At 29.5% G+C, this 115,343-nt stretch carries 118 protein-coding genes, 1 tRNA gene and 1 pseudogene (2 of these 120 only partly in view); 50 read left to right on the top strand and 70 right to left on the bottom strand.

Going from position 1 to position 115,343, the window contains the following annotated elements; translation table 11 throughout:
- Both C7N44_RS05905 and C7N44_RS05900 read right to left on the bottom strand, forming a co-directional pair.
- Positions 1-799 carry the 5' portion of an AEC family transporter gene (locus C7N44_RS05905; protein WP_105956986.1) on the bottom strand. The gene continues 173 nt to the left of window position 1, outside the view, so 799 of the gene's 972 nt are visible here — the first part of the coding sequence; the start codon lies at positions 797-799; its stop codon lies off the left edge, out of view.
- 599 nt (positions 800-1,398) lie between these two features.
- Positions 1,399-2,172, bottom strand: a complete 774-nt coding sequence (locus C7N44_RS05900; protein ID WP_105956985.1) for a (S)-acetoin forming diacetyl reductase — start codon at positions 2,170-2,172, stop codon at positions 1,399-1,401.
- A gap of 188 nt (positions 2,173-2,360) precedes the next feature.
- Here C7N44_RS05900 and C7N44_RS05895 point away from each other — a divergent pair, with 188 nt between their 5' ends.
- The 3 genes from C7N44_RS05895 to C7N44_RS05885 all read left to right on the top strand — a co-directional run bounded on the left by C7N44_RS05895 (position 2,361) and on the right by C7N44_RS05885 (position 5,936).
- Entirely contained in the window at positions 2,361-3,695 is a 1,335-nt protein-coding gene (locus C7N44_RS05895; protein WP_105956984.1) for a dihydrolipoyl dehydrogenase family protein, read from the top strand.
- Between the two features lie 147 nt (positions 3,696-3,842).
- Entirely contained in the window at positions 3,843-5,183 is a 1,341-nt protein-coding gene (locus C7N44_RS05890) for a dihydrolipoyl dehydrogenase family protein (protein WP_105956983.1), read from the top strand.
- Between the two features lie 84 nt (positions 5,184-5,267).
- The gene (locus C7N44_RS05885) at positions 5,268-5,936 is read left to right on the top strand and encodes a DUF975 family protein (RefSeq protein WP_105956982.1); all 669 of its coding nucleotides are present in this window, start codon (positions 5,268-5,270) and stop codon (positions 5,934-5,936) included.
- A 77-nt stretch (positions 5,937-6,013) separates the two neighbouring features.
- Here C7N44_RS05885 and C7N44_RS05880 read toward each other — a convergent pair whose 3' ends face one another.
- Both C7N44_RS05880 and C7N44_RS05875 read right to left on the bottom strand, forming a co-directional pair.
- Positions 6,014-6,445, bottom strand: a complete 432-nt coding sequence (locus C7N44_RS05880) for a universal stress protein (RefSeq protein WP_105957007.1) — start codon at positions 6,443-6,445, stop codon at positions 6,014-6,016.
- A 52-nt stretch (positions 6,446-6,497) separates the two neighbouring features.
- Positions 6,498-8,072: an Nramp family divalent metal transporter gene (locus C7N44_RS05875; protein ID WP_105956981.1), complete on the bottom strand. Its 1,575-nt coding sequence runs from the start codon at positions 8,070-8,072 to the stop codon at positions 6,498-6,500.
- A 257-nt stretch (positions 8,073-8,329) separates the two neighbouring features.
- Between C7N44_RS05875 and C7N44_RS05870 the strand changes: the two genes are divergently transcribed.
- The 4 genes from C7N44_RS05870 to ade all read left to right on the top strand — a co-directional run bounded on the left by C7N44_RS05870 (position 8,330) and on the right by ade (position 13,403).
- On the top strand, positions 8,330-9,382 hold the full coding sequence (locus C7N44_RS05870) for a DUF916 and DUF3324 domain-containing protein (RefSeq protein WP_167387293.1): 1,053 nt from the start codon (positions 8,330-8,332) through the stop codon (positions 9,380-9,382).
- A 24-nt stretch (positions 9,383-9,406) separates the two neighbouring features.
- On the top strand, positions 9,407-10,777 hold the full coding sequence (locus C7N44_RS05865; protein WP_105956979.1) for a hypothetical protein: 1,371 nt from the start codon (positions 9,407-9,409) through the stop codon (positions 10,775-10,777).
- Between the two features lie 40 nt (positions 10,778-10,817).
- Positions 10,818-11,576, top strand: a complete 759-nt coding sequence (locus C7N44_RS05860; protein WP_105956978.1) for a WxL domain-containing protein — start codon at positions 10,818-10,820, stop codon at positions 11,574-11,576.
- A gap of 150 nt (positions 11,577-11,726) precedes the next feature.
- Entirely contained in the window at positions 11,727-13,403 is a 1,677-nt protein-coding gene (ade, locus tag C7N44_RS05855) for an adenine deaminase (protein WP_105956977.1), read from the top strand.
- A 26-nt stretch (positions 13,404-13,429) separates the two neighbouring features.
- On the opposite strand, the gene C7N44_RS05850 is transcribed toward ade, so the two are convergent.
- From C7N44_RS05850 to yycF, 10 genes are all read right to left on the bottom strand, one after another.
- Positions 13,430-14,029 (bottom strand): cation transporter, encoded by a 600-nt coding sequence (locus C7N44_RS05850; RefSeq protein ID WP_105956976.1) that lies wholly within the window; start codon positions 14,027-14,029, stop codon positions 13,430-13,432.
- Positions 14,019-14,327, bottom strand: a complete 309-nt coding sequence (locus tag C7N44_RS05845; protein WP_318530503.1) for an ArsR/SmtB family transcription factor — start codon at positions 14,325-14,327, stop codon at positions 14,019-14,021. Before C7N44_RS05845 ends, C7N44_RS05850 begins: the two co-directional genes overlap by 11 nt.
- A 90-nt stretch (positions 14,328-14,417) precedes the next feature.
- Entirely contained in the window at positions 14,418-15,194 is a 777-nt protein-coding gene (locus C7N44_RS05840) for a sulfite exporter TauE/SafE family protein (RefSeq protein ID WP_263851164.1), read from the bottom strand.
- A gap of 180 nt (positions 15,195-15,374) precedes the next feature.
- Positions 15,375-16,292, bottom strand: a complete 918-nt coding sequence (locus tag C7N44_RS05835) for a sulfite exporter TauE/SafE family protein (RefSeq protein WP_225362955.1) — start codon at positions 16,290-16,292, stop codon at positions 15,375-15,377.
- A 52-nt stretch (positions 16,293-16,344) separates the two neighbouring features.
- The gene (locus C7N44_RS05830; RefSeq protein WP_105956973.1) at positions 16,345-17,580 is read right to left on the bottom strand and encodes a S1C family serine protease; all 1,236 of its coding nucleotides are present in this window, start codon (positions 17,578-17,580) and stop codon (positions 16,345-16,347) included.
- A gap of 69 nt (positions 17,581-17,649) precedes the next feature.
- Positions 17,650-18,462: an MBL fold metallo-hydrolase gene (locus tag C7N44_RS05825; RefSeq protein WP_105956972.1), complete on the bottom strand. Its 813-nt coding sequence runs from the start codon at positions 18,460-18,462 to the stop codon at positions 17,650-17,652.
- 21 nt (positions 18,463-18,483) lie between these two features.
- Positions 18,484-19,320, bottom strand: a complete 837-nt coding sequence (locus tag C7N44_RS05820) for a two-component system regulatory protein YycI (protein ID WP_105956971.1) — start codon at positions 19,318-19,320, stop codon at positions 18,484-18,486.
- Between the two features lie 17 nt (positions 19,321-19,337).
- The gene (locus C7N44_RS05815; RefSeq protein ID WP_157945057.1) at positions 19,338-20,642 is read right to left on the bottom strand and encodes a YycH family regulatory protein; all 1,305 of its coding nucleotides are present in this window, start codon (positions 20,640-20,642) and stop codon (positions 19,338-19,340) included.
- On the bottom strand, positions 20,632-22,485 hold the full coding sequence (walK, locus tag C7N44_RS05810) for a cell wall metabolism sensor histidine kinase WalK (protein ID WP_105956969.1): 1,854 nt from the start codon (positions 22,483-22,485) through the stop codon (positions 20,632-20,634). The genes C7N44_RS05815 and walK overlap by 11 nt, the downstream gene beginning before the upstream one ends.
- A 32-nt stretch (positions 22,486-22,517) precedes the next feature.
- Positions 22,518-23,225 carry a response regulator YycF gene (gene yycF, locus C7N44_RS05805; protein WP_105956968.1) on the bottom strand — a complete coding sequence of 236 codons (708 nt, stop codon included), beginning with the start codon at positions 23,223-23,225 and terminating at the stop codon, positions 22,518-22,520.
- 256 nt (positions 23,226-23,481) lie between these two features.
- Between yycF and C7N44_RS05800 the strand changes: the two genes are divergently transcribed.
- A tRNA-Lys gene (locus tag C7N44_RS05800) sits at positions 23,482-23,554 on the top strand.
- A 330-nt stretch (positions 23,555-23,884) separates the two neighbouring features.
- Entirely contained in the window at positions 23,885-24,691 is an 807-nt protein-coding gene (locus C7N44_RS05795; protein WP_105956967.1) for a manganese catalase family protein, read from the top strand.
- Positions 24,692-24,744: 53 nt separating this feature from the next.
- Here the strand turns inward: C7N44_RS05795 and C7N44_RS05790 are convergent, their stop codons facing one another.
- From C7N44_RS05790 to C7N44_RS05780, 3 genes are all read right to left on the bottom strand, one after another.
- Positions 24,745-25,731 (bottom strand): ADP-ribosyltransferase, encoded by a 987-nt coding sequence (locus C7N44_RS05790; protein WP_105956966.1) that lies wholly within the window; start codon positions 25,729-25,731, stop codon positions 24,745-24,747.
- A gap of 106 nt (positions 25,732-25,837) precedes the next feature.
- The gene (locus C7N44_RS05785; protein WP_105956965.1) at positions 25,838-26,317 is read right to left on the bottom strand and encodes a hypothetical protein; all 480 of its coding nucleotides are present in this window, start codon (positions 26,315-26,317) and stop codon (positions 25,838-25,840) included.
- A gap of 147 nt (positions 26,318-26,464) precedes the next feature.
- Complete coding sequence (locus C7N44_RS05780; RefSeq protein WP_105956964.1) at positions 26,465-27,745, bottom strand: MFS transporter; 1,281 nt, start codon at positions 27,743-27,745, stop codon at positions 26,465-26,467.
- A 73-nt stretch (positions 27,746-27,818) separates the two neighbouring features.
- Between C7N44_RS05780 and C7N44_RS05775 the strand changes: the two genes are divergently transcribed.
- Entirely contained in the window at positions 27,819-28,184 is a 366-nt protein-coding gene (locus C7N44_RS05775) for a DUF1304 domain-containing protein (protein WP_105956963.1), read from the top strand.
- Here the strand turns inward: C7N44_RS05775 and C7N44_RS05770 are convergent.
- Positions 28,168-28,674 carry a hypothetical protein gene (locus C7N44_RS05770; protein WP_105956962.1) on the bottom strand — a complete coding sequence of 169 codons (507 nt, stop codon included), beginning with the start codon at positions 28,672-28,674 and terminating at the stop codon, positions 28,168-28,170. The genes C7N44_RS05775 and C7N44_RS05770 overlap by 17 nt on opposite strands.
- Before the next feature lie 144 nt (positions 28,675-28,818).
- On the bottom strand, positions 28,819-29,502 hold the full coding sequence (locus tag C7N44_RS05765; protein WP_105956961.1) for a C39 family peptidase: 684 nt from the start codon (positions 29,500-29,502) through the stop codon (positions 28,819-28,821).
- A gap of 114 nt (positions 29,503-29,616) precedes the next feature.
- Here C7N44_RS05765 and C7N44_RS05760 point away from each other — a divergent pair, with 114 nt between their 5' ends.
- Positions 29,617-30,000, top strand: a complete 384-nt coding sequence (locus tag C7N44_RS05760; RefSeq protein WP_105956960.1) for a hypothetical protein — start codon at positions 29,617-29,619, stop codon at positions 29,998-30,000.
- A 13-nt stretch (positions 30,001-30,013) separates the two neighbouring features.
- Positions 30,014-30,565 (top strand): hypothetical protein, encoded by a 552-nt coding sequence (locus C7N44_RS05755; protein ID WP_105956959.1) that lies wholly within the window; start codon positions 30,014-30,016, stop codon positions 30,563-30,565.
- Here C7N44_RS05755 and C7N44_RS05750 read toward each other — a convergent pair.
- Positions 30,542-31,162 carry a helix-turn-helix domain-containing protein gene (locus tag C7N44_RS05750; RefSeq protein ID WP_105956958.1) on the bottom strand — a complete coding sequence of 207 codons (621 nt, stop codon included), beginning with the start codon at positions 31,160-31,162 and terminating at the stop codon, positions 30,542-30,544. The genes C7N44_RS05755 and C7N44_RS05750 overlap by 24 nt on opposite strands.
- A gap of 123 nt (positions 31,163-31,285) precedes the next feature.
- On the bottom strand, positions 31,286-31,597 hold the full coding sequence (locus C7N44_RS05745; RefSeq protein WP_105956957.1) for a hypothetical protein: 312 nt from the start codon (positions 31,595-31,597) through the stop codon (positions 31,286-31,288).
- A gap of 261 nt (positions 31,598-31,858) precedes the next feature.
- Here C7N44_RS05745 and nrdD point away from each other — a divergent pair, with 261 nt between their 5' ends.
- The 8 genes from nrdD (at position 31,859) to C7N44_RS05705 (ending at position 40,372) form a co-directional block, all read left to right on the top strand.
- Positions 31,859-34,033 carry an anaerobic ribonucleoside-triphosphate reductase gene (nrdD, locus tag C7N44_RS05740; RefSeq protein WP_105956956.1) on the top strand — a complete coding sequence of 725 codons (2,175 nt, stop codon included), beginning with the start codon at positions 31,859-31,861 and terminating at the stop codon, positions 34,031-34,033.
- Positions 33,993-34,574: an anaerobic ribonucleoside-triphosphate reductase activating protein gene (gene nrdG, locus C7N44_RS05735; protein ID WP_105956955.1), complete on the top strand. Its 582-nt coding sequence runs from the start codon at positions 33,993-33,995 to the stop codon at positions 34,572-34,574. The genes nrdD and nrdG overlap by 41 nt, the downstream gene beginning before the upstream one ends.
- A 12-nt stretch (positions 34,575-34,586) precedes the next feature.
- Positions 34,587-35,360, top strand: a complete 774-nt coding sequence (gene sufC, locus C7N44_RS05730; RefSeq protein ID WP_105956954.1) for a Fe-S cluster assembly ATPase SufC — start codon at positions 34,587-34,589, stop codon at positions 35,358-35,360.
- Positions 35,360-36,517 carry a SufD family Fe-S cluster assembly protein gene (locus tag C7N44_RS05725; RefSeq protein ID WP_105956953.1) on the top strand — a complete coding sequence of 386 codons (1,158 nt, stop codon included), beginning with the start codon at positions 35,360-35,362 and terminating at the stop codon, positions 36,515-36,517. The genes sufC and C7N44_RS05725 overlap by 1 nt, the downstream gene beginning before the upstream one ends.
- Positions 36,510-37,721, top strand: a complete 1,212-nt coding sequence (locus C7N44_RS05720; protein ID WP_105956952.1) for an aminotransferase class V-fold PLP-dependent enzyme — start codon at positions 36,510-36,512, stop codon at positions 37,719-37,721. The genes C7N44_RS05725 and C7N44_RS05720 overlap by 8 nt, the downstream gene beginning before the upstream one ends.
- Positions 37,711-38,136 (top strand): Fe-S cluster assembly sulfur transfer protein SufU, encoded by a 426-nt coding sequence (gene sufU / locus C7N44_RS05715; RefSeq protein WP_105956951.1) that lies wholly within the window; start codon positions 37,711-37,713, stop codon positions 38,134-38,136. Before C7N44_RS05720 ends, sufU begins: the two co-directional genes overlap by 11 nt.
- Positions 38,120-39,529, top strand: coding sequence for a Fe-S cluster assembly protein SufB (sufB, locus tag C7N44_RS05710; RefSeq protein ID WP_191983098.1), 1,410 nt, complete (start codon positions 38,120-38,122; stop codon positions 39,527-39,529). Before sufU ends, sufB begins: the two co-directional genes overlap by 17 nt.
- 135 nt (positions 39,530-39,664) lie before the next feature.
- Positions 39,665-40,372 carry a hypothetical protein gene (locus C7N44_RS05705; protein ID WP_105956950.1) on the top strand — a complete coding sequence of 236 codons (708 nt, stop codon included), beginning with the start codon at positions 39,665-39,667 and terminating at the stop codon, positions 40,370-40,372.
- A gap of 39 nt (positions 40,373-40,411) precedes the next feature.
- Here the strand turns inward: C7N44_RS05705 and C7N44_RS05700 are convergent, their stop codons facing one another.
- The 8 genes from C7N44_RS05700 to C7N44_RS05665 all read right to left on the bottom strand — a co-directional run bounded on the left by C7N44_RS05700 (position 40,412) and on the right by C7N44_RS05665 (position 46,771).
- Complete coding sequence (locus tag C7N44_RS05700; protein ID WP_105956949.1) at positions 40,412-40,969, bottom strand: sugar O-acetyltransferase; 558 nt, start codon at positions 40,967-40,969, stop codon at positions 40,412-40,414.
- Positions 40,970-40,995: 26 nt separating this feature from the next.
- Positions 40,996-42,240 (bottom strand): ABC transporter permease, encoded by a 1,245-nt coding sequence (locus C7N44_RS05695; RefSeq protein WP_105956948.1) that lies wholly within the window; start codon positions 42,238-42,240, stop codon positions 40,996-40,998.
- Positions 42,233-43,129: an ABC transporter ATP-binding protein gene (locus C7N44_RS05690; protein ID WP_105957004.1), complete on the bottom strand. Its 897-nt coding sequence runs from the start codon at positions 43,127-43,129 to the stop codon at positions 42,233-42,235. Before C7N44_RS05690 ends, C7N44_RS05695 begins: the two co-directional genes overlap by 8 nt.
- Before the next feature lie 17 nt (positions 43,130-43,146).
- The gene (locus tag C7N44_RS05685; RefSeq protein ID WP_105956947.1) at positions 43,147-43,671 is read right to left on the bottom strand and encodes a DUF3278 domain-containing protein; all 525 of its coding nucleotides are present in this window, start codon (positions 43,669-43,671) and stop codon (positions 43,147-43,149) included.
- 99 nt (positions 43,672-43,770) lie between these two features.
- Positions 43,771-44,304, bottom strand: coding sequence for a DUF6773 family protein (locus C7N44_RS05680; RefSeq protein WP_157945056.1), 534 nt, complete (start codon positions 44,302-44,304; stop codon positions 43,771-43,773).
- Positions 44,294-44,494: a helix-turn-helix transcriptional regulator gene (locus tag C7N44_RS05675; protein ID WP_105956945.1), complete on the bottom strand. Its 201-nt coding sequence runs from the start codon at positions 44,492-44,494 to the stop codon at positions 44,294-44,296. Before C7N44_RS05675 ends, C7N44_RS05680 begins: the two co-directional genes overlap by 11 nt.
- A 124-nt stretch (positions 44,495-44,618) precedes the next feature.
- Positions 44,619-45,608 (bottom strand): D-2-hydroxyacid dehydrogenase, encoded by a 990-nt coding sequence (locus tag C7N44_RS05670; RefSeq protein ID WP_105956944.1) that lies wholly within the window; start codon positions 45,606-45,608, stop codon positions 44,619-44,621.
- A gap of 2 nt (positions 45,609-45,610) precedes the next feature.
- Complete coding sequence (locus C7N44_RS05665; protein WP_105956943.1) at positions 45,611-46,771, bottom strand: aminotransferase class I/II-fold pyridoxal phosphate-dependent enzyme; 1,161 nt, start codon at positions 46,769-46,771, stop codon at positions 45,611-45,613.
- A 178-nt stretch (positions 46,772-46,949) separates the two neighbouring features.
- On the opposite strand from C7N44_RS05665, the gene C7N44_RS05660 reads away from it, so the two are divergent.
- Positions 46,950-48,311 (top strand): aspartate ammonia-lyase, encoded by a 1,362-nt coding sequence (locus tag C7N44_RS05660; protein ID WP_105956942.1) that lies wholly within the window; start codon positions 46,950-46,952, stop codon positions 48,309-48,311.
- A gap of 38 nt (positions 48,312-48,349) precedes the next feature.
- Here the strand turns inward: C7N44_RS05660 and C7N44_RS05655 are convergent, their stop codons facing one another.
- From C7N44_RS05655 to C7N44_RS05610, 10 genes are all read right to left on the bottom strand, one after another.
- A complete protein-coding gene (locus C7N44_RS05655; RefSeq protein ID WP_105956941.1) occupies positions 48,350-49,528 on the bottom strand; it encodes an MDR family MFS transporter in 1,179 nt (392 codons plus the stop codon).
- A 72-nt stretch (positions 49,529-49,600) separates the two neighbouring features.
- Positions 49,601-50,980, bottom strand: coding sequence for a replicative DNA helicase (gene dnaB / locus C7N44_RS05650; RefSeq protein WP_105956940.1), 1,380 nt, complete (start codon positions 50,978-50,980; stop codon positions 49,601-49,603).
- Positions 50,981-51,008: 28 nt separating this feature from the next.
- Positions 51,009-51,461, bottom strand: a complete 453-nt coding sequence (gene rplI / locus C7N44_RS05645) for a 50S ribosomal protein L9 (protein ID WP_105956939.1) — start codon at positions 51,459-51,461, stop codon at positions 51,009-51,011.
- Positions 51,462-51,532: 71 nt separating this feature from the next.
- Positions 51,533-53,569 carry a DHH family phosphoesterase gene (locus tag C7N44_RS05640; RefSeq protein ID WP_105956938.1) on the bottom strand — a complete coding sequence of 679 codons (2,037 nt, stop codon included), beginning with the start codon at positions 53,567-53,569 and terminating at the stop codon, positions 51,533-51,535.
- Positions 53,570-53,673: 104 nt separating this feature from the next.
- Complete coding sequence (gene rpsR, locus C7N44_RS05635) at positions 53,674-53,916, bottom strand: 30S ribosomal protein S18 (RefSeq protein WP_105956937.1); 243 nt, start codon at positions 53,914-53,916, stop codon at positions 53,674-53,676.
- A gap of 28 nt (positions 53,917-53,944) precedes the next feature.
- A complete protein-coding gene (gene ssb, locus C7N44_RS05630) occupies positions 53,945-54,463 on the bottom strand; it encodes a single-stranded DNA-binding protein (RefSeq protein WP_105956936.1) in 519 nt (172 codons plus the stop codon).
- A 44-nt stretch (positions 54,464-54,507) separates the two neighbouring features.
- Positions 54,508-54,798: a 30S ribosomal protein S6 gene (rpsF, locus tag C7N44_RS05625; RefSeq protein ID WP_105956935.1), complete on the bottom strand. Its 291-nt coding sequence runs from the start codon at positions 54,796-54,798 to the stop codon at positions 54,508-54,510.
- Between the two features lie 171 nt (positions 54,799-54,969).
- The gene (locus C7N44_RS05620; RefSeq protein WP_105956934.1) at positions 54,970-56,085 is read right to left on the bottom strand and encodes a hypothetical protein; all 1,116 of its coding nucleotides are present in this window, start codon (positions 56,083-56,085) and stop codon (positions 54,970-54,972) included.
- Positions 56,086-57,135 (bottom strand): hypothetical protein, encoded by a 1,050-nt coding sequence (locus C7N44_RS05615; protein WP_105956933.1) that lies wholly within the window; start codon positions 57,133-57,135, stop codon positions 56,086-56,088.
- A 91-nt stretch (positions 57,136-57,226) separates the two neighbouring features.
- On the bottom strand, positions 57,227-58,039 hold the full coding sequence (locus C7N44_RS05610) for an aldo/keto reductase (RefSeq protein WP_318530505.1): 813 nt from the start codon (positions 58,037-58,039) through the stop codon (positions 57,227-57,229).
- 117 nt (positions 58,040-58,156) lie between these two features.
- On the opposite strand from C7N44_RS05610, the gene C7N44_RS05605 reads away from it, so the two are divergent.
- Complete coding sequence (locus tag C7N44_RS05605) at positions 58,157-58,546, top strand: MerR family transcriptional regulator (RefSeq protein ID WP_105956931.1); 390 nt, start codon at positions 58,157-58,159, stop codon at positions 58,544-58,546.
- 36 nt (positions 58,547-58,582) lie between these two features.
- Here C7N44_RS05605 and C7N44_RS08125 read toward each other — a convergent pair whose 3' ends face one another.
- Positions 58,583-59,587, bottom strand: a complete 1,005-nt coding sequence (locus C7N44_RS08125; protein ID WP_105956930.1) for a C39 family peptidase — start codon at positions 59,585-59,587, stop codon at positions 58,583-58,585.
- A gap of 204 nt (positions 59,588-59,791) precedes the next feature.
- On the opposite strand from C7N44_RS08125, the pseudogene C7N44_RS05595 reads away from it, so the two are divergent.
- Both C7N44_RS05595 and C7N44_RS05590 read left to right on the top strand, forming a co-directional pair.
- A pseudogene (locus tag C7N44_RS05595) lies at positions 59,792-60,547 on the top strand (C40 family peptidase); the annotation flags it as partial.
- Between the two features lie 115 nt (positions 60,548-60,662).
- A complete protein-coding gene (locus C7N44_RS05590; protein ID WP_105956928.1) occupies positions 60,663-61,295 on the top strand; it encodes a hypothetical protein in 633 nt (210 codons plus the stop codon).
- A gap of 49 nt (positions 61,296-61,344) precedes the next feature.
- Here the strand turns inward: C7N44_RS05590 and gyrA are convergent, their stop codons facing one another.
- From gyrA to C7N44_RS05565, 5 genes are all read right to left on the bottom strand, one after another.
- Positions 61,345-63,879, bottom strand: a complete 2,535-nt coding sequence (gyrA, locus tag C7N44_RS05585; RefSeq protein ID WP_105956927.1) for a DNA gyrase subunit A — start codon at positions 63,877-63,879, stop codon at positions 61,345-61,347.
- 42 nt (positions 63,880-63,921) lie between these two features.
- A complete protein-coding gene (gene gyrB / locus C7N44_RS05580) occupies positions 63,922-65,868 on the bottom strand; it encodes a DNA topoisomerase (ATP-hydrolyzing) subunit B (RefSeq protein ID WP_105956926.1) in 1,947 nt (648 codons plus the stop codon).
- Positions 65,869-65,890: 22 nt separating this feature from the next.
- A complete protein-coding gene (gene recF, locus C7N44_RS05575) occupies positions 65,891-67,009 on the bottom strand; it encodes a DNA replication/repair protein RecF (protein ID WP_105956925.1) in 1,119 nt (372 codons plus the stop codon).
- 9 nt (positions 67,010-67,018) lie between these two features.
- Positions 67,019-67,237 carry a S4 domain-containing protein YaaA gene (yaaA, locus tag C7N44_RS05570; RefSeq protein WP_167387292.1) on the bottom strand — a complete coding sequence of 73 codons (219 nt, stop codon included), beginning with the start codon at positions 67,235-67,237 and terminating at the stop codon, positions 67,019-67,021.
- A gap of 204 nt (positions 67,238-67,441) precedes the next feature.
- Positions 67,442-68,533, bottom strand: a complete 1,092-nt coding sequence (locus tag C7N44_RS05565; protein WP_105956923.1) for a M24 family metallopeptidase — start codon at positions 68,531-68,533, stop codon at positions 67,442-67,444.
- A gap of 158 nt (positions 68,534-68,691) precedes the next feature.
- Here C7N44_RS05565 and C7N44_RS05560 point away from each other — a divergent pair, with 158 nt between their 5' ends.
- The gene (locus C7N44_RS05560) at positions 68,692-69,009 is read left to right on the top strand and encodes a MazG nucleotide pyrophosphohydrolase domain-containing protein (RefSeq protein ID WP_105956922.1); all 318 of its coding nucleotides are present in this window, start codon (positions 68,692-68,694) and stop codon (positions 69,007-69,009) included.
- A gap of 50 nt (positions 69,010-69,059) precedes the next feature.
- Here the strand turns inward: C7N44_RS05560 and C7N44_RS05555 are convergent, their stop codons facing one another.
- Both C7N44_RS05555 and C7N44_RS05550 read right to left on the bottom strand, forming a co-directional pair.
- Positions 69,060-69,470, bottom strand: a complete 411-nt coding sequence (locus C7N44_RS05555) for a hypothetical protein (RefSeq protein WP_105956921.1) — start codon at positions 69,468-69,470, stop codon at positions 69,060-69,062.
- A 41-nt stretch (positions 69,471-69,511) separates the two neighbouring features.
- The gene (locus C7N44_RS05550; protein ID WP_105956920.1) at positions 69,512-70,378 is read right to left on the bottom strand and encodes a LysR family transcriptional regulator; all 867 of its coding nucleotides are present in this window, start codon (positions 70,376-70,378) and stop codon (positions 69,512-69,514) included.
- 114 nt (positions 70,379-70,492) lie between these two features.
- Here C7N44_RS05550 and C7N44_RS05545 point away from each other — a divergent pair, with 114 nt between their 5' ends.
- The 3 genes from C7N44_RS05545 to C7N44_RS05535 are packed head-to-tail and all read left to right on the top strand — an operon-like array spanning position 70,493 to position 72,217.
- Entirely contained in the window at positions 70,493-71,053 is a 561-nt protein-coding gene (locus C7N44_RS05545) for an NAD(P)H-dependent oxidoreductase (RefSeq protein WP_105956919.1), read from the top strand.
- 1 nt (position 71,054) lies between these two features.
- Positions 71,055-71,345: a hypothetical protein gene (locus tag C7N44_RS05540; RefSeq protein ID WP_105956918.1), complete on the top strand. Its 291-nt coding sequence runs from the start codon at positions 71,055-71,057 to the stop codon at positions 71,343-71,345.
- 17 nt (positions 71,346-71,362) lie between these two features.
- On the top strand, positions 71,363-72,217 hold the full coding sequence (locus C7N44_RS05535; protein WP_225362953.1) for an aldo/keto reductase: 855 nt from the start codon (positions 71,363-71,365) through the stop codon (positions 72,215-72,217).
- A 191-nt stretch (positions 72,218-72,408) separates the two neighbouring features.
- On the opposite strand, the gene C7N44_RS05530 is transcribed toward C7N44_RS05535, so the two are convergent.
- Positions 72,409-72,666: a hypothetical protein gene (locus tag C7N44_RS05530; RefSeq protein ID WP_105956917.1), complete on the bottom strand. Its 258-nt coding sequence runs from the start codon at positions 72,664-72,666 to the stop codon at positions 72,409-72,411.
- Between the two features lie 212 nt (positions 72,667-72,878).
- Here C7N44_RS05530 and C7N44_RS05525 point away from each other — a divergent pair, with 212 nt between their 5' ends.
- Positions 72,879-74,195 carry a GH25 family lysozyme gene (locus C7N44_RS05525; RefSeq protein ID WP_105956916.1) on the top strand — a complete coding sequence of 439 codons (1,317 nt, stop codon included), beginning with the start codon at positions 72,879-72,881 and terminating at the stop codon, positions 74,193-74,195.
- A gap of 126 nt (positions 74,196-74,321) precedes the next feature.
- Positions 74,322-74,858 (top strand): hypothetical protein, encoded by a 537-nt coding sequence (locus C7N44_RS05520; RefSeq protein WP_105956915.1) that lies wholly within the window; start codon positions 74,322-74,324, stop codon positions 74,856-74,858.
- Positions 74,859-74,898: 40 nt separating this feature from the next.
- On the opposite strand, the gene C7N44_RS05515 is transcribed toward C7N44_RS05520, so the two are convergent.
- Together C7N44_RS05515 and C7N44_RS05510 are read right to left on the bottom strand one after the other, a co-directional pair.
- Positions 74,899-76,227, bottom strand: a complete 1,329-nt coding sequence (locus C7N44_RS05515; RefSeq protein ID WP_105956914.1) for a GH25 family lysozyme — start codon at positions 76,225-76,227, stop codon at positions 74,899-74,901.
- 109 nt (positions 76,228-76,336) lie between these two features.
- Positions 76,337-77,209: a LysR family transcriptional regulator gene (locus C7N44_RS05510; protein WP_105956913.1), complete on the bottom strand. Its 873-nt coding sequence runs from the start codon at positions 77,207-77,209 to the stop codon at positions 76,337-76,339.
- A gap of 106 nt (positions 77,210-77,315) precedes the next feature.
- On the opposite strand from C7N44_RS05510, the gene C7N44_RS05505 reads away from it, so the two are divergent.
- Positions 77,316-78,716 (top strand): APC family permease, encoded by a 1,401-nt coding sequence (locus tag C7N44_RS05505; RefSeq protein ID WP_105956912.1) that lies wholly within the window; start codon positions 77,316-77,318, stop codon positions 78,714-78,716.
- Positions 78,717-78,763: 47 nt separating this feature from the next.
- Here C7N44_RS05505 and C7N44_RS08020 read toward each other — a convergent pair whose 3' ends face one another.
- Entirely contained in the window at positions 78,764-78,925 is a 162-nt protein-coding gene (locus tag C7N44_RS08020; RefSeq protein WP_157945055.1) for a hypothetical protein, read from the bottom strand.
- 145 nt (positions 78,926-79,070) lie between these two features.
- Here C7N44_RS08020 and C7N44_RS05500 point away from each other — a divergent pair, with 145 nt between their 5' ends.
- Positions 79,071-80,180 carry a pectate lyase family protein gene (locus C7N44_RS05500; RefSeq protein WP_157945054.1) on the top strand — a complete coding sequence of 370 codons (1,110 nt, stop codon included), beginning with the start codon at positions 79,071-79,073 and terminating at the stop codon, positions 80,178-80,180.
- Positions 80,181-80,239: 59 nt separating this feature from the next.
- Here C7N44_RS05500 and C7N44_RS05495 read toward each other — a convergent pair whose 3' ends face one another.
- From C7N44_RS05495 to C7N44_RS05440, 10 genes are all read right to left on the bottom strand, one after another.
- On the bottom strand, positions 80,240-80,830 hold the full coding sequence (locus C7N44_RS05495; RefSeq protein ID WP_105956910.1) for a hypothetical protein: 591 nt from the start codon (positions 80,828-80,830) through the stop codon (positions 80,240-80,242).
- 735 nt (positions 80,831-81,565) lie between these two features.
- Positions 81,566-81,844, bottom strand: coding sequence for a hypothetical protein (locus C7N44_RS05480; RefSeq protein WP_105956907.1), 279 nt, complete (start codon positions 81,842-81,844; stop codon positions 81,566-81,568).
- A 367-nt stretch (positions 81,845-82,211) separates the two neighbouring features.
- Entirely contained in the window at positions 82,212-82,748 is a 537-nt protein-coding gene (locus tag C7N44_RS05475) for a DUF3278 domain-containing protein (RefSeq protein WP_105956906.1), read from the bottom strand.
- Between the two features lie 2 nt (positions 82,749-82,750).
- The gene (locus tag C7N44_RS05470) at positions 82,751-82,942 is read right to left on the bottom strand and encodes a helix-turn-helix transcriptional regulator (RefSeq protein WP_105956905.1); all 192 of its coding nucleotides are present in this window, start codon (positions 82,940-82,942) and stop codon (positions 82,751-82,753) included.
- A gap of 122 nt (positions 82,943-83,064) precedes the next feature.
- Positions 83,065-83,484 (bottom strand): hypothetical protein, encoded by a 420-nt coding sequence (locus C7N44_RS05465; RefSeq protein WP_105956904.1) that lies wholly within the window; start codon positions 83,482-83,484, stop codon positions 83,065-83,067.
- A gap of 129 nt (positions 83,485-83,613) precedes the next feature.
- Positions 83,614-85,884: a heavy metal translocating P-type ATPase gene (locus tag C7N44_RS05460; RefSeq protein ID WP_404799039.1), complete on the bottom strand. Its 2,271-nt coding sequence runs from the start codon at positions 85,882-85,884 to the stop codon at positions 83,614-83,616.
- A 28-nt stretch (positions 85,885-85,912) separates the two neighbouring features.
- Positions 85,913-86,353, bottom strand: coding sequence for a CopY/TcrY family copper transport repressor (locus C7N44_RS05455; protein WP_225362951.1), 441 nt, complete (start codon positions 86,351-86,353; stop codon positions 85,913-85,915).
- Positions 86,354-86,706: 353 nt separating this feature from the next.
- The gene (locus C7N44_RS05450) at positions 86,707-87,291 is read right to left on the bottom strand and encodes a VanZ family protein (RefSeq protein WP_105956901.1); all 585 of its coding nucleotides are present in this window, start codon (positions 87,289-87,291) and stop codon (positions 86,707-86,709) included.
- 97 nt (positions 87,292-87,388) lie between these two features.
- Complete coding sequence (locus C7N44_RS05445) at positions 87,389-88,219, bottom strand: hypothetical protein (RefSeq protein ID WP_105956900.1); 831 nt, start codon at positions 88,217-88,219, stop codon at positions 87,389-87,391.
- 126 nt (positions 88,220-88,345) lie between these two features.
- Positions 88,346-89,056, bottom strand: a complete 711-nt coding sequence (locus C7N44_RS05440) for a MucBP domain-containing protein (RefSeq protein ID WP_105956899.1) — start codon at positions 89,054-89,056, stop codon at positions 88,346-88,348.
- Between the two features lie 1,274 nt (positions 89,057-90,330).
- On the opposite strand from C7N44_RS05440, the gene C7N44_RS05430 reads away from it, so the two are divergent.
- Positions 90,331-90,984, top strand: coding sequence for a hypothetical protein (locus tag C7N44_RS05430; protein WP_105956897.1), 654 nt, complete (start codon positions 90,331-90,333; stop codon positions 90,982-90,984).
- 786 nt (positions 90,985-91,770) lie between these two features.
- A complete protein-coding gene (locus C7N44_RS05425) occupies positions 91,771-92,049 on the top strand; it encodes a DJ-1/PfpI family protein (RefSeq protein WP_318530504.1) in 279 nt (92 codons plus the stop codon).
- Positions 92,050-92,084: 35 nt separating this feature from the next.
- On the opposite strand, the gene C7N44_RS05420 is transcribed toward C7N44_RS05425, so the two are convergent.
- Positions 92,085-92,780, bottom strand: coding sequence for a hypothetical protein (locus tag C7N44_RS05420; RefSeq protein ID WP_105956895.1), 696 nt, complete (start codon positions 92,778-92,780; stop codon positions 92,085-92,087).
- Positions 92,770-93,477 carry an ATP-binding cassette domain-containing protein gene (locus C7N44_RS05415; RefSeq protein ID WP_105956894.1) on the bottom strand — a complete coding sequence of 236 codons (708 nt, stop codon included), beginning with the start codon at positions 93,475-93,477 and terminating at the stop codon, positions 92,770-92,772. Before C7N44_RS05415 ends, C7N44_RS05420 begins: the two co-directional genes overlap by 11 nt.
- 195 nt (positions 93,478-93,672) lie before the next feature.
- Here C7N44_RS05415 and C7N44_RS05410 point away from each other — a divergent pair, with 195 nt between their 5' ends.
- Entirely contained in the window at positions 93,673-94,524 is an 852-nt protein-coding gene (locus tag C7N44_RS05410) for a CPBP family intramembrane glutamic endopeptidase (RefSeq protein ID WP_105956893.1), read from the top strand.
- A gap of 42 nt (positions 94,525-94,566) precedes the next feature.
- Here the strand turns inward: C7N44_RS05410 and C7N44_RS05405 are convergent, their stop codons facing one another.
- On the bottom strand, positions 94,567-95,295 hold the full coding sequence (locus tag C7N44_RS05405) for an SDR family NAD(P)-dependent oxidoreductase (protein WP_105956892.1): 729 nt from the start codon (positions 95,293-95,295) through the stop codon (positions 94,567-94,569).
- Positions 95,296-95,388: 93 nt separating this feature from the next.
- A complete protein-coding gene (locus C7N44_RS05400; RefSeq protein WP_105956891.1) occupies positions 95,389-96,219 on the bottom strand; it encodes a helix-turn-helix domain-containing protein in 831 nt (276 codons plus the stop codon).
- A gap of 406 nt (positions 96,220-96,625) precedes the next feature.
- Between C7N44_RS05400 and C7N44_RS05395 the strand changes: the two genes are divergently transcribed.
- From C7N44_RS05395 to C7N44_RS05385, 3 genes are all read left to right on the top strand, one after another.
- A complete protein-coding gene (locus C7N44_RS05395) occupies positions 96,626-96,895 on the top strand; it encodes a GNAT family N-acetyltransferase (RefSeq protein WP_105956890.1) in 270 nt (89 codons plus the stop codon).
- 148 nt (positions 96,896-97,043) lie between these two features.
- Positions 97,044-98,408: an MFS transporter gene (locus C7N44_RS05390; RefSeq protein WP_105956889.1), complete on the top strand. Its 1,365-nt coding sequence runs from the start codon at positions 97,044-97,046 to the stop codon at positions 98,406-98,408.
- 110 nt (positions 98,409-98,518) lie between these two features.
- The gene (locus tag C7N44_RS05385) at positions 98,519-99,061 is read left to right on the top strand and encodes a GNAT family N-acetyltransferase (protein WP_105956888.1); all 543 of its coding nucleotides are present in this window, start codon (positions 98,519-98,521) and stop codon (positions 99,059-99,061) included.
- Between the two features lie 247 nt (positions 99,062-99,308).
- On the opposite strand, the gene C7N44_RS05380 is transcribed toward C7N44_RS05385, so the two are convergent.
- Positions 99,309-99,896 (bottom strand): helix-turn-helix transcriptional regulator, encoded by a 588-nt coding sequence (locus tag C7N44_RS05380; protein WP_157945053.1) that lies wholly within the window; start codon positions 99,894-99,896, stop codon positions 99,309-99,311.
- Positions 99,897-99,936: 40 nt separating this feature from the next.
- On the opposite strand from C7N44_RS05380, the gene C7N44_RS05375 reads away from it, so the two are divergent.
- Complete coding sequence (locus C7N44_RS05375) at positions 99,937-100,125, top strand: hypothetical protein (protein WP_157945052.1); 189 nt, start codon at positions 99,937-99,939, stop codon at positions 100,123-100,125.
- A gap of 58 nt (positions 100,126-100,183) precedes the next feature.
- On the opposite strand, the gene C7N44_RS05370 is transcribed toward C7N44_RS05375, so the two are convergent.
- On the bottom strand, positions 100,184-101,365 hold the full coding sequence (locus C7N44_RS05370) for a GH25 family lysozyme (protein WP_105956885.1): 1,182 nt from the start codon (positions 101,363-101,365) through the stop codon (positions 100,184-100,186).
- Positions 101,366-101,778: 413 nt separating this feature from the next.
- Here C7N44_RS05370 and gap point away from each other — a divergent pair, with 413 nt between their 5' ends.
- Complete coding sequence (gap, locus tag C7N44_RS05360; protein WP_105956883.1) at positions 101,779-102,786, top strand: type I glyceraldehyde-3-phosphate dehydrogenase; 1,008 nt, start codon at positions 101,779-101,781, stop codon at positions 102,784-102,786.
- 240 nt (positions 102,787-103,026) lie between these two features.
- Here the strand turns inward: gap and dnaN are convergent, their stop codons facing one another.
- Both dnaN and dnaA read right to left on the bottom strand, forming a co-directional pair.
- Positions 103,027-104,163 (bottom strand): DNA polymerase III subunit beta, encoded by a 1,137-nt coding sequence (dnaN, locus tag C7N44_RS05355; protein ID WP_105956882.1) that lies wholly within the window; start codon positions 104,161-104,163, stop codon positions 103,027-103,029.
- Between the two features lie 162 nt (positions 104,164-104,325).
- Positions 104,326-105,663 carry a chromosomal replication initiator protein DnaA gene (gene dnaA / locus C7N44_RS05350; protein ID WP_105956881.1) on the bottom strand — a complete coding sequence of 446 codons (1,338 nt, stop codon included), beginning with the start codon at positions 105,661-105,663 and terminating at the stop codon, positions 104,326-104,328.
- A 487-nt stretch (positions 105,664-106,150) separates the two neighbouring features.
- On the opposite strand from dnaA, the gene rpmH reads away from it, so the two are divergent.
- The 9 genes from rpmH to lepB (C7N44_RS05305) all read left to right on the top strand — a co-directional run bounded on the left by rpmH (position 106,151) and on the right by lepB (C7N44_RS05305) (position 113,989).
- Entirely contained in the window at positions 106,151-106,285 is a 135-nt protein-coding gene (gene rpmH, locus C7N44_RS05345) for a 50S ribosomal protein L34 (protein ID WP_105956880.1), read from the top strand.
- A 74-nt stretch (positions 106,286-106,359) separates the two neighbouring features.
- A complete protein-coding gene (rnpA, locus tag C7N44_RS05340; protein WP_105956879.1) occupies positions 106,360-106,707 on the top strand; it encodes a ribonuclease P protein component in 348 nt (115 codons plus the stop codon).
- Between the two features lie 3 nt (positions 106,708-106,710).
- Positions 106,711-107,544 carry a membrane protein insertase YidC gene (gene yidC / locus C7N44_RS05335; RefSeq protein WP_105956878.1) on the top strand — a complete coding sequence of 278 codons (834 nt, stop codon included), beginning with the start codon at positions 106,711-106,713 and terminating at the stop codon, positions 107,542-107,544.
- Between the two features lie 126 nt (positions 107,545-107,670).
- Complete coding sequence (gene jag, locus C7N44_RS05330; RefSeq protein ID WP_105956877.1) at positions 107,671-108,396, top strand: RNA-binding cell elongation regulator Jag/EloR; 726 nt, start codon at positions 107,671-107,673, stop codon at positions 108,394-108,396.
- 171 nt (positions 108,397-108,567) lie between these two features.
- On the top strand, positions 108,568-109,959 hold the full coding sequence (gene mnmE, locus C7N44_RS05325; protein ID WP_105956876.1) for a tRNA uridine-5-carboxymethylaminomethyl(34) synthesis GTPase MnmE: 1,392 nt from the start codon (positions 108,568-108,570) through the stop codon (positions 109,957-109,959).
- Between the two features lie 77 nt (positions 109,960-110,036).
- On the top strand, positions 110,037-111,974 hold the full coding sequence (mnmG, locus tag C7N44_RS05320) for a tRNA uridine-5-carboxymethylaminomethyl(34) synthesis enzyme MnmG (RefSeq protein ID WP_105956875.1): 1,938 nt from the start codon (positions 110,037-110,039) through the stop codon (positions 111,972-111,974).
- 106 nt (positions 111,975-112,080) lie between these two features.
- Positions 112,081-112,635 (top strand): sugar O-acetyltransferase, encoded by a 555-nt coding sequence (locus C7N44_RS05315; protein ID WP_105956874.1) that lies wholly within the window; start codon positions 112,081-112,083, stop codon positions 112,633-112,635.
- Between the two features lie 52 nt (positions 112,636-112,687).
- Positions 112,688-113,308 carry a signal peptidase I gene (lepB, locus tag C7N44_RS05310; protein ID WP_225362950.1) on the top strand — a complete coding sequence of 207 codons (621 nt, stop codon included), beginning with the start codon at positions 112,688-112,690 and terminating at the stop codon, positions 113,306-113,308.
- Positions 113,309-113,371: 63 nt separating this feature from the next.
- Complete coding sequence (gene lepB, locus C7N44_RS05305) at positions 113,372-113,989, top strand: signal peptidase I (protein ID WP_105956873.1); 618 nt, start codon at positions 113,372-113,374, stop codon at positions 113,987-113,989.
- 30 nt (positions 113,990-114,019) lie between these two features.
- Here lepB (C7N44_RS05305) and C7N44_RS05300 read toward each other — a convergent pair whose 3' ends face one another.
- Positions 114,020-114,364 carry a hypothetical protein gene (locus C7N44_RS05300; RefSeq protein ID WP_105956872.1) on the bottom strand — a complete coding sequence of 115 codons (345 nt, stop codon included), beginning with the start codon at positions 114,362-114,364 and terminating at the stop codon, positions 114,020-114,022.
- Between the two features lie 221 nt (positions 114,365-114,585).
- Between C7N44_RS05300 and C7N44_RS05295 the strand changes: the two genes are divergently transcribed.
- Positions 114,586-115,343: the 5' portion of an aspartate aminotransferase family protein gene (locus C7N44_RS05295; RefSeq protein WP_105956871.1), read on the top strand. 580 nt of this gene lie beyond the right edge of the window; 758 of the gene's 1,338 nt are visible here — the first part of the coding sequence; it begins with the start codon at positions 114,586-114,588; its stop codon lies off the right edge, out of view.

Below are 115,343 nucleotides of genomic sequence, written 5' to 3'. Positions count from 1 at the left end.
TTGATGGCAATGAAACTCCACCGTGCATAGCTAAGACTAAGATTCCAATCATTACAACTGGTGCTAAAACGAAACGACCAATTAAGGCTACTACTGTATCGCGATCAAATGAAATACTCTTTAATCCAGCATCAGCTAAAACAATTCCAATGTAGATAAGTGATAATGGTGTTACTAAACTTCCTACATATGATAATGTTTGTGAAATAAATGGTACTTTTAATACTGGAATGTTTAATAATAAGAAAATCAAAGCAATTAAGAATCCTACAAGTGGCATTGGTAATACTTGCTTCCAATTAATCTTGTGATGTTCTTTTGGTTGGTCTTTCTTAGTAGGATCATCATTACTAATTAAGAAGACCCCAAAGGCCCAAGTTGAAACGGTATTAATAATGTAGTAAACCAAGAAATATGTCATTGAGTTAGGAAATAGTGCTAAGTTCAATGGTAATCCAATAAAAATAGTATTGGCGTTTACAACGGCATTAATAAATACTCCACGACGACCCACTCTGATCTTCATGATTTTAACAAGTGCAAACGCAATAATGTAGCCAATGACTACTGAAATAATTCCCCAGATTAAATAACTACTAAAACCAACTAGCTGATCACGAGTTAATTTATTTAACACTGCAACAAAGATTGAAGCAGGTAGCGCAATATTTTTAATTAGTTTAGAAATATTCTTACTAAATGTGTCAGCAAACCATCCAGTTTTACGCAGTACATAACCTAGAATCATGATTAGTACAACTACTAGGACACTTTGAATTGATGTAAAAAATACATCCATTTTTAACCCCTCCTATTAATTATATAAAATTTTATTTTTAAATTTATTTAACGATATCAAACTATAAAACATCGCATAAGATATAGTCAAAAAATACGTTCATTATAAATAAAATTTATATGTCAATAGAAAGATCATTTATATTGTTGTTATAAAGCTATTTGTGTCTTTTATTTTGACGATGAAGAATCCAAACAGTAGTAAGTGTTGATACTAAAAATAAAATTATCACAAATAAAATTAAATAAATAATAAAACTCATTATAAAGCCTCCCAAATATGTATTCGTAGACAAAGTATATCTAAATTTAGAAAAAAATGCCAAATTTTTGTTGCATTAAAATTAATATTATGGTTTAATATTAATTGTTGATTAGTAATCGACAATTAATTCAATATTATGAGCTGTTAGCTTAAGGTAAAAAGCACTCAGTCCTTTGCTGAGAAGATGGTGTTCGAAGCATCACAGCTCACTAACCAAAGTACTTTGAAGATTTAATTTTTGGAGTACTTTTTTATTAATATTGTTTTTATTATATCTCACAAAAAAGGACATGCATTTTATGCATGTCCTTTTATTTTTGTCTAATATGGAATTATTAATGAAATTGCATTCCACCGTCTAACTCAAGTGTTTGTCCAGTAATATAATCTGAGTCTTTACCTGCTAAAAAGGCAACCCCATTAGCAATATCTGAAGATTCAGCCAAACGGCCTAATGCAATATCTTTGGAGAAAGTACTCATTCCCCATTCATCATCTTTACCTGCATTTTGAGCAACTTGATGTGCAATATCCATCATCATAGGAGTCTTAACAATTCCTGGGGCAAATGCATTAACTGTGATATCTAATGGAGCTAAATCACGAGCTGTTGATTGAGTAATTCCACGAATAGCAAATTTACTACCACTGTATAATGCTAAATTAGGATTACCAACTACCCCAGCTTGAGAAGTAGCATTGATAATTTTTCCACCATGACCTAATTTTTCAAATTTTTCTTTAGCTGCTTGAGTTCCCCAAATTACTGAAGCAACATTGGTTTTATATACAAAATCAAATTGATCTGGAGTAATTGTATCAATTGGAGTTGTTGGACCCACTCCAGCATTGTTAACAACCACGTTTAAATCGCCTAACTGTTTAACTGTTTCATCAACTGCTTTAAACATTTCATCACGTTTGGATACATCGACTTGAACAAAAATCGCCTTTCCACCATCAGCATTAATTTCTTTGGCTACTTTTTCACCTTTTTTTGCAGTACGATTTGCAATGGCAACTGCAAATTCGTCTTTTGCTAATCTTTTAGCAATTGCTTCTCCAATACCTTGACCACTACCAGTAACAAATGCAACTTTTTGTGACATAAAAAGATCCCCTTTTTCTATTAATACACTTCACTATTATAATACATAATAAATATTAAAAATACATAAGATTTTAGTCGCACTCTAAACAATCTAAAGCAAAATATTTGAATTATAATAATAAGGCATCTATTCTAGAAAATAGAAATATTAATTAATAATTTTAATAATGTTAGGAATGATTATAAATGGCTGATAAATACGATTATGATGTTTTATATATTGGTGCTGGTCATGGTACATTTGATGGTGCTATTCCATTAGCACAAAAGGGTTATAAAATTGCAGTCGTTGAAGCAGATAAAGTTGGTGGAACATGTCCTAATTGGGGATGTAACGCTAAAATCGCTTTAGACATTCCAGTCCAATTAAATGAAACCCAAAAACGATTACAAAATATCATTAATGGCGATACTTCAATCAACTGGAAAGAAAATATGATTAATAAACACAAGGTAATTGATGGATTACCTGATGCAATTAGTGGATTAATCAAATCCCTTGGTATCAATTTAATTCATGGTTTTGCTAAATTAAATGATAATCATACTGTAACTGTTGGTGATAAAAGCTATTCTGCAGATAAAATTGTCATTGCCACTGGACTACGTCCACATCGTTTAGATGTTAGCGGTAAAGAATTAGCTCATGACTCTAAAGATTTCTTAAACTTAGATGAAATGCCTAAACATGTGACAATCATCGGTGCTGGATATATTGCAATGGAATTTGCAACCATCGCTAATGCTGCTGATGCTCAAGTCACAGTTTTAATGCATGGTGACAAAGCACTTCGTCAATTTAATCAAGACTATGTTGATATGGTTATGAAAGACTTAGAAAATAAAGGTGTTCGTTTTGTAAAAAATGCTAAAATTAAAGATTTTATACAAAAAGATGACTGCGTAACCGCTGTTCAATTAGATAATGAAGATATTCGTACCGACTACATTTTAGATGCCACTGGTAGAATTCCAAATGTTGAAAACATGGGCTTAGAAGACTTAGGTATCAAATATGATAAAAGTGGTATCAAAGTTAATGATCATTTAGCAACAAATGTTGATAATATCTATGCTTCTGGCGATGTTGCTGATACTGGTAAACCTAAGTTGACCCCTACTGCTATGTTTGAATCTAAATATCTAACTAGTTTATTCTCTGGTGAAACTAAAGCTGCTATTGATTTTCCTGCTATTCCATCAGTTGTATTCACAACTCCACGCATTGCAGAAGTCGGTGTCTCAGTTGATGAAGCTAAGAATAGCGATGAATATACAGTTGAAGAAACTGATATGACTAAAGATTGGTATCGTGCCATTACCAAAGAACAAATTGCCAAACGTGCATATATCTTTGATAAAGAACATCACTTAGTAGGTGCTACTGAAGTATCTGATCAAGCTGATTCTGTTATCGATTCAATCTTACCTGCCGTTGCTCTAAAACTAGATCAAAAACAAATTGGTAGATTAGTTCACTTATTCCCATCCATTGGAAGCGATGCATGGCAAAATATCTAATCACTAAAATTTAAAACAAGCATATCTATAAATAAAAAATTCCAGGAAACTGGAACTTTTTATTTATATAAGTCTATTTATTTGTTTATTAATGAACACTATATTAAATTAAGTGTTGATAGATACATATATCAAGGAGGATTTGTTATGCAAAATAATAAATATAATTACGATGTAATTTATATTGGTTCTGGTCACGCTGCTTTTGATGGTGCTAAAAAATTATGTAAAAAAGGATTCAAAATTGCGTTTGTTGAAGCCGATGCTGTTGGTGGTACATGTCCTAATTGGGGATGTAATGCAAAAATTACATTAGATTTACCAATCACTTTAGCCAAAAAGCAACATCGCATGAGTAGTATTGTTGAAGGTGATACCAAGATCAATTGGCATGCTAATATGCAAAATAAACATGCTGGAATTGATAATATTAAAGTAAATCGTGAAGCTACTATGAAGTCATTAGGCATGGATGTTATTCATGGATTTGCCAAATTTACTGATGCTCATACATTAGAAATTAATGGTGAACATGTTACTTCCGATAAAATCGTCATCGCAACTGGTTTAACTCCTCATAGAGTGAATGTAGAAAATACAGAATTATCTCATGATTCTAAAGATTTTTTAAACTTAGACGAAATGCCTAAATCCATGGCCGTTGTAGGAACCGGTTATATCGCAATGGAATTCGCTACTATGGCTAATGAAGCTGGTGCTGATGTCACAATGCTAATGCATAGTGATAAAGCATTACGTAGTTTTTATCAACCATATGTAGAAAAAGTGATTAATGAAATGAAAGGCTCAGGCATTCATTTCATTCAAAATGCCGATATTCATGCTTTTAATCGTGATGGCGACAATTATGTTGTAAATTATGGTGATAAAAAAGAACTAAATGTAGAATGGATTTTAGATGCATCTGGTCGTGTTCCTATGGTTCATAATATGGGACTAGAAGAAATTGGTGTTAAATATGATGATAAAAAAGGTGTTATCGTAAATGATCATTTACAAACTTCAGTTGATAACATTTACGCTTCCGGTGATGTTGCAGCTACTGGACAACCTAATTTAACCCCTACTGCCACTTTCGAATCACAATATTTAAACCATCTTTTTGCTGGGGAAACTGATAAGGCTATTGATTTTCCTGCTATTCCTTCAGTTGTCTTTACATCTCCAAGAATTAGCCAAATGGGCGTTTCAGTTGCTGAAGCTGAAAAAAGTGATGCATATATAGTTGAAAAGCATGATATGGCAGGAACATGGTTTAGACAAGCCACTAAAGCTAAAATTGCTGAAAATGCATATGTATTTGATAAAGAACATCGTTTAGTTGGTTTTACAGAAATTTCTGATGATGCTGATAATACAATTGATACACTTGTCCCCGCAGTTAATATGCATATGAATGAAGAAGAAATTGAACGTAACGTTCATCTTTTCCCTTCAATTGGTCATGAAGCTTGGAAAAACTTATAAAAAAATAAAAACTCTTTAAGTAAATTGCTTAAAGAGTTTTTTACATATAGTATAATAAAAGAAAACATACAAGGAGGTCTTTCATTGGATCGTTCACAATTAAAAATGGAAGCTAATCAAATGTTAAGTAAACATTTTGGCTTCTTTTTTACCCTATTTATACCATATTTTGTTATGGAAATATTAACCAGTATGACTAATAACGGTAGTGAGTCTTTTTCTATGATTGATGGTGTATTACAAACAACATATAATGGTAATTTACTTTTATCAACTGGTCTTTTTGGACTTGTAGCAGTGATATTTTCTTATAGTGCTGAATTCAATATATTAGATGCATGGCGTAATAAAAGTGATTTTGAAAATGGCTTTTCTAAATCATTCAACATTATGTCTAGTCAAAAAGTTTTCTGGGGAACGATTGGTGTGTTTATAATGTCTTTTATTTTCATTACATTATGGGCATTTTTACTCTTCTTCCCTGCATTTATTAAAGCATGTTCATATTCACAAGCAGTATATATCTATCGTGATGCTGCAAAAAATGGTCATCCGATTGGCGTACTAGAAGCTATCACCAAAAGTCGTCAACTAATGGATGGACATAAAGCTGAATACTTTGTCCTAAGACTAAGTTTCATTGGATGGTGGTTTGTTGTAATAATAACATTTGGAATTGCTGCGATTTATGTAACTCCATATACTTCATTAACCATGATCAGATACTATCTTAATTTAAATAATGAAGCATAAAAATAACCGCTAAGATATAAAATCTTAGCGGTTATTTTTTGTAGTAGTTAATAATTTAATTAGCTTTAAATATAATTTTATCTGATAACCATAACTGAAACTGGTGAGTATTTAGCCATGTAAGCAGCTTGACTACCAAAGTGTCTAGATAATCCTTTTTTGGATTCTGATCCAACAATTAATAAATCAGGATTTACCTTAGGGATAACATCCTTAACGATAGTTTCTCCAGCTTCACCTTGTGACGCCATAACTGCAACATCTTTAACGCCAGCTTTTTTAGCTGTTTCTTCATATTTCTTAATATGTTTTTCAAGATCTTCATATTTACCATGAACATACTTTCCAGATAATGCTTGATAAATATTAATATCTTCATCTTCAAGAACTGAAACAATAGTTAACTTAGCATTTTCTTCTTTAGCACGTGCAATAGCATATTTAAAAGCTAAAATGGCGTCATCAGAATCATCAACAGCAACTAGAATATTCTTAAAGTTAATATCCATATTCATATTTTTCATATTTAAACCTTCTATTCTATTAATATTAGTTTAAAGATTAGTCATTATTTAATTCAGGATGAGCATTAATGAATCGCTTATTACCACGGTGTAATTCAGTTAATGTCCAAATTAATAGTAACACAATTAATATGTTGATAATCCAAGCAATAATACCTGCTTGTTTGTCTTGAGCAGCAGTTATCCCATCACCATAGAAACCAGCAACAGAATCATGCATGTTGTATAAGTTAAATCCAGTTAACACAAGAACTGATAACCAACCACAAATGCTTACCCATAATCTATTAGCAAATTTCTTACCCATTTCAACTTTACTATTAGTCATCATTAACAATGGTAGCATTGAGAATGGTAAAGCAAAAGCTAGAAATATTTGGGAGTTTTCAATTAAGTCATTAATAGCTGCATGTTGTTTTAATGTTGATTCACCAGCAGTCATTGATACACAAATCAAAACTGGGATAACTGATATTAAACGAGTAATTAAACGACGTGCCCATAATGGGACTTTCAAGTTAATGAAACCTTCCATAATAACTTGACCAGTCAAAGTACCAGTGATAGTAGAGTTTTGACCAGAGGCTAGTAAAGCAACGGCAAATAATGTTGATAAAATTCCTGATTTAGCAACACTGATCAAAATTGGATTAGATAACATCTTAGTATTATTTAAAGCATCAAATAAACCAAAGAATGAAGTATCTTGAACAGCTCCTGATTTAAATACAGCAACACCCATGATTAATAGTAAAGCATTAACGAAGAAAGCAAAAGTTAATTGAACATTTGAGTCCCATGTTGTAAAACGAATAGTTCTAGCAACATCGTCTTCATCACTATGATCAATCTTACGAGTTTGTGAAATAGCTGAATGTAAATATAAGTTATGTGGCATAACAGTAGCACCAATAATACCTAAAGCACCTGATAATGGAGTCATACCAGCAACTTCATGTCCAGTTGAAACAGTTTCAGGAACTGGAAGTAGACCTTTAAGAGCACCAGCCCAATCAGGATGTGATAGAACTACTTGGTATACGAAAACAAGTAAAATAACCACAATTAAACAAACAACAATTGCTTCAATTTTTCTAAAACCAATCTTAGTTAATAATAGCAATATCAAAACATCAAATACGGTTAAGAATACCGCAATGATTAGTGGAATATTAAATAATAGATATAAAGCAATTGCTCCACCAATAACTTCGGCGATATCAGTAGCCATAATAGCAAATTCTGTCATAATCCATAATACAATTCCTAATGTTTTACTAGTTCTTGCACGAATAGCTTGCGCTAAATCCATCTGACTCACGATTCCAAGTTTAGCTGCCATGTATTGTAGTAACATCGCAATCAAACTTGAGATTAAGATGACAGACATTAATAGGTAACCAAAATTTTGACCACCAGTAATTGAAGTTGCCCAATTACCGGGATCCATATAACCAACGGCAACTAATGCACCTGGACCAGAATATGCGAATAATGTTTTCCAAAATCCCATACCTTTAGGAACGGAAATCTTACCGTTTATTTCATCTAGAGAAGGTCCGTTCGCATATTGAACGAAACCTTTTTTTGCGTGTGAATTGTTTTCACTCAAAACTTTCCACCCTTTCCATAATTAAAAAAACATCTTTCAAGAAGACATATGTATTATACATTATATTTAAATAAAATTAAATGTTTTTTTAGGTAATACTAAAAAAAACATCAATTAAGGTCATATATTGTTATGAATAATATCCTAATAAGCAAAATATTTTGGCCCATTAAATATAAAATATAAAATAAATATAGACATTATGTAAATTCATGCTATTATTTTAGTTTATGTATAAATTTATGAAAGGAGAAAAAATGAAAAGAAAAAATATATACTTAATTTTCATTACTGCTTTATTATTCTTTATTGGAGGAATTAATTCTGTCCATGCGGAAAATAACAATACATCAATTCCATTTACAATAAATGCTATTCATCCCAAAAATCAGATAAATAGCAAAACTAGCTATATCGATGCATTATATAACCCAGGACAAAAACAAAATGTACAAGTAAATGTTAGAAATAGTTCTAACGCTACCCAGCATTTTATCGTTTCCGCGAACGATGCAACTACTAGTAATGGACTCGCAATTGACTATACCAAAAGTAAACAAAAGTTAATTGGCTCACCTAAGTTATCAGAATTAATTGATGGCAATTTAGAACAAAAAATTGCAATGCCTGCAAAAAGTTCTAAAGTTATCACTTTCAAATTGAATATGCCTAAAGAAAAATTTAAGGGCATTATCATGGGTGGAATATCAGTTTACAAAGATGATAGTTATTACAAACAACAAAGTAATAATAAAAACGGTGTCAATATTAGTAATCGATTTGTTTATTCGATTGCTGTGTTATTAAGAAATCAAAAGGGCAATGTATTACCAGACTTAAAACTAATTGATGCTAAACAAGCTCCTGATAATTATGCTCCCGCTGTTACAAGTACACTTAAAAATGATAAACGTAACTTTATTAGTGGTGTTAAAACTGAATCTGTAGTTAAGGATGAGAATGGCAAAACAGTAGCAAAGAATTCAACCAGTTTAGGTCAAATTGCGCCTATTAGCCAGTTTGATTTATCAATACCGTTAAAGGAAACATTATCTCCTGGTGACTATACATTGGATGGCAATGCTAGTGCTAGTGATGGTCAAACATGGCATTGGCACAAAACCTTTAATGTTACTAAACAAAACTTTAATAACACACAAAATAATATTGTGACAAATAAAAAGCCATTCCCATGGACCATGATTATAATCATTAGCTTAATTGTAATTATCATAATTTTATTATTAATTCTATTGTTTATATTCCTAAAACGTAGAAAGAATGATGAAGAAGACAATCAAAATAAATAGTTTTTATTTTGAGGAGCGATTTAATTGATTAAAAAAAAGACAAAAATATGGGTACTATCCTTTTTCTTATGTACGATTTTATTTTCAATTTCAGTTAAAGCTGATACAAACATTTCAGACGATCCACCACATAATGATAAGAATGTTTTTGATGATAATTTTTTTAAGAACCATCAATATGTAAACCGGATTAAATCAGATAATGGTACAAAAGGTAGTTCAAATTTTAATAACTATGACAATAGTATTAGAAATATTCAAATGGGGTATGATGATACGAAACCATATATTCAATTTGATTATGGTAGCCCCGGAGGTACTGGTGGAGCCAATAGGTATGTTAACTTTCAAATGGAATTTGATAATGATTTCAGAAATTCTGAAAATATGATAGATGGTGATAATTCTAAACTTTATTACAAATCTAATAATGATCCTATTGAGTTTAATTTAAATAAGAATAATAATAAAAAAATCATAACTTACGATCACTATACACAAAATAATCAAAGAGTTTATAGCTTTAAAATAAGTCTGAAAGGTATGAATTATCATAGTGGAATAATAACCGTAAGATTATATTTGAATAGTTCGGTTTCAAATGAACCAAAAATGAATTTCAATACTAATTCTTATAATAGTAGTCCTTTAGTTTATCTTTATTACAAATCAGGCGATTATAATTACAAGCCCGACAATAATTTCACACCTGAATATCATATTTTTGAAACAGCTCAAACTTTAACTTACAGTGACTTAATTAAAGCATCAATTGAAAAAATTAAGAATGTAGAAAGACAAATCCGGTTAAAAATTAGTAAATCTAAATTTAGCAAACAGTATAATTATAAAAATTTAATAAATAAAGAAGTAGATAACAATTCCACCTTTAAAATGTATAATTCTCCACATTCATATTTAAATATGAACTTAATAAAATATATCGTAAATGGCATCAAAAATTCACCTGGTTTGATTCAAACACAAGAAAATATATTAGATAAATTAAGCAAAATTTATTTACTTAAAATAAATAGTATGCCAGATTTATTCTTTGAAAGTACTAACAGTAGTAGTGGAATGACACAATTATCATCTCAAACATTGAACAGTAACCTAGTATTATCAAAATTTAATGTAAGTGATTTTAATATAAGTGTTAAGTTGTCAACATTAAAAAACAAACATAATCAAGTATTATCAAATACAAGTTTTATCATTAATAACCAAAGAGCAATGCCTGGAGAAAGCATAAATTATTTTAATAATAAGGGATCTAATAATGGAACTTTTGACTATAGTGTTAATAAAAATAATATTATATTAGATTTTACCCCATCACCTTCAGGAAAATATCAAGGAATTGCAACATGGAATTTGGTCAATGGACCATAGAAAATAGAATTACAATGAATTTATAAAGGGAGATTTTAATATGAAAAAATTATTATTATGTACAGCTGCCTTAACAATGTTTGCTGGAAGTTCAATCATTTTGAGCAAAACTAATACTAAGGCTGATAATATTAATGGTAATAATAATGTGACAAATACAATGTTTAAAATAGATAATTCTGGAAACCATACTTTTCCAGTTGATCCAATTACACCACAAAATGAATTGCCTAATGACGGTAAAAATAACAATATAACTGACACTAATTCTAGTGGTGAGTTAACACTTGATGCTGTCCCTACTGATTTAAACTTTGGTCAAACAACTAACCAAGCAGAAAATGGAAATAATAATGAAACTATTTACAACAATCAAAATAATAATGGTCAGTATTACTACACGCAAGTAACAGACAATAGGAATAATAAACCAGGTTGGAATTTGACTGCAACATTAAGTAATCCAATGCAATCAGAAAATGGAGCAAAATTAAAGGGAGCGTCAATAACTTTTAACTCTAATGATGGTGCAAAACCAGCATATGGAAATGCTACAGAAACAGATAATGATAATCAAGCTCCTACAAATAACAAATTATTCTCTTTATCACAAAATGATGGCACAAAACAAGTTATGCAGGCCAATCAAAATCAAGGTGGTTTAACTTGGTTTGATTTATTTAACTCTATTCAATTAAAATATGGGCAATCACAATCAGGTACTTATAATGGTACTATTACTTGGAATTTGACTTCTGGTGCATCTGATAATGGTGTAAATTCCAGCACTCCAAAATAATAAATTATTAAAAAGTTTTGCATACGCAAAGCTTTTTTATTTATCTCATTAACATAAAATACGAACTATTACAAACGTTGACAAATTAATGTTAATGTCTCATAATATTTGATAATTTTATTCGTATAAAAAAAGGATGGGACTATCAAAATGCAAACTATCGATTTATTGATTAAGAATGGAAAAGTTTTAAATGTTTTTACTAAAAAATTTGAAAAGAAAAATTTATGGATCAATGATGGAAAGATAGTCTCCACTGAAAATGAATCTGAATTTAAAGCAACAAAAATTATTGGTGCTAGCAATCAGTATTTAGTCCCTGGTTTTATTGATTCACATGTTCATATTGAAAGCTCATTAATCACCCCATCTGAATTGGGCAAAGTGATTGTTCCAATGGGAGTTACCTCAGTGGTTACCGACCCACATGAAATTGCGAATGTAGCTGGCATTGATGGCATCAAATATATGATTAATGATGCTAAACAATCTCCGTTAGATGTTTTTGTTATGCTTCCTTCTAGTGTTCCAGCTACTTCTTTTGAACATAATGGTGCAACTTTAAACGCTTCTTCATTAAATTCTCTTTATAATGAACCATCTGTCATCGGATTAGCTGAGGTCATGGACTTTCCGGCAGTTCATAATCGTGACCATGATATGATGAAAAAAATTAATGATGCTTTAGAAAAAGGCTATCAAGTTGATGGTCATGGAGCTGGTCTATCAGCCAAGCAATTAGGCGAATACAAGGAAGTCGGTATTTCTACTGACCATGAATCTACTGATTTAAACCAAATGTATGACCGTCTAGATGTTGGAATGAATATCTTCTTACGCGAAGGTACTGTTGAAAGAGACTTGCAAAATACCATTCAAGCAGTCAATGAAGATAATATTGATAAATTTTCATTTTGTACTGATGACAAATTTATCACTACCATTATTAATGAAGGAAGTATTAATTTTAATATTCAGCTAGCGATTGAATATGGTATTAAACCAGAAGATGCTTATGTTATGGCTAGTTTAAATGCGGCTAAAGCACATAAAATTAATAATTTGGGAGCCTTAGCTCCTGGATATAAAGCTGACATTTTAATGATCTCTGATCCTAAAAAGGTGGATGTAAAACAGGTGATTAAAAATGGAAAAGTAATGACGGAAAATAATTTTAAAACAACTCCATTGAAATTCACTAAAAATACTGTTCATCAAAATATCAAATTAGAAGATCTAGCGTTACCATTAAAAAGTAATCAAGAATGCCATGTCATTGGTATTCAACCTAACCATATTGAAACTGATCATTTAAAGATAAAAGTGCCAGTTGAAGATGGCGCGTTCAAATCTGATTTAGAAAATGACATTCTAAAAATGGTGGATGTTGAACGTCATCATAACTTAGGTACCTTTGGTCTTGGTTTAGTTCATGGCTTTAATATTAAACACGGTGCGATTGCTACTACAGTTGCGCATGACTCACATAATATTGTGGCTGTTGGAACTTCCGATGAAAGTATTTATAAAGCCATTCAAGAAATTACAAAAGTTGGTGGTGGAATTGCTGTAGTTGATGATGAAAAAGTTTTAGCCACCATGCCATTACCAGTAGCTGGACTAATGTCTAATAAATCATGGCAAAATGCTAGTGAAGATTTAAATGCAATTACTCAAGCATTTAAACAAATTAGCGGTGAGATTAATTTCAATCCATTTATTACTCTATCATTTCTAACTTTGCCAGTTATCCCAACTATTAAATTAACTGACCAAGGGTTATATGATTTTAATCAACAAAAATTTATTGATATTCAACCTAAATAAAAAGACTTAGCATTAGCTAAGTCTTTTTATTCGCCTTTAATTCCTTCAATACCTTCTGTAAAAATAAAGTATACTAAAACTAAAGCAGAAACTGAATCAGCCCACCAAAAGCCAAACAATTCGTTTAATACTATCCCTACTAATACCGTTCCGGCAATATATGCACAAGTAACATTACAATAACTATCTTCAATCAAAGCACCTGAATTTAATAGATTACCATAACGACGTTTTTTAATAATAAAAAATGGCATGATTAATATAGATAAAATTGCAATAATAATTCCTGACAACGAATCATCAGCCACCCCATGACCAAATAAGTTCAGAAAAGAAGTGAGCGTCACGTATACTGACAATAATATCAATATTATTCCCACTAATCTTGAAGTAATTTTTTCTACTTTTTCAATCGTTTCACTATCTGCACCATTAGCTTCTTTTTTCAAGCGCCAAATTAATATGCTACCAGAAATAATTTCTAAAAAGCTATCTAATCCAAAAGCAATTAATAAAATAGATTTAGCCATAATTCCTGAATATAATGCAACCACAAATTCAAGTAACATCCATAATGTTGATAAATATTCAATGTTAATACTTTTTCTAAGTGTATTATTCGCCATGCTTTTTCCCCCTAATAACATGACTAGAATGTTGAACCGCTTCATTTACAATATCTAAAATATGCGGATCATCTAATCGATAATAAATAGATTTTCCTACTCGATTAGTATCTACTAATTGATGTTGCTTCAAAATAGATAATTGATGTGAAACTGCAGATTGTTCCAGGTTAAGTATCTTACTCAATTCATTTACATTAATATCCTTGTCTTCTAAATTAACTAACATTTTTAATCTAATTTCATTACTCAATAACTTGAATATTTGACTGGCTTCTTTTAAATAATTTGTATTCATGTTATCCTCACTTTTCATATGAATTTTTTAACATATGAAAATTATATCATATATTAAATAAAATAAAAGGATGATTGCTCATCCTCAAATTTAAAATAGGTAGAATAACTTAATATTATATGCAGCTGAGAATTGCGTATAAGCTAAAATCAAAGCTAAAATACCGGTTAGTATTCTAATGTATTTAACTGGTAAAACTCTAACAATCTTAGGTCCTATGTATCCGCCAATAAAGAAACCAATTCCTAATGGTAAAACTAAGATCCACACAATGTGTGCTTCAAATGAATAATAAATGGTTGCAACAATATTAGCAGCACCCATCGCAACATTTCTAATTGCATTACTTACTGTATATTCATTTGAACTGGTTCTAGTTAATAATACCAATAACAAAATTCCAGATGCAGCACCAAAGTAGCCACTATAAGTACCGATTAAATATACTAAGAAAATAATTAATATATTGCGTAACCATGAATGTTGATTAACATGGCCTTTGCGTGGTTCAAAATTGTTAGCCCCTTTATGTTCATGTTCATTTTTAGACGGAATAAGAATCATAATTCCACCAGCAGCAATAAAAACTGGAACAATATGCGTAAAACTAGATGATGGTAATGCAGTTAATAAAATGGCTCCAGTAATGCCACCAAAGAAAATAATAATCATCGTTTTAAGTAATTCTTTCCAATGGTTATGTAATTCTTGAGTTGATGAAACAGCTGAACCAATTGAATTAAACATTAATGCGGCCTTGTTTACCACATTGGCAGATACAGCTGGCAATCCTGCAAAATATAACAATGCTGGATATGAAGCCAGTGAAGCTAAACCAGTCACAGTGCCTAGAATGCCTGCCAAAATTCCAACAGGTATAAATAGAAAAATTATCCATATGCTAATCCCAAAAAGAGTAATTTTAATCGACCTTCTTTTTATAAAGTGATAATTCTAATCTAATTCTAACAATATTAAGTAAAAAACTAAACTAAATGATTATAATAAAAAAGCCATGTTTAAATAATTTAAGCATAGCTCTAATTTTTAAAAGAAATAGAATAAACGAATATTGTAAGCTGAAGAAAATTGCGTATATGCTAAAACTAAAGCAAGAATACCAGTAACAATTTTAATCAATTTAGTTGGCAAAACACGTACTAATTTAGGGCCAACATAACCACCAATTAAAAAGCCAATTCCTAATGGAATTGCTAGTGCCCAATAAATATGGGTACTACCATGTTGACCATACTTAAAGGAATATAAAATAGTACCAATTACATTCGCCGAACCCATTGCAACATTTCTAATTGCATTATAAACAGGGAATGGATCCTTACTAGTTCTTGATAGTACGGCTAATAAGATAACTCCTGCTGCAGCACCAAAATAACTACCATAGATACCAATTAAGAAGTAACCGATAATTAGTGCAAGATCAGCTAACATTTTCTTTGATCCTACTGATTTTTCTGCAAATTCAGTAGAAGTATTTGCTTTAGTAGTGTCCTTAGATGGTAACAAAATACCAATACCTGCGGCTGCAATGAAAACTGGTACTGCATATTCAAAATCCTTTGAAGGTAATAATGTTAGTAAAATCACACCAACAATTCCACCAAAGAAAATGATCGTCATAACTTTCATTAGTTCTTTGCCATGACCTTTTAATTCTTGTTTAGAAGAAAGGCCGGAACTTACAACATTAAATAACAATGCTGAAGTATTCGTAATATTGGCTGAAATTGGATTCAAAGCTCCACCGGTAAAATATAATAAAGCCGGATAAGAAGCTAGTGAAGCTAATCCAGTTACAGTACTTAAAATTCCCGCAATTACACCTACTGGTATAAATAATAGCAGGGTCCAAATACTAAATCCTAAAATAGTAATAATAAAAACTCCCTTAATAATATTAAATAATACAACTATATATAATATGCCTTTATAAAAAAAATTCAAATATGGAATAAAAAAAGCACTAATAAAATAATATTATTAGTGCTTTATTCTTTTAATCGTTAATTTTTAGTTGTGAACTATTTTCACTTAATTTAATATTACCAGTGTGTAAATGTCCACCACGATAGAACTTCACTTGAATAGTTGAACCTATCTTTTGTTCATATAAAATACTTCTAATTTGATCTTGACTACTAATCTTCTTACCAGCCAATTCAGTAATTACATCGTACTTTTTCAATCCAGCATTAGCAGCAGGACCATTCTTGGTAACATCAAATACTACTACTCCATTTTCAACTGATGAAGGTAGTTTCAATACAGACTTTTGTTGACTGACAGCAATATTAGATAAATTAATATATCTAATACCTAATGCAGGACGTTCTATTTTACCATTTTTAACCAATTCATTAATAATCCTAGTAACTTCATTACTTGGAATAGCAAAACCAATTCCTTCAACGCTGGTACCTTGACCATCAGAAGCTAATTTCATAGAATTAATTCCAATAACTTGTCCAGCTAAATTAATTAATGGTCCACCAGAGTTACCAGGATTAATAGCAGTGTCAGTTTGAATAACTGAAGCTGTATTCCCAGTTTGTTGACCATTAGAACCCGTTAATTGAACTTCACGTTTCTTAGCAGAAATAATTCCTTGCGTTAATGATGAAGCATAAGCTGATCCTAATGGAGAACCAATAGCAAGTGAAGTTTCACCTACATTAATGTTATCAGAATTACCGAAGCTAGCAATATCTTTAATTTGACTACCATTAATCTTCAAAACTGCTAAATCAGTAACTGAATCACGTCCCACTAATTTAGCTTCTAATTGTTTACCATTGCTTAATAAAATTTGTAATGCTGAGGCTCCCGCAACCACATGATTATTAGTAACAATATAAGCTGCGTTACCACTCTTTTTGTAAATTACACCAGAGCCTTCACTATTAGCTTCTAATTTATTAGAATCTTTACTACTTTGGTTTTCACCGAAAATGGAGGCAAATGGATCATTACTTGATTGTGATTTTTTTAAATTAATAACTGAAACAACTGAATTTTTGACCGCTTTATAAGCTTTTTCAGATTGATTTTGTACATTAACTTTAATATTTGAAGTTCCAGTAGTACCACCAGCATTAGATCCAGTCGGAACTGCCGTATCCAAACCAGAATTTTGGAACATATTAATTCCACCATAAGTAATTCCACCACCAAGTAATCCTGCAACTAGCGCTGCTATGACTACTTTGGGCATTAAATGATTATTATTTTTCATAAATAATCCTCCCCACTTTTACTATGTTTATATTATAACTTTGAAGCTTAAAATAAGCTAAAAAAAGCACTATAAAGTATACAATGATGATGCTTGTTCAACATCAGTATCTAACAAATCAAAATCATGATCTACACCAAAATCATGTTCTTCTAACATAGAAGCAACCGTTAAATGCGCTAATTCTTTTACATTATTATGGTGACTACGATGACCAATAAAAATATATTCAGTATTGCAACCAATACAATCCATTAACGCATTAGCGCCATCTTCATTAGATAAGTGACCTTCATCGCCCATAATCCTTTGTTTCAATGACCATGGATATTCACCACTTCGCAGCATTTCTAAGTCATGGTTACATTCAAAAACATATGCATTAGCATTATTAATCACACCAAGAATGCGCTCAGAAACGTATCCTACATCAGTAATTACAACAAAACTTTTATTATGGTGATGAAAATTATAAAATTGTGCTCTTGCTGCATCATGCGATACAGAAAAGCTTTCAATATCTAAATCGCCAAATGACAGAGTCATATTAGGAGGAAAAATATTTTTTTGTTCTTCTGAAACATTACCAATCGTTGAAGCCATCGCATCCCAGGTTTCCTCGTTAGCATAAACATTCATTTTAGGATATTTACGTGCCAAAATGCCAACAGCTTTACTATGATCATTATGCTCGTGAGTCACTAGTAACATATCCACATCATTTATATCACGGCCAATTGACGTCATTAGTTTTTCAATCCGAATACCACTTAATCCAGCGTCTAATAAAACCTTATGTTTATTGGTTTCAATATAGGTAACATTTCCACCACTACCGCTGGATAGAACACTAATGCGCATCGAATCAGCATTGTTACTCATAATATTCCTCATTTCTATAATCTAGTTATTATTAACACTGTCTCTAGCGGATTTTGTTGTCCCACTACCATCTAAAATAGCTCCTGTGTATGCATTAATTCGCTTAATAGTTGAAGTTGAAGAATTATCACTATTAAATGAAATAACCCAAGTTGGAATTAATACTTGATTATCTTTAATCGAAAGTAGTCTGGTGTAATATAAATGAATCCAATTAATTTTAGAATTATTAGGAATTTCATTATATTGGTATAACCCCACTAATGCACTCTTATTAGAAATAACATCAGACTTTTCACGAAGAATTTTTACATTATCCAAGTAACTTTGTGTATACCCAGTTAAAGTATGGTCATCACTAATATCAAATTTAATTTGACCACGAGTGCCAGAATAAATATGCCTATCTTCAGCTTTTTGTAGATAAACAATCGTATTATTGGTAGATAACGAGGAACTATATTCATAATCTGACCCGTTAGAAATAAAGTTTTTCTGCTTAATTAATTTATTCAATAATTCTTCTGGATTAGAATAATAAATACCGTAAGGACGTTTAAATGTACTTCTTAAAATATTATTATTGTAAGAAAACTTTTGATTTTTCAAATGTTTACTATCTCGTTTTAAATTATTATTTAAAGTTGCAGACAAATAGTATCCAGTACTTTTTTTATCGGTGAGATTGAGTTTAAAATTAATTTGATCATTCTGCATTTGTTTTATGATTTCAGAATTACTACCTTGATTAACATTTTCACTTTGCAAAGAAGTGTTTTGATGAAACATCATAAAAAGAAATACATCAATCATTACAAAAATAGCCAAAAATATTATCTGAATCTTCTTAAAATCCATTCAATTCACCCCAATCTCTAATATCCAATTTTATTAATCATTTGGTCATAGTTATTCCAACGACCATTATAATAAATAAACCAAGTAGGTTGTAATGTAACTAATATATTAGAATTTTTAGAACTACTCCATTGATAACCTAATTCAATTGGACCAATTTTTTTAGTATCATAACCTGATTTGGACAAATCATTTACAACTTCATTAGTAGTTTTCATTTTAATATCAGAGCCACCAGTAGGAACTGGAATTTGTAAATTATTTAATGAGAAGTTATATCTTAAAGATGTATTATCAACTAATTTTATTTGAACAGCTCCATATTGATTTTGATTAAAAATTGGAAAGCCTTCGACATAATTACGATAGATAATCGTAGAATTTTTAGGGCTATAACTAAAGTATCTAAGATTGCTTAAATTATCACTAATATTCAACTTAGAAATATTCTTATAGGAATCAATTAATGTCTGGGTGAAATCACTGGATATAAAATTAGGTCGACTATCAAAATATTCTGCTTCACCATTATTATAAAAGGTTAATTGTTTAGAAGACTGATCATTGTAAACAACTGAATTACGATGACGCTTAATATTATTAGTGTTATGCAAGTTAGGTAATAAACGAGTTACATAATAATTTTGTGAAGTTTTATTAATCAAATATCCATACTGTGGCATCTTAAAAGATTTAATAAAATCAATTGTTGGCGTTTTATTAACCATCTCTATTTTTACCGGAATTGTTCCAACATTGTTTTTAATAGCATTTTTTAAACCTGAAACATTGGTATTCTTAAATTTAGCTTTATAAATATTGAAACCATTATCACTCATTAAATAAATTTCATTACTATCATTAAAAGGAACAACGATTCTATTAATACTGCGATTCGGTCCTTTAGACAATGAGTCATTAATAAATTTACTAAAAATTTTGATAGAAATTTTAGAAGGATAATTTAAAATAATGGAGTTATTATATTGCAAAAACTTTTTGTATTCAGAAACATTCCCTGACGATAACTTTTTAATTGACTTATTATGATAATTTTTCATCTGATTACCAACTTCAGAAATTAAGTTAATTGAATGATTAGTCAACATATTCTGTTTACCATTTTCATCAGTCTTAATTAATTGAGTAGGTGAATATACATATGACATAGGTTTATTATCAATAGATGAGTTATTATTTAAACTTGTTTGTTGGCTATCACGGTAATGAGCTGGATTAACCCAAATTGAAGAAGATAAAACCACACTAACTACAACTGCGATAGATAGTAATCCTGGTAAAAATAAGTTTTTAATTTTCATCCCAAAGGTCCTCCTCAATTGGTTCATATGGTAAAGCAATATAGAAAGTAGAACCCTTATTTTCAGTACTTTCAACCCAGATTCTACCGCCTAAAGCTTGAATAACTTCTTTTGAAATGGCCAAACCTAAACCAGTTCCACCTTGTGCTCTGGAACGAGCTTTATCAACGCGATAAAAGCGATCAAATATATGAGGAATTGAACTCCGTGGAATTCCTAGTCCCTGGTCTTTAACGCTTAAAATAACATTGTTGTGCGTCTCATAAAGTGAACAAGTAATCGTTCCACCATCGGGCGAATATTTAATTGCATTATTCATTAAATTATCAATAACTTGAGTAAATCTATCGGTATCAATTTCTACCCATAAATCAATTTTAGTGAATTTTCTGATAATTTTATAATCTTTCATAGGTTTCTTACTATCATCATCACTTTTAATAATCATATCAAAACGATCTAGAATATAGTTAAATAACTCTTTAATATTCACTAGTTCTTTATTAATTTTTTGCGTATTAGAATCCATTCTGGATAATGTCAACAAATCATTAATCATTCTAATCATTCGATCAGTTTCATCTTGTGTTACTTTTAAGAATTTAGGTGCAATCGTATTATCTTTCCAAGCACCATCTTGTAAGGCTTCAATATATGAATGCACACTGGTTAGAGGCGTTCTTAGTTCATGAGAAACATTAGAAACAAATTGCTTACGATCATTATCAATCTTTTGTTGTTCAGTAACATCATGTAAAACACATACTAGACCAGAAACAAATCCAGATTCTCTCTGGATAAGTGAAAAATGAGCATGTAAGATTAAATCATGAGAATGATCAGAACGATCAATAATTGTTTCATCAGGATTTTCAATAATTTCTCTTAAAGTATATTCTTCACCAATATCTAAAACATCAAGAATAGATTTATCAATTGCTTCTGATTCTGAAATTTCAAGTGAGTTAGCAGCTTCATCATTCATAATGATTACTTTTCCGCGCCGATCAGTCGCAATCACACCATCAGTCATGTTAGTTAACACCGAATCAAGTCTTTGTCTTTCAGATTCAGTAGATTCTTGGGACTCTTCAACTTTAACTGATAAGTTGTTAACTGCATTAGCCAATTGACCTAACTCATCTCGACCGTAAACATGAACTTGACCTGAATAATCACCCTTAGCAATTTGTAATGTTTGTTGTTTCATTTCATCAATTGGCTTAGTAATTGCTCTAGAAATGACAATCGAAATTAACAATCCTGCTAAAATAGCAACTAAAGCGGCAGCAACATATATCAAAGTAATTTGATTGATTTCTTTATACACTGAATCTAAATTGGCACGAACATATACAACCCCTACTAACTCATTATTACTACTCTTAATTAGAGGGGTAATAACTGTGTAGTATCTACTAGAATTACTAGAATCACTAATAATTCCACTATAAGATTGACGATTAATCAAAGTATTTTTGATGTTAGTTTTTACATTTTTTTGACCAACTTGACTTTGATTTCCACTTTCATTGGTCCCACGAACTGTATTCTTGGCATCAACTACTTCAACTTCAGTAGAATTTTTATTATCGATATCTGACAATAAAGAGCTAATACCAACATTTGCTTTGCTAATATTAGTTTTTGAAAGCTCGTTAATTAAGGTTGTATTTACATATGTAGGAAGTTGTACTTGTTTTTTATAAGAGTCAACATTCTTAGTTTCCAGTTGACTAACAAAAACAGCTCCTACAATTTCTAAAGTTACTAATAAAATTAACGCTAAAACCAGCGCAATCTTAAAATGAATTGATTGGAAATACTTAATTTTATTATTCAATGTAAAATACTCCTTATTGAATAGTTAAGTAACTATTCATTTTCTGAATTTCTTAAATAGTAGCCAACACCACGTCTAGTAATTAACCAAATAGGATGACTAGGACTATCTTCTATTTTTTCTCTTAATCTACGAACTGTAACGTCAACTGTTCTAACATCACCAAAGTAATCATATCCCCAAACAGTTTGCAACAAGTGTTCACGAGTCATAACTTGGCCAATATGTTGGGCTAAATAATGTAACAATTCAAATTCACGATGAGTTAATTCGATATTTTCTCCACGTTTACTTACGGTGTAAGCTTCTGGATGAATTACTAAGTCACCAATCTGAATATCTTTATTTTCATCATCTTTTGCTTGAGCATTATCGTTGCTAGATTGTCTTCTTAAATTAGCTTTTACACGAGCAACTAGTTCACGGTTAGAAAATGGCTTCGTAACATAATCATCAGCACCTAGTTCTAATCCAAGGACTTTATCTAGTTCAGAATCTTTTGCTGTTACCATAATAATTGGCATGTCATGATTTTTTCTAACTTCTCGGGCTACTTCCAGACCATCAATTTTAGGCAACATCAAATCTAGAATGATTAAATCTGGAGAGTCATCTTCGACCTTTTGAATAGCTTCTTCACCATCATAGGCAACAGAAACTTCATAACCTTCTTTTTCTAAGTTGAACTTTTCAATATCTGTTATCGGTTTTTCGTCATCTACTACTAAAATTTTTGTCATAAACTATACTCTCCTTTTACAAGAATATTTTATATTTTGGATTGATTATTTTTATTTTAAGTTTTCTTAGGTTAATTTTAATTAACCATTAATATTATAACACGCAAAACCCATTCATTTCTTCATAGGTAATCTTATGAATTACAAATTTAATTATCTTTAAATATTTGTAATATTTTTTCAAAAACACTTGTCAAAATATTTTCTAAATGATATTATATTATTTGTTGAGTTAATAACAACTTAATAAGTGTTTGGGCAGTTAGCTCAGTTGGTAGAGCAACGGACTCTTAATCCGTGGGTCCAGGGTTCGAGCCCCTGACTGCCCATAACTGATATAAAAGCTATCTTGATAAGGTTATAAAATCTTATTAAGGTAGCTTTTTTTGTTTATAAATATATAATCACTCCTTTCATTATCCATAATAATAAATAAACATTTTCCTTAAAATTTAAAAGTCATTATATTAGACTATAATTTTACGTCGTGGTATATTAAATCGTGCAAGATATAATTATATAAAACAACGTTGTCCTTGCAAATTTATGATATCTATTACAAGAGATATGAAAATTATATATTAGGTAATACATAATCTTTGTATTTCATCATATTTAATTTCTTCATTTTCTCAGCATTTAAAAGGAGAAGGATTTTTATGTTTAAACACACTCGTAAATTACAATATAACGCTAAGCCAGACAGACCAGATCCATTAATGGCACGTAGATTACAGGAATCACTTGGTGGTCAATGGGGTGAAGTAACTGGAATGATGTCCTATTTATCACAAGGCTGGTCATCTACTGGTGATGAAAAATATAAAGACCTATTATTAGATACAGGAACTGAAGAAATAGCTCACGTAGAAATGATTTCTACCATGATTGCTTATCTTTTAGAAGATGCTCCTTTAAACCCTAGTGAAGAAGATTTAAAGAAAGACCCTTCATTAGCTGCAAAATATGCTGGAATGGATCCAGAACATTCAATTGTTCACGGAATGACAGCTAGTTTAAATAACCCTAATGGTGGTGCTTGGAATGCAGGTTACACTACCTCAAGTGGTAATCTAGTTGCTGACATGAGATTTAATGTTGTTCGTGAATCAGAAGCTAGATTGCAAGTAAGTCGTCTATATTACATGACTGAAGATGAAGGTGTTCGCGACATGCTAAAATTCTTATTAGCTCGTGAAACTCAACATCAATTACAATTTATGAAAGCTCAAGAAGAATTAGAAGAAAAATATGGTGTCGTTGTACCTGGCGATATGAAAGATATTGAACATGACGAATTTACTCATGTGCTAATGAACTTCTCTGATGGTGAAGGTTCACGTGCATTTGAAGGTCAAACTGCCAAAGATGGTAAAAAGTTCACTTATCAAGAAAATCCGGAAGCAATGGGTGGAATTCCAAAAACAAAACCTGCAGACAAACGTCTTCATAATGATCAAGGTTAATTAAAATATAATAACTAAAAAAGGATGTTTTCAAAATTGAAAACATCCTTTTTCTATTTAACAAGATTCATAGTAACTAATGTGTAGTTAAAATTATTATTAGAATTATTGCTGACTTTTTTGCTTTTAGACTTAGATAAATTGGTTTTATAATAATATTTATAATTCATTTTCGCATTAACCTTTTGAATTCTAGTTATTACTGCATGTTGTTTTGAGTTAATTAAGTACTCTTTTTCATCTTTAATTTGAGATACAGATGAAATATAAGCACCATTATACCCAGAAGGAACATTTAATTTAATTAAAATATTATTATTAGCGTTCTTCTCAGTCATATTCAAAAATCTAATGGCTGCATTTTTATCAATACTTGTTGATTGAAATGCATTATCAGAATAGACGGAACCAATTTGACTTTTTTGTCCATTCAAGCCCTTTGAATATCCTGATCCATTTAATCCACGATAAACAGTCATTGGTTTCTTTAAATTAAATTTTTTCAAAGCATTTTGAATATTATGAACTTCTTGTTTAGTTTTGGTAATTTTCTTAGATGTTCCGGTTCGAAGATAAGTATTATCATTTTGATACCCAGAATCACTATAATCACCTATAGCTTTATATTGAGCTTTGCTTAACCCTTTAGCCCATTTAGCACCATCTTTTGATAAATTTTTATAATCTTTTCTACTATAATAATAGTCTTTATAAGGATAAGAAACACTATTAATTTCAGGTATTGATAAAGTCGAAGTATTATCAGGAATTGTTACTAACTGATTATTACCATCTTTAAGGTTCATAACGGTACCCTTTTTTATTTGTAATTGGGCATCACTATCTTGGATATTGGCGGTAAAATCTTTATTTGCCACCCTTTGCGTTACTGGTGTATCTGAAACATTAAACTCAGAGTTTGTATTACTATAAGCATATACATAATTAGTCTTTTGCTTGGCTTCAACAGATTGACCTGAAATAAAAACAAAAGCAATGGATAAGGTAGATAACATTGCGATTAAGTATGATCGTTTCATATTTTCCCTCCTCGATGCATTCAATTATATATTTTATAATAATATTTTAAAACATATTTAAATGGTAAATAAAAAATAATCCTCCAATGTTTTGGAGGATTATTTTTTATAGTTCTTTATTTTTAATTCTATATTCCAAATATTCATTGAATTCAGGGCGATCTTCTAGCTTATCAAAGTTTTTATAAATAAACTTATCAAGAGCATGACCCATTCCAACAATTTCAGGAGCAGAAAAGCTTTCGTCTAATTCATCTTGAATTTCTTGCAAGTGTTCATTGTACCCATTCAAAAATTCCTTCAATAAATTAATTTTTTCTTCTGAATCATTAGCTTTAGTTAAATCATCAATTTTAACCATAATTAATTTTTGTAACTTGTAGTAATGATTAAAACGTTTTGCATAAGTTTGTAGTTCTCTCAAATTAGCAATAAATGTGTAACGTTCATCAAATTGTCCATCTAGAGCAATTCTTGAGAAGCGATTAATCATTTTAACAATTGGATCATATTTTTCATCTAGTTTGCTAAGAGTAATTTGTCTTTCTGGTAATTCAATAACCGGTAATTTACGTTCTTCAGGCATAATTAGAAATCTCCCTTTCAGTTATATATTTAATATATATATTTGATATTTCTGTTATTAACATTAATTCATAGTTGCCAATTAGTCAATTAAAACATCGTCAATACAAGTATAGTTAAGTAATTATACTATTATAATTCTGCTTGGCTAAATTTTGATTTTGGATGATTTAAGCATTTTTAAAATTGAAGGAATTAAAAATAAAATGTAAGTTAACAATAACAATCCATTAACTATAAAAATTAATCCTCCGTTATTAAACTTGTTAAATATAAATGAATAAAATAATATTCCTAATGGCATTACAGACATGTTAAAAGTTATAGTCATAGACATCACTCGACCTAGCATTTTGTTTTTCACATTTTTTTGTAGCATTACTTGTACCGAAATATTCATTATTGTAATTAAACCCATTATGAAAAACATTACAATTCCACCAATAATTGATATTCCAATGATTGAATGAATTGAAAATACAAAACCAAATAAGATTAATGAAAGTACAGTCCCAATGATTGGAAAAATGAATTTAATGTTATACCCAGCATTTTTAGGAATAATGTTTATAATTAATCCACCAATCAGCATCCCTAATGACGCACTAGACTCAAGGATACTAATTGGCAGTTTTCCCATATGTAATTGAACTTGAATAATATAAGGCATTCCAGTTGTTATAGCAGTAAAGAAAAAATTAAAGACGACCCCAATCATGATAATATATCTTATAAATTTAAATTTTTTTACATACTCTAATCCTGATTTAAATTTTTCAAGTGATGATTCTTTATTAAGATTACCTGATGAGACATCAGGAAGATAATGGAATTGCATTGAAAATGTTATAAATAAAGATATGATACTAGAAATAATTTCTATGAGAATAAATAAATCAAATCCAAATAATGAATATAAAGCAGCTCCTAACATCGGTGCAAATATTGACGAAATTGCCATTGAACTTTGTACCAGCGAAGTCAACTTTTCAATATTACTATCATTAACTAACTCATGTACTGATGCGTCAACACTAGTACTATTAAAATTGGTAGAAATAGCATCAATACTTAAAAATATGGCTACTGGAATTAATTTATATTCACCTATAAACGTATTAATTGTAAAATAAAATATAATCATTGCTATTATCCTAATAATCATACTAATGACAATAATATTTTTATGGCGATATGTATCAACAATATTACCTATTGGAACCATGAATAATAATCCAATAACGGGGGTTATAATCATACTAAGTCCAAAACTGATTGCTGAATGAGTTGCACTAAGTAGCATCAAGCCCATTGCAAAAGAAAGCATTCCACCGGTAAATGAACCGATTAAATTACTTGTAATATCTTTAATAATTTGAATATTAGATTGATGATCAGTTATATTAACATTGGTGACATTTTCATCCATATAAACTCCTCCTATAATTAGTTCGATAGTATTGTGTTATAAATTAAACTTTAAATAAATCGTGGTGATTAAAATGAACATCTTATCAAATATATTGACTATCCTAGTATCAATTGAGTTTGTATATATTATGTTTATTCAAACATTTAAAACTAATTCCAAAAACACTATTAGAATTTTTAAAATTCCTAATAGTGCAATCAACGACAAATTTACCGGAACCTTAATGAAAAACCAAGGTATTTATAATGGCTTAATTGGATTTTTATTATTATATGGAATATTTATTGCTCCTCATCCCAAAGAAATAGTAATTCCAATTTTAATTTATGCAATTTTGGTTGCAATTTATGGATCATTAACTAGTCAAAAAAGTATCATTATAAAGCAAGGTTTACTCCCAATAATTGCTTTAATAAGCATCATTTTTTCTTTATAGTTTTCCTAATAATTATAAAGATAATAAAAATTGGGGCAAAAATAATTACGATAATATTTATTAAATACTTTTGCAAAAGGTTTAATAGACTACCAGAAAGATCGCCATACGATTGGGTTTCTGAGAATGAATAGTTATAAGGATTATTCATACGAGAACCATTTACTGACCACACACGATTAGTATGGTTTTGGTTTAAATCTTGATTATGTAACTTCATCGCCCGATCTTTATAAGTATCAATCTTACTAATGTGTTTTTTATATAGGATAGGGATTTGATGAACAACATATGGTAATAATATTAATAGTGAAAATATAAAATAATAATCCCAATAACTGTAAACCATTTTAAAGCTAAATGAACTTTGCCCCATTGCAGTTGTAGAACTATTTATTTGAATAGTTTCGTTAAAATAAAAAATAGTAATCAAAGCAAAAAGTCCCCAAATAATAATACCAATGTAATTAAAGACTGATTTGAAAATCAAAAACACCCTCTTAAAATTTTGTTAATATAAATGATACTACTTTTAAATGCAATATTAAATATCGATTATAAATAAATTAGACCTCTTCTAATTATTCTAATTATTTAAATAAAAAAAGTTCTCAAATCATGTTTGAGAACTTTTTTATTGGATAGCAACAGCATAGCGTTTATAGTTATATGCTTTTTCAAACAAGTGAGCTTTAACCCAATATTTGCCACGATTAGGATCAGAAATATGATAATAGCCACGTTCATATCCGTCCATTAGTACAACGTGACTATTTACGATCCCAGATCCCCATTTATAATGTTGATACTCAGGTGTTTCATTATAATGACTAACAATATAAGTCACTACCGGATTTCCCTTTTTAACCTGTTCTCTCAAGTCATTAGTAGTTGCTCCAGTCATATCACTTACATGATGATATAAATTTCCCCAATTACTTAATGCTTTAGGATAAATAGACTGTGGCATATTATTTTGGTTTTCAACGTATGGTGAACCTGCATAACCATTATTTGGATTTTCATCTTTGCTATAAGGCATTTGTTTTAGAAAGCTTGATAAGTTCATATTTAAAAGAATACCTTTTTCATGAAAACCTTCCAATAAACTAGCAGCTTCACAACCATTCCAAGCTCTGTCTGATTGTTGACTAATATAAGGAGCATTTAGTTCTACAACTTTTGCATTTTGTTCAATTGGACGGTCAATATAGGTACCTGGAATTTTGTTGCCACTTACAATCATACTAGCAGTGTAAAAAATAGCTAATGTCACTAAAAATCCCATTGATATTATAGTCTTTTTATATTTAAACAATTTAATTAACCACCTAGTTTTATTTCCATAATAAATATTATATTAATCATAATTAACATAAATGTACATTTTTTTGCTTAACGTATAAAATACCATTTAAGGAGTTGATAAGATTTGTATACGATTTTAAATATTAACATTGACCAAGACGTTTTAGAATTTCCCGCTAACGATGAAGTAATTAAACTAACCGTTAGTAATCATGATAATAAAAATCAAAGTATTAAGAAAGATGATGGTGAAACTTTGATTGATGCCGAAGATAATAATGACTATGTTAATTCATTAATTCAATTAAATCATTTTATCAAAGAATATTATACGTTTTTTAATTATGCTAAATTGTACGATAATGCTAAGCAAAATGGTGAAAGTACTGATAATTTTAAAAAAATTGCATTAGAAAATAAGCCACTTTTAGCGGATGTAGATGATGCATACATAAAAAACGATTTAATTTTAGACTTATTTAAGCAACAATCTGACAAATTAAAATAATTGAGATGATTAAATGAAAAAGAAAAAACTAGAAGACAATCCATTTATAATAATATTAATCTTAAACTTGATAATATTCGCTGCTGTTCTAATTTCAACTTTTTCTTTTTTATTAAGTTTATTTGTTTTAGTACTATTCAACTTGTACTTATTAATTAGGTATATATACAAAAAAATGGGCAAGCTAGAATCATTTGATGATTTCACTGAAAAGGTATTAAGTACCTTTGAAAAAATAGATAAAAAGATTAAACATTTTTTTGCTGAAAATCGCATAACAGTATTTATTGATCATTCATTCACTAAACTAAATAAGCAGTTAATGAAAATTAACATTGTGATTAGATACTTAATCATTAAATTACTACAACTAACCTTCTTTGTTATCGAATTCACCACTGGTTCATTTAATATATGGATTATTCTAATGTCGATAGTATTAATCAAGCTTGTTACTGAAATGACTAAATTTAACAATTTTGAAGATAATGCTATTGAGTTAATAGTATGGATCCTTATAACCGGATGCTCAATCATTCAGTTAGGCTTTATTATTTTTAATTAATATTGAAAATGTAAATATTGAAATAACTAAACCAAAAATAAATACTCCAATATTATTACCTAAAGTTTTAATGAAAACAAAAATACCAATTAATGTAATTAATGAAGAAAATAACAAAATAATCCAAAAATGTTTTACAATATTTTCTTTTAGAAATGATTTAATTTTTCTTTTACGTTCAATTCCAATTTGTTCTCTTAAATCATCAATTTTACCTATAGCTAATGCATTTATAACACCAATTATTAATATGAATACTCCTGAAGCACCTAATTTAATAATATTTAATGACTCCCCAAGCATTAAAATAACAAAAATAAGATCAATCACTAGTAATAAAGTACTAATGGGTTTTATTGTTTTAGCTAAATCTTTCTTTCTCAAATATTCTCTCATTCCATTGTCCTCCTTCAATAACAAGTCTAAAGAAACATCATAATATTCACTTAACTTAATTAAGCTAGTAATGTCAGGATATGTTTTTTCATTTTCCCAACTAGAAATTGTTTGCCTAGAAACTATCATATGTTTTGCAACATTTTCTTGAGTTAAATTATTATCTTTACGTGCTTGTTTTAAGCGATTACCAAATTTCATATTTATCACCTCTTATTACTAATTAAATATAATTTTTATGTAGATATAATGCTAGCAATGATTTCTTGCAACGCTGCTATATTAACATTTAAAAAGCACTTAGAATTTTTTCTAAGTGCTTTTTTATTCAACTAGCTTAAACGTTTCATTGTAATTACCATTAGATAATTCAAAGGATCTTTTATTATTTATATGACCTTTAAGCTTATTATCTAGTAAAATTTTATTGCCAGATACCGTGTAATGACCACTTTGTAATTTAAGCGGTAATTTACCTTTATTTGGTACAGAATAATAATTATAATTTTTAAGCATAATTTCACTTTGATTTGAAGAACCTACATAAAATCCATTAGATAAATGCGGACGATTTAGTAGAAAAATACCAGATAGTATTAAAAATATAATAAAAACGAGTCTAAATAATTTCTGCATAAAATATCCTTTTTCAATAATTTATTTTTACTAATACTAACATAATTTTAGAACAATTATATTTTATTTTTTCAAAACGTTAAGCTTTTTATAAAAGCATTACCATTTTTGCGGCTTTCTAAGAAAATTAAAACCTTTTAATCGTTAAGTATGCACTATTCAAATTACTTTTCAAGAATGTAATTACACTATATGTATGTGTTAATCTAGAAATGGACACAATTTATAGTGTAATTTTTTATTTTGAAAGGTTATGTACAAATGTTAGACACTCTATTCAACCATTTAAATGTTATCAAAAAAACTGGAGATAAAACTCCATTTTATAAATACAAAATTGATTATATTTTTGATCAATTAAAATTTTCAGATGAACAAAGAAAAAATTTCTTTGAAAAATTAAACTTATTAACAAAAGATCAAAATGAAATCACTGCTGTACATATTCATGATTTTATTATTCAATTTCTAGAAGAAAATAATCTTCTAAATGAAAAACAACAATATCTAAATTTTCAAGCTAAAGATAAAGAGAATTTTGCCGAAGCGACTGATGTAGAACATCGTATCAATCAATTATTTGGACGAGAAGATCGTGTTGTGCATGAAAATGCAAATAAAGATAGTAAAGTTTTCAATACGCAACGTGATTTAGAAGCTGGTGCGGCAAGTAAAGCGATTGGCTTAAAAATGCTGCCAGAAATGGTAGCTAAGGCTCATCTACGTGGTGATATTCATTGGCATGATTTAGATTATTCACCTGCTACTCCAGAAACTAATTGCTGTTTGGTTGATTTTAAAGAAATGTTAACCAATGGTTTTAAAATTGGAAATGCTGAAGTTAAGTCGCCTCGTTCAATTCAAACCGCTACTGCCCAAGTTTCACAAATTATCGCAAATGTTGCTTCCTTACAATATGGTGGTTTATCTTTTGATCGCGCTGATGAAGTCTTAGCTCCATTTGCTGAAATTAATTATCAAAAACATTTAAAAATCGCCCAACAATGGGTTCCTGAAGATGAACAAGAAGCATATGCAAAAGAAAGTACTAAGCAAGACATCTATGATGCTATGCAATCATTAGAATATGAAATCAATACCTTATATTCTTCACAAGGCCAAACCCCATTTACCACAGTAAGTTTTGGCTTGGGTAAAAATTGGATTGAAAAAGAAATCCAAATTGATATTTTAAAAATTAGAATTAAAGGTTTAGGTAAAGAACGTCGGACTGCTATTTTTCCTAAACTAATTTATACCCTAAAAAAAGGCTTGAACTTAAAACCAAATGATCCTAATTATGATGTTAAGGAATGGGCGATTGATTGTGCCACTAAACGTATGTATCCAGATATTTTAATGTATGACAAGCTCTGTGAAATCACTGGTAACTTCAAAGCCCCAATGGGTTGTCGTTCATTTGTCCCTAAATGGGTTAGTCCTGAAGGCGAAGAAATTAACGCTGGGCGCATGAACTTAGGTGTGGTTACTGTTAATTTACCAAGAATTGCATTATTCGCAAAAGGTAATCAAGAATTATTCTGGAAAATTTTTGATGAAAAGTTACGTATTGTTCATCAAGCAATGGCATATCGCATTGAAAGAACTAAACAGGCTAAACCCGATAATGCCCCACTATTATATAAATATGGTGCTTTTGGAAAACGCTTAAACTCAGATGATGATGTTGATCAATTATTCAATAATGAACGAGCAACTGTTTCACTAGGTTATATTGGTCTTTATGAAGTTGCGACTTCTATGTATGGACCTGATTGGGAACATAATCAAGAAGCTCATGATTTTACTGTCAGCATTGTCCGTGAATTAAATAATCTATGTAAAAAATGGTCTAAACAAAGTGGATACCACTATAGTTTATATTCAACTCCTGCTGAATCATTAACTGATACTTTTGCACAAGATGATATTGAAAAATTCGGTAAAGTTAAAGATATTACTGATAAGGAATATTACACTAATAGTTTCCATTATGATGTTAGAAAACGCCCTAATCCATTTGAAAAATTAACCTTTGAAGAAGCCTATCCTCACTATGCATCAGCTGGTTTTATTCACTATTGTGAATACCCTAATTTAAAACAAAATCCTAAAGCGCTAGAAGCTGTTTGGGATTGGGCATATGATCATGTTGGATATTTAGGTACTAATACTTCTATTGATAAATGTTTCAAATGTGGTTTTAAAGGTGACTTTAAAGCTACTGCCCGTGGATTTGAATGTCCGCAATGTGGAAATCATGATCCTAAGTATTGTGATGTGGTTAAAAGAACTTGTGGTTATTTAGGTAACCCCCAAGCACGTCCAATGGTTCATGGTCGTCACGTTGAAATTTCATCACGTCAAAAAAATATGTCGAAAGGAATGATTAAAGATGTCGCAAATGAAGAGACAGCCAAACAATCCAAAGCCTAAAGAATGGCTTGCTGATAATTTAAGTTTACAATATATCGCTGATTACAAGCCATTTAATTTTGTTGATGGTGAAGGCATTCGTTGCAGTATTTATGTAAGTGGGTGTAATTTTCATTGCCCTGGCTGTTACAATGTGGCATCACAAAATTTCCATTACGGACAACCATACTCAAAGGATTTAGAAGATCAAATTATTGAAGATATGAAGGAAGATTATGTTCAGGGCCTAACTCTTCTAGGTGGTGAACCATTCTTGAATACCCAAGTTTGTTTACAATTATGTAAACGTGTCCGTAAAGAATTTGGTCATACCAAAGATATCTGGTCATGGTCCGGTTATCGTTGGGAAGAATTAATGAAAGAATCGTATGATAAATTAAAATTATTATCAATGATTGATATTTTAGTTGATGGTCGTTTTATGGAAGATAAAAAAGACTTAACTTTACAATTCCGTGGTAGTTCCAATCAACGTATTATCAACGTCCCTGAATCATTAGAACAAGATACAGTTATTATTTGGGATAAGTTAGTTCACTAAGGGAGTCAGCTATTGTTAGAAATTAAAAATTTACATGTCAAAATTAACGAAAACGACAAAGAAGTTATTAAAGGTTTAAATTTAACCATTCCAGATGGTGAAGTCCATGTCATCATGGGCCCTAATGGAACTGGTAAATCTACCCTTTCGCAAACTATTATGGGATCACCAAAATATAGTATTACCAGTGGTGAAATTGAATTTAATCATAAAAAATTAAATGATTTAGCAACCGATGAAAGAGCACGCCTAGGTTTATTTATCGGTATGCAATACCCAACTGAAATTAGCGGGGTTAAAAATGTTGATTTTATTCATGCTGCCATGAATGCAATGAAACCTGCTGAGCAAAAAGTCAGTGTTTTAGAATTCATGCACCGATTAGATAAAGTCATGGACTTTCTAGATATTCCAGAAGATTATACGGATCGTTATTTAAATGAAGGATTTTCTGGTGGAGAAAAAAAACGTAACGAAATTCTTCAAATGATGATGATTCAACCCCAATTAGCTATTTTAGATGAAATTGATTCCGGACTAGATATCGATGCTTTAAAAGTGGTATCCAAAGGAATTAATGAAATGCGTGATGATAATTTTAGTGCATTAATTATTACTCATTATGATCGTATTTTAAAATATGTTCGTCCTGATGTAGTCCATGTCATGATGGATGGGCGTGTAGTAATCAGTGGTGACTATCATTTAGCAGAACAATTAGAAGCTGGTGGATATGCTACCCTTCGTGATCGCTTAGGCATTGATGCAAAGTTGGTGGATGATTAATGAGCCTATCAATTCAAGAATTTGCAAAAAAAAATAATGAACCACAATGGTTAGCAGTTAAAAGAATGGTGGCTGCCAAAATGGCACCAAATTTTGCTATTGATAATCAACAACGTAATTTTAATTTTGCCAAGCCAAACTTAAATCAACAAAAAATCAATTTCAGTAATCAAGCTAGTGATCAGCATCAAAAAGATGGAGTCATTGCGATGGACTTATTTGCAGCGGCTAATCAATTTCCCGAATTAATCCAAGAGAATTTTATGGAAAAGGCTATTTATTGGCGTGATAATCAATTAAATGCCAATCATCTAGCATACTTACAGTCTGGTGGATTTGTTTTTATTCCCGATAATAAATATATTGATGAACCAATTAACATCAGTAATTTAATTCAACATGATAATCAAGAGAAGCACCTGTTGATTATTGCCGCTGCTGGTTCAGCATCTAATATTATTTTTGAAGATAAAAACACTAATATTGAAAATGACCGCTTAATGATCGAAGTACTTTTAGGTGATCATGCTAAAGTGAACTTTTATGATGCTGCTTTATCAAAAGCACAAAATACCCATCGGGTTTTGAACGCTTACTTAGCACAGAATGCCGAATTAAATACTTATACTAGCCTCTTTAACCATTTTAATAGTCGTTATGACAGTAATATTGATTTAGACGGGGTTGGTAGTTTAGCAACCATCAACTTAATTAACTTAGCTGATAAGCAACAAAAGCAGTTAATTAAAACTAAGATTGTGAACCAAAGTGAACATACTAGTGGAACCATTAATGAACGTGGCATTGTAGCCGATGAAGCTAGAACTATTTGTGACACTACTGGTCAAATTAAACAAGATGCGCCGAATAGTTATTCAGACCAAACAAATCGTTTACTAACCTTATCTAAGGAAAGTAAAGGGAAAATTGATCCTATTTTGCTCATTGATAATCATGATGTTATTGCAGGCCATGCAGCTAGCGTCGGTAGAGTTAACGCTGATCAATTATATTATCTAAAGACTCGTGGGATTCCCGCCAAAGAAGCTCGTTTATTACTTACTCGTGGATTTTTAATTCCTTTAATTAATAAGTTTCCTGATGAAAAGATCAGAAAACAAATGATGATTAACTTAGAGGAGCGCATCAATGGATAATCAAAAAATTAGAGCAGATTTCCCAATGTTAATAAAGCACCCAAAGTTCATATATTTTGATAATGCTGCGACTACGCAAAAACCTCAATCAGTAATTAATGCTGTAACTAATTATTATGAAAATAATAACTTTAACGTTCATCGTAGTGTTTATTCAGCAGCCGAAAAAACTACTAAAATGTTTGAAGATTGTCGGATAAAGGTTGCTAAATTTATTAATGCTAAAGATAGTAAATCCATTGTTTTTACGGCTGGGACTACCCAAAGTATTAATAAAATCGCAAATGGTTATTACAAATATAATTTAAAAAAAGATGATGAAATTGTCGTATCAATTGCAGAGCATCACAGTAATTTATTGCCATGGCAAAATATTGCCAAACAAAATAGCGCTAAATTAAAATTCATCGATATTAATCAAGATGGTACTCTAAATCTTGAATCTGCCAAAAAAGTTATTAATGCTAAAACTAAATTAGTTGCTATTACGGCCGTTTCAAATGTTATAGGCACGACTAATAACTTAGAAGCTTTAATTAAGATTGCGCATCAAAAAAATGCAGATTTTTTAATTGATGCAGCTCAAGCTACTCCTGAGATAAAAATTAATATCCAAGCATTACAACCAGAGTGGTTGGCATTTTCTGGACATAAAATGTTGGCACCAACTGGAATTGGTATTTTATATGGTAAAAAAGAATTATTAGAACAAATGCATCCTACCCAACTTGGTGGTGAAATGATTGAACATGTTGATAAGGATAATTTTAAAGCAAAAGATATTCCTTATCGTTTAGAAGCTGGCACCCCAAATATTGAAGGTGTCATTGGTCTATCCGCAGCAATTGATTATTTACAAAGTCTCGGCATGCATAACATTGAAAAATATTGTCAAAATTTAGGTCAATACTTATATGATCAATTAACAAAAATTAATGGAGTTACAGTATATGGACCTAAAAAGAGACAAACTGGCATTGTTTCATTCAATGTCGATAACATTCATCCCCATGATGCCGCAACTTATTTAGACTTTAATCATATTGCCGTTAGAGCTGGACAACATTGTGCCGAACCACTTACCCATAAATTAGGTGTAAACGCTACCTTGCGCGCTAGTATGTATTTTTATAACAATAAAAGTGAATGTGATGAACTAATTCAACAGATTATTGAAATGAGGTCATTCTTCAATGGAAATTAGAGATTTATATCAACGCATTATTTTAGAAAATGCTAAAAAGTGTCCAAGTGAGCAGATTCAAAATCCATCTGTTCATTTACATAATCCAACTTGTGGCGATGATATTTCAATAAGCTGTCGGTATGAAAATCATATTTTGAAAGCAATAAACATTAATGCTGATGGTTGCATTATTTTTAAAGCGGCAACTTCCTTTATGAAGGCTCTTTGTATTAACAAAACAAAAAATGAAATTGAAGAAATTGTGATGAACTTTTCTGAATTTATGACTAATGATAAAAAAATCAATAAACAATTATTGGATGATGCGGTTGTTTTACAATCAGTATCACATTTACCAATGCGTATTAAGTGTGCAATGTTACCATTTAAAGCAATTTATCAATTAGTGAATGGAGATGATAATAATCGATGACTCAATTAAAAATTTAAATGATGATTATCAATATGGATTTAAGGATAATTTCAATCCCCTTTATTCAACCGGTGATGGATTGAGTGAGGATATTATTCGTGAAATATCTGCTCATAAAAATGAACCTAAGTGGATGTTAAACATTCGCTTAAAAGCATTTAAAATTTATCAAAAATTACCCATGCCTGATTTTGGCCCTGATTTATCCGACTTAGATTTAAATAAAATCAGATATTTTCAACGTGCATCGGACCATGTTTCAAGAAATTGGGATGATGTACCTGATAAAATCAAAAATACTTTTGAAAAGATTGGGGTCCCAGAGGCTGAAAGAAAATATTTAGCTGGTGCCGAAGCACAGTATGAGTCAGAGGCTGTCTATGCCAATATCAAAAAAGAATTTAAAGAAATGGGCATTATCTTTAGTGATACTGATACTGCTCTTCGTGAACATCCAGATCTAGTAAAAGAACATTTTGGTAAACTAGTGACTCCACAAATGAATAAATTCGCAGCTTTGAATACTGCCGTCTGGTCTGGTGGTGTTTTCTTGTATATTCCCAAAGAAGTGCATGCTAAAATTCCTATTCAAGCTTTCTTTAGAATTAATGCTGGACGTACTGGTCAATTTGAAAGAACTTTAATTGTTGTTGATGAAGATGCTAGTGTCAATTATGTTGAAGGTTGTACTGCTCCCAATTATTCAGAAGATAGCTTACATGCTGCAAATGTCGAAGTATTTGTTAAGAAGAATGCCTTTTGTCGTTACACTACCATTCAAAATTGGTCAGACAATGTTTATAGTTTAGAAACCAAACGTGCCTCAACTGATGAAAATGGCACGATGGAATGGGTCGATGGTAATTTAGGCTCAAAAGTAACCATGAAATACCCTAGTATTGATTTAAATGGTCCCCATGCAACCGGTACGATGTTATCGATTGCTTTTGCAAGTAATAATATTTATCAAGATACTGGCTGTATTATGCGTCATCATGCACCACATACTTCATCAAACGTGATATCAAAATCTATCTGTAAATCTGGTGGAATTTGTAATTACCGTGGAACTATTCGTATGAATAAAGACGCTCATTATTCTAAATCGCATATTGAATGTGACACTATTATTATGGATGATGATTCTGCGAGTGATACTATTCCTCATAACGAAATCAATAATGGCGATTCAGAAGTTGAACATGAAGCAAAAGTTTCTAAGATTTCTGAAACTGATTTGTATTATTTAATGAGTCGTGGACTATCAGAAAGCGAAGCTACGAAAATGATTATTATGGGCTTTATTGAACCCTTCTCAAATCAATTACCAATGGAATATGCAGTAGAATTAAATAAATTAATCGATTATCAAATGGAAGATTCGGTTGGTTAATTAAATGATAGTTAATGAAATGTTTCATGTGAAACATTTTGTTAGCTATTTTTTAATATATGTTGACTTATATTACAATAGTGTTACATTATAGTTACAGAGATGTTAAGAAGGTTTGAAAGAGGGATACAATTTATGAAATTATTTAATAAAAAATCCGTATATTTATTTGCAACAATTATCGCCTTATCAACTGTAACTAGTTGGATCTCAACTAATGCTAGTCAAAAAAACAATAAACAAAGTACCAAACAAGAATATAGTGCTAAAACTATTACTAAAAATAGTAAGTGGGCTAATCGCCTAAGTAAAAATGGATATGTGTTCAGAATTAAGAAAAGCCAAATGGATTACTATGATGGTGAATTTACAAGAAATTTTAGTCATAAAAAACCATCAAATTATAATATTAAAGATGTTAAAAAATTCGCTAATTCAAATATGAATTTTAGAGTTAATCATATCTGGAGCTATAAAAATGGACTAGAAGTTAATGTTACCTCACAATCTGGAAAAGTTAGTGGCTGGATTAATTACAATGACATTTATAACAAAGAACGCAATAATAAAAACTTAAGAAAATTAGTTCAATTAGAAAATAATATTTGCGATAAGGCAGAAGACGTTACCTTCTACCAATATGAAGGTAAAAAGCTGCACGCTAAAAAAATTAATCAAATTAAAGAATCAATTAATACTGATTTAAAAACTGCAATAAAGCTAACTAATAAATTAAGTGATCACAGCCAAATATTAGCTCAACAATCAATTAAAGAAATCAAAGTTTTCATTAACAATAGTGATGTTAAAAACATCCCAACATTATTAGTTGGACGTATGTAGTAAAAAGCTCAAAGCATTTCGCTTTGAGCTTTTTGTGCACTAATCTTCAATTTCTTTAATCACTTTTGCGGGCACTCCACCTGCAACTACGTTATCGGGAACATCTTTAGTAACTACAGCTCCAGCTGCAATTACCACATTATTTCCAATATTTACTCCTGGAACAATGGTTACATGCCCACCTATCCAAACATCATTGCCAATATGGACAGGAAAAGCTTGACCTAAACCTTTATTGCGAGCCTTAGCATTAATAGGATGATTAATTGTATAAATACCAACATCGGGCCCAATTAACACATTGTTTCCAATAATAACATCATTGATATCTAAAACCGTTAGATTATAATTTGCATAGAAACGAGATCCCACATGTATATTTTGACCATAATCAAAAGCAAACGGTGGTTGAATATAGACATGTTCATCATAACTACCTAGCATTTCTTTGATTTTATTTTGCTGTTCATTCTCATTTAATGAAGGAATTTCAGCAAATTCACTGCACAATTTTTTGTATTTTTGCTTTCTTTTCGAAAAAGCCTCATCAAAAAGTTCAAACCATTCGCCATTTTTCATTTTTTCAAATTCGGTCATTTAAATTGAGCTCCTTTAAATTATAATTAACGGTATTTTACCCCTCTAATTAAATTTTTAAACCATCCTTCATTATTATTTTGTAACATAAGTCCTTTATAGACTTTAGAAATAAAGTAAGTTAGTCCAATAATAAATATGATTAAGATGAATAAAGAAATTAGGCCTTCATAAATATTAGCTTGATTGTTAATCATTCTAATTGGCATGAAGAAATATGATGACAATGGGAAATAAGAAAGGATTTTAGGAATAATGCTGTTACTGTTATTTTGAAACATAATAGAAAGTACAAAAAGTATGATCACAATCATAAATACTGGTTGCCCAGCTTTATTAGCATCTTCCCTTCTAGAAACTAAAGATCCAGCAGTAGCTGACAAAATAATCCCCAATAGTAATCCAAAAATAATGAATAATAAATTAATATTAAATAAATTACTTACTATCTGATGAACATAATTTGAATTTTCTTTGATAAAACTTTTGGCAAAATCTGCTTGAGATAAAAATGCATAACTGCTAAACAACATAATCAAATATATAGCAAATTGTGTTAACATCATGAGAACAATTCCAGTAATTTTACCTATAAAATATTTAGTAGCGGTAGTACTACTAAAAATAACTTCAACTAATTTAGAGCCTTTTTCCTTTGAAATTACGGTAGCAGTTATTGATGAATAGAAAAATAAGAAGAAGTATAGAATATATATTAATAATTGTAATGACCCCATCTTGATATCATTATCATCAGATTTATTATCATTACTTCGGCTTTTTACATAGTTATAAAATGATGGCTTATTGGATAATTTTTTGATTTGTTCTGATGTTAAATTATTATTACTTAAATTTAATTTATTTTGATGTAATGATAAATTTTGCATTAAATCATCCCTAACACCTCCATCAATGGATTCATTTCCGATATATTTGGCTGTATATTTATCATTATTTTTTGTGACTTTTACATAACCATAAATATCGTCATTCTTTAATTTGTGTTTTGCCTGTTGTTCAGTTTTAATAGATGAATCAATTGAATCTCCATCTTTTTGAACAATGGATTTTTTAATTCCACTATCTGCAATTAAAGCAATTTGATTGGTATCATCATTCCCAGATGAAGCTGCGTTCTGATAACTAATCAATCCAACTATGACGATAAGAGCAATAGCAATAATTGGTAATAAACATAGAATGATAAAACTCTTAGATTTAACTTGATTTACATAAGTCTCTTGAACAATCGCCTTAAATTTATTCATTAGTTTCACCAACTTTTTCTCTAAAGATTTCGTCTAACGATGGTGGTTGTTGGCTAAATTCCTCAATATATTCACCTTTACTGATTAATTTAAATAATTCAACTCCAGCATCTGGATTAGATAATTTAAGTTTATATTTTTCATTATCACGAACAAATACAGTTTCGACACCTGGTAATTGCCTTAATTCTTCCTTCGGCATTGGCGTTGTTACATACAATTCATTTTTACCAAATTGATTTCTAACAGCTTGAACACTACCGTTTAAGACAACCTCGCCATTTCTAAGCATTACTAAATCATCACATATTTCTTCAACATTATTCATATTATGGCTAGAAAAAATAATTGTGGCTCCATTAGCTTTTGCTTCTAAGATAGATTGTTTTAATAAATCAGCATTAACTGGATCCAAACCACTAAATGGTTCATCTAAAATAATTAATTTAGGCTCATGAATTAATGTACAAATTAATTGAATCTTTTGTTGGTTACCTTTTGATAATGATTTTAATTTTGAATTTAAATCACCTTTAACATCAAATTTTTTCATCCAATTTTTAATTCTAGGTTTAGTCCAATTAGCCTTACGATTTTTTAGTTTGGCAAAATAAACAATTTGTTGTTGAACTGTGGCTTTTTCCATGAGACTACGTTCTTCAGGTAAATAACCAATTTCATCAAATGTTTTTTCATTTATGGGGTTACCATTCCATGTTATTTCACCATTGTATTTAATAAAATCTAAAATACTATGAAACGTTGTAGATTTACCAGCACCATTTTGACCAATTAATCCTAAAATACGACCATCTTTTGCATCAAAATTTACATCGTTTAAAGCATGTAAATTATCAAAATATTTATCTAGTTTACTTATATGTAAGATAAAGTTCATCTCCTATTTCATTTTTTAATACGAATTCTCCATTGAATGTACATAGCAATACCAAAAACAATACCACCAATGATAAAAATTATGAATCCTTTTTCTGGTTTAAAAAATGCTAGATAAAATGATTTTCCATCTATAAAGTGTTCCATTACAGCATTCCATAAATACATAAATAATCCGAAATATATTGCTGCCCCAAAGCCCTTATATATGGCACTTTTGTGGGCTATTTTATATGATATAGCATCATTAACATCTAATTCTGTTAGCTTTGCTTTATGAGTAGCTATAGAAATATAAATACTTAATATAACTAAAAATACCACATTAACCATTGCATATATAGATCCTGCATATTTGTTATGAATACCATATATAACAAAAAATAAACTAGATATACATATATAAAACAAACTAACTATAAATGAATTATTTCCAATTCTGCGCATCTCCTGTTTTTTATATTCATCTAAGGGACCAGATATGCCATAAAATAACATCATATATTTTGTAAATAAAGATTCCTTATTTTTCATGTTATTCCTCCTAAACTTTGTATCTAATACTTTTTCAAAATAATAAATAAATTTAAAGATAAATTATAGGCAATTATTTTTTAACTTTACATATATGTTTTATTTCATTTTTTTCGTACGATTTTTCATAATAAGATACATAAATAAGCACCAAAATACTGTTTCTAATATACATTGAATCAAATATCTTTTAGTAGGATGAATTATTTGATTTAAATAAGACTCATGATCTACAACAACAGATGTAAGAGGATTAATTAAATAAATCAATAACCCAAAAATAATTCCACTAATTATCATTCGATATTTTATTTTTCTTTTTTCGTTTTTATAATTATTTTCTGAAACTTCATTTATAGTTATTTTAGATCTATAAGATGCAATCATTATATAAAAACTAATGGACATTAAAAAAATGAAATTAACTCCACCATAAATAATTACAGCATGTCCTGGATGATTATATCCACAAAAAAAGAATATAAAATTAGATATCATTAAATAAATCCAACAAATAATAAATGAATTATTGCCAATGCGATTAATCTCTTGACGTTTATACTCATCTAAAGGTCCAGTAATTCCATAAAATCTTTTAATACATTTAGTTAAAAAATTTTCCTTATTTTTCATCTTCTTCCTCCCAAAATAGTCCATTCAAATCTGTACCTAATACTTTGGCCAACCTGATACATAGATTTAGTGATGGATTATATTTATTATTCTCAATTAAGTTAATCGTTTGCCTTGCTACCCCAATTTTTTGTGACAAAGCAAATTGTGATAATCCTTGTTTCTCTCGATATTCGCGAACACGATTCAAAATCACTCCTCCAATTTAGTCACATATATGTTACACATAACATAAAACTAATTCATAATTTTGTCAAATATATATGACAAAATAAAACAGTAACCTTGATTAAGATTACTGTTTTTATAATATTTTATTTAACTAAATGCAATGGTTCTTCACCTTTAATAATTTTAATTGCATCGATTGATGATATTAAATCCATGTTTTTAACAGCGTCGTCTGTGTAAAATCCAATATGTGGAGTAACTATTACATTGGGCATTTGTAAAAGTTTTGATAAATGTTTATTTTCAAATCCTTCATTAGACAAATCAACACCTGTAATACCAGCTTCGCCTTCAAATGTATCTACTGCAGCGGCAGCAAGTTCTTTATCATCTAATGCCTTAATTAAATCTGAAGTATTAACAACTGGTCCACGAGAGGCATTAATAAAAATAGCATCGTTTTTCATTTGCTTGAATTTATCAATATTCATGAAATGATGCATAAAATCAGTCATTGGCGTATGCATAGTCACAACATCAGCTTTCGTTAACAAAGTATCATAATCTACATATTCAACGGTATCAAATAATTCTGGTCGTTTCACTGGATCAGAAACAATTACTTTAGATCCTAATGCTTTAAAAATACGAGCAACTGCGCTACCAATTTTTCCAGCACCAATAATGCCGACAGTAAGATTATGAATTTCTCTAGCTTGTAATCCATTCCAAGCAAAATCAGAATTATCTTCACGCAAATGTGTTTCACGTAAGTGACGTAATAACGCCATCACATCAGCTAAAACCAATTCACTGACCGAACGTGGTGAATATGCTGGAACGTTAGTGATTTTAAGATCATACTTCTGCGCCTCTACAAAATTAATGATGTCATAACCAGTAATGCGCAATGAAATTTGTTTTATGCCAAAATCATGAAGTTTTTTATAAATTAGTGGATCATCAATCTTGCCATGTTGTTGCACTGTAATGCCGTCAACCCCCTTTGCCAAATCTACAGTATCTAAATTTAATGGCTTATCGGTTGTCTTAATTTCAACGTCATATTTTTGCTCAATTGCTTTTAAATTTTCTAATTCATCTGCTCTAACTGAATACATTAATAATTTCATATTTAACCTTCTTGTTTAACAAAATTTTGGATTCTTTTGATTGCTTCTTTTAAATTATTTTCACTAGTGGCATAGCTGATACGAATATATCCAGCGCCACCTTCGCCAAATGAACTTCCTGGAATCACACCCACTTTAGCTTGATGGGCTAATTGACGACTAAATTCAAAATCATCTTGAGTAAATTGTTCAGGTATTTTAGCAAAAATATAAAATGCTCCAGTGGGTTTAGAACTAATAAAACCCGATTTTGACAATCCAGATCTCAGTAAATTAAGTCGTTTTGCATAAATATCTCTCATTTTTATACCATCATCAAAACCATTTTTTAAAGCTTCAAGCGCTGCAAATTGGACATTATCAGTAACTGACGTCACTGCATATTGATGAACAACATTAATCATATCAATCAAATCTGCTGGCGCCATAATGAAACCAATTCTCCAACCAGTCATTGCATGTGATTTGGATAATCCATTCAAAACAATTGTCTGTTCGGGAATAAATTTTGCAATTGAAACATGTGGTTTACCATAAGTCAATTCACTGTATATTTCATCACTAATACAAAAAATTGAACTATCTTTTATAACTTTGGCCAATTCTTTAAGCGTTGTTTCATCATAAGATATTCCAGTTGGATTCCCAGGAGAATTAATAACAATTGCTTTTACATTTTCATTTTCAGCTAGTGCTTGTTTTAATTTTTCCGGCGTTAATATAAAGCCATCTTTTGATGTATCAACTTCAATTAAATGTGCACCATGCAACTGAATATTATCCATGTATAACGGAAAAGCTGGTGTTGGTACAATCACGCTATCTCCTGGATTTAAAATTGTAGCTAAAGAATCAAAAATTCCTTCAGTCACTCCAGCTGTAGTAATAATTTGTGTATTTGAATCATAATTGAGTCCATATTTTTTAGCAAAAAAGTGGGCAGCAGCTTCTCTCAATTTTAAAATTCCGCGTGGATTAGTGTAGTGACTATAATTATCGTTAATTGCATCTATTGCAGCATTTTTAACATGCTCAGGAGTATTAAAATCTGGTTCGCCTAAAGTTAGCGGAATCAACCCCTCTTCTTTCGACAATTCATCATTGAAACCTAAAATTGGATTAGGTTTAATTGCTTTTAAATTTTTATTAATGTTTTCAATCATATAAATCACCTACAACAATTATTAGAAAATAATTAGAATAATTATCAAAATTCTAATCTTATAAGAAATAATTGTCAACATAACAAATAAACTTCAAATTTAAATTGACTTATTAAAGATATGAACTATAATTCTATGTAAGGTTTTATAACAAATGAATGTTTAGGAGATGCTTGTAATGAGAATCGAAGAAGATTGCGTTGGTAAAATGGAAGTTCCTGATAATGCTTTATATGGTATTCATTCGCTTAGAGCTGTCGGTAATTTCCCGATCACTAAGGACTTAGTTCATCCCAAAATAATTGAAAGTTATATTCAGATCAAAAAAGCCGCAGCAAAAACAAATTACGCTGCAAATACACTAGATGTAACAAAATATGACATTATCATAAAAGCTTGTGACCGGCTATTAAAATCTGGCGATCAATCTGGATTTATTACTCCTGCAATTCAAGGTGGTGCCGGTACATCAACTAATATGAATACCAACGAAGTAATCGCAAATTTAGCAATGAAAATAGATCCAAATATATTTGTCCATCCAAATGATGATGTAAACCAATCCCAATCTACTAATGATACTTATCCTACTGCCGGTAAAATGGCCATGTTAAAATTAATTCCGGGTCTATTAGGTGAATTAAACAGATTAGTGACCACATTTAAAGAATTAGGATTAAAGTTTTCAAAGACCATTAAACTAGGAAGAACTCAATTACAAGATGCGGTGCCTACTACATATGGTAAAAGTTTCCATGCATATGCATCGTTATTTAATCGCGATATCAATCGGATTAAACATGCTAGTGAAGAATTAAAAACTATTAGCATGGGTGGAACCGCTATTGGAACTGGTATGAATGCTTCTAAATATTATCAACAGCATATTGTGGAAAACATTAATAAATATTCAAAAATGAATTTAAAATCGGATCAAGATTTAATCGATGCGGTTCAAAATACCGATCATTTTGTTACATTTTCAGCAGCATTAAAAACCTTGGCAGTTGATTTATCCAAAGTAAGCAATGACTTAAGATTATTAGCAAGCGGCCCACAATCTGGTTTAAATGAATTACGTCTTCCTAAAAGGCAAGCTGGTTCATCCATTATGCCTAACAAAATTAACCCTGTCATTCCAGAAGTAGTTAATCAGGTTGCTTTTGAAGTCATTGGCTTTGATGCAACCGTCACTGCTGCATCTGAGGCCGGACAACTTGAGTTAAATGCTTTTGAACCAATTATGTTTAAGAGTATTTTGACAGCCGAAGAGCATCTAACTAATGCGATGCAGACATTAATTAATAATTGCTTAAAAGATATTGATGTTAATGATGATAAGTGTAGAGAAGATGTTAAAAAATCAGCCGTTACGGCAACTATTCTTTCACCAATATTAGGTTATGTACAAACAACTAAAATTATTCAAGAATCTTTGAAGAAAAAAATATCTGTGAAAGATATTCTATTAAATCGTAATATTTTGGATAAAACAAAAATAGATAAATTGTTTGCACCAAAAAATTTAGTAAATGGTTAATAAAAAGGAGCAGTAATTTTTTAATTATTGCTCCTTTTTTATTCAGAATATTTAGTAACTCGTTTTTTAATATAGTTTGCGATTATCATTGATAAAATAAATATTAATAAACATGTTAATGCACAAATAATGAATAATGAATGATAAGATGTAATATCAATCAAGATTCCACCAACTAATGGACCAATAGCTTTTCCCACCGAAGCCCATGCATTTGTTAAGCCTTGATACTTCCCTTTAACTGAAACGGGTGTTAATTCATTAACTAAAGCTGGAATAGCTGGAATTACTGAAGTCTCACCTAGAGTCAAAATGATCATTGAAATAACGAAACCTAAGTATGAGTGCATAAAAATAAGGGTAAAGAAAGATAGTCCAATAAAAATAATCCCAAAGTAAATTTGAAAATACAGACTATCATAATACTTTGCAATCCAATTAATAATTAGTTGAAATATAACTAATAAGAATGCATTAAGCGTCCATAATAAACTGTACATACTCATTGGAATCCCCATGCCAGTTATATATACAGACATATTGGAAACCCACTGTTCATATACAATCCAAATAACCGCCAAGCTCACAAAAAAGGTCATAATAATTACCAAATTTGGTTTGGGTAGTTTAACTTTTTTAGTATCAGTTTTCTTAATTAGTGGATGAATAGAATTAGGTTTATTATAAGTTAAAATTGCATTAAAACCGTAGATAATAAGAATAACGGTCGATAATATAAAAACTGAACTAATCCCAATCGGATAGAGCAAACCAACTGCCATGGTTCCAAAAACGACCCCTACATTTTGTGCTAAATACAACATATTAAAAATAAACCGGCCTGATTTCATTTTAACTGTTGTCCCCAATGAGTTAATCATCGTTAAGTTCCACCCAGTTGAAAAACCGAATAAAACTAAACCAATTGGATATGCAGGCCAGCCATTGAAAAAGATTAAACCGGCAGATACCAAAATAGAAAATATAATTCCTAATATTGTTAATATGTATCGATTATGCCGATCAAATAATTTTCCACCAATATAATTACCTAATACATTAGAAGCTGAGTATAAAAATAATATAATGCCCACTTCGGTTAAACTTTTGCCTAAATTATCATGCATATAAACGGTCGTAAGTGGCCAAACGGTACTCACCGCAATATTATTAATCAATGAGCCCATAAATAACCAATGTAATTTTATTTCATTCATCAATTCACCTTCTTTTTCCTTTATTTTATTATACAAAAAAATTCTTAGCTATATTGGCTAAGAATTTAATTTTTATTCATCTTGATTATATGCAATCGATGAAAATTTATTATGCGACTTAATAAAAAGTAATTTCGCAGTTCCACGTGGACCAGAACGATTCTTTTCAATAATGACTTCAACTTCACCAACATCATTATTTTCTTGTTCATCGCCATCATCCTCATCGTCGTCATCTTCACGTTCGTAATAATCATCACGATATAAAAACGCAACAATATCGGCATCTTGTTCAATTGAACCAGATTCACGAATATCAGATAAAACTGGACGTTTGTCTTGACGTTGTTCAACTCCACGAGAAAGTTGGGACAAAGCAATCACTGGGACACCTAATTCCTTCGCAATTTTTTTTAATTGTCGTGAAATATATGATACTTCTTGTTGACGGTTTTCTTTATTTCCACCATCAATTAATTGTAAATAATCAACTACAATTAATCCAAGATTACCGGTATCTTTTGCCAAGCGACGTGATTTAGCACGAATTTCAGAAATTTTAGTTCCCGCCGTATCATCAATGTAAATACTAGCATTCGCTAAACTTCCCATCGCAATCATCATGTTATTCCACTCTTCATCAGATAATTGACCAGTTCTTAAATGATTGGCATCAATACTACCTTCAGCACAAATCATACGATTAACTAATGATTCAGCACTCATTTCCAAACTAAAAATGGCTACGGTTTTATCAGTCTTAGTTCCAACATTTTGGGCTAAGTTCAATGCAAAAGCAGTTTTTCCAACCGCTGGACGAGCAGCCAAAATAATTAATTCATCTTCGTGCAATCCAGTTGTCATTTTATCTAATGCCGGATAACCAGTTGAAAGCCCTGTAACTTCAGTCGTACTTTCTGCTAAATCTTCAATATTGTTTAAAGCATTTTTTAGAACTTCACCGATTTCTTGAAAACCAGTATCATTACGATCTTCTGAAACATTTAAGATTGATCTTTCTGCTTCATCTAATAAGTCATCGATATTGTCATTATTATTATAACTTTCGGTCACAATATTAGTAGCAGTTTTAATCAGTTTTCTAGCAACTGCCTTCTTACGCACATTCTTGGCATAATACATCGCATTTGCTGCAGTTGGAGTTGATGATGCTAAATCAGCCAAATAGGCCACTCCACCAGCATCTTCTAATTGTTTTTGACCATCTAATTCAGAACGTAAAGTAGAAGCATCAATCGGTTGATCTTCATCAGATAAATGAACCATCGCTGCATAAATTAATTGATGCGCACGTTGATAAAAGTCATCAGGCTCTAAATACTCCTGCGATTCGGGTAATTGGTCATTATCTAACAGAATCGCACCCAAGAGTGCTTTTTCAGCTTGAACATCTTGAGGAGGAGTTTGGGTATTTAAATAATCATTACTCATATTAATCCTCTATTTTAAATCCAGAGAACTATTTTTCACTAACATGAACACGCATAGTAGCAGTTACTTGCTTATGCAATTTAACTGGAATATTTGTGTAACCAAGTGATTTAATAGGTTCTTTTAGTTCAACCTTACGTTTATCAACCTTAAGATTGTGTTGTTTTTGCATTTCATTAACAATTTGCTTAGATGAAACTGATCCAAATAAACGACCATCAGCACCTACTTTAGCAGATACTTCAACAACATTTTTATCGTTTTCTAATTCAGCTTTCAAATCTTTAGCTTCTGATAATTCAGCTGCAGCTTCTTTCTTTTCAGCCTTCTTTTCACCATCTAATTGGCTCACTGCTGAGTTAGTTGCAGCCTTAGCCTTATTACGTTTAATCAAGAAGTTTTGTGCATATCCATCAGGTACGTTTTTGATTTCTCCACGTTTACCTTTTCCGCGTACATCTTCTAAAAATATAACCTTCATACAATATCACTCCTCTTATTATTCTGCATACAATTATAAACTTAAATGAACTTTTTTTAAATTATGTTTTATTAAGAATCTTCATTTTCTTCAGGAGCTTCTTCAGACTTAGCTTTCTTAATAGCTTCATCTAACATCTTATCAACTTCATCAATCTTCTTATCAGCAATTTGGGTCGCACCACTAGATAGGTGACCACCACCACCTAGTTCTTCCATGACTCTTTGAACATTGACTTCACCATTACTTCTAGCAGAAATTCCAATTAAATCATCTGGACGATGAGTAATGACGAATGAAGCACTAACACCAGACATATTTAATAATGAATCAGCAGCTTGTGCAGCAGTTACTGGATCATATACTTTATCTTGTTCTCCAGAAACAACCATCATATTTTTCTCATCACTAATAAAACGAGCTAATGAAATTAAATGCATTCTAGCCATATAACTATCTGGATTTTCCTGCATAAATTCTTTCATTTCACTAGAATCAGCTCCCGCAGAGCGCAGGTAACTGGCTGCATCGAAAGTTCTCGTTCCAGTTCTTAAAGTAAATGATTGCGTATCAATAAAGATTCCCGTTAACATCGCAGTTGCTTCAAGTTTGTTAATTGGTTCAGCATCTTGTGATTGATATTCAAACATTTCAGTAATTAATTCACAAGTCGATGAAGCATATGGCTCGATGTAAACTAAAACTGGATTTTCAGGGAATTCTTCACCACGTCTATGGTGGTCAATGATCATAACTTTATTTTCAAGTCGTTCATATAACTTAGAAGAAACACTCATTGAAGGCTTAGAATGATCAACCATAATTAGTAAACTGTTATCAGTTGCTTTTTGTAAAGCTTCATCAGGAGTAATGACGTCATTCTTCAATTCATCATCCTCTTGAATTTTATTAATTAATCTTTGCACATCAGAATGGAAAGTTCCCTCTGGAATAACAATATAACAATGTTTGTTATTCATTTGAGCAAGCCGATGCATTCCCATACAAGCACCAATTGAGTCCATATCTGGTTGACCATGCCCTTGTACAAAGATTTGATCAGATTCTCTGAATACTTCTTGTAATGCTTGTGAAATCATACGAGCACGGACTCTAGTACGTTTTTCCATGGGATTAGTTTTCCCACCATAGAAACGAGCTTCATGATCCTTTGCTTTCACAACCACCTGATCTCCACCACGACCAAGTGCTAAGTCTAAATCACTTTGTGCTTGTTCAGCTAATTCATTTAAATTATCTTCACCATAGGCAATTCCAATACTCAACGTTAATGGAAAGTTTTGTTTAGATGTAGATTCACGAATAGTATCTAAGATATTAAATTTATCAGATTCAATATCTTTTAATATCTTAGAATAAGTAAACATAATATAGTGATCTTCATCAACTTGTTTTATGAAGAAACCAAACTTTTGTGCCCAAATATTCAACTCATTAGTAACGTAATTATTCAAGTTGGATATTTCTTGATCACTCATAGATTGAGTTATTTCATCATAATTATCTAGAAAAACTTGCCCAATAGAAATCTTTTCATCACTATAGTCTTTTTCAATTTGGTAGTATTTAGTTATATCAACCATATAAGCAGTGTGATATTCTTTTTGAATCAACAAGGTAAAATAATGATCTTGCCACTTAACTGTTGCATTATCTGGATTATTCCAATTGTTTGTTAGAATATCATTTAACTCTGGATTAGTATCTTCCAAATTGGCACCTAACAAGTCTTGATTACCAAAATAAGGCATTAAATATGGGTTAACCCATTCGATTGCACCATTTTCACTAACAATGATGACACCAACCGGCATTTCTAATAATGCTTCTTGGTCACCACGATTAATTCGATATGATAAATCAGAAATATAGTTTTCAGTGCTTTCACTTAAATCATTCATCTTTTTAAAGATATAAGATAGAAGTACACATACAGCAACTAAGAATCCAATTCCGATAATGAAATTATATAAAAATGAGACTACTAAACTAAAAATTGATAGTAAAGTTAAAGCTAACGTAATCCATCTTAAAATCTTATTTTTAAGGAAAGGTGGTAAGTTAGTAAATGAAAACAATTTTTTCATTGTAACTCCTCTTTTATACTGTTTTTGTATTTCTATTTTATCACAAAAATTATGTAATAAAAAAACTGAGATAACTATAAGTTATCTCAGTAAAATTATTAATTTTATGCATTTTCAGTAACAAATGGCATTAAGCCCATGATACGAGCACGTTTAATAGCTAAAGTAACACGACGTTGGTTCTTAGCACTTGTTCCAGTAACACGACGTGGTAAAATCTTACCTCTTTCTGAAACAAAACGTCCTAACAATGCGATGTCTTTGTAATCGATGTAATCGATGTGGTTGGCTGCGATAAAGTCAACTTTGCGACGACGACGGCCGCCACCTCTTCTTTGTTGTGGCATTAAAATTCCCTCCCCTATTATCTACTCATTAGAATGGTAAATCATCATCGGAAATATCAATTTGATCACCAGAATTAGCAAATGGATCAGATGAATTATTATTATTATTCATGTTGTTTCCATTACTTCCACCATTATTTGATGAATTGTTATTTTGGTTATCAAACGGATTGTTATTTCCTGAATGATTTTGAGGAGCACCATTGTTGTTGCTACCATTATTTGCAGAACGAGGTTCTAACAAAGCAAAGTTTTCAACAACTACTTCAGTAACATAAACTCTTTGACCTTGTTGATTTTCGTAATTTCTTGTTTGAAGACGTCCATCAATTCCAACCAAAGCACCTTTATGAGTGAAGTTAGCAAAGTTTTCAGCAGATTTACGCCAGATAACACAGTTAATAAAATCTGCTTCTCTTTCACCATTTTGGTTAGTAAATCTACGATCAACAGCTAAGGTAAAATTACCCACGGCAGCACCGTTTGGAGTGTATCGCAAATCAACGTCCCGTGTTAATCTACCCGTTAAAGTTGTACGATTAATCATGCTGAAAGTACTCCTCTCTTTTTAAAAAACAATAAATTTTTAAATTATCTTCTTACGATCATGTGACGTAAAATGTCGTCACTGTATTTTGATTGACGATCAAATTCGTCTAATGCTGTTTTTTCAGCAGTAGTTAAGTTAATAACGTGGTATACACCTTCGTTATAACCACCAATTTCAAATGCGAAACGGCGTTTTGACCAGTCTTTTGAGTCAATTAGCTTAGCACCATTGTCAGTTAAAACCTTGTCGAATCTAGCAACTAAATCATTTTTAGCGCCTTCTTCTAAATCTGGACGAATAATGTAAGTAATTTCATATTTATGTTCTTCCATGAATTACACCTCCTTGTGGACTTTAGACCCTCATAATTGAGAGTAAGGAGTATAAGTTTTATAACTAATACTCACGTTCAATTAGTTTACCATCAAAAATCATTTTATTCAATACAATACGGGAAATTGTTTACGATACATATATAGATACGGCAATAAAAAGCATTTATTTTAAAAATTAATAATTTTGGATAATTCAGGTCCTCGATTCATTAAAATATGACCAGTTCCATTTTTGGAAAAAGCAATACCTTCAAATTCACGCTTAGTTTTAAAACAAGTAGTATGAACATCATTAGGTTTCAATCGACCTAATTTTTTAATTGGAATTGATGATATTATTCCATCAGAAACAAAATATAATCGATTACTTTTAGGATTATAGCCCAATCCCTGGGTATGAAAACCAGGTCCATTTAAAATTCCTTGTTTAATAACATTAAAATGAACTCTATTACCCAAAATTTTCCCCTTAAAAATAACAATTCTACCAGCTGATCTTTTATTGGGTAAATATTTAATGTAAGTATACATATTACCATGTTTATCAAAAGTTAATTCGTTACTAAGATTATAACTAGAGCTAAATTTAAAATGAATTTTCTTAATTGGTGAGAAAGTTTTTAAACTAGCCCTTACTAAGGTTGCTTTATGTCCATTCACTCCCATCAAAATATACCAAAGTGTATTATTTTTAGGATTGTAAGCTAGCGATTGACCATGCCCAACATTAATTTTGGGACCAAATTTGATTGCTGCTCTAATTTTTGGATTATGCTTAATTCCACGACGAATTGCATCCATGTTATTCATGTTTAATTTAAGTTTATATAGTTTCCATAAATCGTATCTTACAATATTACTAGTACCATTATTTTTACCATGTACCTTATTAGAATACATAATAAAAGCAAAATGACCATCAGGACTCTTAGTGATACTTTGTGGATTACCCATATCAGCACTTTTACGTCTAGATACTGGCAAATAAAAATCGGTTTTACCATTTTGTTTAAAATTTCCTGATTTAAATAATAACTTTTGTGGATATTTTTGATAAGTTTTTGAAGAATAGTAACCGTGACTATGTCCATAATTATATTTATGCAAATGAAAATAACTTCTATTTTTAACAAAATTAACAGCTTTGCCACTTTTCACGGCTACAGACTTTTGATGATATTCTTTTACTTTAGCGTTAATGTCTATACTTCCAAAAGCTAGTAAGCAAAGAAAAGCAACAAAGATAACGCGTTTATGATTAATAATTAATTTTCTCCCATTCATTTAAAAATGATTAAAACTCATAATTTCAGGTGATCTATTTAATAGTAAATAACCTCTACCCGTTCTAGTAAATGCCAAGCCTTCGAATTCCCGACGAGTTAGAAATTTAGTATCACGAATATCATGATTTTTAAGATGGCCTAGCTTATTAACCGGCGCCGACAAAATTCCACCGTCAGAAACAAAATACAAACGATTATTTTTAGGATTATATGATAAAGACTGGGTTAAATATCCAGGCGCATGACGAATGCCCTGCATAATCATTTTAAAATGAACTTTATGATGGGATATATATCCCTTGCTAATTCTTAATGTGCCATTTTTAATTGCACCGTTCCCACTGGTTCTAGTATAAGTATACAAGTTACCATGTTTATCAAAAGCAAGTTCATTACTTAATGAATAATCTGAACTATAATGAAATTTAATAATTTGCACTGGCTTTAAAGTTTTCATACTTAATTCTTCCAACTTAGCATGCTTATTCATAATCCCCATGTTAATAAACCATAGACGATGAGTTTTATAATTGTAGCTAAGGGATTGACCATGGCCATTTTGAATAATGGGGCCAAATTTAACCGCAGCATGAATTTGTTTTTTAGTTAAAACAGGATGTTTATAATTAACGCCCATCTTATTTAACTTAAATAGATCATATCTAACAACTTCTCTTGGATACATCACAAAAGCAAATTTACCACTAGGTGTAATTACTAAGCTTTGTGGGTTCCAACGACGATGTTTAGAATCTCTTCTAGCGCTAGTTAAAAAGAATAGTGTTTTTGCATATGTTCGATAGTTACCCCCATAAGATTTAATATGATTATGAGTATGACGATAACCTCGATGATAATGTTTATGGTAATCTTTTCGAGTATAGTTATGATTATGTACATATTTAAATTTAGAAACCCTAAACTTTTTAAGTGCTACACCATGTTGATTATAAACTTTTACTTTAGCATTAGTACTAATAGAAAACGCTAGTAAAAACATTATTAATATAAAACATGGTATCAAAATTTTTTGTTTAAAATTATGCATTATTTTATTCCTTTAAAATATATTTATATCTATTATAAAACTAATATAAATTAAAAAAAATACGGAATCATAATAGATTCCGTATTTCTTATTATATTTTTAATTGATTTAGCCATTTAATCGTTTCAGGATTGGAATGATCTAAGAATAGACTCTTATCTAAATCCAAATTGCTGATTTTTTTCATTTCATCAGCAGTTAATTCAAAGTCCCAAATATCAATATTTTCTTTCATACGTTCAATATGCGTAGATTTAGGGATTATTACAACTCCACTTTGCGCCAAAAATCTTAAAGCTACTTGAGCAGCGGATTTATTATATTTATCACCAATTGAAGTTAATGTCTCATTATTGAAGAAATCATTTTTTCCTTCCGCAAATGGAGCCCATGACTCGATTTGGGTATCATTTTCATGCATGTATTTTCTTAAAGCTTTTTGTTGATTGAAAACATGGGTTTCAACTTGGTTCACTGCTGGTTTAACTTCATTATTCATAATAAAATCAACATATTTAGCAGGATCTAGATTAGATACCCCAATAGCTCTAATTTTACCATCATTATATAATTTTTCTAAAGCATGGTAAGCACTGTAATAATCGGCAACTGGTTGGTGAATTAAAACTAAATCCAGATAGTCTGTTTTTAATTTCTTTAACGACTCATTTACTGAAGCTAAAGTTCTTTCGTAGCCAAAATTACTAATCCATACCTTTGTAGTAATAAAGATATCTTTTCTAGCGATACCACTTTCAGCAATTGCATCACCGACTGCACCTTCATTTTTATAACCTTGAGCGGTATCAATTGCACGATAGCCTACTGATAAAGCATCTTTAACGGCTTGTTTACATTGTTCATAATCAGGAACTTGGTAAACACCAAAGCCCTCTTGGGGCATTAAAACATCATTATTTAATTTTACGTTTGGAACTTGTACCATTGAAATTACCTCCTAATTAATGTTTTAATATCATATCACCTTCATGTAACATGAAGGCAAGTAAGGAGACTCAATATGGAAATTAAAGAGATTGCCAAAGCTGTTGGCTTAAATGAAAACACGATTAGATACTATTCTGATCATGGTTTAGTACCCAATGTCAAAAGAGATAAAAATAATCATAGAATTTTTAGTAAAGAATCTATTAATTGGTTAGTTGGTGATAAAAGGATGCGTGAAGCTGGCATGTCGATTGATGAATTAAAAAGATATGTAACATTATGTTTAGAAGGATCAATCACAATTCCAGAAAGACGTCAGATTATTAAAAAATTAAATCAAAATGCGCACAATCAATTATTGGAAGCACAAAAAAGAGTAAAATATTTATCAAAAAAAGAACATCTTTATGAAGAAAGTATGAAAAATGGTAATAATGATATATTAAATCCGAAAAGATGGTAAAAAGCACTTCCCAATTATCTACTGAGAAGTGCTTTTTTAATAACTAATAGCTCTTTTATCATCATGGCTACGATGAATGTTTATTTTATTAATATCCATATTTGTTTTTTTGCCAGTCCATGGATCATTATAAAACAATTTATTTTTGGTAAAACCTGTAATCGTTATTGCATGATTAGGGAAACCGTCTACGTTTGCCACCCAAATTACAATTGGATGCTGATGATTTTTTAAATATAATTTTAAATATCCTGTACTTTTACCTGTTAAATTAATACTAGAACCAACATACTTATGAACTAGTTTCATCAATGCTGGTGGATAAACATACCAACCTTTTTTTGAATAAGGACTACCTACAAATCCTTTATTTGGATTAGTACTACGTGGCATCTGATTGGCCATATAGGTTTTAGTATATTTTTTACCAGTAGCATAATTGATCATCATTGTAACTGCTGTAATTTCACAACCGGTTGGCAATTGTGGGCGTTGATGAATTAAAGGAACATTATTCAATTTAAATGATGAATAATCTAAAGCAGAATTATTAATCCAGCCCTCATCTTTACCATTATGTATAATATGAGCATATTTTCCTAATTGTGTATTTTCAAATTGAGTTACATGAACCCATTTATTGATTAAAATTTTACTATTATGATAGCTTTTAATGTTATTTTGATTGGTGTTATAAGCACCATTTTTATAAAGGCTACGATTCTTTCTAACAACAGTATTAAAATTAGTGGATTGTTTTGAAAAAGCTCTAAAGTATTTATGTTTTTTAACCTTTTGGGCATGATTTTGATTATTAGAATCATTTTTGTTCGATTGGTCATCATTATTAGGCTGATTACTGTTATTATCAGCAACTGAATTAGAATTATTATTAGATTCTGCTGAGACAGCACTTTCTGAATTATTAACACTAGAACTAGTGTTTACATCATCCGCACTAACATTTGGTGATTGCAAAAATATAAGAATTAGTAGTATAGGAACAACTACCAAAAAGCCAAAATGAATTTTATTTTTCATATTTATTCTTCCTTATTAAAATATTTATTTATAATTATAACACTAAAAAAGTGTTAAAATATAATTGTAATTTAATGTTATTTTAAGAAAGAAGGAAAATTTATGTCAAAATTAAAAAAATGGATGCTTCCATTTGCAACATTACTTTTAATTATGTCATTCGGGGGAATATCCGTACATACAATTCATGCCAAAGAAAACATTTATCAAAATCCAAAACGCTATTATCAAATTTCTGACAAACAAATCAAACCGGTTGGAAAAGTTGGCTATACAGTAAAAGTTGGTTATGAAGGTATCAAAACAGTCAAAATAATGCGTAGATTAGGTATTAATATGGGTCCTATTGGAACTGGACATTATGAATATAACTACGCAACCAAAAATGCTGTTATGAATTTTCAAAAGAAACACCACCTAAAGGTTACTGGTGATGTCGATGTAAACACATGGGTTAAATTAGGTTTCCCAAGATGGCAATTTTACAGTATTGATAAATATGTAGCTCCTTTAGGTGCAAAAATTACTCAAGGTAGAGAAGCACATATTAATGCTGCTATCAAACAAGCATATAAGTATTTAGGTAAGCCATATATTTATGGAGCATCTTCAAGTCCTAATTATGGAAATGATTGTTCTGGATTGGTTGTACAAGCCTTATACGCTGGTGGAATTAATCCTAAACCAGTTAGTGCTATTCAACATGCCCACCCTGGTAATGAATGGAACTCACGTAAACTATGGGCAACCAACAAATTTAAATTTGTACCATTCGGTCAACGCAAACGTGGTGACTTAATCTTTTATTATGAACCAGGTACTAAGACCATTTGGCATGTTGCATTATATTTAGGTAAAGATAGAATCATTGAAAGTTGGCCTCCAAGAGTTCAAGTATCAAGTATTTATGCTAGATCCACTCACACTGGATATGTAGCTCGTCCATGGATTGAAAAATAATAATTTTAAGACATAGTTAATAGCTATGTCTTTTTTATTTACATTTATGTCTACCTTTTTATTTGAAACTATAATCAAGCAATCTTAGAATTGAATATATAAGAGGTCTTTATATATGTATATTAAAAATAATATTTTCAAGTTATTGAGTTTATTTTTAGGTCTTGTCATAATTGTTTTTTGTGGTTACGGAATAAATAATATTAATGTTAATGCCAGCATTCCAGCCACCTACTACAATGAAAGGCAGTTAAGAAAATTAGGTTTCAATAAGGAAAACAAAATGCCTAAACAATTTTGGGGTAACTGGTATAACGCTGAAAAAGATGATCATGGAGCCGCTAACTCAAAACATGTCCCTTTTATTATTTTAAAATCTGTAATAAATAATCACATAATTAAACGAATTACTTTAGGTGATGTTTATAATACTGAACACTCTTTAAAATACTTAAAATTGAACCATAAAACTGATGATTACAATTTTGGTCTAAGAATCAATAAGAAAATGATTCACGCTAAGGTATTGATTGGTAATAAATATAAAAATATTAAAGTGCTACCAATATATGAAGGTCGAGAATACGGTTTATGGTACTTATCAGTTAAGCATAATCGCTTAAGTCTAAGTGATGCTATTCCTAATAAAAATACAAAACGACGTTTAACTTTACCAAAGAAAACTACTATGACTACTTGGTATTACCGTAATGTTAATAATGCTAAAAAACATTACAGAATCTATTAAAAAATAAGCTAGTGATTTAATAAAATCACTAGCTTATTTTTTTGTTTAATTATTCTTTTGTAGTTTCATCTTTAGAACCTGATGATTCATTATCTTTTTTATCTTTTTCATCATTTGCTTCTTCTGCTTCATTGGAAACCTTAGCAACTGTTGATACTCTTGAATTTTCATCAATTTTAATTAAATGAACTCCTAAAGTAGCACGACCAGTTTGTGAAACATCAGCAACATTGAATCTAATCATAACACCTTCGTCAGTAACTAACATAATATCTTCGTCACCTTTAACGGTTGTTAAACCAGATAATGGACCATTCTTTTCCGTTACATTCACGGTCTTGATACCTTTTCCACCACGGCCTTTGATTTGATATTCAGAAGCAGGAGTTTGTTTCCCATATCCTTTTTCTGAAATAACAAAGACATTGTCATCTGGATTTAAGACATCAGCACCAACAACATAATCTTTATCTCTTAAACGAATTCCACGAACTCCAGTCGCAGATCGTCCCATTGAACGAACATCAGATACTTTAAAGCTGACACAGTAACCTAAATGGGTCCCAATAATAATGTTTTGGTTTTCATTAACGGTAGAAACGCGCATCAATTCATCTTTATCTTTTAGATGAATTGCTTTTAGCCCGTTACTACGGATATTCTTGAACTCATCAACTGAAGTACGTTTTACAGTTCCTTGAAGGGTAGTGAAGAACAAGTCTTTATCATCATAGTTTTCATTTTCACTAATAGTAATAACTGCTTGAACTTTTTCAGCATTTTCAATTCCTAATAAGTTAATGATTGGAAGACCCTTAGCAGAACGACCATATTCTGGGATTTCATAACCCTTCATACGGTAAACCTTACCTTGATTAGTGAAGAACAATAGTGTGTGATGGGTCGTTGTTGAAACTAAATGTTCAATGAAGTCATCATCATGAACACCCATTCCTTGAACTCCACGACCACCACGATTTTGACTCTTAAATTCTGAAGTAGCAGTACGTTTAATGTATCCATTATGAGTTAAGGTAATCATAATGTCTTCTTCAGCAATAAGATCTTCATCTTCAATGCTTAGAACTTCACCAACACGTAATTCAGTCTTACGATCATCACCAAATTTATGTTGAATTTCCATTAATTCTTCATAAATAATTTCATTGATTTTTTCACGGCTTGCAAGGATTTCTTTATAATGACTAATGCTCTTTAATAATTCATCATGTTCACTAGCAATCTTGTCACGTTCTAGTCCAGTTAAACGAACTAAACGCATATCTAAGATAGCTTGTGATTGTTTATCTGATAAATCAAATTCATCCATCAATTGCTTCTTAGCAACCGCTGAAGTTTGTGATTCACGGATAATTGTAATCACACGATCAATATTATCTAAAGCAGTAATTAAACCAGCTAAAATATGTGCACGGTTTTCAGCCTTTTTTAATTCGTATTCAGTACGACGTTTAATGACACTAACTTGATGTTCTAGATAGTATTGAAGAATTTCTTTTAAGCTTAGAATTCTTGGCGTTCCATCAACAATGGCTAGCATGTTAAAGCTAAAGCTAGTTTGCATTAAGGTCATTTTGTATAAATTATTTAATACAACTTGTGCTGAAGCATCACGTTTAACATCGATGACAATCCGCATACCTTCACGGTCAGATTCATCGTTAATATCTGAAATACCATCAATTCGTTTATCACGAACTAAATCAGCAATTCGTTCAATTAACTTTGCTTTATTTGTCATGTATGGAATTTCAGTTGCGATAATACGTTGTTTACCGTTTTTATTTTCTTCAATATCAGTTTTAGCACGTAAAATAATGCTACCTTTACCAGTCTCGTAAGCCTTTCTGATACCAGATTTACCTAGCACAACTCCACCAGTAGGAAAGTCAGGTCCAGGTAATGCTTCCATTAACTCAGCAGTTGTTGCATCTGGATTTTCCATTAAAATATGCAATGCTGAAATAACTTCATTTAAATTATGTGGTGGAATGTTAGTAGCCATTCCAACCGCAATTCCTGAAGCACCATTAACTAATAAGTTAGGGAATCTTGAAGGTAGAACTTCTGGTTCACGTTCACTACCATCAAAGTTATCTTGGAAATCAACTGTATCTTTGTTGATATCACGTAACATTTCCATCCCAATCTTACTTAATTTAGCTTCGGTATAACGCATAGCGGCAGCTCCGTCACCATCGACAGAACCAAAGTTACCATGTCCATTAACTAATGGGTAACGATAACTGAAGTCTTGTGCCATACGCACCATTGAACCATAAACCGCACTGTCACCATGGGGATGATACTTACCTAAAGTATCACCAACAACTCTGGCTGACTTACGGAATGGTTTGTCTGGGGTTAAACCTAGTTCACGCATATCATATAAAATTCTTCTATGGACTGGTTTCATACCATCTCTAACATCAGGTAAAGCACGTGCAACAATAACACTCATTGCATAGTCTAAAAATGATGTTTTCATTTTTTCAGATAAGTCAACATTTTCAATACGATGACTTGATAAATCTTCATTATTGGCCAATGTATTTGCCTCCATTCATGGTCGTTATAACATAATGTTTCATGTGAAACATTTTAACTAAACATCCAAGTTTTCAACGAATGTTGCGTTTTCTTCAATGAATTTACGACGTGGTTCTACTTTATTCCCCATCAACATATTGAAAACTCCAGCTGCATTTTCAGCATCCTTAGTTTCAACTCTTTGCAAGCGACGGTTTTCTGGGTTCATAGTAGTATCCCATAATTGTTCAGCATCCATTTCACCAAGACCTTTATAACGAGAAATACTTGGCTTAGGTGATGCTGGCAATTCAGCTTTCCATCTATCTAGTTCGTCATCATTAGCAACATATCTGATCATTTTACCTTGTTGCAGGCGATACAAAGGTGGTTGTGCAATATATACATATCCAGCATCAAGTAGCGGACGCATGTAGTTGTAGATCAAAGTTAAAAGTAGTGCTTGAATATGGGCACCATCAACATCAGCATCGGTCATGATAATTAATTTATGATAATGAACATTATTAATATCAAAATCATTACCAAAACCAGTTCCCATTGCAGTAAACATGGATCTGATTTCTTCATTAGCTAATATCTTATCCATTGATGCTTTTTGCACATTTAGAATTTTACCTCTAATTGGCAAAATAGCTTGCGTTAAACGAGAACGACCTTGCTTAGCAGATCCACCAGCAGAGTCCCCTTCGACAATGAATAATTCAGAAATCTCTGGATCCTTACTAGTATTATTGGCTAATTTACCAGGAAGACTACTAATTTCTAGACCAGATTTCTTTCTAGTTACTTCACGAGCGCGCTTTGCAGCAGCACGTACTCTAGATGCTAAGGAACCCTTATCAACAATTTGCTTTCCTAACTTAGGATTTTCCATTAAGAATTTAGAGAAATGCTCTGAAAAAATATGATCAGTAGCAGTTCTAGCATCAGAATTACCTAATTTAGTCTTAGTTTGACCTTCAAATTGAGGATTTGGATGCTTAACACTAATAACAGCAGTTAAACCTTCACGCACATCAGGTCCTGTTAAGTTAGCATCCTTTTCTTTTAATAAGTTATTCTTTCTAGCATAGTCATTAACTGCACGAGTTAAAGCACGCTTGAATCCTTCTTCATGTGTTCCACCTTCAATAGTATGAATATTGTTAGTGAAAGTTCGAAGCTCACTATGATAGTCATCAGTGTATTGCAAAGCCACTTCAACTGAAATGCCATTTTCCTTACCTTCAACATAGATAGGTTCTGGGAAAATTGGTTCTTTATCCTTATCGATGAATTCAACGTAATGTTTGATTCCACCTTCATATAGGAAATTTTCTTCAGTTGGCTCTGCTGGACGATTATCACGCAGTGAAATTTTTAGGCCTTTATTTAAGAAAGCTAGCTCACGAATACGAGCAGTTAGAGTTTTAACATTATAAGTAGTTGTTTCTGTAAAAATATCTGGATCTGGTGTGAAATGGACTTTAGTTCCGTGATTATCAGGATCATCATTCCCAATAAATTTCATTGGGGTCTTAACATGGCCTCTAGAAAAGTCCATGTAATATTGTTTACCATCACGAGTAACTGTTACATCTAGTTCAGTGGATAATGCGTTTACTACTGAGGCACCAACCCCATGTAAACCACCAGAAACTTTATATCCACCACCACCGAACTTACCTCCGGCATGTAAGATAGTGAAAACAGTTTCCAATGCGGGTTTCCCAGTCTTCTTTTGAATATCAACTGGGATACCACGACCATCATCGACAACTGTAATACTGTTGTCTTTTTCAATTGTTACATGAATTGAATCAGCAAATCCTGCCAATGCTTCATCAATTCCGTTATCAATGATTTCCCAAACTAAATGGTGTAGTCCTTGCACACTAGTTGAACCTATGTACATTCCTGGACGTTTACGAACGGCTTCTAGGCCTTCTAGAACTTGAATTTGACTGGCATCATATTCGTCAGTCTTTCTTCTTTGTTCTGCTTTTTCCTTATCAGTCAACTTTATTCCTCCTAAAAAGAAATCACTTTTCTTCTGAGACGGTTCCACTTTCAATATTAAAAATCTTAGGATCTGAAATTAATTCACGCGCAATTCCACTTAAACTCGTGGTTGTTAAGAAGGTTTGAACTTTATCTTGAATTGATTTTAATAGGTGTGTTTGACGACTATCATCTAATTCAGATAACACATCATCCAATAATAAAATTGGATATTCATGCGTTTCTTCCTTCATTAAATCAATTTCAGCTAATTTAACTGAAAGGGCTGAGGTTCTTTGTTGTCCTTGCGAACCAAAAGTAGAAACGTCTTTTTTATTGATGATAAATTGTAAATCATCACGATGTGGGCCATATAAACTATTGCCTTGCCTAATCTCTTTGTTGCGATTATCAGTATATAAATTAAGTAATCCATTATAAATGCTATCAACATTAGTTAGTTGTTTTTTCTTTAAAGCACAAACATATTTAAACTGTAATTTTTCTTTATCTTGTGAAATTTCAGCATGAATATTTGATGCCCAAACTTCTAACTTTTTCAATAAATCAATTCTTTGAAAAATAATCTTAGAACCATAAGCAGCTAGTTGATCAGATAAAACTTCTAAATATAATTGATCATTAGCTTCTTGCATTTGTAACTTTTTTAGATAATTATTACGTTGTTTTAAAATTTTTCTATATTGGGCATTGTCATAAAGATATTGATTACTCATCTGACCAAATTCCATATCCATAAAACGACGACGAACACTTGGCGCACCCTTAACAATTGATAAATCTTCTGGCGCAAACAAAATCACATTGAGCTCACCAACATAAGATGAAAGTTTTGCTTGTTCCAAATGATTAACCTTAGCACGCTTGCCCTTTTTACCTAAATCAATCTCTAACTTAGTATCTCCCAAATGTTTAGCAACATTACCATAAATTTGTGCTGCATCTGCTTGCCACTCAATTAGATCACGATTATTGCTAGTACGATGACTACGGGTTAAAGCTAAAACATAAATCGCTTCTAACATATTAGTCTTACCTTGTGCATTGTTACCAAGTAAAACGTTGATTCCTGGTGAAAATTGCATGTTGACGTCATCATAATTACGAAAATGGTGTAATTCTATTTCTTTTAATTTCATAGATTTAGCCTACTTTTTACGGATAAAAAATAACCCTACATCCATTACCTCAACATTATCACCATCATATAGCTTTTTACCACGACGGTTTTCAGGTTCATCATTCAACATAACTTGATGTTCTTTCAAATACCATTTTGCTTGTCCGCCGGAAGAAACAACGTCTTCTTCTTTTAATAATTGGCCTAATGTAATATATTCAGTACTGATGAAAACACTCTTCTTCAAAACTTCACCCACCTTTTCTTACTTCTCCTATTATACCCTTTTATAGGGTAAAAGTATAGATAATAGGCCATTATTAGCTCATATAAGCATTTTACATTACATTAGATAAAACATACTATTTCTCAACAAAATCGCTCAAAAAGCTCTTATTTTAAAAATGGCAATAAAAAATGCTTATCAATAGGATTGATAAGCATCATTATTTTATAAATATTTAAGTTCTTTTGGTGTATGGGTAAATGGTTCACATCCATTTTCAGTAACATGAACACAATCTTCAATTCTAACCCCAGCAAATCCAGGCACATAAATTCCTGGTTCAATTGAGAAACACATTCCTGGTTTCAATTCCATCTTGTTACCTTCCATAATTGATGGAAATTCATGTTCTGACATTCCCATACCATGACCAAGACGGTGAATGAAGTATTCACCATAGCCTGCTTTATCAATAATATCACGAGCAACTTTATCAACTGATTCAGCAGTGACACCTGGTTTTACATAATTCATAGCAGTTAATTGAGCATCTAAACAAACATTATAAATATCTTTTTGTTTATCAGATAACTTACCAACCGCAACCGTTCTTGATGAATCTGAAATATAACCTTGATGAACAGTTCCTAAATCAAATAGAACCATTTCATTATTTTTAATTAGATTATCACCAGTTGCGCCATGCGGTTCAGCCGCATGGGCACCAGCTTGAACTAAAGTGTCAAAGCTCATTTCCATAACACCCTTAAGCTTTAGTGCATATTCTAATTCCGCCATCACTGTTGATTCTGGTTTACCAGCTTTAACAGCTTCAAACCCCTTCTTAAACGCGTAATCAGCTTCACGACCCGCAGCATCTAATTTTTCAATTTCATCTGGTGATTTAATCAAACGCATACTATTCATGAAATCAGTCACATCAGTGGTAAACGAAACATCTAGGACTGATTGCAATTCATTCAAACGACTGATTGTTAAGTTATTCATTTCTAGGCCAGCCTTTTTAGGGTTAGCGTTGCGTTCTTTAACGTGTTCAGCAATCATTGCCCAAGGATTTTCATGATCTAAGTATCCATATACGTCATATGAAAAACCAGTATCCTTAATTGCTTCTACTTCCAAAGCAGGCGCAAACATAAATGGTGCTTTGTCTGGAAAGATAACCAGTGCGAGCACTCTTTCTACCGGGTCACTAAAGAATCCAGTTAAATATTGAATGGTCTTAGGATCACTCAAATATGTAAAATCCAATCCTTGCTTATAAGTCCAGTTTTGAACTTGTTCTAACTTAGTCATTAAAATCCCCTCCTATATAAAATATTCTAGTTCATTTAACGTCTAATGAAAATAGATTAATTAGAAAATTATGAAAACAAATTAAATGTTTTTAATTTTACTGATAAAATAGAAAATGTATTACATTAAAAATTATATAAAAAATGGCGGTGAAATCTTTGAAAATTGATGAGCACTTAGAATGGTTAATTAAATTTTACAAACAAAGAAATTGGTATAATTATTCTCCATTTGTCAGAATGAATTACTTAAATGAAGAACAAGGTGAATTAAGTCGGGCAATTAGAACACTGGAAGTTGGTAGAGACCATCCCAGTGATCCTAAACGTAATCCAGCACAAAAAATGGATAATTTAAAGGAAGAACTAGCTGATAATTTAGATCAAATTTTAATGTTATGTGATATGTATAATATTAAACCTGAAGAGTTAATGAAATATAGTGAAAATAAATTTAAAGATCGATTTAAAAAATAAAAAAGATTCGGGCAATATTGCTCGAATCTTTTTTAGATAATTTATTAAAACTATTTAGCTTCACGATGTGGATCATTTCTATAGATACTATAAATAATAATCGCTGCAATTCTAAGCGCAAAAGCTAATAATCCAATAATAAGCATTGGTGTTCCACCAGAACTAATATTGTGACCAACATATTGTCCATTTTCAGATATTGATTTTATAAGTTTAGAAAAAAGAACATATGACATTAATAAACCAACAATATTGATTCCACTAGAACATAACATTAAAATTGGACCAACTTTAGGAATAGTAGTCTTTTTATTTAAAACTAGAATAGTTAATATAATTAATGCTATATCTAGACAACCAAATATGTAATTAACAAGATTTACTAAGGGAATACATAAAATAATTGCTATAACCATACTAGCAGTGATTAACCCTGATCCTTGTGATTTTTCTTCATCCATATAAATTCTCCTTAATTTTTTAATAAGTATAACATCAAAAATTACAAATTAGAATTTTTAATAAATGTAATAAATGTACGAATTGTTTTCGATTGTTGCTTTTGATCTTGCCAAGCAATAATTGAAGATAAACGCAAATAAGGTATTAATGGAATAAATTTTAGATGATCAAAGTTTTGATTCAATTTCAAACAAATTATAACTCCATTATTATTTTGAGCTAACATAGCAGCATTATATATTAAATTATATCTAGCCCAATTTCTCATTTGATTGGCATATTTACCAGACCAATCTGCTAACTTAGACTGAACAACTCTATCTAAAATTGTTATTACAGGTTTTCCAACAAGATCACCCGGTTTAATAGATTCATAATTAAAAAATTTTGATTGATCTGAAACTAAAATTCCCCACTCTTCTTTTTTCTTCATTCTAATAAAATCATATTTTCCAGTGCTAACAGGTTCCAAAAATAATCCGATATCAATCAATCCCTGATCAAGCCATTGATTAATATCATCATTATCGCCACTATGTATATAAAATTTTACATTAGGATATTTAAGTCTGAAATCATGAATAACTTTAGCTAAAGACTCAAAGCTTCTTAATTCACAACAACCAATCGAAATTGTCCCTGACATATTTTCATTATTATTTACATCATCTTTTGCCTTTTCAGTTAAAGATATTATTTCTTTTGCTCTTCTTAAAAAAATAATACCTTCGCTAGTTAATTTTAAATTATGTTGATTACGTATAAAAAGTTTTACACCTAAATCTTCTTCTAAAGAATTGATTTGTCTAGACATAGTTGGCTGCGTAACATGTAAAATTTTTGAAGCTTTAGTAAAATTTTTTTCTTCGGCAACCATTATAAAATATTCAAGAACCCTAGTATCCATTTTCCCACTTCCATTATTCATTTTTTGTATAACTAACAATATAATATAAGCATTTCAAATTATTAGCAACTTGATATATTATTTTATTTACAAATTTAATAAGGAAGTGGATTTATGAAAAATGTATTAGTTGTATCTGGTCATCCAGAATTAGAAAATGAATCTGTTGCAAATAAAAATATATTGAATAATTTAGAAAAGTTAATGCCAAATGCCGAATTTGATTACTTAGACAAGCTTTATAGTGATTTTAATATTGACATAAAAGATGAACAATCTAAGCTCCAAAAAAGTGACGTGATTGTATTACAATTTCCTATTTGGTGGTATTCAATACCTTCATTAATGCAAAGATGGTTTGAGCAAACATTTCAACATGGATTTTCTCATGGTAGTTCAGGAAACGAATTAAAAAATAAAAAAATAATCTTGTCTTTTACAAGTGGTGCTAGCAAAGAAATGTATAAAAAAGATGGGTTTATGAAGTATTCTGTTAATGAATTACTATCACCTTTATACGCAACTGCAAATCTATGCGGAATGAAAATTATAGGTGAAGTTTACACCGATAATGTTTCATATTTAGCAAGAGATGATAGTTCATTACTTGAAGATACTAAAGAGAGAACTAAAGAACATGCTGAAAAAGTAGTGGATTTAATTGAAAAGGCATAAAATGATAAAACAAATATTTATAGCTCCATTAAGAGAAAATATTGACAATAACATCATTAATAAAGTTATTAATGAAATGAGAAATATGAAAAGTAAAAATAAAAACATTTTAAATATTAACGTTAATAAGTCTCTAGATATTATGGGAATTAAAAATGCAATTGTTATGATAATCGATTTAAAAGATAAAACTTCTTTAATAGAATTATTAAACAGCAATCTCCATAAAGAAATCAGCAATAAGGTATCTAAAATAATTAAAACTGAGGATATAGTGACTGTACAAATATAGTAAAAAGGAGAAATATTATGAGTGAAATTAAAAATGTAAAACTTAATAATGGTGTGTTAATGCCTCAACAAGGTTTTGGAGTATTCCAAATTACAGACAAAGAATTATGCAAAAAATCAGTAAAAGAAGCATTAAATGTTGGATATCGTGCAATTGACACAGCACAAGCTTACTTCAATGAAAATTATGTTGGAGATGCAATTAAAGAAAGTGATATTGATAGAAAAGATATCTTCTTAACAACTAAAGTATGGCCCAAAAATTATGGATATCAAAATACTTTAGATTCAGTTGAAGAATCAATGAAAAAACTAAACACAGATTATTTAGACTTAGTTATCCTTCATCAACCATTAAATGATTATTATGGAGCATACCGAGCTTTAGAAAAGTTATATGATGAACAAAAAATTAGAGCAATTGGCATTTCAAACTTTAATACAGTACAATATGCAGACTTGGTTATGAATATGAAAGTAGTTCCCGCAATTAATCAAGTGGAAACACACGTATTTAATCAAGAAACAGGACTAAGAGAATACATGGATAAACACAACACGCATATTGAATCTTGGGCACCTTTAGCAGAAGGAAAAAATAATTTTTTTAATAATAATATTTTAAATATGATTGGACAATATCATGAAAAATCAGCTGCACAAGTAGCATTAAGATTCCTTGTACAAAGTGGAATTATTATCATTCCAAAATCTACTCACATTGAAAGAATGAAACAAAATATGGAAGTATGGAACTTTAAATTGAATGATTATGAAATGAAAGCAATTCAAGATCTCGACTTAGATAAAAGTTTATTTTTTGACTATTCAGATCCTAAACAAGTAGAGCGATTAAATAATTTTGAAGTTTAATTGAACAATAAATAATTCTAAAATATTTATGTATTTTAGAAATTGTTTCATGTGAAACACAAAGAAAACTCATTGGATAATTTTCTCTATAATTATTGGGATTATTCTTACAAATTCAAGCTTTATATTAATTTCATATACACTATTTATTAAAAAAGCGATATTTAACTAATGTTAAATATCGCTTTTAATTAATCATCAATAAACTCTGCTGATAAAATATTATTCACAGAAATTAAAACCTTTTTATACTCTTTAGATTTAATACCTTTACTTTCAGTAGCAATAATAAAATCTTGCTCTTTTAAAAAATATGACAAGGATTCTTCTTTGCTTAGCTGATCATTAAATTCTAAACCTTGAATGTCAAAAACTGTTTTTCTAAATCCTGCATTAATGCCAGCTGTTAAGACTAATCTAAGCTCAAATCTTTTTTTATCATCATTCATTAATATCACTATCCTTTAACTTTTCTGATATTGATTATTATAGTTAATTCAATTAAAAATTTAAAATTATATTAATTTATAAAATAATCTTTTTTAATGATTTATTCTTATCGATAATTTCATATAAAAAATATGTTAAGCTAATTAAAATGATATGGTTAAAAAATATACGGAGGTGTTGAAATATATAGATTTATCTTCTATATATACATATGAAAATAAAAAATTTTTTGTTATCAATGATGACGGTTAGTTTATTAATAGTTACTTTGGGTGCTACTAATCATAACGTACATGCAATGACTGCTAGTGATGCTAATCCTAGTAATACTATCTATGATGTATCAGAACATCAAGGTGTTTTTACAGATGCTCAAGTGCAACAATTAAAGTCAGAAATTCCATTTGTTATTTTAAGAGTGCAACAAGGCAGTGAATACTCTGATCATACTTTCCAACAAAATCGTGATTTAATGAATAAGTATGGGGTTCCCTACGGAGTATATTCATTCAGTATGTATGAAAGTCCTGATGATGCCGCAAATGAAGCTCGTACATTATATAATCGAGCTCCTGATGCTAGATTTTATGTAAATGACTATGAATTAAGAACTGTACAATCTGGCGGAGCGGATAATGCAGCGCAAAGTTGGGTTGATACATTACGTCCATTGGTTGGTCAAAGAAAAATTTTATATTATGGTCCAACTTGGTTGATGCTACAAGATACTTCGAATGCAATTAGTTCATATGACGGTTATTGGATACCAAACTATAATGAAACTGAACCAAGTAGAGAACATGTCTTATGGCAATTTGCCAGTGACTTTCATTCCAATGCATTAGGCCAAAATATTGATGCTAGTTTATTAAATTCAAAAGATGTAAATTGGTTCATTGGAGAAACTAATGATACCAATGCACAACCAGTTACTCCTAATAATCAGAATAGCAATAACCAAAATAATAATAATAATAATCAAAGTAATGATAATAATTCTGATCAGTCTCAAACTAAACCTCAACCAAAACCTAAAAATACTAGTTATGTCCAAAAATCTAACAATATGATTATTAAAGATGGTTATGAATATCAAATTTATAATCATGTTCCTAGTGATAATAAGTTCGAAGGTAAAACTTATGCGAAAGCTAGTATTAAGGATTATAAACATAAATCAGTTTATGTAAATTCAATTGCAACTGTTAATGGTAAGACTTATTACCGTATATATTACAAAAATCATGCAATTGGCTGGGTTAATACCAAAGCACTTATCCCAAACGTAAAATATACTAATTACTATAAAACTAAAACTGTAAAGAAAAACACTAAAATTGATTTTTATAATCACATTTCAAACAGTGGTTTTTCAAACGTTAAAGTAACTGCGCATGGTAAAAATTATGCAAATAAAAAGATAAAAGTTACTCGTCGCGCTATCAAAGATGGTTGGAACAGTTATTACTATCAAGCATCTTACCATGGTAAGACACTTGGTTGGATTTACCAAAGTGCGCTTAAATAAGTCAATACAGATAAAAAATGCTACTTTCAATTAAAGTAGCATTTTTATTTTGGCTTAAAATCATAATTATATTATTATATAAAAAAAGAATCTTTAGTTACAATGAGAATTGTAGGAGGGATGCATATGAAATTACGTGATTTTATTACTAGAAATAATGATGTTTTTCATAAAAATTATGACAATTATAAACGTGGAAATGATAGTCAATTATCCAAAAATAAAACTTTAGCTGAGTTAATTCAAAAAGAGATGAAAAAGCAAAGTCTAGTTTCAATCAATCATAAGGTAGATATTGATTACAATAAGTATTCTACAGATATGAAAGTTTACGAATATATCAGATGGCAAACACAAAAAAATCATTTTAGTTTAGCTGATGATATTTTCCAAACCTTCTTTAATCAAAATAATCAATATGAAAACGCAAAAGATAAAATCAGTGAATATCTAATTATCGCCCCTTTCATTAAAGTGCTAGATAATTTATATAAATTAAACGTTATCAACGTTGATAACACTTCACACCATGTGATAGCTAAAAATATTAAATGTCATGCATATCAACCAATGTTGATGCAAAATGGTCCTGATTATACAGTCGAATATAAAAATGATTGGTCAGAAATTTTTCAATCAATTAATGATAAATATTTAAAATAGAAAAAACATCTAGATAGATAATCTAGATGTTTTTTTATTATTATTTAAATGCACTTTGGTAAATCCAACCAAGTAATTTGCCACGATAGTAAGCTTTGTAGTAATAACTATGCCAGCCATCTTTAATGGCACGACTAGTGATTTTTAACTTTTTGTTGGCATAGCTATATCCATGATTAGTAATACGACTGGCAAACCCACTATTATTAATATGATTATGGAAAGCCACTTTTGGATTATTCTTCATAGTCTTATTTACGTAGTAACTTGAATAATTTAAATTAGGTACTAAAGCTCTTGTATTAACCCAACCGATAACATGATTTTTATAATACAAACGATAATATGATCTGCCATTAACGTTAGCAATAGAATTTATATAAACTCTTTTATGAGTGTAATCACTTACACTAGCTTTAGCATAAATATTATCTGAGAATTTATTATCTAATGGTACGTGATTATAAATTTGATAATCATAGCCATCCTTAATAATCATCGTTTTTGATTGTTGGGTGTAAGTTGTGTTTCTAGGTTTGGACTTAGAAGTATTATTTTGTGAATCATTAGATTGATTTTGATTGTTACTTTGTTGAGCATTATTACTTTGATTGTTAGCTTGGCTGCTATTAGCATCGTTATCAATTGGTGTTGGCTGTGCATTAGCATCGGCAGTATCACCAATAAACCAATTAGCATCCTTGGAATCTAATAAGCTAGCATCAATATTTTTACCTAATGCATTAGAATAAAAATTACTTGTAAACTGCCATAAAACATGTTCTCTTTGTGGTTCACTATCCTGATATGCTGGTAACCAATAGCCATCATACGAACTAATTGCGTTAGCAGTATCTCTTAGCATTAACCAAGCTGGTCCATAGTATAAAACTTTTCTTTGTCCAACTAATGGGCGCAACGTGTCGACCCAAGTTTGAGCAGCAGTATTGGGATCACCAGAGGTTAAATCATTTTCTTCATAGTCATTTACATAAAATCTTGCATGTGGTGCACGACTATATAATGTACGAGCTTCATTTGCAGCATCTTCGGGCGAAGTATACAAACTAAATGAATATACACCATATGGAACATTATACTTTTCTAATAAATCACGATTGTGCTGAAATGTATAATCATAACGCATACTACCATTTTGAGCCCTGATAATAACGAATGGAACTTCTTGCTTAAGTTGTTGTACTTGCGTATCTGTCCAATATGATTGCCATTCGGACATATCATAAACAGTGTTATTAGGATTAGCATCACTAGCTGACATTGCATGAACATTGGTCTTAAATGAAGCAAAAGCAATTATTAAAAGTGTAAAAGTTATAATAGTTAGTAAAGTATTTTTTATTTTCATATTCTAATATGTAATCTTAATTGAATTTAAAATTATATATTTGCCACCTCCTATTTCCATTCTATCGCTATTTATAAAAATGTATAGGTAGTTAATTTTATAATATGAATCAATTTAATCTATCTTTATTTTTAATAACAAAATCAATAAAATATTGACTTGCAATTGGAATAGTTTCTTTATTTCTAGAAACAATTGCTACAGGACGATTAATTTTAGGCACAGTTGGTCGACAAACGACATCAAAATCTGTTCTTGTCGCAACCAATTCTGATAAAATACTGACTCCTAGCCCTGCTTCAACCATTGCCATAATTGTATAGTCATCTTGAATTTCATATTTAACATCAGGTTTTTGAACACCTGCATTTTTAAAAGCATTAAGAGGTTCACTATAACCACCACCTTCAACTAAGATAAATGGATCATTAACTAGTTTAGCTAAAGGAATTTGTTTCATTTTAGCTAGTGGATGATTCTTAGGTATAAAAGCCTTCATTTCAGTATTATGAATAATTATCTTATCTAATCCATCTCCATACTTAGCAGTCATAATACTAAAATCAACTTGTCCCGTTTTCACTAAATTCAGTAGATCTCCATAGTCACCTTGTTGCAAAACAAAATTAATTCCAGGATATTTCTTTTTAAATTCTTCGAATAATTTAGGTAACCAATAACAACTAACACTAGTAATTGCACCAATGCGAATGGTTCCCGTTTTAAGGCCTCTAATATCATGTGCAGTTTCTTGTAATGATTGATATTTACTAATAGCCTCTTGAATATATGGATATAATGTCTTTCCTTGAGGAGTAAGTTTCACTCCAACTCTAGACCTTTCTAAGATCTTCATATCATATTCATTTTCTAAACTATTAATCATCTGGCTAACTGAAGATTGAGTATAACCTAAAGTTTTCGCTGCTTTAGTAAAACTATTATTTTCTAAAATTGATTTCAAAACTAATAACTTATTAATGACAAATCACCTTTTCTAATGTTTAAACAATAAATATTAATTTTACTTATTGATATCATCATTATATATTATTTATAACGAATTAAAAGGAGTGAATAAATAATATATGAATATTTTTAAAAAAGCATCTGTAAGTACTTACATAAAAGCTGATCAAAAATTATCCAAAAGTTTGACTACTCGTGATTTAATAGGTTTAGGAATTGGAGCAGTTATTGGAACTGGTATTTTTATTTTACCAGGTCATGAAGCAGCTAATCATGCTGGACCTGCAGTTGCAATTGCATTTTTATTAGCAGCGATTGTTTCAGGGATGGTTGGTATGGCATATGCTGAGTTTTCATCAGCGATGCCAATAGCCGGATCAGCATATTCATTTGGATCAATTATATATGGAGAAATGGTCGGTTGGCTTCTTGGTTGGTCATTGATTCTTGAATATTTCTTAGCTGTTTCAGCTGAAGCAACTGGTTTCGCATCTTATTTTAATAATAATATTCTTAGTGCAATCGGGATTAATATTCCTAAAGCTTTACAAAATGGACCTATGGAAGGCGGTGTCATAAATATAACTGCTGTTGTCATAATATTATTAATAACAGCAATTATTCTACAAGGAACAAATTTATCTAAGAAAATTGAAAATTGGGCAGTAATTATTAAAGTTGCCATAATTATTTTATTTATATGTATTGGTATTTTCTACGTAAAAGCTAATAATTATGTTCCATTTTATCCAAAAGAATTTCATAGTATACCATTTGGTATGGGTGGCATTTCAACTGCTGCAGCGACTGTATTCTTTGCTTTTATTGGATTTGATGCTTTAGCAGCTAATTCTGCTGAAACGATTGATCCAGGTAAAAATGTTGTTCGTGGAATTATTGGTACTGTAATCATTGCCGTTATACTTTATGTATCATTTTCACTAGTATTAACTGGAATTGTTAATTATAAGCAATTAAATGTGGATGACCCTGCTGCATTTGCCCTACAATTAATTCATTTAACTGCATGGAATAAATTAATTACTGTTGGTGCATTAATTGGTATTTTTACAGCGATGGTAACCATGTTTATTGGTGGATCTAGGTTGGTATATGCATTGGGCCGTGATGGATTGCTTCCTAAAAAAATGGGTACGGTCAGTAAAAAGCACTCTGTTCCTAGTAATGCTATTATTATTGCAGCAATCATCCAAGCTATCTTTGCTGGATTGGTGCCATTAACTCAACTAGCTTCATTAATAAATGCTGGAACTTTAATTGCTTTTACTTTTATTTCATTTGGAGTTATCAAACTTCGTCATCGTAAAGATATTAAAAATAATGGTTTTAAAATGCCCTTTTATCCATTTTTGCCAATCATTGCTGGAGTATTTAGTATTTACTTTATCTTAATGCTTCCTAATGTTACAAAAATATCTGTAGGTATATGGACAATTATTGGTTTTATTGTTTATTTTGTTTACGGTATTAGGAAGTCAAAATTACAAAATAATAACTAACAATTAAAAAAACTGCTTAGAATAAATTTTTCTAAGCAGTTTTTATTTTATTTTTTTGTATTGTTTGCTTCAGCAGAGCAAACATTATTGTAGATTAATGTATATGCTTCATTAAATGCTTCTAAATAAGTTTTACCATCTTGTGGGTCTAAACTAGCATGATTGAAGAATTCCTTGGTAAGTTCTAATGCAATTTCTTTATTGTTCATATTAAACTACCTCCTAATTTGAGAATAATTATAACAAAAAAATGGAAATATTGAAGTAATTTTTTGTCATATCATAATAACAATCAATTAAATTAATAATTTTATGTATTATAATGTTGTTAACCTCTTAGAAAGAAATGATTTGATGAAAAAGTTATCTATAGTATTTTTTACATTTGCTTTAATGTTAACGGCAACATTAAGTATTGCAAATGCCGATGGATTTTATAATTCTAAAGGTTCCCATCAAAAAGGAACAATTGTTAAAAATATTCAACAATTAAATGATGCTATTAAAAATAAAAAGCATCATATTATTATTGATAGAACCATCAATGGCGGAGATGTGCCAAAAACTTATACGTTTGCTGATAAAAGTTGGGATAATTTAACTATTGAAGGATTAAAAGGAAGCAATCCCGCATTAGTTAACATCCAATTAAAAGTCGATGGTGAATTATTACCAGCAAATCAAAGTATTACTAATGTGGTAATTAAAAATATCAAATTTTACGGTCATATTAATGATTTACAAAAATTAAATAATGATCAAATCACCGTTGGTGGCGTTGGTGTAAATTATTTAGGTGTTTCTTTACGTCGTGTAAATAATGCAATCATTAAAAACAATGATTTTCATGATATTCCTGATGATTTGTTTTCTATATCATTGTCCTCAGACAAAGTCACTGTAGATCATAATCATTTTTGGTTTTCTAATAAATGGTTAAATATGAATCCTGATCCAAAATGGAATTGGGTTGGTGATTGGCATGATCTAGCCTCAGAAAGATTGCCATTACTAATAGGAGCTAATAAAAATGATTCATATATGGCAACAGGTAAATTACATGTTACCCTAAGTAATAATTGGTTTGGTCCTAATTTAAAGGGACGCCCATTACTTAGAGGATACGTACATGCCTACAATAATTATTTTGATAATAGTACTAATCCTACTGGTCAAAATGCACAGGGGTATTCACAAAATCAATATAATGCTATGCAAATTGGCAGTGGTAGTAATATATTATCTGAACATAATTATTTCTATAAAACTAACAATAGCCAAAATATTGGTTTAGATAATAAAGATGATGCATATAAATTTGTCACTAGACATAATACATTTAGAAATACTACTGGAATTAGTGCTAAGAGCAATGCAAAAAGCATTAAAATTCCATATAAATATCATCTAATTAAGTCACATAATTTAATTAAGAATATTAAAAAAACTGCTGTTGTTAGATAATCATAATAGATATAAAAAGCCTTCTAAAATTTATATTTTAGAGGCCTCTATATTATTTATTAAAATACATTTTCACCTATTAATAATGATGGTGCACCATTCTTATTATTTTTCAAATAATTTACTAGTTGATGATAAGATTCTAAAGCTATCTTGCGATCCTTTGATAATTTAACGTGATTAATCATTTTGCGCAATTTACTCAAATCTTTATTATGTTTTTTATTAGTATTCATAATCTTAGTTTCTAGTTTTACTATATTTCTCAATGACTTTATATTCTTATTGTTGTTATAGAAACCATCTATAAAGTCTGCATTAACAACTTTACCCTTTCTAGAAACTAACTCAACACCTTCAGATCCCGTTGCACCAGAAAGAATCCAAACAGCTTTTACTTTAAAGTTGGTCTTGTTTTTTGATGGGACGGATACATATGGATAATCCGGATTTTTTGTGTCTTTAGTTGTATATAGTCTGTAAACATAGCCATCTTTAGCTAGTTTATTTGTTAATGTCTTAGATAAATAAACTTTTTCTTTAGGATACTTATTCTTACTTTGTGCATTAGCATTATTATTCAACAATGGGGTAGAGAATAATAATGTAGCTAAAGATATCAGTGATAACTTTTTGAAATTAAATTTCATTATAAAATCTCCCTCTGCTATTTATTTTACATCATAGTTGTAATTCACTGCTAATATTTTCATATGTAACTGAACTAATGATAATATCAATGTTAACAAATTCATAAAATTATCTTGTAAAAAAATAATTATTTTATGTGTATATATTTGGATTTAATTTCTATTTGGTTAAAAAAATATAAATCAAAAAAAGTAATACTATTAATAAAATACATACATTAAAAATTAAATATAAAGTTTTATTATTTCTTTCATCAAGATACATTCTTTTTATACAAATAGAAAAGAAAAATAAACAAAAAAATAAAATTTCTACAATAAAGTTAAACTTACTTAACGTCACAATAAACAAAATTAGTAATGTTAAGCAAGAAGTCTTAGCCGTTTTTTCACTACTTAATTTCATACAAGAGAACCTCCTTAAACCTGATGTTTTTAAATAATAAATGTAAAACAAAATAAAATTAATAATATAAACAATATAAATACATTAAAAATTATATATTTCTTCTTTTTATCTACTTTATTTATATACATAGTTTTGGTAATACAAAGAAATAAAAGAAGTATAAATATAATTATAAATTCTAATATGCTTTTCATATTATGATCTAATATTTGATTAACATTATTTTTAAACCAGAAGAGAATTGCAACACTTAAAATTGTAATCAAAGTATTTCCAATTTCTTTTGTACTAAAAGATTTTTTCAAATAGCTTTTCATATAAATTTCCTAACTGAATATGTAAGAAACTAGTAAAAATAAAAATGGCATTAACAAACTATATACACACATAAAGGTCATTTTTCTATTTATGCTCATAATTTCTTTATTAGATTTTATCCTATTTTTGTCTAAAAAATAATGAGTTATAACTCCAACTATAGCTAAAAATGCTAAAAAATAAGATGCTTTTTGCAAATAAATTACAACAAACAAAGATACAATTATAGATATGATAGCCATAGTAGTTACTAAATTTAATTTTTTCAATAAATATTTTTCCATCATAGTTGTTTTACCTTCTTCGATTAGTAATTAAATTTAAAATATTAATAAATATAAATCAATATTTCTAAAATGAATAATATTATTGGCAATAATATGGACAATATAATCATCCAATTCATTTTTGTATTTAGGCAAAGTTCATTACCTCTAATATTAATCTCATTCCTACGTTTAAAATAAGTATTTAATGCAGAAAAAATTCCACAAAACAAAAGAACAACAATTCCGCTAAGTTGTTGTAAAGAAGATAAAAGATATAACAAAATTGACGTTAATATACAGGACATAATGTATAAAATTATTGAATAATTTAACTTTTTTAATAAATATTTTTTACTCATTTTTTATTCTCCTTTATCTTAAATAACTATTTTTTAATTTTGTGTTTATAAACAAAATAATTAGTAATTCCTACGAAAATAGCAGAAATTCCCCAAACTATATTTTCTCTAGGAGAAATAATTAATTGAGGAATTGTTAAATGTTTGTCATTTGACAAAAGATCAAGAATAAAAAATAAAATACGCTCACAAATAAAAAAATTAAATGCCATTAGTATACATTTTCTTTTAAATTTATTAATCTTAAAATTATAGTCGTTATTATCATATGCTTCAACTTGATCTAATTTAAGCCTAGAAACAGCAATATTTACATAAAAAATAATTGTGAAAAATATTAATAAATCAGTAAATAATAAAACTGTTAAAACATCATCGGCATCCAATAATGAAACAAGAAATACTGTGGAGAACATCTGCAGGAAAAAAAGAATGAATAAAATTATAAATGCATTATTGCCTATTCTATTTACTTCTTGTTTTTTATATTCATCAAAATAACCATGAATTCCATAAGTATGTTTAATTATCCTAACATATAGTGAATCTTTTGTTTTTCTCATCCTTACACCTTCCAAAATAATGAATTTAAATCTGAGTCCAAAGCTTCAGCAATGCTTACACATAACTTTAAAGATGGATTATATCTACCCTTTTCAATTAAACTTAACGTTTGCCTTGAAATACCAACTTTTAGAGCTAAATCTTTTTGCTGGAGATTTTTAGAAACTCTGATGAGCTTTACTTTATTATTCATATTTACACTCCTACTTAAGTAACATATAAATTCCTTAAGTAATTTATATGTTACTTAAAATTTATAAAAAGTCAAATTTGAAAAAGGACATTGTTAATTATAACAATGTCCTTTTTATACGTTTACTTATTGTCTTCTTTAATCAAATGTAACTTTTTAGCTAATTCAGCCAATTGCTTTAGTCCTTGTTGATAACCTTTTTTAAATTCTGCAGAAACGTTAGTAATATTAAAGTTTTTATTGTTTATTGCTGAATTAAATCCTCTATTTTCTTCATTGGTTCTATTTTTAGAACTTTCATTATTTGTTTTATTAAATTTCTTTTCTACTTGTTTAAATTGGCTATTAATAGATCCACCTAATTCACTTGCTTCATTTTTTAAATCTGCTTGGCTTCTTGATCCTAATAGTTCTTTAAAATTACCTTGTTTCACTTGGTTAATTTCATATTGAAAATTATTGTTTGCATCATTATTTTTATAATGATTCCATGAAATAAATAAAATAAAAATTAAAATGACCGAAAATATTAATCTTTTCATATCAGCATTCCTTTCTATTATTTAACATAGTTGCGATTATATATTAATTAATCAATTTTTCAAATAAATATATACGTAAAAAAATTAGCTAGACTTAATAAAAAGACTAGCTAATTTTTATTAGATTAATTATTTAATTTTTAAAGTCAACGCATTCAAAGCAACAATCACTGTACTTATCGACATGATAATTGCTCCAACCATTGGATCTAACATAATTCCGGCAAATGATAAAACACCTGCAGCCAATGGTAAAGCTATAATATTGTAACCAGCTCCCCACCATAAGTTCTGAATCATCTTAGTATGTGACTCTTTAGCTAATTTAACTAAACTAACCACGTCTAGTGGATTACTGTTAACCAATACAACATCGGCAGAATCAACTGCAATATCAGTTCCTGATCCAATTGCAATACCCATATCTGATTGCGTTAAACTAGGAGCATCATTAATTCCATCACCAATAAACATCACTTTGCCATCTTTTTGATAATTAGTAACATTCTTTTGCTTATCTTCTGGAAGTAATTTAGCTTTTACTTCTGTAATACCTAGTAATGAAGCCACTTTATTTGCAGCAGACTCATTATCACCAGTTAACATGACTGGCGTAATCCCTTGGCTTTGTAAATATTGAATCATATCTTTTGAACCGGATTTAATTGAATCACCTTCAGCCACAAAGCCAATAACTTTATTATTTTCAACTACATAACTTAATGAATTACCTTTTTCTAAATATTGCTTAGTTACGTTTTCATCATATTGAATATTATTAGCATCTAAATATGCAGCGGAAACAATTAAGAATTCATGATTATTAATTGTCCCTTTCATTCCGTATCCAGTAATTTGATTATCATTATTTACGTCAGATAATGATAATTCTTTTTGTTTAGCGGCTTCCATAATCCCTGTTGCTAATGGATGATTAGAATTTTGTTCCACACTAGCAGCAATTTTTAAAATTTCAGCTTTTGCATAATTATTATCTAAACTGTCATAACCATTAACTTGAAATTTACCTTCAGTTAGGGTGCCAGTTTTGTCCATTAATGCATATTTAATGTCATTAATTTTTTCTAATGAAGTTTTATTTCTAATCAATAATCCATTAGTAGCAGCAATGGAAGTTGTTCTAGAAACGATTAATGGAACCGCCAAGCCTAATGCATGTGGACAAGCAATAATTAATACTGTAACAGTAACTGGAATGGAAAAACTAATTCCTTTAATAAATGACCAGGAAACAAAGGCAATAATAGCAACAATTAATGCTGCATAGAACAAGTAACTAGCGACTTGATTAGCCAAATTTTCAGTTTTTGATTTAGCAGATTGAGCTTCTTGCACCATATTCATTACTTTAGATAAATAACCACTATTGCCAGTTCCAGAAATTTTAACTTTAATAGTACCATCACCGTTAACAGAACCACCAATAACTGAGTCATCTGATTTTTTATTAACACTTCTTGATTCACCAGTTACTAATGATTCATTAACTGAAGTTGCCCCATCATAAATCGTTCCATCAGCAGGAATCTTTTCTCCAGCTTGAATTAAAATGTTATCCCCAACTGATAATTCACTTGTGGAAACATCCTTTGTTTGGTTATCGCTAATTAAATGTGCATTATCTGGCAATAGTTTGGACAATTTATTAATTGCTGAACCAGCATTCATAACTGAATTCATTTCAATCCAGTGCCCCAATAACATGATCACAATTAATGTAGATAACTCCCAAAAGAAATCATTAACCATTGGAGTTACATGCAAAATGTCATTAGCAACTACTGCATAAATACTATAAATATAAGCAACTGAAATACCTAAGGTAATTAGTGACATCATTTCAGGCTTTTTATTTTTCATTTCACCTTTGGCACCATTAAAAAATGGGGTACTGCAATAGAAAAATAAAATACTACCTAAAATTAAGACAATAAAGTCAGAACCACTGAAGGTTAATTGAAATGGTAGTTTCATTCCCATCATTGGTGACATAAGGATAATTGGAATTGTTAAAATTAGCGAAATCCAAAATTTCTTTTTCAAATCACCCATATCCATCATGTGACCACCATGGTTCATCATATGTCCATGATCATGGTTCATGTTACCCATGTCCATGTGATCCATATGACCACTGCCATGGTGCATGTGGCTCATGTCCATATCGTGATGCATATGTTCGTGATTATGATCCATACCACCCATATCCATATCATGGTGCATATGCTCTTCATGGTCATGTTTCATATTACTCATGTCATGATGCATGTTATTTTTATCATCATGTTGCATATGATCCATATCACAATTTTTCATGTTTTTGTGATCCATATGACCATTTTTGTCTGTACTGCAACAATCCATCTCTTCATGGTTCATCTTGCTATGATCCATGTTTTTCATGTCTTTATGACTCATAAATCTTACCTCCTAAACAATGACATTCAACTTTTTCTGGTGCATCCACCATTTTTTTATCTAAGGTTTTAATTAGTTTGCTAATATCGGATTTGCTCAAATCAATGTTATTAATTAAATAATCAAGAGTTGAACCATATTGCATACAACAAATTTCATTAAACATATGTTTAATTTTCATTTTGTAAGCATCTTGTTCATTGATTAAACAGTGATAGTAATTCTTTTTATCAACTTTTTTTACACCAATGATTTTTTTATTCTTCAATCTAGTAATTAAAGTTTTAATTGTTGATTCACTCCAATCACTTTTCTTGGAAAGTAAATCAATAATTGTCTTACTTCTTGAATCACCGATTGTCCACAAAACCCTCATTAATTCCCATTCAGCATCGGAAATGTTACTGACTTTGTTATCGATGGTTACCACCTCTTAAATTTATTATTTATATATAGTCTACATTTGTAGACGGAAATGTCAAAGAAAAAGATTTCGCTTAAGTTTTATTTAAGATTTCACTGTTATATTGTTAATAATCTTAAAGAAAAGAAGGTTTTATAATAATAAAAAACAATTAATTATTAAGCATCAATCAAATATTAATCAAAATCATAAATATAGATTAAATTTACATGTTAATCAGGATTGGAAAGCTGCTTCTTTAAGATGGATTAATGATTGAGATTAAAAAATAATCCTGCAAAATAATGATATTCCTATATACTACAAATAATTTATAACAAAAAACAGCACTTAGAGCAGAGAGCCTAAGTGCTGTTTTTTTATTTAGTAATACTTAAAAATTTTATTTTACGACTAAATATAAATTTAATAATTATATATATGATTAATCCTAATATGTATCCTATAAAGTTTAAAATTATATCGTTAACATCAAATACCCTATATCCTAAATAAAAATAATTAAGGATTAATTGAGATGTTTCTATTAATAAGGTTGATAAAAAACCAACGATAATATTTATATACCAACCGTGAAATTTATTTGGAAATAGTGAATTTAAAAAAATAGCTAGTGGAAATGTTAACAATATGTTTCCCCATATTTGAATAGGTAAATAGTTAAACATGTCCATAACATTAAAATTAAACATTGTTTGTTTACCAAAGCTGATATTATGAATTAGATTAGATGAATTAAAAATATTTATTGGAAAAATAGTCATACTAATAAGATTATATAAATATATAAAAAACATAACTAATGTAATGCCATTTAAAACATTTAGTTTTCTTCGCTTAATTAGAATAAACATCATAAAAAATAATAATAGCAACATTGGTATCAAGATAATCTCTGAGCTAATCATATTTCCAAAATATGGTTTACCGTCTACTGAAATCATTAATTACTATGACAACTCCTTTATGTGCATTTTATCATGTTAAATTCTATAGAAAAATAAAGGAAATCTTAATTAAAAAGTTAAGATTTCCTTTATTTTATTTATTGTCATTTATTACTATAATCACATTACCATAATATTTATTTCCTTTTTGATAAACATAAACACCTATACGTTTATGCTTTCCAAATTTATAGATATTACCAATTTGATGTCTATACAATTTATATACATAATTTTTAAAACTAATTTTATTAGAGTTTAGTTGCTTAAAGATTTCATTACTATAATTATCTTTATCATGCTTTAATTCAAAACGATGTAAGTTTTTTGTATTATGATCAATATTGGATGCTTGATCGTCAAAATCTATTAAATATTGATATCCCTTATTAACAGGATTATCAAAATAACTTGCATATAAATTAGCTATTGATTGAATATTATTATCTGTAGAATATCCATTAAAAATACTAATTACCTTTTCATTATAATATGACTTATTAGATTGATTAAGAAATACTACCCATTTATCTCTTACCCAATATTTTATATCATGGCTTGTACCATCATTTATTCCATAGAACACATAGTATTTATGATTCTTTTTATTATAAAGTTTTTCTTTAGAAACTACATATACATCAACATAATTTTCAAGTGCTTGAGATGATTTATAAGAATTATATAAATTCTTAGAATAAAGAAATGGAGATCCAACAATATCAACTGATGCTTTATTAATATGTTTAGTCCAAATGTGTCTATAATTATTTTTCCTATATAGAGACTTATATGTTGGTAGATTACTTTTTATGGGTGCCTTATGGACAACCTCAGCAGCTTGAGCATTATTAGTTGCAAATAAGAATAGTATAGATATTAAAAGAACAGTTATTGATATGGCTATAGATTTATTTTTATTCATAATAATACCTCCCTTCATTTTATTAATGTTTATATAAACATTAACACATAAAAAATAAAATGATGTTATTTTTCAAAAATTATACACAAATTAAAAAAATCGTGGTGATAAATTCATGAAAAAATACTATTTAAAATGTTTACCATTTTTTCTTATTACAAGGTAGCTAGGAATTATAATGGCTAATAAAACAATAATAATACCCATATAAATATAGATATTTTTGTCATTAGAATGAGACTTAGCTGTTACGTTTTTATCTGAATCACTCTTGTCCTTATGATTTGTATTGACCTTTTTATCTGGATTTGTATTCTTATTTAAAGATTCTTTATTTGTTAAATTTGATGAAGAATTGTCTTTAGATTTTGTACTAGGATTTAATTTATTAACATTATTATCTGCCATTGTAGATCTGTCATTATCTGATTGAGATTTATGATAACCACTTTTATCTTTATCAATCAACGTACTATTTGAATCACCTGAATTTTTTGTTTGTTTTGTTGTATTATTAGAGTTATCTTTATTTGTTGATGCCGGCACATAATACATATTTATACTGGAAACATTGTTACTGAACTTACCATTGATTAATTCACTACTGCCCTTAAAATAATATCCATTAATTTTAGGCGGAATAATATTTAGATTTGTTCCTATCTTTCCTGATATAGTAGTATCATTTTGTAATTTATGCCCACTAACTGAATCAACATAGTTTACATTAACGTTGATATTATTATCAGCTTTAACATTAATGCTTAAACTGAATGATAAAAAAGTAAGAAAAATTAATACTATGAAGCATAATTTCAATTTTTTATATATTGCCATATGTTAAATACCTCCTTATGTATTAAATAATTATAAACATAGATATAAATATTACACAAAAATAAATATAGTTTAAGAATAATGATTCAAAAAATTCATAAATAAACTAATATTATAATTAAATTGAGTATATACATGATACGAATACCTAAATAACCAACATTTAAATGATAGTCTACTTTATGCATAATTATATAAAAATGTATAAAATCAAGATATTTATCATTATCAATGCTTAGAAATAGACATTTAGATTTAATATTATTAGTCGTTAAACATTGCTGATATTGAGTTAATTTTTTCAATAGAACTTAAATATAAAGTATTTGATTTACCAGTCTTTTAATCATGAATGTATATATTGGCTTTAATATAACTTTTTTCATCTAATTTAAATACATCGTGATATTTTAAAAATAAAACGTCGCTAGCGCATAAGTTATAGTAGCTTTATCCACTTGAAAAACGGTTAAATTACATAGTCTCAAACTAAAACTTTGAATCTTCTAATAATATTAGATTGCAAATATTTTTATTGAAGATATGTTAGGATAATTACTAGTTGAATTAATTATTTATAAAAATAACAGATTGTTAAATAAATATATGTTAAAAATTGATTTTGGAGATGGTAATCATTCATTTTATTTTAAATCTAACTATACTGGTGCTTTATATTCCATTGATATATTTATTAATAAAAATTCTTAAAGAATTTAAACACTTTAAACAGAAAATTAAATATGAAAATAAAAAAAATATGTATTCAGACAAAGATGTAATAAAGAATAAATATCTTAATTTTTCTTTTTTATTTTTAGGGATGTCTTTTGCACTAGTATTATCAGGACTATTCAATATAGCACTGGTATATAATAAAACTTTCATAATAATTATATTAATAATGATATCTATTCTAATAGATGAGTACTTATATATTTTGTTTACCAAAAAACTTAATGTTTATTCAAGTATAAATGAATATATTAAAAAGATGATATATCCAATATTTGCTATGATTGATATATTATTATTAATATTACTTATTATGTCTATAGAGTATATTTAACAAAATCATAATCTAATAACTGAAATCCTAATATTGAAAAAATCAATACAATCACTTTAAATAATTATTATTTTGATTTGATAAAAAATATTTTAGTATTAGAGGATAAATTTATTTAAAATTTTTATGTGATATTATTAATTTCTTTATTGATATTATATAATTTTTTATGTTGTTAATTTTAATTATGAAAGAAGTCTTATTAATGATTTTAAAAAAGAAAATAATTATGTTTTTTATTCCATTACTGTTTGTAATATTGTTTTCAAATATAGCAACATTTAGAGTAAATGCTTTTTCTTTTCCTCAACCTAAAACATATAATCAGACATTAATGAAAAGATGGAAAAAAAGATTTATAAAAACTGGGTATACTTACAGATTGGACAATAAAAAAGAACTAGGATCAAATGTATCAAGATATAAAAACTTATTTTATTCAAGCTTAACGAAACCTTACAGTCCATACAATGCTAAAAAAATAGCTAATAGTGGTATCATTTTTAAAGTAAAAAATATATTTCCTATTTCAAATGGATATCCAAAATATTATTTAATATCTAAAGATAAAAGAACTAAAGTTTTTGTTAATTCTAATCGATTTACTAATATTAATACAGATAATAAAAATTTAAAGAAATTTATAAATCAAGGATTTTTTGTTTTAACATTGTTTAATGAAGGTGAAAACAATAAGTTAATTAATAGAGAATTTAATAAGTTAAAAGAAAGTAAATTACCTAAAAACAAAAATTTAAAAAACATTGCTAAAAATTCTATTAAAGAATTGAAAAACTACATATATAATCCATACACGTATGCCCAAGCTCCTACATTGTTTGTTAAACAATCAGATTAATTCAATTAATGTTGAATTAAATATAGAATCAATTTTTGATATTCAAAAGAATTATTTGAGTTTGAATTGATTTTCCGTTAGGGATTAAAAAGTAAGTCTTTCATTAATTTTAATCTAGAATTATTCATTAGAGATATTGTAAATTTAATACATCAATAACAAACAAAAGATTGTTAGATTAACCCTTTCTAAATTAAAATCATGTATTAAGGTAGTACCTTGAAATTCATGTAACATATTAGAATGCTTAACTTTTTTCATATTAATAATCTTTTATAAGATAAATATGCTTTAACAAAAATAACACCCCCACACGACTTCCTATGAGTTAATTGTGGGGTGTTATTTGTATATTTAGTATCATAAAATATTATTTACAAATAATAAATATGTATATTATTAATATCAATGATCTAACTATATGATGAACAATATGTAAATCGTTTTGTCCCAATCCATTAAAAATAGCAGCAATGATAAACGAAATAGATAATATTATAGTTAGAACTTTAAATTGACCACTATTAATAGATAAAAAGAATAAAGAATAAAAGCTAGATATAAATACTAAGAAATTGATTGAAAGAGAACACACCAATATAAAATTATTATATTGGTTTATATTAATAATAGAAACAGCTACTGTCAGTAAAGAAAAAATTGTGAATAAAATAGCACATGTATATTTAAAAAACATTTTTTGAACTCCCTTTCAAACATATCTCTAATAAAGTTATAATTACAATAATATTAAGCTCATAAAGTATATATTAGTAATTTTAGGAGATATTTTTAATAAAAAAAGTAATTTTTATAATATTAGATAAGTATTCTGATTGGGAAAGTGCTTATTTAGCAAGTCAGTTAAATCAAAACGAAAATTGGAAAGTAGAAACAGCATCTAACAAAAATTATGTAAAATCTATTGGCGGATTTGATACAAAAGTGGATTATAAATTTGAAGATATTCCTAGTAACATAGATTTACTAGTATTGATAGATGGTAATTCTTGGAATATAGAAAACGATGAATTATTTAATGTTATAAAAGATTCATATGAATAAAAAAAGCTTAGAAAAATTAATTTCTAAGCTTTTTATTATCTAGAGACCTCATCTTTATTTATATATCTAACGCAATGTAACAATAGCAATAATGATATAAATAATAGGACTAAAACTATTATAATAAAAGCTACCTGATTTGAAGTAGAAGTTGAAATCATTGCATTTCCAAACAAAAATAAAAATATTATAGATACTATAATTGCACTAACTTTGGACTGATATCTTACACCAACATATGTTGCAAAAATCATAACAGATGACAAATATATTAAATAACCAACTAGAGTAACCAAGATTCTAAGATAATTTATATTATTATCAGAAAATCCAAAATTAATAAATTTACTTAATATTAAAATAAGAAAAGTCCCAATAGTTATTCCTATAGTACTACTTGTTGCAAAAGATCCAACAAAGGCTATGACCTTATTCAATAAAAATTTTCCTCTTCCATTAGGCATTAAATAAAGCCTAATCTTGTTATCATTAACATAATCTGACACTACATATCTACAAGATTTTGCCGTTGCATATATCAATTCATAATAACAAGTAAGCATTATAATTATACTAATAAATGAATTAATATGATTAGTTTGTGGATCGCTATCTTTAGCACCCAAAAAAATTAAAAATACAATTATAAGCGCTATAAAAGAAACTAAAACACTTTTTTTGTTTAATTTTTTCATATTATTAATTTCATATTTTATATTATTAAAGTTCATTATTGTGTACCTCCCTGTAATAATCTTTAATACTTCCACCATAATTTTCTCTAATATCTTCCATTGTTTCTTTATGTAAAGTATGACCAGATTGCATAAAAGTAACAGAACTTACAAAGTCATTTAAGTCATTAAGAGAATGGCTGGTTATTAATACACTGTTATTATTTTCCTTAACAAAATCACTAATTATATTCTTCATTAAATCAACACCATCAACGTCTAATCCATTAAAGGGTTCATCTAATATTAATAATGAAGGATTATGTGATATTGCTAAAGCAATTAGTAATCGTTGTTTCATTCCTAAAGATAATTTACCAGCTTTAGTATCGGGACTAACATTGAGTTTAACCTTATTAAGATAATAATTAACGCTCTTATGCTGTTTTATGCCTCTATAAAAAAATTCTTGATTAAATATGCTTTCTATTGGTGTTTTTGATATACTTTCAGGAAATTTAAGCACAGCTCCTATCTTTGAAAGAATATCGTTTATGCTACGATTATTTAAAGATTCATTATCAAATTTTATAATACCGGAATCTGAACTTGATAAACCTGTTAGACATTTTATTAGAGTCGTTTTCCCAGCACCATTAGGTCCTATTAATGCACAAATCTCATTGTTATTTATATTTAAATTGGCATTAGATAAGGCTACCTTGTTTTTTATTGTCTTATTTATATTTTTCATAACTATCTTAGAGATAAATAACACTTCCTATTGATATATTATTATATTCAATATAATATTAACCCCAATATATCAAAATGTTAAATTTTCATAACTATATTATATTCATAATTAATATATTACCTTTTTATTAAACTTAAATTATTATTTGTGATATATTATATACAATATAATATTATGTAAGGAGATATAATTATGATTAAAAAAGATGTTAAAGCTACTTATTTTATAATTTTAATATTAATTAATTTAATTTTTAGCGAATTGGTATCTCAAATTATTTTAGGAATGTTTAGTAAAATAATAACAAGTAATATAGTATTGGATATTATAAAATATATAATCTTGTCTATCTTGAGTATATCTATATATGCTTTTATATATAAATATATATGTAAATATATTTATAAAACAAAATTTAAAATGATCTCAATAAAGCCAAAATTTAAATTAATATATTTAATAGCACCTATGGTACTTATTATTTTAACTTTATTGAGTTACTTTACTATTAATGGAAAATTTATTACAAATAATTCAAATATAAACGACATAATATTAAACTTATCATCAACAATATTTATGGGAACTATTACTGCTCCTCTTTTAGAAGAAGTTACATTTAGAGGTGTAATATTAAATATAATTGGTAAAAATTCAAATTATAAATTAGGAATTATATTATCAGGATTTTTATTTGGCATAATGCATTTATTAAACGGAGTTAATAATTTAAACGATGGTATATTATTAGTTTTAAGTGGTACCATTATGGGATCATTATTAGGATTAATTGCCTATTTAACTAAGACTATATGGTCAAGTTTTTATTTACATGCAACATTTAATTTAATTACTTCCTTGGTGCCTATATCATTGTCTAAAATAAATAACTGGCCTTTCGTTTATAAAATGTTAAACAATAATAATTTATTATCAGGGGGAAGTTCTGGTTTTCAGTCAAGCATAATATCGATGTTTGTTTATGTACTAACAGGAATTGCATTCATAATTGTATACAAACACCAAAACAAAAATAAAATATAATAACTAGGGGTCAGCTTAATTTTATCTTAAGCTGACCCCTAGTTATTTTTTACTTGTATAATATTCCATTATTTTTACTGCATTATCAAAATTATACTTACCATTTAATTTTACTTTTGAACAATCATTATTATAAAAATTACCAGTTTTGTTTTTATATTCATTTTCTAATATTAAAGTGCTTGCAACATTGACATCTCTTTTTGGTAAAGACTGTGTATAAGGCATTAAATTACTTTTTACGTCTCCTGGATAAAAACTATTAACTGTTATTTCATACTTTTCAAAAATATTTGAAAGATAAATCATCAACATAGTTTTATGGGTTAATTCCCAAGAAAGACATTCTATAGTATTATTTTGATTTTCACAAATTGGTAAAGATATAATCGCATTTGGACTACCAGTTACAATTAATATTTTATTTTTATGTAAAACAGATTTTAATTCCTTTGATAAAAGATAATGACTCAAAAGATTATTATTGATATTTTCAATAGCATTATTAGGAAAAATTCCGTGACTAAGAATAAGTGCATAAATATTATTTGTTATACTCTTAATCTTAAAAGATATATTTTTAACTTGTTTCTCATTAGAAAGATCACCAGAAACAAATATAACATTTTCACCCAATTGTTTTTGAATGTATTTTCCTTTTTCCACATTTTTTCCAATAATTATTATCTTAAATTTATATTTAAGTAAATCTTTAACTATTGAAAGTCCTACACCAGAAGTCCCACCTGTTACTACAACGTATTTATTCATTTTTATTCTCCATTAGTTTAATAAGATATTTTTTAAGCTTAAATGAAGTTTAGTATAAATAAAAAAATATAAAAAATAAGAATCCTTATTTTTTTAAATATTTCTAAATATTTTTTCTTTAAATAAAGAATTTAGCATGGATTGGTAATTATTAGCTTTAATAAAAATATCTTGTTCACCATTAATACTGGCTACTATAGACAACAAGTAATATGTGTTTGATAACATATAGTGGGAATCATTTATTTTTGCAAAATCAATAAATTGATTAATGATTTTTATTGACTCTTTATAATCACCTAATTTATATTTACTCAAAGCTGCTAAATAATAAATAATATTATAATTATTAGTAAAACTTAATTTATTTATTCCATTAATAGATTTTTTTATATAATAATTAGTAATTTTATTCTGCTTTTTTAAAATATATACATAAGCTAAAGAAATCTCTGCCAATCTAACCAATGTATCTGAACTTTTTAAATTAATTCTAGATGAAATAGACAACTTAAAATTTATAATAGAATTTACAAGATCATTTTTAGCTTGTAGTAGTGATATTCCTAAATAATAATAGTAAGCCTGTTCTTTAAAATCATTATTTATAGATAATATCGTTTTTTTATTATTCAAGAATTCATACATTTTTTCATATTCATGTTCATTACACAAAGCATTTAATTTTAAATTCAAATCCTTTTTATCACTAATTTCAAAATCACTATTCAAGGTTATTTCATCTAAACTTATATTTAGTTTTTTGAAAAGTTTTAATAATATAATTCCATTTGGGATATACCTAGAATTTTCAATTTCAGAAATTAATGGTTGTGTACAAATTCCATAAGATAATTCTCTTTGAGAAATATGTTTTTTTATTCTTAAATCTTTTATTAATGTACCTAGTTTTTTATTGGTCATAAAAATAAAATTCCTTTATAAATATTTTGATTAATTATAACAATGTAAATGATACTTATGAATATAAATTATCTTTCAGATAAGTAATTTATCTATTATAATTAAAAATAAATATCCTATGAAAGAAGAGTTTTTAATGCACATAAAATATCTACTTAACTTTTTATCAGATAGTCTGGGGTTTATTATTTTCATAGTACTTGAATCAATTAAATATTTATTATGCGTTCCAATACTCCTCACACATCATTATTAGGAATAAAATTAACTAAAAATATATTCAAAGATGGTGGCTTTAACTTTGGTGTATCTATTAATTTCAATATTAAGATATTAATATTTTACATAATATTCATGCTAATTTGTTTTTCAATAAGATTTTTTTATAATAAAAGGAGAATTAAAAATGCAATTTAGTTATAATAATGAAAATATTTATGCAATGCAAAATGATTCAGTAATCGCTAAAGCTAACTTCACAACCAAAGATAATACGATGTTCATTAATCATGTTTTGGTTGAAAAAGCATATCGCGGACAAGGTGTAGCTCATAAACTAATGTTAGAAATAATCAAGTATTCCAAAAATAAGAACTTATTAATTAAACCAATTTGTAAATATGCGCAAATGTTTTTTAAACATAATAGTAAATATAGCTACTTATTAAATGACTAATAAAAAGATATCCACAAGTATTAAAAAAATTTGTGGATATCTTTTTTTAATTTCTTCTTGCACGAAAAAATTAAATTCATTATACTTACCAATACTAATGTATTTTATAATATAAATTTTATAGGAGACGAAATATAATGATTATTTAATGAAAGAGAGAATATCAACAAACGTATTATTAGCAATAATTGCTGTCGGAGTAATGACATTCAGTGGGGTAACTGTTGAAACCTCAATGAATATCACATTTCCAACTTTAATTTCAGAATTCCATATTGGACTAAATGTGGTCCAGTGGATTACAACGATTTATTTATTGGTTTTATCAAGTGTAATCCCACTTTCCAAATTTCTAAAAGAAAGGTTCAAGACTAGTCATTTATTTATATGTGCTAGTATTTTATTCTTAATTGGGCTAATTGTTGATGCAATGTCACCAGCATTTATCTTCTTATTAATCGGAAGGTTAATCCAAGGAATTGGGACTGGCATTGCACTACCACTAATGTTTAATATTATTTTGGAAAACGTTCCAAAAAGTAGGCTTGGTTTTATGATGGGCTTTGGATCATTAATAACTGCTGCAGCATCTGCTGTGGGGCCTACATTTGGTGGCGTTATTGTTAATACGCTAGGTTGGCGTTATATTTTTATCATTTTAGTTCCAATTTTAATTTTAGCTTTTATCTTGGGACTTATATCGGTTCCAAAATTACCACAAAGTAAGTTAAGCAATAATAAATTTGATGTATTCAGCTTTATTTTAATTTTATTAACATTTGCCGGTTTAATTTTTGGAATTAGTAATATCAGTAGTAAACCACTACTTAATATGTCCGTTATTTTACCAATGTTAATTGGAATTATCGCTTTAACTATATTTATAAAAATACAAAATCGAAAAGAAGAACCTATCTTAAATGTTAAGATTCTTAAGAATATGGCTTATTCAAAATATGTAATTGCATTTTTTATAAATCAATTAATTATCCTTGGACTATCGTTCATTGTCCCTAACTATGTACAAATTATTAATCATAGTTCTTCAAGCATTGCTGGATTAATCTTATTACCTGGTGCAGTGGTTGGAGCTATAATTTCACCATTTTCTGGTATCTTATTAGATCGTTTTGGTGCTAAGAAACCAATCCTAACTGGAATTGGGGGAATTGTTGTTTCATTACTTTATTTAGCAGCTACTTCTTATAACTTAAGTGATACGATTTTCACATTCTTTTACACGATTATTATGATTGGAATTGGACTATCATATGGAAACATTATGACAAAAGGTTTAGATTATTTAGCAGCTGATATAAAAGCTGATGGTAATGCCATTTTAACTACCGTTCAACAATTTGCTGGTGCAATCGGAACTGTTATTGTTTCCACAATTATTACTAAGATAACTGCTTTTTCTGGAGCCAATCACGTAATCGGTTATACTTTTGCAATTATATTTTTAGCAGTATTAAGTATTATTCAATTTTTAGTAGTTTCTTCAACAAAATAATAATTATAATTTTAAGAACAGAATTTATTTCTGTTCTTTTTTTGTATGATAAAGTTAGATTAAGATTATATTTCAATTAATACTTTATAATTTCAAGGAGAATATCAAAAATGGACATAATTATCAAAAAAATAACCAAAAATGATTTAGAAAATTTTTGGAATGTCGCATATAAAGACAAAAATGCTGAATGGACAAAATTTAATGGACCGTATTTCAAAGATAAATTACCTGAAAGAGATGAATTTATAAATGGTTATGCTTCAAAAAAGCAATTAAATAATAATATGTACAAAGCTATTTGGTATAACGATAAAATTGTTGGTTCTGTTTCAGCTTATTATGAAGATGGAAATTTAAAAAGGTGGTTAGATGTTGGCATTTGCATATATGATCAAAATAATTGGCATCAAGGAATTGGACAAATTGCTTTAAGCATGTGGATCAATGAAATGTTTGAACTAACTGATTTACCACATATTGGTTTAACCACCTGGTCTGGCAATAAGAGTATGATGCATTTAGCAAATAAAATTGGCTTAAATAAAGAAGCTGAGATTCCAAAGGTAAGGTATTGGCAAAATGAATACTGGAATTCTGTAAAATATGGAATTTTGAGAAGTGATTGGAAAGCTTTGAATAGGGGTAGATAATATAAGTTTACAAATAAAAAACAAGGAGCATAAAATGCTCCTTGTTTTTTCACATATCTATAATCGATCTGTTGATAACTAATTTATCAACAATTTAAACATATAAAATATTTCAAAAATACTCAAGCTACTAATTAAAAATAGACAAAGATAAGGGTTACATTAGCAAAAATAAAATAATAGTAAAATGCTGTTATATCAATGTCCATTAATGTCTATAGACAAAAAATTTAAAGAATATCCAATACTATTTCAAGTTTCTATAGTTAGCTATGATTAAGAAACTAAAGGTTAATATCAAAGAGTGGATAATGGCTCCTATAAAGAACGGTATATCTTCTACAATACTTGAAAAGTTATATTTAAATTGTAAATTATTCATGATTATACCAAACAATGTTATTGATAATAATCCAAATATGAAAATGTATTTTCTTTTATTACTTAATTTGAAATATATTTTTTCTCTATAGTTTATAAATAAAAAAGAATCAAAAAGTAGTAGAAAAAATACTATTCCAGTTAGTAAATCTGTAAAAATATTAATTAAACATAAAGAAAACAATATTAAATTAATAAAATACATGATATTAAAATATCTTTTCTTAGTTTTATTGTTTTTATTGTTTTTATTGTTTTTATTTTGTGTATAATGAAGTTGTAAGTTGGTATCATATATGGAATTTAATTGTTTCAAATATGAAGAATTGGGCTTTCCACGACCATTCTCCCAACTTGAAATAGTTTTTCTAGAAACATTGATTTGGCTAGCTACATACTCTTGGGTTAATTTTTTATCTTTCCTAGCCTTTTTTAGTTTAATAGATATTTCCATAATTATTACCTTCTCTATAAAAATAAATTGGAGTGTGATTATGTTGAAAAAATTAATAAGTACTTTAGCAATCATTACAATGACATTATCATTTAGTTATGTATCCTTTAATGCAGTAAGCAATTCTAATATTAATGTATATGCTGCACGCAAACATCACAAAATAAATGATACTGATGAAGGATTTTGGCAAAAATTTTGGGACGGATTAAAATACGTTCAAGAATAATTATAAATGAAAATTAACCTATAAAAAACAGACACATTAGAACGTGTCTGTTTTTTATTTATTTAAATGCACCTTGATAAATCCATCCTAAGTATTTACCTTCGTAATAACATTTATAATAATAACTATGCCAACCATCTTTTTTAGCCTTAGCAGTAATTTTTAACTTCTTATTAGCATATTTATGACCATGATAAGTCATCTTAATATTATTGAAATGACTATTAGTTACATGATTGTAGAAATTATTAACTGGATTGTGCTTAACTGTTTTATACTCGTTAGCTTTTCCATAATTAATATGTGGTCCTAAAGCATCACTACTAATCCAACCTAATAATTTTCCTTTGTAGTAACAACGATAAAATGTTTTACCATTAACGACTGCTTTACAATCAACATTAACCGTTTTAGCAAGATAACCTGAGCCATGATTTTTTAATTTATAATTATGAGCATATTTGTTATCTGCTGATACATGATCATAAAAATTCTCATTGAACTTGCTCTTAGTAGTAAATTGTCCACTATCACGATAATACTTAGTATTAGCTACTGGCTTTTGATTACCAATGAACCAATTACTCTTTTTAGATGTTAACAAACTCGAATCAATATATTTACCTAATGCTGGTGAGTAAAAATGATCAGTATATTGCCATAAAACATGTTCACGTGCTGGTTCATTTGATTGATATGCTGCTAACCAATAACCATCATAAGAACTGATAGCATTGGCCGCATACTGCAGCATAAAACTTTGATATGAATAGAACAATATCTTTTTATTTTTAGCTAGTGGTCTAAGTTCATTTACCCAAGCTAAAGTGGCAGCGTTAGTATCACCAGATTTAACAGTTTGATCTTCATAATCATTGACATAAAATCTAGCATTTGGTGCTCGATTATAAAGAACTCTCGCTTCATTTTTTGCATCATTAACACTTTCGTATTGACTGAATGAATATACTCCATATGGAACTTTGTATTTGTCTAATAACTTCCGGTTATGCTGAAAAGTTCGATCATAATAAGCACTCCCATATTGAACTCTTAAAATTACAAAGGGCACTTCATTCTTTAAATTTTTAACTTGTGAATCCGTAAAATTACTCTGCCATTCAGATAAATCATAAACATTTCTTTGATTGGCATTTACGTTAGTTATATTTATGTATACAAACGATATAAATAACGCAATGATACTCATAAATAAATATTTCAATTTAAAATTTTTCAAAATAAATATCCTCCATCTACAATTTATATTGTAGATGGTTAATGTTTCATTAGTGATATAGTTAAATTACATTTTAAAATCAAATTATCACAAAGTAATTACATTTGGAGGACTTTATGAAATCATTGTTACAATCAGCTTTATATTTTTTGATAGGTATAATCTTATTAAAAATAGTTTTATACTTCATTAAAATGTTAAATTTAAATAATATATTTACCATAATATTATCTTTAATTGTCTCATCAATAATTATTACCATAGACATTATATTTTTTGAAAATGTTAAAAAATTACTTATAAAAAATAAAACTAATTTTCACAAGCATAATACATGACATTAATCTAAAAGCGTGGTAATTTGTATCTTGTAAGATATAAATAAAACATTAAATGAATTTGGAGGTACAAGTATGACAGTAAAAATTGGTATTAACGGTTTTGGTCGTATTGGTCGTTTAGCATTCAAAAGAATTCATGAATTAAAATCTGATGGTATCGAAGTAGCAGCTATTAATGATTTAACAACTCCTTCAATGCTAGCTTATCTATTAAAATATGATTCAACACATGGCAAGTTCCCAGGTGAAGTTTCATCAACAGATACTGGAATTGTGGTTGATGGCCATGAAATCCCAGTTTATGCTGAAAAAGATGCTGCTAACCTACCATGGGTTAAGAATGATGGTGTTGACTTCGTACTAGAATGTACAGGTTTCTACACATCAAAAGAAAAGGCACAAGCTCACTTAGACGCTGGTGCAAAACGTGTTCTAATCTCAGCTCCTGCTGGTGATATGAAGACAGTTGTTCCTGGTGTTAACTTGGATACATTGAATTCAGATGATCAAATCGTTTCAGCTGGTTCATGTACAACTGGAAGTATCGCAGCTACTGCATACTTCTTAAACAAGGACTTTGGAATTAAAGTTGGTTCAATGACTACTATCCATGCCTTCACTTCTACTCAAGCTATCTTAGATGGCCCTCGTGGGAAGAAGTTCAGAAACAACCGTACTGCTTCAGTAAACACTATTCCTCACTCAACTGGTGCTGCTAAAGCAATTGGTTTAGTTGTTCCTGAATTAAATGGTAAATTAGATGGTGTTGCACAACGTGTTGGTATTATTGATGGTTCATTAACTGAATTGACTGCCATCGTTGACAAGAAGAATGTTACTGCAGACGAAATCAATGAAAAGATGAAGAGTCATGCGGACGAAACATTCGGTTACAATGATGAACCAATTGTATCAAGTGATATCATTGGTGATACTCACGGATCAGTATTTGATGCAACTCAAACTAATGTTTCAACTGTTGGTGATGACCAATTAGTTAAAGTTTGGAACTGGTACGATAACGAATGGGGCTTCACTTGCAACATGGTTCGTACTTTATTGAAGTTCTCACAACTATAAAATTAATTGAAGGGTTCTTGGATATCTTCCAAGGGCTTTTTTTATTACATAACTTTTAATTGTACTAATTTATCCACATATAATTCAAATTATTCATGATTTAATAAATTTAAAATACTATTTAGTATAATTATCCACAATTTTATTAACATGTCTTAAAACTTAATTTTTGAACTGTAATTTAAAGACACAAAAAGAGCACTGATATTTTTAATCAGTGCTCTTTTTATTTTTCTTATCTTAAAATGTACGAACTGGTGTAATTAGTTCAACAAAATTTTCTTGGTCTTCTGAAGGAACTAATGTGAAAGGTCTTAGTGGTGATGTAAATGAAACATTGATCATCGTTTGACCGAATGCACGAAGGGCATCTTTCATATAATCAGGATTAAATGAAATTTCTAAATCTTCGCCGCTAACTTCTTTAGTATCAATTTCTTCTTCAACATTACCAACATCAGGTGAGTTACCTGAAATAGTAACTTTTTTATCATTAGCATTAATTGTTAGTTTAACAACGTTATTTCTTGATTCATGTGAAAGTAATGAAGCTCTTTCAATTGAACCTAATAATTCACGTGCATCAAATTGAACATTTGTTTCTGATTCTTTAGGAATCAAACGTGAAGTATCAGGGTAGGCACCTTCTAATAAACGTGAATAGAAGTAAGTATTTCCAATTGTGAATAATACTTGGTTTTCTGAAATCTTCATTTTCACATCTTCATTATCATCAGCAATCATTTTTGATAATTCTGACAAACTACTTCCTGGAATAATTACATCATATTCACCATTATTATCTGGTAAGGCAACTTTACGTTGACTTAGACGATGTGAATCAGTTGCAACCGCAAATAACATTTGATCTTTTAATACGAAATGCACACCTGTAAGAATAGGGCGGCTTTCTTGTTTTGAAACTGCAATAACGGTTTGATTGATAATTTCTTTAAATACATTACCAGATAATGAGATTTCATTTTCATTATCAATTTCTGGTAGGTGTGGATAGTCATTAGCATCTAAACCATTAATAGTAAATGATGATGATCCTGAAGTAATTTCAGTTTGAAAACCATTGCTTACTGATAAGGTCATTTTATCATTAGGAAGTTTTTTAACAATTCCACTAAAGAATCTTGCTGGTAATACAATACTACCGGTTTCACTGATATCTAATTCATTATCTCCATCACTAGCTTTAATTTGAGTTTCAATAGAAACATCAGCATCACTACCTGTAAGAATAATTTCATTATCAGTTACTGTTAATTTTAAACCAGTAAGAATAGGAATGGTTGTTTTAGATGATATTGCTCTTGATACAGTATTAATTTCTTGAATAAATGATGTTCTTTTAATTGAAAATTTCATTTTTAATTTCCCCCTGTTATTAATAATAATTAATATATAGTAAATACAGTAGTAGTAGGGCCTGTGGATATGTGTATAACTAAGCTAATCACTTGATATCATTAACTTTCATCCTGTGGATAACCTGTGGATAACTTTGCCTTTTTTCCACAAACGATAAAATTACCTTTTTAGTTCTTCTTTTAATTCATCAACTTTATTTTGTAAATTGACGTTATCTTTTAATGATTCTGATATTTTATCATATGCATGAATTACTGTGGTATGATCTTTTCCTCCAAAAGCTACTCCAATTTTAGGTAATGAATTATTAGTCATTATTCTTGCTAAATACATAGCAATTTGCCTTGGAATTACAATCTTTTGAATTCTTTTTTTACCCTTTATATCATCAATAGATACATTAAAGTATAAAGAAACTGTTTGGATTATTTTATCAATATTTACTTCGATTGTATTTTGACCCTTATTGAGTCCCTTTAATGCTTCTGACACTAAATCAGTTGTTATTTTAACATTTTTAAATTTAGCAAATGCTTGAACTCTTGATAAAGCTCCCTCTAATTCACGGACATTTGAATCAATTTGTCCAGCTATATAATTCAATGTATCAGTAGGTACATCAATCTTATCAGCTTCAGCTTTTGTTTTTAAAATAGCAATTCTAGTTTCTAAGTCGGGTGGAGTGATATCAACTGATAAGCCCCATGCAAACCTTGAAACTAAACGATCTTGTAGCTTTGATATCTCATTTGGTAAACGATCAGAAGTTAATACAATTTGTTTACGATTTTCATATAAATCATTGAAAGTGTGGAAAAATTCTTCTTGTGTACCATCTTTATCCGCAAAAAATTGAATGTCGTCCACAAGTAAAACGTCGACATTCCGATATTCTTGTCGAAAACTTTCTGTTTTATGATTTTGAATAGCGTTTATAAAATCGTTTGTAAAAGATTCACTAGTAATGTATTTAATATTGGCATCAGGATTATCTTTGATAATTTTATTACCAATTGCATGCATTAAATGCGTTTTACCTAATCCAACACCTCCATACAATAGTAGGGGATTATACATTTTACCAGGGTCTTCTGATACAACCAATGCCGCAGCATGCGCCATTTGGTTACCTTTACCAATGACAAATGATTCAAATGTGTAGTTTGTATTTAAATGAGTATTTTTCATTAGGTTACTACTTTTTGTATCTTCATCAATTGGATCAAAACTATCTTTTTTTTCATTCCTTATTTCGTCTTCTAGAACAAAGTTAGGAATAATATCTTTTTTTGTTATTTTATAAGCATATTCAACTAATTGGTCGGATAATTTATCTTTCCAATAGTCTCGATGAAGAGGGGAGGGGAGTTCTAAGGTTAGCTGATTGCCTTCCAGACTAACCGGTTTCACCGTTTCTATCCATGTTGAATAAGTCGTAGTTGAGACATTATCTTCAAAAGCATCACGGATTTTTTCCCATAATGAGTCTTTATTCATGAACTATTTCCTCCCACGCAAATTTCTTAAATAATTTTACCATTATAAAAAGAAGTTTTCCACAGGTAATTATTATTAATATAAAATGTTCCACAGGGTGTGCATAAAGTTTTCCACAGGGTGTAGATAACTTTATAAAATAATAATATTTTTGAGTTATTAACAGCCAAATGTGAATAAATAATTCTGTTGAATCATTGTTTTAATAATGATTTTAGATAGTTATGCACTACTTGTGGATAACTATATACACACCCTGTGATTATGTGGATAAGATGTTGATAACCCTGTGAATTAATATTTTTAAATCCACAGATTAATTCACAAAAATATGCATGAAACAAATTAAAATGTGGATAACATTGTGTTTTCAATAACCACCCTATTTTTAAATATATGTTTCATGATTTTATTTTTTATGGTATTATGTTTAAGAAATGTATTTAGCATAGAAAAGAAATATTTAAATAAATAAGGAGGGTTAGTAATGAAAAGAACTTACCAACCAAAGAGACGTAAGCATGCTCGCGTACACGGTTTCCGTAAACGTATGGGTACAAACAACGGTCGTAAAATTTTAGCTAATCGCCGTAGAAAAGGCAGAAAGTCATTAACTGTCTAGTATACTAAAGACCACTGACCACTTAATCAGTGGTCTTTTTCATTATATTGATAGAAAATTAACGGAGATGGATTATGCGTAAGTCATATCGTGTAAAGAAAGAAGCAGAATTCCAAAAGGTTTTTGAAAAACATGATTCAGTAGCTAACCGCATGTTTGTTGTCTATCAAATGGACAAACCAGATCAAAAACATTTTCGTGTTGGAATTTCTGTGGGTAAGAAGGTCGGTAACGCTGTACACAGAAACTGGGTAAAAAGAAGAGTTAGACAAACTTTGCTAGAGTTAAAGCCTGATTTAAAACAAGATGTTGATTTCTTAGTCATTGCTCGTCCACGTGTCGATGGTCTTTCAATGAAAGAAGTTAAGCAAAACCTAGTTCATGTTTTGAAGTTAGCAAAATTACTTGATGAGGGAGAATAATAAATGAAAAAATTCAAAAAATATTTTTCATTAGCTTCCATATTAGGTCTAGTATTCTTTTTAAGTGCATGTAGTAATAAACCTATTACTTCCCACAGTACTGGATTATGGGATGGAGTAATTGTTCTAAACTTCTCTAGAGCAATTATTTGGTTGTCAAAATTCTTTGGTAATAATTATGGAATGGGAATTATCATTTTCACCATTATCGTAAGAATCATTATCCTACCTTTGATGATTTATCAAACTAGGAGTATGAAGAAAACTCAAGAAATACAACCTGAGTTAAAGAAATTACAAAAAAAGTATTCTTCTAAGGATACTGAAACAATGCAAAAATTGCGTACTGAACAACAAAAACTATATGCAGAAGCAGGTGTTAATCCGGTTGCTGGATGTTTACCTTTGATTGTTCAACTACCAATTTTATGGGCTTTATACCAAGGAATTTGGCGTACTGATATTTTGAAGTCTGGTCATTTTCTATGGTTACAATTAGGACATAAGGATCCTTACTTTATTATGCCAATTTTGGCTGCTCTATTTACTTTTATTAGTTCATGGTTAGCAACCAAGTCACAACCTGAACAAAATGGAATGACTAAGTCAATGACTTATGGAATGCCATTAATTATTTTCTTCATGGCATTAAACATTCCGGCTGCGATTTCCATTTATTGGGTAGTAACAAACTTGTTCCAAGCTGGACAAACTTTAGTTCTACAAAATCCTTGGAAAATTCAAAAAGAACGTGAAGAAAAACAACTTGCTGAAAAGCAACGTAAACATGCTGTTCAAAAAGCAATAAGAAAAGCAAAGCGTTCACGTCGTAAATAAAATAATAAAAAGACTGGCTCAAAGCCAGTCTTTTTATTTATTTTAAATTACATAAATAGGTATCTTTATTATTAAAATTTATGATAATATAGACGGGTATGATTAAAAATAAAGGGAGAAAGCTTAATGTCAACATTTACTGCGAAAACAGTCGATGAAGCTATTGAAAAAGGATTATCAGAACTGAACATTGATAAAGATAATTCTAAAATTAATATTGTTCAAAAAGGCCGCAAAGGTTTTCTTGGAATTGGTAAAAGAAATGCTATCGTTGAGATTGATAAAATTATCACTCCTCAACCTAAAAATACTAATAACGATGAACAGAAAAATAATAATTCAAAATTAGAAGCTCATTTAGATGAAGAAAAAACAAAAACAAGAAAAGATGCTAACGAAGAAGCAATTGAAAGTTTAGTTGGTTATTTAAAACCGATTGTTAATGAATTAGGAATTGAAGCTACGTTAGATTATGAGGTTATTAATCGTAAATTTGCTCGAATTAATTTTAAAACTGATCAAGAAGGAATCTTGATTGGTAAACATGGTTTAACAATTAATGCATTACAATCATTAGCACAGATTTATTTGAACCATTTAGGCTTTAGTCGTCTATTAATTCAGTTAGATACGGCTGACTATCGCCATCGTCGTGTTGAAACATTAAAAAAATTAGCTGAAAAAACTGCACGTGAAGCAGTGGCTACTGGGCAACCAGTTTATTTAGATCCGATGCCTTCATTTGAAAGAAAAGTTATCCACACGCAATTGGAAAATAGTTCACATGTGGAAACTTATTCTTCAGGTCGTGACCCATATCGTTCAGTGGTCGTGGAAGCAAAAATTATTTAACTTAAAAATTGACAAATCGAAATAAAATTCTTATCATTATATTTAATAGTAAAAACGAAAACCTAGATGAAGTAGTCAAAGTGCTTTGTCCATGCTTATTTATTGTGGCGTGGAGTGGGCACTTTTTTTGTGCACATAACTACGTTTTATTTAACAGAAAGGGAGAAAAACATGGCAACAACTACAGATTTTGATACAATTGCCGCAATTTCAACACCACCTGGTGAGGGTGGAATTTCAATCATCAGAATTAGTGGTGAAGAAGCTTTACAAGTTATTTCCAAAATTTATCGTGGAAAGGATTTAAGTAAAGTTGCTTCGCATACCATTAACTATGGACACATTATGGATCCTGAAACTAAAGAAGATATCGATGAAGTAATGGTTTCTGTAATGTTAGCACCTAAAACTTATACTTGCGAAGATGTAATTGAAATTAATTGTCATGGTGGAATTGTTGCTACTAATACAATTTTACAATTAGTACTTAGTTATGGTGCTCGTATGGCTGAACCTGGTGAGTTTACTAAACGTGCATTCCTAAATGGTCGAATTGACTTATCACAATCTGAAGCCGTTATGGATATTATTGATGCTAAAACAAATCGTTCAATGAAAGCTGCTGAGGGTCAACTAGATGGTAACCTATCACGTCTAATTAGAACCTTAAGACAACAAATCCTTGATGTCTTAGCCAATGTTGAAGTTAACATTGATTATCCAGAATATGATGATGCTGAAGTTGTTACTTCCAATTTATTAATGAAAAATGCTAAAGACATTAAAACAAAAATTATTAAATTGCTAGAAACCTCTAAACAAGGACAAGTACTACGCGATGGCCTAGCAACTTCAATCGTAGGTCGTCCAAATGTTGGAAAATCAAGTATTTTAAATCATTTACTCCATCAAGATAAAGCTATTGTCACTGATGTACCAGGAACTACTCGTGATGTATTAGAAGAATATGTAAATGTACGTGGAGTTCCTTTGAAGTTAGTTGATACTGCTGGAATCAGAAAAACTGAAGATAAAGTGGAAAAAATTGGGGTAGAAAGATCTAGAAAAGCGATTCAAAGTTCAGATTTAGTCTTACTAGTTCTAAATTCCTCTGAAGCATTATCCGATGAAGATAAACAATTAATTAAGCTAACTGATAATTCCAAACGAATTGTTATTTTGAATAAAACTGATTTACCACAAAAAATTGATATTGATGAAGTAAACCAATTAATTGGTAAAGAAAATATTATTACAACTTCAGCAATTAAAGATGATGGAACTGAGCCATTAGAAGAAATGATTGCTCATTTATTCTTTAATGAAGGAATTCAAAGTTCACAAGCCGATGTAATGGTTACTAATGCTCGTCATGTAAGCTTGCTGCATAAAGCTAAAGAATCATTAAACAATGTTATTAGTGGTTTAAATGATGGAATGCCAGTTGATTTAGTTCAAATGGATATGCGTGACTGTTGGGAATCATTAGGTGAAATCACTGGTGATAGCTATAATGGTGAACTATTAGATCAGTTATTTAGTCAATTTTGTTTAGGTAAATAAGTATTGTTTCACGTGAAATAATGACGAAAAAATAAAACGTTTCACATGAAACATTTACGTTTATGGAGGAAAAATGAATGAGTGAAATCGTAAGTGAAGAAAACATCCAATACGATGCCGGCGATTATGATGTAATTGTTGTCGGAGCTGGTCATGCTGGAAGTGAAGCTGCGCTAGCTTCAGCTAGAATGGGCAATAAAACAATGTTAATCACTATTAACGTTGATATGGTTGCATTTATGCCATGTAATCCATCATTAGGAGGTCCAGCAAAGGGAACGGTTGTCCGTGAAATTGATGCCCTTGGTGGTGAAATGGGTCGCAACATTGATAAAACATACATTCAAATGAGAATGTTAAATACTGGTAAAGGGCCTGCTGTTCGTGCTTTACGTGCACAAGCAGATAAACATGCTTATCATCGTGCAATGAAACAAACCATTGAAGAACAATCTAACCTAACTTTACGCCAAGGCATTGTTGATTCTTTAATTGTTGAAGATGGCGTATGTAAAGGAATCGTTACTTATACAGGAGCTAAGTATACTGCTAAATCAGTAGTTATTTGTGCAGGAACTGCTGCTCGTGGACGTATCATTATTGGTGAATTAAGATATTCATCAGGTCCTAATAATTCACAACCAGCTTTAAAATTATCAAAGAATTTAGAAGATTTAGGCTTTGATCTAAAACGTTTCAAAACTGGAACACCACCTCGTGTCAATGGTCGTACCATTGATTTCAGTGAAACTGAAGAACAACCAGGTGATCCAGAAGTTAATCACTTTAGTTATGAAACCCCTGATGAAGACTATATTCCAGTGAAAGATCAATTATCTTGTTGGTTAACTTATACTAACGAAACTACTCACCAAATTATTCGCGATAATCTAGATCGTGCACCAATGTTTACTGGTGTAATTGAAGGAGTGGGGCCAAGATATTGTCCATCAATTGAAGATAAGATTGTTCGTTTTGCTGATAAGAACCGTCATCAAGTATTCTTGGAACCAGAAGGTCGCGACACTAATGAATACTATTGTGATAGTTTATCAACATCATTGCCTGAAGAAGTGCAACAAAAGATGTTGCACTCAGTTGAAGGATTACATCATGCTGAAATGATGCGTCCAGGTTATGCAATTGAATATGATGTGGTTGCTCCTTACCAATTAAAACCAACATTTGAAACTAAATTGGTTAAGAATTTATATACTGCTGGTCAAACTAATGGGACTTCCGGTTATGAAGAAGCTGCTGGGCAAGGATTATATGCTGGAATTAATGCTGCTTTACGTGCGCAAGGTAAAGATCAATTTACCCTAAAACGTGATGAAGCTTATATCGGAGTATTAGCTGATGACTTAGTAACTAAGGGGACCAATGAACCTTATCGTTTATTAACTAGTCGTGCCGAATATCGTCTATTATTAAGAAATGATAATGCTGACTTTCGTTTAACTGAAAAAGGTCATGATTTAGGGCTTATTTCTGATGAAAGATATAATAAATTCTTAGACAAGAAAAAGGCTGTTATGGACGAATTAGCGCGTTTAGATAAAATTAGAATTAAGCCTAGTGATGAGGTTAATAAATTTGTCGAAGAACATGGTGATAAACCATTGAAAGATGGTATTCTAGCATCTATCTTCTTGCGTCGTCCATATGTAACTTATCAAACTTTATTACAATTTATTGAACCAGCACCTAAGCCATTAGGCCGTCGTGTAATTGAACAAGTGGAAATTAGAACTAAATATGCCGGATACATTAAGAAAGCTGAACAAAATGTTGCTCGTATGAAGAAAATGGAAGCTAAAAAGATTCCAGAAGATATTGATTACGAAGCTATCGATAGTTTAGCGACAGAAGCTCGTCAAAAGCTTGAAAAGATTAGACCACAAACAGTGGCGCAAGCTTCAAGAATTTCTGGGGTTAATCCATCTGATGTTGCTATTTTGGGTGTTTATATTCAACAAGGCCATATTGCAAAAATTAATTCAGAAGATAAATAAAAATAAAGAGCTAAGCAATATTTTCATTGCTTAGCTCTTTTTAGTAAAAAAATATCAGTAAATTGTCTATAATAAAAAGTAAAGTTTCTACAAGGGGATTATATTAATGACGGAAATAGATAAATTAAATAATGTTGAATGGTATTGCTATTCTGATCCTAAGATTGTGAATCGTAAGTTAAATGCAGCTAAAATTTGTGAAGAATATAATATTTTAGATCCAACTGATAATGAAAAACGAAATAATAAAATCAAAAAAATATTAGGTGGCTTTGTTGATCAACCAGCAATTCAGGCTCCAATTCATTTTGATTATGGAAAAAATATTTATGTTGGGAAAGATTTTGCTAGTAATTATAATTTAACTATTTTAGGGATGGCTACTGTAAAAATTGGTGACCATGTCATGATTGGTGCGAATGTTGATATTTATACTGTAAATCACCCAATGAATGTTGACGGTCGCAGAAAACATCTTGCCAAAGCCATTCCAGTTACGATTTGCAACGATGTATGGATTGGCGGGCATGTAACTATTACCCCAGGGGTAACAATTGGAAACAATGTGATTATTGCTGCAGGAGCAGTCGTTAATAAAGATGTTCCAGATAATAGTTTGGTTGCAGGAGTTCCTGGTAAAGTAATTCGTGAATTAAATTAATTTTAATAATGATATAATAATTTGTAAAAGACGAATTAAAGGAGCTCTGAAGATGAAAAATAAATATATTAAAGGAACAATTGATGTTGTATTATACATAATAATTATTGCAATTATTTATTTGATTATTCAACATTTTTTAGCTTTCGTTAAGGTTGATGGAAATTCAATGTATCCTAACTTAGATGACAAACAAAATGTTTTAGTATTTAAACAGTCTAAAGTTAAGCGTAACAGTGTTATTGTTTTTGATGCTTATGGTGAAGATCCAACTCAAATGAGTAAGATTAATTTTGTCAAACGAGTAATTGGTATGCCAGGGGATAAAATTTCATTCCACAATCATCAGTTATATATTAATGATAAGGCTGTCAAACAAAACTATATTGACAAAGAACAGCAACAACAAGGTTCAGAATATAAGTTGGGTAAAAACGATATTTTAAAGAATTGGGATATTCCAACTTTATCAAAAACTAAGTGGGTCTATGATAAAAACGCTACAGTTGTACCTAAGGGTCAATACTTTGTGATGGGTGATAATCGAGCAATCTCTAATGATAGTCGTTATTGGGGCTTTGTTAAGAAAAGTAAGATCTTAGGTGTGGTGCATACATTCCCATGGTCAACTAACAAGAATGCTCGTTATAATATCAATGATTTGTCCGAATAATATTAATATTTAAAAGTCTCAAATAGTGATACACTGTTAATATAATTGTTAGGAGAATTAATAATGAATAGTAGATTTTTTAAAGAAACTTTAAGCATTTTAATCTATGTTGTAATTGGGGTTGTTTTGTTTTTTATCTTTAACCATTTCATTACAAGAGCTAATGTGGATGGGGATTCAATGTATCCCAATTTGAAAAATAATGAAAGTATTCTTGTTTTTCGTCAAGCAAGAGTAAAACGTAATAGTGTTATTATTTTTAATGCCCATGGTGAGGATCCTACAGCTACACAAAATATTAACTATGTAAAACGTGTGATTGGGATGCCAGGGGATAAGATTTCTTTTAAGAATGAACAATTATACGTTAATGACAAGCCAGTTGAACAAAACTATATTAATAAAGAACAGCAGCAACAAGGTTCCGAATATAATTACAATGGCTCAAATATTAAGAACTGGGATATTTCTAAACTGTCTAAAACAAAATGGACATATAATAAACATGCTACAGTTGTACCTAAGGGTGAATATTTTGTAATGGGTGATAATCGAGCAATCTCAAATGATAGTCGTTATTGGGGATTTGTTAAGCAAGATAAAATCTTAGGTGTTGCCCATACATTCCCATGGTCAACCAATAAAACTGCTCGTCATAATATCAATGACTTAGCTGAATAATAAAAAAGCACCGCTTATAAAGCGGTGTTTTTATTTATTACGACTAAAATTAATCTTTTGATTAATATGCAAAACTTTATGATGTCCCTTAACTCTTCTTAGTTGGTTAATAGGAACATAACCATCCATTTTCTGAATGTAGCAAAATCTAATGCCATTATATAGGATTGAATATCCAGGTTTTATTTTCCCTAAACGTTTAAAATTATGGAAATGCATCATTTTATTTCCACGATTAGAAACGATGTATTTATATACGTTAGTATAATCATTACGATTGGTATATATATTGTTTGCGGATGCGCGATTATTGGTCAAAATTAGACCTAAAGTGACAACTGTAAATAGGGATAAGACAAGTGCAAATCTCTTCATAATTATATATAATTCCTCCAAAAAAACTATAAACATAACTAACTTCTAATTTACCAGTAAAATAAAAAATATCAATATTATAATATCATTTTTAATGTATTCTTAATAAATTATTCAATTATCCATACATTGACAACGTTTATCACAAAACATATAATGATTCCAATTTAAAGATTAAAAAAAGATTAGAATATTATGATAAAGATGAGGTGTTGTAATCAATGGATAATAAAAAAGTTTTAGAAAATGAATCACATTCACTAGCTAATGCATCAAGGATTAATTATTTTGATTTAGTAATTGAGGCTGGTAAAGGGGCGACTTTGACTGATGTGAATGGTAAAAAATACATAGATCTACTTGCTAGCGCATCGGCTACCAATACTGGGCATTCACATCCACACGTATTTGAAGCCATTACTAAGCAAGCACAAAAGATTATCCAATATACTCCAGCTTATTTTGCGAATGTCCCAGCAGCACAATTAGCCAGTCGTTTAACAAAGTTAGCGCCAATTGATGGCCCAGTTAAATTAGCTTGGGGTAATTCAGGTTCAGATGCAAATGATGCATTGATTAAATTTGCACGTGGTTATACTGGTCGTACCAATGTAGTAAGTTTTACAGGCGCATATCATGGCTCTACATACGGTTCAATGAGTGCCTCGGGTGTTAGTTTAAATATGAGTCGTAAAATGGGGCCATTATTGGATGGATTTTATAAAGTGCCATTTCCTAGTCCATGGTATCGACGCGATTATGAGACCAAAGATCAATTTATTGACCGGATGTTTGATGAATTTAAATTGCCTTTTGAAAATTATTTGCCAGCAGATGAAGTGGCAGTGATTTTAGTAGAACCCATTCAAGGTGATGGTGGGATTGTAAAGGCACCGACAAAATATTTGGAAAAGGTTTATCAATTTGCTCATGATCATGGCATTCTATTTGCCGTCGATGAAGTTAATCAAGGAATGGG

The organism is Apilactobacillus quenuiae (genome assembly GCF_002994005.1).
Classification (GTDB): domain Bacteria; phylum Bacillota; class Bacilli; order Lactobacillales; family Lactobacillaceae; genus Apilactobacillus; species Apilactobacillus quenuiae.
Note: the sequence above shows the minus strand (reverse complement) of the source record. Positions and strands in the feature narration are given on the sequence as shown.

Coding starts and splice junctions, on each gene's coding strand:
- C7N44_RS05900 (WP_105956985.1), bottom strand. CDS start 2,172: ATGTCACAAAAAGTTGCATTTGTTACTGGTAGTGGTCAAGGTATTGGA.
- C7N44_RS05895 (WP_105956984.1), top strand. CDS start 2,361: ATGGCTGATAAATACGATTATGATGTTTTATATATTGGTGCTGGTCAT.
- C7N44_RS05890 (WP_105956983.1), top strand. CDS start 3,843: ATGCAAAATAATAAATATAATTACGATGTAATTTATATTGGTTCTGGT.
- C7N44_RS05880 (WP_105957007.1), bottom strand. CDS start 6,445: ATGGATATTAACTTTAAGAATATTCTAGTTGCTGTTGATGATTCTGAT.
- C7N44_RS05870 (WP_167387293.1), top strand. CDS start 8,330: ATGAAAAGAAAAAATATATACTTAATTTTCATTACTGCTTTATTATTC.
- C7N44_RS05860 (WP_105956978.1), top strand. CDS start 10,818: ATGAAAAAATTATTATTATGTACAGCTGCCTTAACAATGTTTGCTGGA.
- ade (WP_105956977.1), top strand. CDS start 11,727: ATGCAAACTATCGATTTATTGATTAAGAATGGAAAAGTTTTAAATGTT.
- C7N44_RS05850 (WP_105956976.1), bottom strand. CDS start 14,029: ATGGCGAATAATACACTTAGAAAAAGTATTAACATTGAATATTTATCA.
- C7N44_RS05845 (WP_318530503.1), bottom strand. CDS start 14,327: ATGAATACAAATTATTTAAAAGAAGCCAGTCAAATATTCAAGTTATTG.
- C7N44_RS05830 (WP_105956973.1), bottom strand. CDS start 17,580: ATGAAAAATAATAATCATTTAATGCCCAAAGTAGTCATAGCAGCGCTA.
- C7N44_RS05825 (WP_105956972.1), bottom strand. CDS start 18,462: ATGAGTAACAATGCTGATTCGATGCGCATTAGTGTTCTATCCAGCGGT.
- C7N44_RS05820 (WP_105956971.1), bottom strand. CDS start 19,320: ATGGATTTTAAGAAGATTCAGATAATATTTTTGGCTATTTTTGTAATG.
- C7N44_RS05815 (WP_157945057.1), bottom strand. CDS start 20,642: ATGAAAATTAAAAACTTATTTTTACCAGGATTACTATCTATCGCAGTT.
- yycF (WP_105956968.1), bottom strand. CDS start 23,225: ATGACAAAAATTTTAGTAGTAGATGACGAAAAACCGATAACAGATATT.
- C7N44_RS05795 (WP_105956967.1), top strand. CDS start 23,885: ATGTTTAAACACACTCGTAAATTACAATATAACGCTAAGCCAGACAGA.
- C7N44_RS05790 (WP_105956966.1), bottom strand. CDS start 25,731: ATGAAACGATCATACTTAATCGCAATGTTATCTACCTTATCCATTGCT.
- C7N44_RS05785 (WP_105956965.1), bottom strand. CDS start 26,317: ATGCCTGAAGAACGTAAATTACCGGTTATTGAATTACCAGAAAGACAA.
- C7N44_RS05780 (WP_105956964.1), bottom strand. CDS start 27,745: ATGGATGAAAATGTCACCAATGTTAATATAACTGATCATCAATCTAAT.
- C7N44_RS05775 (WP_105956963.1), top strand. CDS start 27,819: ATGAACATCTTATCAAATATATTGACTATCCTAGTATCAATTGAGTTT.
- C7N44_RS05755 (WP_105956959.1), top strand. CDS start 30,014: ATGAAAAAGAAAAAACTAGAAGACAATCCATTTATAATAATATTAATC.
- C7N44_RS05750 (WP_105956958.1), bottom strand. CDS start 31,162: ATGAAATTTGGTAATCGCTTAAAACAAGCACGTAAAGATAATAATTTA.
- C7N44_RS05745 (WP_105956957.1), bottom strand. CDS start 31,597: ATGCAGAAATTATTTAGACTCGTTTTTATTATATTTTTAATACTATCT.
- nrdD (WP_105956956.1), top strand. CDS start 31,859: ATGTTAGACACTCTATTCAACCATTTAAATGTTATCAAAAAAACTGGA.
- nrdG (WP_105956955.1), top strand. CDS start 33,993: ATGTCGCAAATGAAGAGACAGCCAAACAATCCAAAGCCTAAAGAATGG.
- C7N44_RS05725 (WP_105956953.1), top strand. CDS start 35,360: ATGAGCCTATCAATTCAAGAATTTGCAAAAAAAAATAATGAACCACAA.
- C7N44_RS05720 (WP_105956952.1), top strand. CDS start 36,510: ATGGATAATCAAAAAATTAGAGCAGATTTCCCAATGTTAATAAAGCAC.
- sufU (WP_105956951.1), top strand. CDS start 37,711: ATGGAAATTAGAGATTTATATCAACGCATTATTTTAGAAAATGCTAAA.
- sufB (WP_191983098.1), top strand. CDS start 38,120: ATGATAATAATCGATGACTCAATTAAAAATTTAAATGATGATTATCAA.
- C7N44_RS05705 (WP_105956950.1), top strand. CDS start 39,665: ATGAAATTATTTAATAAAAAATCCGTATATTTATTTGCAACAATTATC.
- C7N44_RS05700 (WP_105956949.1), bottom strand. CDS start 40,969: ATGACCGAATTTGAAAAAATGAAAAATGGCGAATGGTTTGAACTTTTT.
- C7N44_RS05695 (WP_105956948.1), bottom strand. CDS start 42,240: ATGAATAAATTTAAGGCGATTGTTCAAGAGACTTATGTAAATCAAGTT.
- C7N44_RS05685 (WP_105956947.1), bottom strand. CDS start 43,671: ATGAAAAATAAGGAATCTTTATTTACAAAATATATGATGTTATTTTAT.
- C7N44_RS05680 (WP_157945056.1), bottom strand. CDS start 44,304: ATGAAAAATAAGGAAAATTTTTTAACTAAATGTATTAAAAGATTTTAT.
- C7N44_RS05670 (WP_105956944.1), bottom strand. CDS start 45,608: ATGAAATTATTAATGTATTCAGTTAGAGCAGATGAATTAGAAAATTTA.
- C7N44_RS05665 (WP_105956943.1), bottom strand. CDS start 46,771: ATGATTGAAAACATTAATAAAAATTTAAAAGCAATTAAACCTAATCCA.
- C7N44_RS05660 (WP_105956942.1), top strand. CDS start 46,950: ATGAGAATCGAAGAAGATTGCGTTGGTAAAATGGAAGTTCCTGATAAT.
- C7N44_RS05655 (WP_105956941.1), bottom strand. CDS start 49,528: ATGAATGAAATAAAATTACATTGGTTATTTATGGGCTCATTGATTAAT.
- dnaB (WP_105956940.1), bottom strand. CDS start 50,980: ATGAGTAATGATTATTTAAATACCCAAACTCCTCCTCAAGATGTTCAA.
- rplI (WP_105956939.1), bottom strand. CDS start 51,461: ATGAAGGTTATATTTTTAGAAGATGTACGCGGAAAAGGTAAACGTGGA.
- C7N44_RS05640 (WP_105956938.1), bottom strand. CDS start 53,569: ATGAAAAAATTGTTTTCATTTACTAACTTACCACCTTTCCTTAAAAAT.
- rpsR (WP_105956937.1), bottom strand. CDS start 53,916: ATGCCACAACAAAGAAGAGGTGGCGGCCGTCGTCGTCGCAAAGTTGAC.
- ssb (WP_105956936.1), bottom strand. CDS start 54,463: ATGATTAATCGTACAACTTTAACGGGTAGATTAACACGGGACGTTGAT.
- rpsF (WP_105956935.1), bottom strand. CDS start 54,798: ATGGAAGAACATAAATATGAAATTACTTACATTATTCGTCCAGATTTA.
- C7N44_RS05620 (WP_105956934.1), bottom strand. CDS start 56,085: ATGAATGGGAGAAAATTAATTATTAATCATAAACGCGTTATCTTTGTT.
- C7N44_RS05615 (WP_105956933.1), bottom strand. CDS start 57,135: ATGCATAATTTTAAACAAAAAATTTTGATACCATGTTTTATATTAATA.
- C7N44_RS05610 (WP_318530505.1), bottom strand. CDS start 58,039: ATGCCCCAAGAGGGCTTTGGTGTTTACCAAGTTCCTGATTATGAACAA.
- C7N44_RS05605 (WP_105956931.1), top strand. CDS start 58,157: ATGGAAATTAAAGAGATTGCCAAAGCTGTTGGCTTAAATGAAAACACG.
- C7N44_RS08125 (WP_105956930.1), bottom strand. CDS start 59,587: ATGAAAAATAAAATTCATTTTGGCTTTTTGGTAGTTGTTCCTATACTA.
- C7N44_RS05590 (WP_105956928.1), top strand. CDS start 60,663: ATGTATATTAAAAATAATATTTTCAAGTTATTGAGTTTATTTTTAGGT.
- gyrA (WP_105956927.1), bottom strand. CDS start 63,879: ATGGAGGCAAATACATTGGCCAATAATGAAGATTTATCAAGTCATCGT.
- recF (WP_105956925.1), bottom strand. CDS start 67,009: ATGAAATTAAAAGAAATAGAATTACACCATTTTCGTAATTATGATGAC.
- C7N44_RS05565 (WP_105956923.1), bottom strand. CDS start 68,533: ATGACTAAGTTAGAACAAGTTCAAAACTGGACTTATAAGCAAGGATTG.
- C7N44_RS05555 (WP_105956921.1), bottom strand. CDS start 69,470: ATGGATGAAGAAAAATCACAAGGATCAGGGTTAATCACTGCTAGTATG.
- C7N44_RS05550 (WP_105956920.1), bottom strand. CDS start 70,378: ATGGATACTAGGGTTCTTGAATATTTTATAATGGTTGCCGAAGAAAAA.
- C7N44_RS05545 (WP_105956919.1), top strand. CDS start 70,493: ATGAAAAATGTATTAGTTGTATCTGGTCATCCAGAATTAGAAAATGAA.
- C7N44_RS05540 (WP_105956918.1), top strand. CDS start 71,055: ATGATAAAACAAATATTTATAGCTCCATTAAGAGAAAATATTGACAAT.
- C7N44_RS05535 (WP_225362953.1), top strand. CDS start 71,363: ATGAGTGAAATTAAAAATGTAAAACTTAATAATGGTGTGTTAATGCCT.
- C7N44_RS05530 (WP_105956917.1), bottom strand. CDS start 72,666: ATGAATGATGATAAAAAAAGATTTGAGCTTAGATTAGTCTTAACAGCT.
- C7N44_RS05525 (WP_105956916.1), top strand. CDS start 72,879: ATGAAAATAAAAAATTTTTTGTTATCAATGATGACGGTTAGTTTATTA.
- C7N44_RS05520 (WP_105956915.1), top strand. CDS start 74,322: ATGAAATTACGTGATTTTATTACTAGAAATAATGATGTTTTTCATAAA.
- C7N44_RS05515 (WP_105956914.1), bottom strand. CDS start 76,227: ATGAAAATAAAAAATACTTTACTAACTATTATAACTTTTACACTTTTA.
- C7N44_RS05505 (WP_105956912.1), top strand. CDS start 77,316: ATGAATATTTTTAAAAAAGCATCTGTAAGTACTTACATAAAAGCTGAT.
- C7N44_RS08020 (WP_157945055.1), bottom strand. CDS start 78,925: ATGAACAATAAAGAAATTGCATTAGAACTTACCAAGGAATTCTTCAAT.
- C7N44_RS05500 (WP_157945054.1), top strand. CDS start 79,071: ATGAAAAAGTTATCTATAGTATTTTTTACATTTGCTTTAATGTTAACG.
- C7N44_RS05495 (WP_105956910.1), bottom strand. CDS start 80,830: ATGAAATTTAATTTCAAAAAGTTATCACTGATATCTTTAGCTACATTA.
- C7N44_RS05480 (WP_105956907.1), bottom strand. CDS start 81,844: ATGATGGAAAAATATTTATTGAAAAAATTAAATTTAGTAACTACTATG.
- C7N44_RS05475 (WP_105956906.1), bottom strand. CDS start 82,748: ATGAGAAAAACAAAAGATTCACTATATGTTAGGATAATTAAACATACT.
- C7N44_RS05470 (WP_105956905.1), bottom strand. CDS start 82,942: ATGAATAATAAAGTAAAGCTCATCAGAGTTTCTAAAAATCTCCAGCAA.
- C7N44_RS05465 (WP_105956904.1), bottom strand. CDS start 83,484: ATGAAAAGATTAATATTTTCGGTCATTTTAATTTTTATTTTATTTATT.
- C7N44_RS05460 (WP_404799039.1), bottom strand. CDS start 85,884: ATGAACCATGAAGAGATGGATTGTTGCAGTACAGACAAAAATGGTCAT.
- C7N44_RS05450 (WP_105956901.1), bottom strand. CDS start 87,291: ATGATTTCAGTAGACGGTAAACCATATTTTGGAAATATGATTAGCTCA.
- C7N44_RS05445 (WP_105956900.1), bottom strand. CDS start 88,219: ATGAATAAAAATAAATCTATAGCCATATCAATAACTGTTCTTTTAATA.
- C7N44_RS05440 (WP_105956899.1), bottom strand. CDS start 89,056: ATGGCAATATATAAAAAATTGAAATTATGCTTCATAGTATTAATTTTT.
- C7N44_RS05430 (WP_105956897.1), top strand. CDS start 90,331: ATGATTTTAAAAAAGAAAATAATTATGTTTTTTATTCCATTACTGTTT.
- C7N44_RS05420 (WP_105956895.1), bottom strand. CDS start 92,780: ATGAACTTTAATAATATAAAATATGAAATTAATAATATGAAAAAATTA.
- C7N44_RS05415 (WP_105956894.1), bottom strand. CDS start 93,477: ATGAAAAATATAAATAAGACAATAAAAAACAAGGTAGCCTTATCTAAT.
- C7N44_RS05410 (WP_105956893.1), top strand. CDS start 93,673: ATGATTAAAAAAGATGTTAAAGCTACTTATTTTATAATTTTAATATTA.
- C7N44_RS05405 (WP_105956892.1), bottom strand. CDS start 95,295: ATGAATAAATACGTTGTAGTAACAGGTGGGACTTCTGGTGTAGGACTT.
- C7N44_RS05400 (WP_105956891.1), bottom strand. CDS start 96,219: ATGACCAATAAAAAACTAGGTACATTAATAAAAGATTTAAGAATAAAA.
- C7N44_RS05395 (WP_105956890.1), top strand. CDS start 96,626: ATGCAATTTAGTTATAATAATGAAAATATTTATGCAATGCAAAATGAT.
- C7N44_RS05390 (WP_105956889.1), top strand. CDS start 97,044: ATGAAAGAGAGAATATCAACAAACGTATTATTAGCAATAATTGCTGTC.
- C7N44_RS05385 (WP_105956888.1), top strand. CDS start 98,519: ATGGACATAATTATCAAAAAAATAACCAAAAATGATTTAGAAAATTTT.
- C7N44_RS05380 (WP_157945053.1), bottom strand. CDS start 99,896: ATGGAAATATCTATTAAACTAAAAAAGGCTAGGAAAGATAAAAAATTA.
- C7N44_RS05375 (WP_157945052.1), top strand. CDS start 99,937: ATGTTGAAAAAATTAATAAGTACTTTAGCAATCATTACAATGACATTA.
- gap (WP_105956883.1), top strand. CDS start 101,779: ATGACAGTAAAAATTGGTATTAACGGTTTTGGTCGTATTGGTCGTTTA.
- dnaN (WP_105956882.1), bottom strand. CDS start 104,163: ATGAAATTTTCAATTAAAAGAACATCATTTATTCAAGAAATTAATACT.
- dnaA (WP_105956881.1), bottom strand. CDS start 105,663: ATGAATAAAGACTCATTATGGGAAAAAATCCGTGATGCTTTTGAAGAT.
- rpmH (WP_105956880.1), top strand. CDS start 106,151: ATGAAAAGAACTTACCAACCAAAGAGACGTAAGCATGCTCGCGTACAC.
- rnpA (WP_105956879.1), top strand. CDS start 106,360: ATGCGTAAGTCATATCGTGTAAAGAAAGAAGCAGAATTCCAAAAGGTT.
- yidC (WP_105956878.1), top strand. CDS start 106,711: ATGAAAAAATTCAAAAAATATTTTTCATTAGCTTCCATATTAGGTCTA.
- jag (WP_105956877.1), top strand. CDS start 107,671: ATGTCAACATTTACTGCGAAAACAGTCGATGAAGCTATTGAAAAAGGA.
- mnmE (WP_105956876.1), top strand. CDS start 108,568: ATGGCAACAACTACAGATTTTGATACAATTGCCGCAATTTCAACACCA.
- mnmG (WP_105956875.1), top strand. CDS start 110,037: ATGAGTGAAATCGTAAGTGAAGAAAACATCCAATACGATGCCGGCGAT.
- C7N44_RS05315 (WP_105956874.1), top strand. CDS start 112,081: ATGACGGAAATAGATAAATTAAATAATGTTGAATGGTATTGCTATTCT.
- lepB (WP_225362950.1), top strand. CDS start 112,688: ATGAAAAATAAATATATTAAAGGAACAATTGATGTTGTATTATACATA.
- lepB (WP_105956873.1), top strand. CDS start 113,372: ATGAATAGTAGATTTTTTAAAGAAACTTTAAGCATTTTAATCTATGTT.
- C7N44_RS05300 (WP_105956872.1), bottom strand. CDS start 114,364: ATGAAGAGATTTGCACTTGTCTTATCCCTATTTACAGTTGTCACTTTA.